The sequence below is a fragment of the Variovorax sp. 01T432 genome, from assembly GCF_056398605.1.
In genome coordinates this window covers 1-112,173 of the sequence record NZ_JBFTPS010000006.1, presented here as the reverse complement: position 1 = coordinate 112,173, position 112,173 = coordinate 1, and the positions used below count along the sequence as shown (strand labels likewise).

The window sequence follows — 112,173 nt, the reverse complement described above, 5'->3', positions numbered from 1 at the left end:
CGCCGGACGAAGCTCTTGAGGCGGCGGTGCAGGGGGTGCGCCTCGCCGGTCGGGGCATCTTCGGGCGTGGCATCGGTGGGCGGATCGCGGGGGAGTTCGGTGGTCATGGGACTGTTCATCAAGGCCGCGGATTGTAGAGAGCGCGCCATTCGGGCACCCATTGCGCCAGTGCCGAGGCGATCGATGAAGCAGTGGTCGCATACAGCCCGAGCGCCTGCGCGGCCGCGCCGAGCGCCGCCAGCGCGGCGGCGGGCGAGTCGGTGGCGAGTGGGGTTGCGCCGTTCTGCTTGGAGAGCTTGTCGCCGTCGGCGCCGAGCACGAGTGGCGTGTGCAGGTAGCTCGGCGTGGGCAGGCCGAGCGCCTGCTGCAGCAGGATCTGGCGCGCCGTGTTGTCCGCCAGGTCCTCGCCGCGCACGACATCGGTCACGCCCTGTTCGGCATCGTCGACCACGACCGCAAGCTGATAGGCCCATGGCCCGTCGGCGCGCTTGAGCACGAAGTCGCCGACTTCGCGCGCCACGTCCTGCTGCTGGTCGCCGAGGCGGCGGTCGCTCCATTGCAGCAGCGTGCGCTGGCGCGCGGCTTCGAAGGCCGTGGTGGCGAATCGCCATGCCCGTGCCGGCTTGCCATGCAGCCCGTCGCGGCAGGTACCGGGGTAGACGCGTTCGCCATGGCGCCGGTGCGCCGCGCCCAGGCGCGCGAGGGCGAGGTCGATGTCCTTGCGCGAGCAGCCGCAGGGATAGGCCAGCCGCGACGCCCTGAGGCGGTCGAGCGCGCGCTGGTAGGCGTCGGCGCGCTGCGTCTGCCAGACCGGCGGCGCGTCGGGCAGGAGGCCGCAGGCGGCGAGCTGCGAGAGGATATGTTCCCCCATGCCGGGCAGGCAGCGCTCGGTATCGGCGTCCTCGATGCGCACCAGCCAGCGCGCCTGCGGACCCCGGGCGCGCACATCGAGCCAGCTGGCCAGGGCGGCCACCAGCGAACCGGCGTGAAGAGGGCCCGTCGGCGAGGGCGCAAAACGACCGATGCGGATCATCGCCCGCGCGGTTTCACGCCACCTTGAGCGCCAGCGTGAGGCCCGACAGGAAGGCGTCTTCCACGCGGTGGCCCATGCACCAGTCGCCCGCGATGCCGATGCGGGCTTTGGCGTCCCACAGATGCTGCTTGCCGACCGGCACCTGGGTCTGGGCCTCCGGCCAGCAGCGGGCCTGCGCGTGCGAGGGCTCGGCGCGGATGCCGGTGATCTCGGAGAAGGCGCGCAGGAGCTTGGCTTCGACGCGTGCCGCATCGTCGCGCAGATGCTCTTGCGACCATGCGGCGCTGGCTTGAAGCGTCCAGCGTTCGATGCGGTCGCGGCCCGGCTTGGAGGATTCGCGCGCGAGCCATGCGACGCGGTGGTGCGTGCTTCGCGCGGCATTCCATTGCGGGCCGAGATGCGACATGTTGGCCTGGTTGGCCTGCGGGAAGGCAATCATGAGCGTCCAGCAGGGCGCGATGCGCACCGCTTCGATCTTCTGGTTGAGTTCCGAGGAAAGCTTGCCGTCGCCGAGCAGGGCGCGGGTGCGCGCCGGCGGCACAGCGAGCAGCACGGCGTCGAAGCCGGAGTAGACGTGCTGCGCATCGCCGGCGCCCGTGGTGCGCAGTTGCCAGCGCTTGCCGTCGAGCGCATCGCGCTCGATCTGCGTCACCTGCGTCTGGGTGACGAGCATGTCTGCGAGCGGCGCGGCCCAGTAGGCGGCCAGCGCGTCCATGCCGGGCTGCGCGACCCAGTGCGGCTCGAGCGCGGGCAGGGCGGCCTCGGCCACCCGGCCGTGCGCATCGAGCACGCGCACGAGGTTGGCGCTCCAGGGCCTGCAGATCTGGGGTGCGGTTTCCAGCGCGCGCGCGAAGCGCGGGTCGCGCACGGTGAAGTATTGCGTGCCGCTGTCGAAGCGGCCGAAGGGCGTGGATTCGCTCGCCATGCGCCCGCCGACCGCGGCCTCGCGCTCGAACACGGTGACGCGGTGACCCGCTTGCAGCAAGGTGCGCGCGCATGCCACGCCGGCCATGCCGGCGCCGACGACGGCGTAGTGACGGGATGCGGGTGTTCGGTGGCGATCGGCGGTGGGGCGAGTGATCATGGAAGTCTCTTTCTGGTGGCGGGCACAAGCTGACTCTAACCGGGTTGAAGGGGTGGCCTGCGCCGGGTCTATCTTCCCCGGTGCCGCTCCAGCAGCGCCTTGCGGGTTCCTTCGTGCTCGAACTGGGCGAGCCACCATTCGAGCGCGCGCCCGGGCTTTCCGGCGGTGCGCACGCGCCAGGCGCAGTGCATGGTGGCGACCGGCAGCACGCGCTCGGTCTTGCGTTCGACGAGATGGCCGGCCTCGATGTACGGGCGCGCCATGGGCTCGGGCAGGAAGCCGCCGCCGAGGCCATGGAGTTGCGCGGCGAGCTTGGCCTGCATCGTCGGCACCGTGAGCACGTCCTGTCCGCCCACGAGGTTGACCGTCATGCTCGGCCCGGAGCGCGCGGAATCCGCCGCGGCCACGGCGCGATGCAGGCGCAGCACGTCGTCGGAGATCGGCTCCTTCTGCCGCGCGAGCGGATGGTGCGGCGCGACGGCGAAGACGAAGGGCAGCTTGCCCAGCGGCCGGCTGCGGATGCCCGTGGCCGTGAAGGCGAGGCTGGCCGCATCCATCACCGCGCCGATGGCGAGATCGGCCTCGCCGGTGGTCAGTGCCTCGATGGTGCCGAGCAGCGTCTCGTCGCGCAGCTTCAACCGCGTCGGCGGGTCGAGCGCGTAGAAGGCGGTGGCGAGGTCGAGCATCGGGTCGCGCGCGATCACGCTGTCGATGGCGATCGTGAGCATCGGCTCCCAGCCGGTGGCGATGCGCTTGACGCGGTTGGCCACCGCGTCGATCTCGCCGAGCATGCGCGATGCCTCGCGCAGCAGTTCCTCGCCGGCCTCGGTCACCCGTGCCTGGCGGCCGCCGCGGTCGAAGAGCAGCACGTCGAGCGCGTCCTCGATCAGGCGCACCCGGTAGCTCAGGGCGCTGGGCACGAGGTTCAGCGACCGGGCTGCCGCGGCGAAACTGCCGGTGCTGGCCACGGTCTGCAGCATCGACAGCGCATCGGGCGTCAGAACGTCTCGGGCAGTAGGCATGGCATTCGATCGTTCAAAAAAATTGAATGATGCCATCAAAGCCCGGCGCTTTCGCAAGGGGTGTACGGGCCTAAAGTTCCATACATCCGCTGCGCACAGGGCGCGGCATCTCGAAGGCCCCACAAAATGACGGGGGCAGGAGTTCAACGATGTTGCAAGTCCGTAAATCCCAGGAACGCGGTTACGCCGATCATGGCTGGCTGCGCTCCTTCCACAGCTTCTCCTTCGCCGGTTACTATGACCCGGCCCACATGGGTTTTGGCAACCTGCGCGTGATCAATGAAGATCGCGTCGCCGCGGGCGCCGGCTTCGGCACCCATGGCCACAAGGACATGGAAATCATCAGCTACGTGCTCTCCGGCGAGCTCGCGCACAAGGACAGCATGGGCAATGTGGAGTCGATCCCGCCGGGCGACGTGCAGCGCATGAGCGCCGGACGGGGCGTGATGCACAGCGAGTTCAACCACAAGGCCGACCAGACCACGCACTTCCTGCAGATCTGGATCGAGCCGAATGTTCGCGGCATCGCACCGGGCTATGAGCAAAAGAGCTTTCCCGATGCCGAGAAGCGCGGCCAGCTGCGCCTGGTGGCCTCGCCCGACGGCGCGGACGGTTCCGTGCTCGTGCATGCCGATGCCCGCTTGTTCGCGGGGCTGCTCGACGGCGATGAGAAGGCCAGCCTGGCGCTCGACCCGAAACGCAAGAGCTACGTGCACTTGGTCAAGGGCGAGCTCGAAGTCAACGGCCAGAAGCTGAGCGGCGGCGATGCCGCGATGCTCGAAGGCGAATCGCAGCTCACGCTCGGCGCCGGCAAGGATGCCGAAGTGCTGGTATTCGATCTCGCGGCTTGATTGTTCCTTGCGTTACTTGCGAAAGCAGCCGCTTTTTCCGCCGCGTCACCGGTGACGCGGCCTTCTTCAATCTCAGGAGTTATTCCATGACAAGCACCACTCTCTCATCCTCGAACGCCGGCTCGCTGGCCACCACCACGGCGCAGGACACGCTGACCCTCATCGGCCGCGTCCTGATCGCGTCGCTGTTCATCCCGGCGGGCTTCAACAAGCTCATGGGCTTTGCCGGCACCGTGGGCTACATCAGCTCGGTGGGCCTGCCGCTGCCGCAGGTCGCCGCGGCGATTGCGATCATTGTCGAACTGGGCTTCGGCATCCTTCTGCTCGTGGGCTACAGGGTGCGTCTCACGGGGCTCGTGATGGCGATTTTCACGATCGCAACCGCCGTGTTCTTCCACAACTACTGGGCCATGGTCGCCGAGAAGGTCGCGATGAACCAGTTGAACTTCTACAAGAACATGGCCATCGCGGGCGGTCTGTTCGCATTCGCGGCCTTCGGCGGCGGACGCTTCGGCATCGACAAGCGCTGAGCGTGCACACTACGGTCGCATGACCGATATCGTTGTCGTCTTTCATTCAGGGTACGGCCACACGCAGCGCGTCGCGCAGGCGGTGGCCGAGGGCGCGGGCGCATACCTGCTGGCGATCGATGCCGACGGCAATCTCCCGGCCAACGGCTGGGACTTGCTGGCCGCGGCGGACGCGATCATCATGGGTTCGCCCACCTACATGGGCGGCGTGAGCTGGCAGTTCAAGAAGTTCGCGGATGCATCCTCCAAGGTCTGGTTCACCCAGGGCTGGAAGAACAAGCTCTTCGCGGGCTTCACCAACAGCGCCGCCATGAACGGCGACAAGACCGCCGCGCTGACCTACCTGTGGCACCTTGCGATGCAGCACAGCGGCCTGTGGGTCAGCCTCGGCATCATGCCGAGCAACGACAAGGCGGCCCGGCGCGACTCGATCAACTACGTCGGCGGTTATGCCGGACTGCTGACCACCTCGCCCACCGACGCGAGCCCGGCCGAGATGTCCCGTGGCGACCTCGACACCGCGCGCGCCTTCGGCGAACGCGTGGCCGAGGTGGCAAGATCGCGCACCTAGGACGCCACGGCCCACACACGGAGACCACCATGAGTTCAGCGCAGCTGCTTCAACCGCACGACAAGGATCTTGGCGGGGGCTTCAAGGTTCGCCGGCTGCTGCCCGCCACGAAGCGGCGTTCGGTCGGCCCCTTCGTGTTCTTCGACCATTTCGGCCCGGCGACCGAGACGCCCGGCAAGGCGCACGACGTGCGGCCCCATCCGCACATCGGCCTCGCGACGGTGACCTACCTCTTCGAAGGCGTGATGGTGCATCGCGACAGCCTGGGCGTGGTGCAGGAGATCCGACCCGGCGCGATCAACTGGATGACGGCGGGGCGCGGCATCGTGCATTCCGAGCGCAAGCCCGAGAACCTTCTGGATGCGACCTACGTGAACCACGGCCTGCAGCTCTGGGCCGCATTGCCCCAGGCGCATGAGGAAGACGAACCCAGCTTCTCGCACACTGCGGCGGCCGACATTCCCGCGGTCGAGGTGCGGGGCGTCGCGGTGCGGGTGCTGGTGGGCGAGGCCTTCGGCGTTTGCTCGCCGGTGCCGACGCTGGCGAAGACGCTCTATCTCGACCTCGCGCTGCCCGCGGGGAGTCGCATCGAGCTGCCGGCGCTGGCCGCGGAGATGGCGGTCTATGCCATCGACGGCCCGGTGTCGCTGGACGGCGAAGCCATCGCCCAGCACACCATGGCCATGCTGCCCGAAGGCGAGGGCGGCACCCTGCAGGCGCGAGATGCGGTGCGCGTAGTGGTGATCGGCGGCGATCCGCTCGATGGTCCGCGCTTCATCACCTGGAACTTCGTGTCCAGCCGGCGCGAGCGCATCCTCGAAGCGGGCGAGGACTGGGCCGCGCAGCGCATGGGCCACGTGCCCGGCGAGACCGAATTCATTCCGCTGCCGGGCCATCCGTTCCAGGTCCAGACGCCGGCCGATACCGGCAGCACGCCTGTCTGAGGCAGGGGCCTGAGGCAGGGGCCGGGCCGGCTCAGCGCTTGATCGCGATGTCCGGGTCCTCGCCGGCACGGGCGCTGGCGCCGCTGGCCCGGGCGCTGAGGTCGGGCGCCAGCGTTTCGCGGCCGTCGAACACGAAGCACTCGCCGTGGTAGTGCGCGCCGCCGACCTGCTCGAAATACTTGAGGATGCCGCCTTCGAGCTGCAGCACATCGGCGACGCCGGCCTCGCGCATCAGGATCGCGGCCTTCTCGCAGCGGATGCCGCCGGTGCAGAAGCTCACGACCGTCTTGCCCGAGAGCTCTTCTCGGTGCCTCTCGAGCGCCTTCGGAAACTCCGTGAACTTGCCGATGCGCCAGTCGATGGCGCCGTCGAAGCTGCCATGGTCGACCTCGAAGGCGTTGCGCGTGTCGAGCAGTGCGACGGGCTTGCCCGCATCGTCGTGGCCCTGGTCGAGCCAGCGCTTGAGCGTCGGCGCGTCGACGCCGGGGGCGCGTCCCGCGGCCGGCTGGATGGCGGGGTGGTCCATGCGGATGATCTCGCGCTTGCGCTTGACCAGCATGCGTCGGAAAGGCTGGGCTTGGGACCAGCTCTCCTTGGCTTCCAGGTCGGCGAAGCGCGCATCGGCGCGCAGGCCTTGCAGGAAGGCGCGCACCTCCGGCGCGGTGCCGGCGACGAACAGGTTGATGCCCTCGGGCGCGAGCAGGACGGTACCCTTCAGTCCGAGCGCATGCGTGCGGATGCGAAGGGCGTCGCGCAGGGCTTCCGCGTCGTCGATCGGGACGAACTTGTAGGCGGCGATATTCAAAATCTCTTGCACGGGGCGCGATTGTAGGGAGTGCCACATCACATGGTGGAGGGGACGCTTTCTACAATGGGCGGATGTTCGTTCACCTGCGCCTGCACACCGAGTTTTCCGTCGTCGACGGCACCAACCGAATCGATGAAGCCGTCAAGGCCGCCGCGGCGGACCGCCAGCCCGCACTGGCGATCACCGATCTCAACAACCTCTTCGGCGCCATCAAGTTCTACAAGGAAGCGCGCGGCAAGGGGGTCAAGCCCGTGTTGGGCGCGGAGGTCTTCCTCGAAGGCCTGGGCGCCGAGATCGGCGCGCTCACCCGCATCGTGCTGCTGGTGCAGAACACGGAAGGCTACCTCCACCTCTGCGAGCTGCTGGCCCGCGCCTGGACCCAGAACGTGGGCCGCGGGCAGGCGCAGGCCGTCTGCAAGCTGGCCTGGCTGGAAGAGCTGCAGGGCGGGCTGATCGCGCTGTCGGGCGCGCAGGCCGGGCCGCTGGGCGCGGCGCTGCTGCAGGGGCAGGAGGAGCGCGCGGCGGAGATCGCGCTGCAACTGGCGGGGCTGTTTCCGCACCGCTTCTACCTCGAGCTGCAGCGCGCCGGCCGGCCCGACGACGAGCCGCACGTGATCGCCGCGGTGCAGCTGGCCGCGCGGCTGCGGCTGCCGGTGGTCGCCACGCATCCGGTGCAGTTTGCCGGTCCGGACGACTACGAGGCGCACGAGGCGCGCGTGTGCATCTCCGAAGGCGAGATCCTCGGCAACCCGCGCCGCGTGCGCAGGTTCACGCGCGACCAGTACTTCAAGTCCGCGGCCGAGATGGAGCAGCTCTTTGCCGACGTGCCGAGCGCGATCGCCAACACGGTCGAGATCGCCAAGCGCTGCAACCTGACGCTGGTGCTCGGCAAGCCGCAGCTGCCGAACTTTCCGACGCCCAACGGCATGCCGATCGAGGCCTACTTCCGCGTCGCTTCCTTCGAGGGGCTCGAGGAACGCCTCGCGCATCTGTACCCCGACGTCGCGAAGCGCGATGCCCAGCGCCCGCGCTATGTGGAGCGGCTGGAGTTCGAGATCAACACGATCCAGAAGATGGGCTTCCCCGGCTACTTCCTGATCGTGGGCGACTTCATCAACTGGGCCAAGAAGAACGGCTGCCCGGTGGGCCCGGGACGGGGCTCGGGCGCGGGTTCGCTGGTGGCTTACGCGCTGAAGATCACCGACCTCGATCCGCTCGAATACAAGCTGCTGTTCGAGCGCTTCCTGAATCCCGAGCGCGTCTCGATGCCCGACTTCGACATCGACTTCTGCCAGGGCAACCGCGATCGCGTGATCGACTACGTGAAGGACAAGTACGGCCGCGACGCGGTGAGCCAGATCGCGACCTTCGGCACCATGGCCGCGCGCGCGGCCATCCGCGACGTGGGCCGCGTGCTGGACATGAGCTACATGTTCTGCGACGGCATCAGCAAGCTCATCCCCAACAAGCCGGGGCAGCCGGTCACCATCCAGTACCCGCCGTCGCCGAAGGTCGAGGGCGACAAGAACAACTACGCCATCGAGATGGAGCCGCAGCTCGCGGCCCGCATCGAGAAGGAAGAAGAAGTGCGCATGCTGGTCGAGCTCGCGCAGAAGCTCGAAGGCATGACGCGCAACATCGGCATGCACGCGGGTGGTGTGCTGATCGCGCCGGGCAAGCTCACCGACTTCTGCCCGCTCTACCAGCAGCCGGGCAGCGACTCGGCCGTGAGCCAGTACGACAAGGACGACGTCGAAGCCGTCGGCCTGGTGAAGTTCGACTTTCTGGGGCTGGCGACGCTCACCATCCTGGAGATCGCCAAGGACTTCATCATCCAGCGCCACAAGGGCCAGGAGAACTTCGACTACGAGAACATCCGGCTGGACGACGCGCCGACCTACAAGCTCTTCGCCGACGGCAAGACCGAGGCCGTGTTCCAGTTCGAATCGCGCGGCATGCAGGGCATGTTGAAGGACGCGCGGCCGACGCGGCTGGAAGACCTGATCGCCCTCAACGCGCTCTACCGTCCGGGTCCGATGGACCTGATCCCCAGCTTCGTCGCGCGCAAGCACGGGCGCGAGCCGGTGGAGTATCCGCATCCGCTGGTGGAGGAGATGCTCTCGGAGACCTACGGGATCATGGTCTACCAGGAGCAGGTGATGCAGACCGCGCAGATCCTGGGCGGCTACTCGCTCGGCGGTGCGGACTTGCTGCGCCGCGCGATGGGCAAGAAGAAGCTCGAGGAGATGGCCGAGCATCGCGAGATCTTCCGCAAGGGGGCGGCGAAGAACAACATCGACCAGAAGAAGGCCGACGAGATCTTCGACCTGATGGAGAAATTCGCGGGCTACGGCTTCAACAAGTCGCATGCGGCGGCCTACTCGCTGCTGGCCTATCACACGGGCTGGCTCAAGGTTCACTACACGGCCGAGTTCTTCTGCGCGAACATGACCGTGGAAATGGACGACACCGACAAGCTCAAGGTGCTGTTCGAGGACGCGCAGAAGAACTTCGGCATCACCTTCGAGCCGCCGGACGTGAATCGCGGCAACTTCCGCTTCGAGCCGGTCAACGACAAGGTGATCCGCTACGGGCTGGGCGCGGTCAAGGGCACGGGCCAGCTGGCGGTCGAGGCGATCGTCAAGGCGCGGCAGGAAGATGGTCCGTTCAAGAGCCTGTTCGACTTCTGCGTGCGGGTGGACCGCCAGCGCATCAACAAGCGCACGGTCGAGGCGCTGATCAAGGCGGGCGCCTTCGATTCGCTGCAGCAGAACCGCGCATCGCTGGTCGCCTCGGTGGACCGCGCCTTCGAATTCGGCAGCGCCACCGCGGCCAATGCCGCGCAGGTCGACATCTTCGGCGACTGCGAACACGGCTCCGCCACGCAGGAGCCGGACCTCGTCGACGCCACGCCGTGGGGCGTGAAGGAACGGCTGACCTACGAGAAGACGGCGGTCGGCTTCTATCTGTCGGGGCACCTCTTCGACGAGGTCGCGCACGAGGTGCGGCGCTTCTGCAAGCGCGAGATCGACGACCTGCTCGACAGCCGCGACCCGCAGGTGATCGCGGGCATCGTGAGCGACTTCCGGGTGATCAACGGGCAGCGTGGCCGGCTGGCGATCTTCAAGCTGGACGACAAGTCGGGCCAGATCGACGCAACGGCGGACGAAGCGCTCTTCAACGCGAACCGCAATGTGCTGAAGGACGACGAACTGGTGATCGTCAGCGGACGGCTGCAGCCGGGCCGTGGCGGGTTCGAGGCACGCTTTCAGGTCCAGCAGGTGTGGGATCTTGCGGCGGCGCGCTGCCGCTTCGGCAAGTTCCTGCGCGTGGCCGTCAACGGCAAGGCGCCGGACATCGCGCGGCTGGTGAAGGAGTTTCCGCCGCGCACCGAGCAGAGCGAGCATGGCGAGCTGCTGCAGGGCCTGGGCGTGCGGCTGTCGATGGCGCGCGGCGGCGCGCAGGTGGAACTGCAACTGGGCGAGCGCGCGAAGTTCTTCCCGACCGATGCGGCGCTCGCGAGCTGGATGGCGCAGGCCGAATCGGGCAAGGCGGCGGTGGTGTACGAATAGCGACAGACCTTCGCCAACGGGATCGGGTTTGGGCCGCCTGGGCCAACCAATGATTCGGCAACAAGTATTGAATTGAAGATGAAATTGCAATTCGTGGATGTTGTTTTTGACCATTGTCAAAAATGATTATTCAGCGAGAGTGGCGGCGGTCTAAAACAAGAAAGATAGACTGGCGTGGCAACTCGCGGCGGCAAGAGCGCCGGGTGTTGTACGTGGTCTTTCTCGGCTCAAAAGGAACGAGCAAGACCGGCTGTCATTTCAAGACTGAACAACCATGGATCGCATTGAAAACAATTCAGAAGGCACTCATTTTTTAAGACGGGTCATGGGCCGGCGCCGCTCTTCTGGCGCGCCAGACCGAACGAAGTCGTGGCGCCTTCGGACGCTTCTGTTGAGCCTCGGCCTGGGTCTTGGCGTTCCAGCGATGGCCCTGGAAAGCGGTCCCTTGATACAGGGCAGCTACGAGATTCAAACCTGGTTCACGGATTCAGTCGGCCTGACTGACGGAACGGGTTGCATGATGATGATGGGCAGCGACGGGTCGTCCCTCGTTCCCGCGCTTTACCAGTGGCCGGCAGGCGGCTACCACTGCGGATTGGATGCCGCCAACGCACAGGCTATTTGGGACATCTACCCGATCGTCTCTGGCCAGACGGTGCGTCACGTCATCAAGAGCCGCACCAACGGCCAGTGCCTGATTCGCTCGAGCAGCGGCCAGGCCGCAAAGCCAAGCCTGTACCTCTGGGCGGACGCGGCCGACAAGCGTTACTGCGGCTTGCTGAGCGCGGCGGCCTTCATCGCCAATGGCCAGGCCGCGTGGGATTTCACCGGGTTCGAAACCAAGGCGGATGAGGCTGGCGATATCGTTTATTCGGGGCGGCTTCGCCTCGGTGAAGCTGAATTGCATTTCCGGTCCCTTCATGTCCCACCGCCTGGAATTGACTATTCGCCGGCAGAATTCATGGCAGACCCCTTCATTACCGGAATGTGGCGCATGAACCTCTGGTCGACTCTCGCGAAGCCCATTCCTCGCAAGCCTCTATAAGGTGGAAATCATGGATCGTCTTGGAAATTCAAATGATATTCGCCCTCTCCGGAAGACGGGGAGCGGGCGCGGGTTGGCTGGGCGCCTTCGGGCGCTCCTGCTGGGTGCCGGACTGGGCCTTGCCCTTCCGGCGATGGCTCTGGAAAGTGGCCCCTTGATTCAGGGAAGCTACGAGATCGAAGCCTGGTTCATTTTTTCGTATGGGCCGCCGGCCAACACAGGCTGCATGATCGTGGGCAACAACACCGCCCTCGCGCCATCCGCCTACCAGTGGCCGGCAGGCGGCGACTATTGCGGATCGGCCACCCTCAATGGACAAGCGACTTGGAACATCTACCCGATCGTTTCCGGGGAAAAGGTTCGGCATGTCATAAAGAGCAGTACCAACGGTCAGTGTCTGATTCGCGGAAGCGGCGGCCAAGCCGCAAGTCCGAGCCTCTACCTCTGGCAGGACAGCGCGGACAAGCAGTACTGCGGACTCCCGAGCGCGGATGCCTTCATCGCCAATGGTCAGGCCGCATGGGATTTCACCGGACTGGAAACCAAGGTGCACGAGGCAGGTGGCATCGTCTATGCCGGTCAGGTCCGCCTGGGCGGCGCCTCCCTGGGCTTTACAGCCGCCTATGACCGTCGCCGATGCCAGATCTTTCGCTGGCGAATTTTCCAACCATGCCCAACATCGCGGCGAGCTGGCGCATGAATCTCTGGTCAACGCTCGCGAAACCCATTCCGGGCAAGCTTCAGTAAACGGCCGCTGAACTCGTCGAACCGCCGCGGCGAAGTCGCTCCCGAAGGCCCGCGCGGCGGCGAGACTCCGATCGTTCTCGCTGTCAGCGCTTCGGCCGCAGCGTGACGATCAGGCGGGACGGCACCGTGCCGTCAATGTCACGCGGAAGCTTCTCTGTCTTTTGCAGCGCGCGCAGCGCCGCTTCGTCCCAGTTGGCGAGGCCGCTCGACTTGGAGAGCTGGGGCGTGCCAACGATGGTGCCGTCAGGCGCCAGGCGGATGTCGAACTCCGCGCCCGGGTTGCCGTTCACGAGATCCGCATCCGGGAACACGACGTTGGGCCGCACAGCCGCGGCGACCTTGCCGCCATAGCTGCCGGACGGGCCGGAGGACTTCAATGCCGTGCCCTTGGAGTTCTCATCGCCGCTGGCGCCCGCTAGGCCCTGCATGCGCTTGAGCGTAGCCGCGCGATCCGCTGCGGCTTGGGCCGCCTGCTTGGCCTCGGCTTCTTTCTTCTTCGCGGCCTCGGCCTGCTTGGCTTCTGCTTCCTGCTTCTTCTTCAGCTCGGCCTGCTTCTGCTGTGCTTCCAGCTTGCGCTCGGCTTCGTCCTCGGCGCGCTGCTTGGCCTCGAGGTCCTTCTTTTCCTGCGCAGCCTTCTTCGCGGCGTCGAGCTTCTTCTGCTGCTGGGCTTGCTGCTCCAATTCGCGCTCGCGTTCCTTCTGTTGTTCCTTCAGCTTCTTCTCGCGCTCCAGCGCGATATCAGGTGCTCGCGGCGCGGGCGTCGGCTCCGGCGGCGGCTTCACCGCTTGCGGCGGCGGGGGAGGCGGGGGCGGTGGTGCGGGCGTGGGGACCGGCACCGGTGGCGGCACTGGCACAGGTGGAGTCACGGCGCGCGGCGCTGCCTGCTGGACGGTCGACGACCAGAGCTCGGCTTCGACCGCGTCGTTCTCCGCTTCTCGCTTCCAGTTCACGCCCCAGGTCAGCGCGGCAATGAGCAAGGCGTGCGCGATCAGCGCCAGGATGACGGCGCGCGGCGTGCCGCGCTGCGGCGGCGGGGCGAATTCGGGGCGGTCGGCGGCGAGCGACATCTTGCTAGCGGGTCCCGGTGGTGGTGACGGAGAGGCCGACGCGCTCGATGCCGCTGCGCTTGAGCTGGTTCATGGCTTTGACCACGGTTTCGTACTTGACCGACTTGTCGGCGCTGATGATCACCGGGCGCTGGTCGTCCCCGCCTTGCGCGTTCCTCGCGGCCGAGCCGATCTGCGTCATCGGGATGGAGCTGCCGCCGCTGCCGGTGGAGGGGTCCTTCTTGATCTGCACCTCGTCATCGCTCTTGATGACGATCTCGATGGGCTTGTCGGGCTGCTTGTTGGCGCGGTCGACGCTCGGCAGGTTGATGACGCTGGGCGTGATCAGCGGCGCCGTGACCATGAAGATGATCAGCAGCACCAGCATCACGTCGATGAACGGCACCATGTTGATCTCGTTGATCGTTCGGCGGCCGCGACCGCGGGAGGACATGGCTGGCATGGCGAGCTTCTCCGCTTCAGCGGCCGGTCGCCGGGGTCACGGACGCCGGGTTGACGTGGGCCGTCAGGTTGCGTTGGAGGATGTTCGAGAACTCTTCGATGAAGGTCTCGAGCGCGATCGCGATCTTGTCGATCTCGCGTGCGAAGCGGTTGTAGGCGACCACGGCCGGGATGGCGGCGAACAGGCCAATGGCGGTGGCGACCAGTGCCTCGGCGATGCCGGGCGCGACGGTGGAGAGCGTCACCTGCGCGAGGGCGGCCAGGCCGGTGAAGGCATGCATGATCCCCCACACGGTGCCGAAGAGGCCGACATAGGGCGAGACCGAGCCGACCGTCGCAAGGAAGGACAGGTTCTGCTCGATCGCATCGAGTTCGCGCTGGAAGCTCGCCCGCATGGCACGGCGCGCGCCGTCGAGCAGTGTGGGGGTGTCCGAGACATGGCGTTCGCGCAGCTTCTGGTATTCGCGCATGCCGGAGGCGAAGATCCGTTCCATGGGGCCTGCGAACTTGGCGTTCTGCGCGGCGGAAGAGAAGAGCTCATTGAGGCTGGTGCCCGACCAGAACTCGCGCTCGAAGTCGTCGTTGAGGGAGCGCGTGCGCTTGAGCGAGAAGTACTTGCGGAAGATGGCGGCCCAGCTCGCGACGGAAACGACGATCAGCAGCAGCACGACGAGCTGTACCGGGATGCTGGCGTGCAGCAGGAGGGAGAGGATCGAGAGTTCTTGATTCATGACTTGAGAGGTTGAGACATGGAGCCCGCCAGGCGCGCGAGGGTTCCCGAGACTTGTCGCGGCAGGCGGGCCGGCCGCAAGGTCGCGGCATCGACCCAGCCGATGCGGATGGTGCCCTCGCAAAGCAGGCTGTCATCCGGCGACAGACCCGAATCTGCGCCTTGCTCTGATTTTGATAGCACGCGCTGGCCGATTATCAATGACGCGGCGCCCAGCTGGCGCAAATCGGCTGTAACGAGCAGTTGATCATCGAGGCGGGCCGGCCGATGGTATTTGAGCTGCGTCTCGCTGACGACAAAGATGCCGCCCGTTTCCTCGCGCAGCTGGCGCTGCGCAATGCCCAGCGAGCGCAGCCATTCAGTGCGGGCACGCTCCATGAACTTGAGGTAGTTGGCATAGAACACGATGCCGCCGGCATCGGTGTCCTCCCAGTACACGCGGACAGGCAGCGCGAAGCTCATGGGTCAGGCGCTCCCAGGCCTGGCGCTTCGTGTGCTGCGCTCATGCGGCGGTCGACGCGCCAGCCCAGGCACGCAAGCGCGCCACGGACTCTTCGAGGTGCGTCAGCGAGCTGGCGGTCGAGAAGCGGACGAAGTGGCCGGTCTCGGCGGAGCCGAAGTCGCGCCCCGGCGTGATCGCGACGTGCGCCTGCTTCATGGCTTCGAAGGCGAAGTCCCAGCTGCCGGAGATGCCGAGTCTCTCGGCGAAGGAGGAGCAGTCGGCCCAGGCGTAGAAAGCGCCGTCCGGCACCACAGGCACCTTCAGGCCCAGGGCGTCGAGCTGCGGAATGAACCAGTCGCGCCGCGACTTGAATTCCGCGCGCCGGCGTTCGTACTCGGCAATGCTGTCGGGCTCGAAGCAGGCGAGTGCCGCGTACTGCGAGACGGTGCTCGCGCAGATGAAGAGGTTCTGTGCCAGCCGTTCGACCGCCGGCACGAGCGCTTCGGGCACCACCAGCCAGCCGAGGCGCCAGCCGGTCATGTTGAAGTACTTGCTGAAGCTGTTGATGCTGATGACCTGGTCGTCGATGGCCAGCGCGGTCTGGCCGAAGGCATCGTCGTAGGACAGGCCAAGGTAGATCTCGTCGATGAGCGTGATGCCGCCGCGCCTGGACACGACCTCATGGATGCGGCGCAGTTCGCCGGGCGCGATCGAGGTGCCCGTCGGGTTGGAGGGCGATGCCAGGAGCACGCCGCGGGTGCGGTCGGTCCATGCGGCTTCAACCTTGGCGGCGCTCAGCTGGAAGCGCTCCGCCGCGGTGGTCGGCACCAGCACCGCGCGGCCATCGGCGGCGGTGACGAAGTGGCGGTTGCACGGGTAGCTCGGGTCGGGCAGGAGGATTTCGTCGCCGACGTCGATCAGGGCCAGGCAGGCCAGTTGAAGTGCGGCCGATGCACCGGCCGTGATGACGATGCGGCGGGCCGGCACGTCGACGCCGAAGCGCTGGGCGTACCAGCCGCTGATGCGCTCGCGCAACAGGTCGAGGCCCGTGGCCGGGGTGTACTGCGTCGCGCCCGCGCGAACGGCGCGCGCGGCCGCTTCCTGAACCAGCGGCGGCGCGGTGAAGTCGGGCTCGCCGATGTTGAGGAAGATCATCGGGCGCTCGGTGTGCGCGACGTCGCGCGCGAGGGCGGCCGCGGCCTTCGCGACTTCCATCACGTAGAAAGGCTCGATGCGCTCGGCGCGCTGCGATATCCTCACGGCTTCGCCTTTCCGCTGGCGCGGTCCGCCTCGACTTCGGTGGGGCGCAGCTGCGGCGCAAGACCGTTGAGCACGGCGTTGACGTACTTGTGGCCGTCCGTGCCGCCGAATTCCTTCGCGAGTTCGATGCATTCGTTGAGCACCACGCGCCAAGGCACGTCCGGGCAGTTCTGGAACTCGTAAACGCCGATCCACATGACGGCATGCTCGACGGGTGAAATTTCTGCCAGCTTGCGGTCGAGCAGCGGCACGATCAGGGCGTCGAGCTGCTCTGCTTCCTGGATCGAGCCATGCAGCAATGCGTCGTAGTGCGCGGCGTCGGCCTTGTGGAATCCGGCCAGGTCGCGCGTGAACTGGTCGATCGCCGCGGCGTCGTTCTTGCCCACCAGGTGCTGGTAGAGCGCCTGCAGCGCGAACTCGCGGGCGCGGCTGCGGTTCGACTTGGCGGAGGCCTTCCGTACACCGGTGCTCGTGAGCCCGGTGCGTGACTGGCGCGGCTTGCCGCCACTGGTCTTGGTGTCTTCGGTCATGAAAGGGTGGCGAGCCGTTGCGCCATCTCGACGGCCACGCGCGCCGCGTCGCGGCCCTTGTCGGTCTGCCGCGCGACAGCCTGAGCGAGGTTCTCGGTCGTGAGGATGGCGTTGGCGACGGGGATGTGGGCATCGAGCGCAACGCGGTTCACACCCGCGCCGGATTCGTTGGCCACCAGCTCGAAGTGGTAGGTTTCGCCGCGAATGATGCAGCCCAGCGCGATCAGCGCGTGATAGCGCTTGCGCCGCGCCAGGGCCTGCAGCGCGACCGGAATCTCGAGCGCGCCCGGGACGCTGACGTGCTCGATGTTGTCGTCGGATACCCCGAGCTTCGTCAACTCGGCGCGGCAGGCCTTGGCCAGCGCTTCGGTGATGTCTTCGTTGAAGCGCGCCTGCACGATGCCGATGCGCAGGCCCTTGCCGTCGAGGGGCTGGTCGGCGCCCTTATTCGCGTGTTGCATCAGGCGTTCCTCCTTGAGTGATGGTTCTTCATTGTTCGTCTTTCGAGAGATAGCCGGCGATCTCCAGGCCGTAGCCCGCCGCCATGCTGGGCATCCGGCGCGGCGTGCCGAGCAGGGTCATCTTGTGCACGCCGCATTCGCGCAGGATCTGTGCGCCGATGCCGTAGCTGCGCAGGTCCATGCGGCCGCGCTCCGGCGCCTGGGCGGGTCGCGCGGTGCCGTCGAATTGCGCCAACAGCTCGGCGCCCGTCTCGCCGCAGTTCAGGAACACGGCCACGCCCTTGCCCTCGGCCGCGATGTGGGACAGGCTGGCATCGAGGCTCCATGAATGCAGCGAGCGGTTGACTTCCAGCGCGTCGAGCACCGAGAGCGGCTCGTGCACGCGTACAGAGACGGTGTCCTCGGGATTCCACTTTCCGCGCACGAGCGCGAGGTGCACGCCGTTGCTCGGCTTGTCCTTGAAGGCATGGGCGGTGAACCAGCCCCAGGCGGTGTGGATTTCGCGGCAGCCGACTTTTTCGATCAGCGATTCGGTGCGGCTGCGGTGTTCGATCAGCGCGGCGATGGTGCCGATCCTGAGGCCGTGCTCGGCCGCGAAGAGCTGCAGGTCCGGCAGCCGCGCCATGGTGCCGTCTTCGTTCATGACCTCGCAGATCACGGCGGCCGGCGAGCAGCCGGCCATCGCGGCGAGGTCGCAGCCGGCTTCGGTGTGGCCGGCGCGCATCAGCACGCCGCCGTCGACCGCCTGCAAGGGAAAGATGTGGCCGGGCTGGACCAGATCGGCCGCGACCGCGTTGGGCGCGACGGCCGCCTGCACGGTGCGGGCGCGGTCGGCGGCCGAGATGCCGGTGGTCACGCCTTCGGCGGCCTCGATCGAGACTGTGAACGCGGTCGAATGCTTGGCACCGTTGCGCGCCACCATCGGCGGCAGCTTCAGCCGCTCGCACATCTCGCGCGAGAGCGTGAGGCAGATGAGCCCGCGTGCATGGCGCGCCATGAAATTGATCGCCTCGGGCGTCACATGGTCGGCGGCCAGGACGATGTCGCCTTCGTTCTCGCGGTCTTCCTCGTCGACCAGGATCACCATGCGGCCGGCGCGCATGTCGGCCACGATCTCCTCCACCGACGAGATCGGCGCCGGTGCGTGGCCGCTGCGCGAAGCGGTGATCGGCGTGATGGAAGCGTTCATGGGGAACTGTCTTTCTGCGGGGTGGGGAGGGCACCGGCTTGAAGCATGCGCTCCACGTAGCGGGCGACGGTGTCGATTTCGAGGTTCACCCGGCTGCCTTCCTTGAGGTTGCCGAGCGAGGTGTTCTCGACGGTGTGGGGAATCAGGTTGATGCTGATCTCGCTGCCGTCCGCGCCGTCGCGCACGCTGTTGACGGTCAGGCTCACGCCGTTGACGGTGATCGAGCCCTTGTAGGCCAGGAAGCGGGCGAGGGCTTGGGGCGCGAGGATGCGCAACTCCCAGCTTTCGCCGACCGGGGCGAACAGGCTCACGGTACCGATGCCGTCGACATGGCCGGACACGATGTGCCCGCCCAGGCGGTCGCTGGCACGCAGCGCCTTCTCGAGGTTGACGCGGTCGGCCTTCTCGGCGAGTCCGGCTGTCTTGTCGAGCGATTCGGCCGAGATGTCGATGGTGAAGATCTGCCGCGCAGGGTCGAGGGTGGTGACGGTCATGCACGCGCCGTTGAGCGCGATGCTGTCACCGAGCCCCACGTCGTCGAGATAGCCGTCAGGCACCGCGATGCTGAGCCGCTTGCCGTGGGATGAAGAACTGCCGAGGTCGTGGACGGCGACGATGCGCCCCACGCCGGTGATGATTCCGGTGAACATCGCCGCATTTTCGCAGAGATGCGGCCCGGGATCGGGGCGAGGCCTAAAACCGATCGCGGCCGGCAACGCGGGCGATGATCCGGAGGTCCGGACCGATGGCCTGGAAGGACTTGAACTCGAGAGCCAGCGCCCCGTCGAGCGAGGTCAGGGCGCCGCCCGCATGAGGCTGGCTGGCGATCCCCAGACCATCGCCGATGAACTTGGGCGCCATATACACGAGCAGTTCGTCGACCAGGCCCTCACGCATCAACGAACCGTTGAGCTTGTGGCCGGCTTCGACGTGGAGTTCGTTGACTTCGCGCTGGGCGAGGTCGCGCAGCATGGCCGCGAGGTCGACCTTGCCCTGGGCGTTCGGGATGCAGCTGACCGTGGCGCCGAGTGCTTCGAGGGCGCGGGCCTTTTCTTCATCGCGGCGGGCGGCATAGAACCAGACCTGGCGCTCGGTTTCGAAGAGACGGGCGCCGGGCGGCGTCTGGAGATGACTGTCGATGATCACCAGGGGCGGTTGGCGAGGCGTCTCGACCAAGCGTACATCGAGTCTTGGGTTGTCCTCGATCACGGTGCCGACCCCGGTCAGCATGGCACCCGCGCGCGCCCGCCAGGCGTGGCCGTCGGTGCGCGCTGCTTCGGAAGTGATCCACTGGCTCACGCCGTTCTCGAGCGCGGTCTTGCCGTCGATCGACGCCGCCACCTTGAGCCGCACCCATGGCGTCTTGCGGATCATCCGGCTGAAGAAGCCGATGTTGAGTTCACGCGATTCGGCGGCGCCGGGGCCGGTCTCGACTTCGACGCCCGCCGCGCGCAGCCGCGCGAAGCCCTGGCCCGCCACGAGGGGGTTGGGGTCGGGGAGAGAGGCGACGACCTTGCCGATGCCGGCGGCGATCAGAGCGTCGCAGCAGGGGCCGGTGCGGCCGTGATGCGAGCAGGGCTCGAGCGTGACGAAGGCCGTTGCGCCGGCCACCGAGCGGCCCCGGGCCGAGGCGTCGCGCAAGGCCATGACCTCGGCGTGCGGGCCGCCGGCGCGCTGGGTCTGACCGGTGCCGAGGATCTCGCCATCCGGCGCGACGAGCACGCAACCCACTGCCGGGTTAGGCGGCACGGTGATGCCAGCTTCGCGCGCCAGCGTGGACGCGAGCGCCATCATTTCGTCGGGGCGGAGCCTTTCAGGGAAGGGCGAGGGCATGGGTGTCGAGGTGCTGTGGTGGCTCTTCGTCGAGCGTGGAAAGTGAGTCGTCTGTGATCACAATTGTTCAGATTCCTGGTGGCGACCATCCAAGAGAATAACCGGCGCATGCGGAGCGCTGCAAAGGGCCCGCGGCTTTCAGTCCACGAATCTTTTGTTTGGGAGTTGAACAGTGAAATCAATTCGATGCCTGGGCCTTGTCGTCGCTACGGGCGCAGTTTTTGCGCTGACTGGATGCGGAAGGACGGTCATGCAGGATCCACCGCAGAACGCACAAACGGTTGTCAATCACAATCCTTCCGCGTACCTGTACACACTAGGTGCGAAGTTGGCCGCCATGCCCTGGATCGGATTGAGTTCCGGTGTCAATGGCTCCGATTCGAGCCCGAAGGCCGCGGTGGTTCGCTATTCCAACCTGCTCGCGGGCTCGGGGAGCGGCGTTCAGGACGTGGTGGGCGACAACTACGATGTCTTCTACGCGTCCACCTGGTTTGGTGAGCTGCAAGGCGCGACCGCCTACATACTTCGCGCGGACCCGGTCGCCAAGGGGTCTGCGGATCTCGCTGGCGCCAGCTCGCAGTTCTCCACCTTGGCGAGCAGTGTCAAGCGCGGTGCGCTGCAATCCAGCACCCTTCTGGAGCAGAAGACCGCGTCCGAAGCGCGCTCGCTACTCCCAACGCAGTGAACAAGCTTGCGGAGGGCTTCGACCTCTCTGCCTGGACGCGACCCCTCTTCCCCGCGTTCTACGAGACAGGCAAGGTCACGCGTGGTGTGAAGATGGAAAGGATCCGCTTCACCTCGGTGTCTCCTTCAGGTGAACCCATCGAGGCCAGCGCCCTGCTGGCCTTTCCCTCCGACCTGGGGAACCTGGAAGCCGCGCCGACGCTTGTCAGCTACCAGCACTACACCGGCGGGGGCGAGTCGACTTCCGATGCGACCGACGTTCGCGCGATCGCGCTGGCCTATGCATCTCGGGGTGCCGTCTTCGTGGCGGCAGATACGGTGGGCATCGGTGCGTCTAAGGGCCATGCGCCTTCCTATCTGTTGTGGGCCAACGCCGCGAATACCTACTACGACGGCATTCTCGCTGCCAACAATCGTTTGCTCGCCGGGCTGCGGATCAGCAAACCGCTGAGCCGCCTGCATCTGGTCGGCTATTCCAAGGGAGGGTATGGCACCGTGGCGCTGGCCGAGGCGCTGGAGACGCTGTATGGCACGCCGGCCGAGAAGGTCTACTTCGGGGCGGCTCCCCTCGATCTGCCCCGCACATTCGAGGCCTATCTCAGGCTTCGCACGGGGCGTAGCGTGAGCGACGACAAGTTCGCTGCCCAGATGAATCACGCGGCCGTCGAAAGCTACATCAAGCAAGGCATTCTTCCATCCTGGGGTGCATTGCTGCCGAAGGAGATCGCCGTCAGTCGTCTCTATGGTGCGGACGGGAATATCGATCCTTCCTTTGCGGACAAGTATCTCGCGGGAACGGACGACAGCAACATCGGCCTGAAGGCCTTCATGGAGGCCAACGCCTTCACGGAGCGAACGACTTTCTTGTCCAGGTTCCCGTTTGCCAATTCCAAGGTGCGCGTATTCCACTACTCAAAGGATCCGGTGATTCCCGCTGAGAACACGGAGGCCTTTCTGAGACTCGCCGCGGCGAAGGGGCGCAACACTGTGGAACGCGGTGATTGCGGGGAGACGACAAAGGAATTCAAGACCTTTGTTTCGCTGGCTGAGTTGGCGAGCGCCGACAAGAAGGCCAACGTCCTGCATGCGCTTTGCGGGTTCTCGGTGTTCAACGCGAGCCTCGCGGACCTGTGAGGACTGCACAGGGCTTCAAGGCCCGGCTGAGTCTGGGTGCCGGGCTGGTACTCGCCGCCGTAGGCGGCGCCCTCATGCTGAGTCATTACACGCGTTCGGAGGTGGAAGCCCCTGCGATGGAGACTCATGCTGGCGCCCGCCCGGCGTCGCCGCTGGCTGCACCGGACGAGCGCGTCGCGCTGGCGCTTGCCGCGCCGCAGGAGCGTTTGCCGGAGCGCGCACCGGATGCCTTGCCCCCACTGTTGCCGCGTGGTCGATCCAATCCGCAGCCAGCGGAAATGGCGATCGGCAAGCCTTCAAACTCCAGGTCAGTCCAGCCCTTTACCAGGATCTGAGCGCAGGTCAGGAGCTGCGATTCCCCACGCCAGGCTCTGAACTGCGCTTCAAGATCCGGCTGCAGGCGGCATCCGATGCCGAGCAGCTAGGGCGCTTCAGAGCTGGCCAAGGCCGAAGCGTCAAGGTCACTGGCCTGAACCAGGGCGATGGCAGGCGACAGACGCTGGACATGGTGCTCGACGCCCAGCACACCATTGGCAGCCTGGAGGATGGAGACAAGCTTTACGTCTTTGTTCTGACAGGGGATGGACGGGGGGAAATGGTCGAGATGCCCGACAAGCCGGCACCTCGTCCATTGGGCGATTGAGTTGCAGAGGCTGGGCCGGCTTCAGCGGCTCGAGCACTCGGCCTTGAGATCGTTTGAAACGTCAGGCGATGCCAGACCTCGATCACCCGCCTGGTTGAGCGTGAGGACACCGCATTTGTCGTCGGCCTGGGCATTGCGCGGAGTCGCCGTCAAGATATAGGTGCTGCCCTCGTCAGCCGTGGCAAAGCCGATGACGTAGGTCCGGGATGGAACGTCCTTCAAGCTGTCGGGGAAGGCCGCGGCGTCCTTGAGATAGAGGCCTGTGGCCGTGGCGACCCGCTCCAGCCACTGGGCTGCCTGCAGCAGGCCCGCGCGGGCCTCGCTGCGGTTGGCGCGACGGATGTGCTCCTGATAGCCAGGAATGGCGACGGCAGCCAGGATCGCAATGATGACGACGACCATCATGACCTCGATCAAGGTCAAGCCGGAGGGACGGGTCGCGCACCGGCGCGCTCGGCGGCCGTCGCTCATTGCAGCTGACGCCAGCTGGGCCGCTTCATGACCTTGCCGAGCAGGGCCGCAGGCGGGGCTGCGCCCATGCCCGGCGGGGCCACGCCCAGTTCCAGGGTGCGGCTTCGGATGCCGACGCTGCTTGCGCTGGTGTACACGCGCGAAGCGCTTTCCGCCTGTGGAGCGGGCACGGCTGCGTAGATCTGGGACTTCGGCGCCGCGCCGTTCACGATGTCGAGGATGGTGCGGTACCCCTTTGCGCCGGCGACGTACGGGTCGCAAGTCTCCGTGCCCGCGTCGGCGCCTTCGGCCGGCACCGTGCTCGATATGTCGATCAGGTCGCCATCGAACCAGCCAGGATTGCGCAGCACGCGCTCCCGCGTGGCGGGCAGATCCAGGAACCACCCCTTCTTCGCGTCGGTGCCCGCATAGCCCACGGGGTTGGACGAGATCGTCCAGAACGCGTCGGCCGAACCGGCGGAGGGCGCGCTCGAGACGCCACCGCCCACCGTCTGCTCCACCAGTTGACTGCGGCCACCTGTCACGGCGCCGGTGCTGCCCAGCGTGACCGTCCCGGTGCCTGTCAGCGGGTTGATGGCCTTGTCGCGGGTGATGGGCGTGTCGTCGCGGATGCCGTAGACCGTCTGCTTCTGGATGTCGGAGCGATCGGCGACTGTCAGATCGCGCCCAGTGCCGAACGCGAGCATCAGGCCGCCGTTGGGATGCGCCTTCCAGACTGGCGCGGAGGTGATCGGCTGACGCGCGGCGGCCGGCGTCGCATCAGTGGCAACGAACAAGGGGGTCCCGGAGAATGCCACTCGCCATTCCTTGGAGGTGGCTGCGCTGAGATCGAACTTCCACAGGTTGCCCAGGAGGTCTCCGGCATAGGCCACATCGGCGATGCGGTCGCCATTGAGATCGATCAGTCGCGGGGCCGACAGCCCGTTGCCGCCGGCGCCGGACTTGTAGGCCGCGATCTTGAGGAGTTCCTTCGCGCCGTCCAGATACTGGATCAGCAGCACAGCCTTCTCGTTCTTGCTGTTGTAGCCGTTGCCCATGACCAATGCCCACCGGCCGTCGTTCATCTGTGTGATCTGCCGGCTGAGCGATGGGTCGCCGGCTTCTGTGACGGGATCGCTCAGGATGTGTCCGACGTCGGCATCCATGCTGATCGCTGCGGTCTTGTCCGCAATGACCAGGCTGGTCGCATCGGCGGTGCTGAATGTGCCGGGGTCGGTGACGTCGAGCACGAAATAGCCTTTGCCGCCTGCCCCCAGGAAGCCGGCGAGGTAGGTTCGCCAGCGGGTCGGATCCTTGCTGCCCGGCGTGCCGAGGTACAGGTCGCCAGTCAGCGGTGAGCCGTCGACGTAGTAGGCATGGCTGTAGCTGGGTCGTGTCAGTTCCACAAGCTTCTCGTGAAGGCCCTCGGGCACATATGCCAACCTTTCTTCGCCGGTGGCCGCGTCGAAACCGTGCAGCATGCCGTCGTTGGCTCCGACATACAACATCGAGCGGCGCGCGCCTCTGGCGTTGCGGAATCCGGGGTAGTCCTCCTGCATGTATGCGCTCGAGGGCTTCCCCGCGAGGTACCAGATCTTCGAGTTCACGATGTCGCCGTGGCGAGAGACGCGGTTTCGAAAGATGCCGGCGGGGGCACGCGACTGCTCCTTGCTGCGGTCGCCCCTCAGATAGGCCATGCGGTCCTTGGCTGTTTGCTCGGCCGTGCTTCGGGGGTCGAACGCGCCGCCGACGGTTTGCAGCGCGAGCTGACTGTCCCTCGACAGATTCGCCCATTCCCAGGAAATGCCGACGGCCGCGCCGGTCTTGCTGGTCGTCCGGCCGGAAAGAACCATGCGGCTCTGCGGCCACGAGGCGTCTCGAGCGTCCATGAGCGTGGCGGTGGTGTTCGCCCGGGAGGCCTTGTCGGTACCCCAAAGGCCGCTGGGGTCCACCTCGGCGGTGCCTGCCTTGATCCTGTAGCCTGTCACTTGTCCGCTCCAAGTCGCAGGGTCATAGCTCGCTGCGAATAGCGCCGAGTCCTGCTGGATGGACCGCGAACTCAGACTGAGTGAAGTGACGGGCAGGAACCGTTCGGAAATGATCTGGTCGAGGAGCCTCTGCAATGCGATTGAGAGGCTCCCGCCGTCTGGCGCCGGCATGAACTGGCCGCGGCTGTTGATCGCCATGTGCCAGAGTTCGGTGTTTCGCTCGCCCTCGGCGCCGCCCGCGATGGGGTCGGGCCAGGACCGAGTCCCCGTGACGAGAGCGTCGTAATCGCCGCCCGTCCAGGTGTCGGTGCCGAAGGCCAGAGCGGCCCGCCACTTGGCTGCCTCATCGAAGCCGACGGTGTATGTGTTCAAGTGCTGCCAGGTGGCTGGGTCGTTGCGCGGGTTCCAATACGGTTCGATGTTTCGCGTCACCCCCTCGCTGGTGAAACGCTCGGGATCGCCCTCCGTTTGCAGAGGCTTCACCTTGTCGGCGAGCGTGGGTTGGAGGTCCGTCATCCAGTAGTGGAACGCCAGATCGGAGAGGGTGCTTGCCTGTGGCGGCGCGCCTCGGTAGATGGCACTGCTCGGACTCGCGGGGTCGTACTGCACGCCATCAGGCAGTTGTGCCCAGGTGCCGTCGACATCGCCTCCGCGCCTCTCATCGGACGAATCCGGCTCCTTCCAGCCACCGCTGCTCAGGACGATGTGGTAGGCCCTGCGGCAGGCGAGGACAGGTTCTCTGGTCCTTCCGGGAACGCTGGCCCAGGCGCTGTCGATGTCGATGGGCCTCTTCAAGTACTCGCCCGCCTGAAGAAGCATGCGACGCGCATGCATGTTCCCCTGCGACTTCAGTCCGTTGATCCAGTGCGCGAGGTCCTTGCGATGCGTATCTGACGAGCACTCGCATTGCGCTCGGGCTGGTGCCATCCATGGCTTGCCAGGCGAGTCGGATGGAACCGTCGGGGAGACGAGTTCCGGCGAAGGTGGCCGCGAATGCGTGCCGGAGGGCCTTCATGCCCGCAGATCCAGCGCTGCCCGAGTTGTCGACCGACACGATGACGTTGGGAGCAGATGGCTTGTGGTCGGTGCCAGCAGGCGCGGTGCTCAGGGCGAGCGGGGCGGCGAAAGCCTGAGGGGGCGTCGCTCCGCTCGTCACGGCCACGCAGAGCGCGGTCTTGACGAAGAGGGATCTTGGTTTCATTGATTTTCGATCGGGCCGGTGCGATGCGGTCTTGACCACCTTACGACCTCGATTTCTTCCACACCAGGATCGTTCGCACGACAGCCTGGGTCGTTGGCCTGAGGCCTTGCGCGACCGCGGTGATCCGGTAGATGTAGGGCGTGGTACGGTCGGGTGCGAATGCTTCCGCCGGGCCTCCGTCGATGGCCGCGGCCGTGTCATAGGGCAACAGCTCGACCCAATACCAGGCCCGTTGTCCGGTACCGGAAGACAGCAACGGGTTCGCGGCTGCGGAGGCTCTTTCGCCCGTGTGCGCGCCATACGCAGACGCTCTTCGCTTCATCGCTTCGAGCGTTTCCTTGTCATTCCAGAACTGGGGCGGCACCTTGTCGGGTGAGCAGATGCCTTCCGCGCACGAAGGCGCGCTGTCGGCGAGCGCCGTCAGCAACTCCTGAAGCTCCGTTTCGCTCGTCGGATAGAAGACCCTTCCCACCGTTGCGCCGGCGGGCCCCCTGGCTCGGCAGCCCTCGATGCACGGCGTGGCGTCGGGTCGCTCGCCCTTGATGTCGAGTTCGGCATCACGCACCATGGCATGGGCCGCTTCGAGCGCGCGCTGGTAGTCGCTGTCGTTGCTGGTCACCATCTCGTTGAGCAGCGAGGTACGGGAGGCCCACATCACCAGCAGCGTGGTCAGCAATACGATGACCATCACGACGAAGAGCGAGATGCCGCGCTGGCGCAGACCGCAAGATGAGCGCGTCATGTCATCGCTCCTTGGTGCGAAGATCGAAGACGTTGCGGAAAACGAGGTGCGTGTGTCCGTTGCGCGGCCGGTCGGCCTCGTCGCAGCCCTTGTAGGGTGTCGCCCCGTCGGGGATGTTCTCGCTGCCTTGCAGGTCGAGACAGATCTCTATCGCCTTGACGGCATCCCAGCGAGCCTCCGCGTCGATCTCGCTTGCGGTCATGATCCGCCATGCGTCATCGGCCTGGACCCGGTAGTTCACCTGGAAATCCGCGACATTGCCGACCAGGCTTGCGTTCATTCCCTGGCTTGCGCAGGTCAGTTGTCCGGCGCCGTCGGTTGCGAACGTCGCGTCCATGATTTCGTTCGCGGCGACCTTGTTTCCAAGGCAGTCGCGCAACTGGTCGACCAGCGATTCGGCTTGAGTAGTGACGATGGATACGCGGTCGGATCGCGTGCCTTCGCCGTCGGCGCCGCGCAGAGCGGCGCGTGCGGCATCGGCGTCAGAGGGGGCGCCCGCGAATGCATAGAGTCCGCTGGGTTCGTCGCGATTCGGCTCTATCGAGCCGGTCTGGCGAAACTGCATGCCGATGACGCGCAATGCGAAAGAGCCTTGCTGCTGCAATTGACTGATTTCGCTCACGACGCCCGAAACCGCGCGCGACAGCACGAGCGTGCCGAGAGCCGCGACGATGACCAGAAGGCCGATCGTGAGACCGATGAGCAATTCGATCAGCGTCATGCCTCGTGCACGCCGCGCCGGCAGGCGGGCGTGCTTCCGGCCGGCACCTCTTCGAGCGGCGCTTTCGCGATGAGCTTCAGGGCTGCACATGGGCAAGATGGCAGATCAGGTCGGCCGGGCAGTCCATGGCGAGACCAAGGGTGTCCGGAAGCAAGGGCACGGCGCGAGCCTTGTCCCAAGCCGCATCCTCGTTGGCGCGCCAGGCCACCATGACGCTCAATTGCCTTTGGAGTCCGGGGGACGCCTCGCCGGAGGGCGACTCGAAGATCGCGGCTCGCCCCAGGGGCAGGGTTTGGGCGACAGCCTGCTTCCAGCGGGCGACGTCCCATCTGGCGAGCGTTTCGGGATCGCAAGCGGTATGCCGGCAGTCCGGAGCAGCAGGTGTCTCGTCCCAGCCGGCCACATAGTGGCGCAGCTGCCTGAAGCCGCCGGGATTGGTCTTGATGCGCTCGGCAAAATCCTCGATTAGCCGGACGCTTTGCGCCCGGCGCACGCTGGTCTGCGTTTCGGCGAGCGTTCGCAACTGCACACTCAGCATGCCGAGCACCGCGATGGCCAGGATCAGGATGGAAACCAGCGATTCAAGGAGCGCGATGCCGTCTTGTCGCCCAAGGCGGCGGGGAGGTCGAGACACAGGCAAGATCAGGCTCTGCAATTGTCAGTACCCTGAACCGACCGGAGCCTTCCGCCCGCGGACATGCACATGACCAGCGCCGCGCTCAGATCTTGATGGCTTGCGGGGCGCAGCGTGAAGCGGAGCGCGCCGAATCCATTGAGGTCGCCCCAGCGGTTCACCTTGAGGTAAGCCTCGGCTCCAGCGACTCCGATCTCCGCCTTGACGCCGTGGAGCGCCGAGGAGGATTGGATCTGAGTTTCGCCGTTGTCGAGGATGCCGTTGCCATTGGCGTCGGCGAACAGCACCCAGCCGCAACTCCAGTCCTTGTCTTCCGTGGTGACGCAATCGGAAGGCGATGCCTTGCGGAGCGTCACATGGCCCCCGCGACGCATGGCTTCCGATCTTGCGAGATAGTGGGTCGCGCGCAGGTCCTCCGCCGCCCGGCGAACCCGCCACCCCTCGATGACCCCGCCGAAGCGGGGGAGCGCGAGCGCGCCGAGGATGGCAATGATGCCGAGCACGACCATCAATTCGATGGCTGTGAAACCGGAGGCTCGGGGGGAGAGCGAGGTCGGGCGGTGGCAGTTGAAATGCTGGATGGGCATGGCGGCCCGGATGCTAGGGCCGGTGCGACGGCCCGCGCCAGCCTACTCGCTCAGCGGTCGAAATTTCCCGACGAATGGAGGAGATGACAGGAGAAAAGACAATTTGACAACATTGTTCGGTAGCTTTGACAAAGTTGCGAGCAAAAGCGGCCCGCTCTTGGTGCGCTCAGATGTCGCGCAGCAATTGCCTGAACTCATCCACATCTTCGAAACTGCGGTATACGGAGGCAAAGCGCACGTAGGCGACCTTGTCCATTTTCTTGAGCTCGCGCATCACCAGTTCGCCGACCTTGTTCGATTCGATCTCGCGCACGCCGCTGGACAGGAGTTTTTGCTCGATGCGCAAGAGGGCGTTATCGATCTGTTCGATGCTCACCGGTCGCTTGCGCAGCGCCAGCATCATCGAGGCGCGCACCTTGCCCGCGTCGAAGTCGGCTCGGCTGCCATCCTTCTTGACGACAACCGGGAAGTTCACGTCCGGCCGCTCGTAGGTGGTGAAGCGCTTGTCGCAGGCGCCGCACTGCCGCCGGCGCCGCACGAAGTCGGCGTCCTCGGATACGCGGGTCTCGACGACCTGCGTTTCAAGGTGACCGCAAAATGGGCATTTCATGCGGTCAATCCTGTGCTGGGACCATCCAAGCGGGTTCAGCGATAGACGGGAAACCGACTCGTCAACGCGTGCACTTTCGCGCGGACGGCGTCGATGTTCGCCGCGTCGCGCGGATTCTCGAGCACGTCGGCGATGAGGTTCGCCGTGGCGCGGGCCTCTTCATCCTTGAAGCCGCGTGTCGTCATGGCGGGCGTCCCGATGCGAACACCGCTCGTCACCATCGGCTTCTCGGGGTCGTTCGGGATCGCATTCTTGTTGATCGTCATGTGGGCGCTGCCCAGGACGCTTTCGGCTTCCTTGCCGGTAATGCCCTTGGCGCGGAGGTCGACCAGCATCACATGGCTTTCCGTGCGGCCGCTCACGATGCGCAGGCCGCGCTGCGTGAGCGTCTCGGCAACGATCTGGGCGTTCTTGACCACCTGCTGCTGGTACGTCTTGAACTCGGGTGCCAACGCCTCCTTGAAGGCGACCGCCTTGGCGGCGATCACGTGCATGAGAGGCCCGCCCTGCAGCCCCGGAAAGATCGCGCTGTTGATGGCTTTCTCATGCTTCGACTTCATCAGGATGATGCCGCCGCGTGGTCCGCGCAGACTCTTGTGGGTGGTGGAGGTCACGACGTCCGCGTGCGGTACCGGGTTGGGGTACACGCCCGCCGCCACGAGGCCCGCATAGTGGGCGATGTCGACCATGAAGATCGCGCCGACGTCCTTGGCCACCTTGGCGAATCGTTCGAAATCGATGCGCAGCGAGTAGGCTGATGCGCCAGCAATGATGAGCTTGGGCATGGCGTCGTGGGCCTTGCGCTCCATCGCGTCGTAGTCGATCTCTTCCTTCTCGTTCAGACCGTAGCTCACCACGTTGAACCACTTGCCGCTCATATTGAGCGGCATGCCGTGGGTCAGGTGGCCGCCTTCGGCCAGGCTCATGCCCATGATCGTGTCGCCGGGCTTCAGGAAGGCCAGCATGACCGCCTCGTTGGCAGAGGCGCCGCAATGGGCTTGCACGTTCGCGGCCTCGGCGCCGAACAGTTGCTTGACGCGGTCGATGGCCAGTTGCTCGGCGACATCGACGTGTTCGCAGCCGCCGTAATAGCGCTTGCCGGGGTAGCCCTCGGCATACTTGTTGGTGAGCTGGGAGCCTTGCGCGGCCATGACGGCCGGCGACGCATAGTTTTCGCTCGCGATGAGCTCGATGTGGTGTTCCTGTCGCGCGTTCTCGGCCTGGATGGCGGCCCAGATTTCGGGGTCGGTCTGTTCGACCAGAATGTTGCGGTTGTACATGGCAGTCCTTCGAGACGATGGTCCTTGTTCTTCAACCAAACAAGGGCTGCCCAGGCGAACGGCTGAACACCTGCCGTGACCGCAGGCGGCACGCTTCCCAGTGGTGTTCCACGTCAGCGCAATGCACCTGAAAAGGGTTGCGCCTATCGCCAGTCGCGTGCCGGCCGAGTGTAGCTGACGGCGGTTATTGGCGCTCTGAAAAGCCTACATCTCGGAGAGCAGGGCGACTTGCGGGTTCGGCTCGACGGGCTTGGCGGGCGCCACCGCGGTCTGCGGTGGGTTGACGCGCACGGCGGGCGGCGGCGTGATCGAGGCTGGGCGGCCGCTGGCCACCTGGAGAAGCCGCATCCGCTCGGCGAGTACCTTGCTCGCATAGCCGCCGTCGTCGGGAAGGTTGGCGGCACCTACGTAGTACTTGAGGCCGCCTTCGAGGGAGCCGGCGCGTGCGATGCATTCCTGCAGCACCTTGACTCCGACCCGCATATTGGTCACCGGGTCGAACGCGGTCAGCGTGCCGCCGGCGCTTTCATATTTTTCGCCGTGGATCTGGGTCATGACTTGCATCAGGCCCTGGGCGCCCACGTGGCTCTGGGCGAAAGGATTGAAGCTGGATTCGACAGCCATGATGGCGAGGATGAGCGTCGGGTCCAGCTTCGTGCGCTTGCCGAGGTCGAAGGCTTCAGACACGAGAACTGTGAGCGGTTCAACCGCCACCTTGTACTTCCTGCTCAACCAGTAGGCGACGGCTGCCTGCTGCTTCGGCAACTCGTCGGGGCTGGCCGCCGTCGTGCGTTCAATGGCGGTTGGCTCGAGATCCGTCACCTCCGGCGGCGGCTTGCGGGACTGGAGCCAACCCATGAGCTGTTCTTCGCCTGTTTGACGCAGGTCAGGGCGCACGGCAAGGGCGAGGGCCGCGAACACGATGGCAAGGCCGACAAGGGCGAAGCCGTTATGGGTGATCTCAAAAAAACCATCGACCACATCGGACACAAAGGTCCGGAGGCCGAGGGCCATGGCTTCAAACGCCTGTTTCATCGCTTCTTCCTTTCTGTACGGCGCCTGGATCACCGCGCCATTGATGAAGGCGAGGGGTCGAGGCAGCGGCGCTTGGATTGGTACGAATCAGGTTCCGCGCATGGTGGGTGGCACGGCAACCTGATCAAGCCGGGGGAGTTCGGCAGCGGGTTCTCTGGAGTCCGGCTGCGCGTGGGCAGCTCGGTTAGGAGGCATTCTAGGAGCGCCTTAATACCCGGTCAAGAATAACAAAGTGACATCTTATGCTAGTGAACGAATGAAAATGAATACATTTGTAGTCGCATCGAGGGGCGGCGGCCCATTGAAAACCTCATTTGCAATCGCAGTGCCGCCCGCCTACCCTGAGAGGGCCTGAGCTTCAGGCGTTTAACCGAGGTCCGGTAGCCGGAGGCGCAATCCGAAGGTTCAGCGGCCGAGGCCCAAACGGTGGCAATCTCTTGCTGCCAGCGTGACCGGAACGATTGAACTTCCGGTCGAGCGAAAGATGGCATGGACCTTGTGCCCGCCATCGAGCCCGGAGGGTCGACTTCGCGTCGGTCCACCGGGCTTTCTCATTTGTGGGAAGGCATCGCGGTTTGGGGCACACTCCCGCTCGATGAATGCAGCTTCTCTAAGACAGAACAAGTGGGTACGGCGAGCGGTCGTCGCGTTGTTGGCATGGCTGGCGCTCTGGCTGCTCGCGTGGTTGGCGGTGCCGCCGATCGCCAAGAGTCAAATCCAGAAGATTGCCAGCGAAAAGCTGGGCCGCCAGGTCACAGTGGGCAAGGTCGACTTCAAGCCCTGGACGCTGGAACTGACCCTCAGTGACCTGCGGATCGCGACCGCCGATGGCAGCAAGGCCCAGGTGGCGGTGGCGCGGATCTACGCCGATGCCGAGTTGCAGTCGATCATTCGCCTGGCTCCGGTGATCGACGCCTTGGCGGTCGAGTCTCCTTCCATCCTCGTGACGCGTCTCGCCGACGGCAAGTACGACTTCGAAGACATCCTGGCCAAATTCGCCAGCGCTCCGGAGGCGCCCAAGAGCGAGCCGCCGCGTTTCGCGATCTACAACATCGCCATCTCCGGCGGGTCGGTCGATTTCGACGATCAGACGGTCAAGCGCAAGCACGAACTGAGGGGCTTCGTTCTGAATGTGCCCTTTCTCAGCAATCTCCCGTCCCAGCGCGAAATCAAGACCGAACCCAAGCTTGCATTCGTCCTCAACGGCGGCAGGTTCGATTCGACCGCCCTCACGGCCCCCTTCGCGGAGAACCACTGGACAGACGCCCAGCTGAACTTCGAGGGGCTGGACCTCGTACCCTACCTCGGGTACATGCCCGGTGGCTTGCCGGTCGCTTTGCAGGGAGGCACGCTCGATGCGAAACTCAAGATCGACTTCGAGCAGACCGCGACGTCGGCCCTGAAGATCACCGGGACCATCGCCGCCCATGGCATCAGACTGGCCGACGCGAAGGGGCGCGACCTGCTCGGTTTCGATTCGCTCAAGGTCGCGCTAATGGACGTCAGGCCGCTGGATCGGGTCGTGCATCTGGGCGAGATTGAACTGGCCGCGCCGCAACTGGTGGTGGCGCGCGATGCGGCCGGGCGGCTCAATCTGCTGGCGACCGATCGGGCCACCGGCGCGACGGAGAAAGTTGCATCTGTCCCTGCCCCGGACACCGCGGGTCTGGTCAAGCCTGTCGGGCAACCCGACTGGCGCGTGCAGGTCGACAAGCTGGCCCTGACCGGCGGCGAGATCGGCTGGCGGGACCAGACAACGACCCCGCCGGCAGCCATCGATGTCAAGCAGTTCAACCTTCAGGCGAGTGCCATCGCCTGGCCGATGGAAAAGCCCGCGCCTTTCAGCGGCTCGACGACCGTGGGTGGGGCGAAGGTCAAGTTCGGAGGCGAGGCGACGGACAAAGTCGCCAAGGTCGAGACCGAGATCGACGGTTTGCCCTTGTCGCTGGCTGCGCCTTATCTTGCCCAGAGCCTGGAGCCCACGCTCGACGGCAAGCTGAGCGGCCAGATCGATGTTGCCTGGACGGCGCCTGACCTGAAGTTCAAGGCGCGGCGTCTCGCCGCCGACGGGCTGGCGCTGACCCAGGCCAAGACGGCCTTGGCGAGCGTGGGGCGTTTTGAACTCGTGGACGCCGAAGTCGACATGACAAAGCACACGCTGTCTATCGCGTCCTTCACCGCAATCAACCCCAAGGTTCGCATCGAGCGCGACAACGAGAAGCGCTGGATGTTCGAGCGTTGGCTGAGGGAGCCGGCGGGCGGGGCCCAGGGCGGCTCCCCGGACGCCAAGGTCGCCGCGCCGAAGGACGCCGGAGTCGCGACCGCGGCGACTCCCGGCGCGGCCAACGCCAATACCAATACCAAACCGTGGGCGCTGGCGATCGGCACGGTGGCGGTCGACAACGGCGCACTGTCCTATTCGGACAAGGCAAGCGCCACGCCGGTCGATTTCGAGATCAGCGCGCTGAAGATCAATGCGCGGAAGATCGCGCCTGACACGGATGCCGTCTCGCCGCTCGAATTGTCGGGGCGCATCGCCGCGGGTCGCTCGGACGCCGGACGGTTCGACTACAAGGGCACGGTGGTGCTCAGGCCGGTTGCGGCGGAGGGCCGGCTGGAAGTGGCCGCGATCCCTGTCCACGCCTTCAAGACCTACTACGCGGACCCCTTCAACGTCGATGTGCGCCGGGCATTCGCGAGCTTCCGCGGCACGGTCAAGTTCGCGGCGGCGCCTGCGGGCATGAGCCTCAAGCTGGCGGGCGATACCGCGCTGGACGACTTCCGCGCGAACAGCGCCACTCTCACCCAGTCGCCCGGCACGACGCGCGGAAACCAGCTGCTGAGCTGGAAGACACTGAGCCTGCGCGGCCTGCAACTCAATATGGTGCCCCACACGCCCCTGGCCTTGGACGTGCGCGAAACCACCTTGACCGATTTCTTCGCTCGCGTGATCGTCGATCCGACGGGGCGCATCAACCTTCAGGATCTTTCGAAGAAGCCGGGCGAGACCCCGGTGGCTGCTGCACCGGCGCCTGAGGCGACGACGCGGCGGAGCCTGGGTGGAACGCGAACGACGACCATCGCGCATCCCGTTGGCGCTCCGGTTCCAGCGGAGCCGGCAGTCGGCGGCGAACCGAGGGGCGCTGGAGCACCGCCCAAGGCCATTGCCACGGCCGCGCGGCCTGCCGCCGGCGATGCCTCGGCCCCGGTGATCAATTTCGGTCCGATGAAATTGGTGAATGGCCGGATCGATTTCACCGATTTGTTCGTCAAGCCCAATTACTCCGCCGATCTGACCGAGCTGACGGGCACGCTCAGCGCGTTCTCGTCCAAACCTCAAGGCGGGAAGCCGACGATGGCTGATCTCGAGTTGCGGGGCAAGGCCCAGCAGACTGCCGCGCTGGAGATCACCGGCAAGCTGAACCCGCTCGCCAAGCCGCTCGAGCTCGATATCGCCGCCAAGATGCGCGACCTCGACCTGCCGCCCTTGTCTCCGTATTCGGTCCGCTATGCCGGCCACGGCATCGAGCGCGGCAAGCTGAGCATGGACGTCAACTACAAGATTGCGCCGGATGGGCAACTGACGGCCACCAACAAGCTGGTTCTCAATCAGTTGCAGTTCGGCGAACAGGTGGAAGGCGCACCGGCCAGCTTGCCGGTGCGCCTGGCCGTGGCCCTGCTGGCGGATCGCAACGGCGTCATCGATGTCGACCTCCCCCTCAGTGGGTCTCTCAACGATCCGCAATTCAGCATCGGGCCGCTGATCCTCAAGGCGTTCGTCAACCTGATCGTGAAGGCGGTCACCGCGCCGTTCCACTTGTTGACAGGCGGGTTCGGAGGTGGCTCAGGCGGCGAGTCGAGCATCATCGCCTTTGCGCCGGGCAGCGCAGTGTTGTCGTCCGAGGCCAAGGAAAGCCTGGACAAGGTGGCCAAGGCGCTCACGGACCGGCCCACCCTGCAGATGACCGTGGTGGGTACCTCGAGCCTCGAAACGGAACGCGAGGCCTACCAGCGCCAGCGCGTGCGCCAGCTTGCGCAGGCGGAGAAGCGTCGGTCCGCCGTTCGCGGCAATCGGGACGCAGCCGACGTGGCGCCGGTGACTGACGCAGAGTACCCGGAACTGCTGGCCGCGGCGTACAAGCGCTCCGAGGTCAAGAAGCCTCGCAACATGATCGGGTTGGCCAAGGATTTGCCGACCAAGGAAATGGAGGATCTGCTCATGGCCAGCATTCCGGTCGACGAGGAATCGATGCGTCAGCTTGCGGTGGAACGCGGCGCGGCGGTGCGTGACTACCTTCTGACACAGAAGGTTCCGAGCGAGCGTTTGTTCCTCGGCGCTGTCCGCACGCACCCCGAAGGCGCAGACTGGAAACCGGGTGCAGAACTGAAACTGGCGACCCGTTGATCCGGTCTGCCACATCTCGGTGAAAATAGCGGGGTGCGCCGGCAAATGCCGGCGCCTCGCTTTTCCTATTCAGATAACGACATTCGCGCAGTGACTTCAACTTCCTCCAAGCCCCACGACCTCCAGTCCCTTGACACGATGACCGGTGGCGCCTTCACCGCGCCGACCTCGGGCGAACGCGCCCAGCGCATCCGGGAGTGGCTAGCGGGCAATCCGGCGCCCGAGCAGATGCAGGACGTGTTCAAGGAGCTGAGCGGCCGCGACAAAGGCGCCGCGCGCCTGCTTCGCGAGAAGCTCGACGAACTCAAGCGTGCGAAGGGCCAGGAGGCGATTGCAGTCGAATGGACGCAAAAGGCCGAGGCGCTGCTGGCGCAACCCAAGCTGAACATCGCCGATGCGCTGGCATGGCAGCGCGATGCCGCCAAGGCCGGCGCGCCGCTGTCGCGCGATCCGCTGGCAGGCTTCAAGGCCCGGCTGGCCGAGCGCGTCAAGGGCATCGAGGACCTGCAGCATCGTGCGCAGGTCCACCGCGAAGCCGCCGTGCTGCTGGCGCAGCGCTTCGAAGTCCTGTCGACGAAGAGCTGGCGCGACGCCCAGTCCGCCGAAGACGCGCTTCGCGCCGACGTTATGCATTGGCAGCAGCAGGCAGCCGACATCGTGGCTGATGCCAACTGGAACAGCCTCGACGCGCGCTTTGCGCCGCAGCTCGAATCCTCCAAGGCGCAATTGCTGGTCGTGTCCGATGCCTTCCATGCCGCGCTGGCGCAAACCATGGCCGCTGCGGCGGACGCCGCCGCACCGCTGCCGCCCGTGCCGGTTTGGGCCGACGAGCTGCGCGTCGCACGCGGCGGGCCTGCCGAGGCCGCGCCGGCCGTCGCGCCAAAGCCGCCCGCTCCCAAGGTCGACATGGAAAAGCGGGCCGCCGCTCAGAGTGCGGTCGAAACGGCGCTGCTCAAGCTCGAGCAGGAAACCGCCGAGGGCCATGGCAAGGCCAGCGCGGGCGCCGCCTCGGCGTTACGCATCGTCCTCAAGGAGCACGGCAAGCTGGTTGAGCCCCCGCTTGAAGCCCGGGTGCATGCGGCGCTGGTCGCCGCCGGCGAACTCGAGGGCTGGCAACGCTGGAGCGCCGACAAGGTGCGCGAGGACCTGGTTGCGAAAGCGGAGGGCCTGTTGAAGCGCCCCGAAGGCCAGGCCCTTGGCGGCCGCAAGATGCAGGAGACGCTGCGCGCCCTGCGCGATCAATGGAAGCAGGCCGACCAGGGCGGTGTGCCGAACCATGGCCTTTGGAAGCGCTTCGACGAGGCCTGCAATGAAGCGCACAAAGTGGTCGAAGCCTGGCTCGAGAAGGTGCGCGCCGAAGCGACCGAGCACCGCGCGCAGCGGCTGGCGCTGATCGAGGAAGTGAAGGCCTGGGCTGCGGCGCATGCCGATGCTTCCGACTTGAAGGCACACCATCGTGCGCTGCATCAGTTTGCCGATCGCTGGCGGGATGCGGGCCATGTGGGCGAGAAGGTCTTCGCCGAACTGCAACCGCATTGGAACGAGGCCTTCGGCGCCGCGCGCGCGCCCTTCGAAGCGGCTCAGAAGGCCAGCATCGAGCGGCGTCAGGCCATGATTGCCGAAGCGACCGAGCTCGGCGCCGCGCCGATGCTGCGCATCGATGCTGTCAAGGCACTGCAGCAGCGTTGGCAGGCCGAAGCGCAGACCGTGCCGCTGGACCGCCGTCAGGAGCAGAAGCTGTGGGACGCGTTCCGGGCCCCGATCGACGAAGCATTCAACCGCAAGAGCGCCGACCGCGAAAAAGCCTCCGCCGCAATGAGCGAGCACGACCGGAATGTGCTCGAGGCGTCGAAGGCCCTCGATGCCGCCAACAGCTCCGGCGATGTGCAGAAGATTCGCGCTGCGGTGGCTCGCCTCGAAGGCGCGCTGCGTGGCGAGGCACCTCCGCCCGCGCCGAAGGCGCCGGTTGCGCAGCCGGCACAGACTGCGACGGCGGATGGCCCCGCGGTGGGGGCCACGGAGGTGGTGGCCCCAGGGCAAGCCGCAGCCGAGTTCAGCGAGAGTGCCCAGCAGGAACCCGCGCCGGAAGACGCGGACGCACTGCCCGCCAGCGTCGCGCCGGAGGCTTCGGCGCCTGCTGTTGATCTGGTCGCGCCCGCCGATGGCGCAGATCCGTCGGCTCGGGCCGACGCCGGCGCCTCTCACGAGACCACCCAGGCACCTGCCGCGCCGCCGAAGCCCGCGCCCAAGCCCGTGATCGCTGTGCGCGGCGATGACCGGCCCGGAAACAAGAAGGCCGACGCGGCACCCGCCGCGCGGGGTGGCAAGTTCGGAGATCGTCGCGACACTCGGGGCGGACCATCCGGCCCAGGCGGCCGGCCCGGTGAGCGGGCGCCGCGTCCGGGCGATCGTGGCGCGCCCGCGGGCGGACCTGGCGGCCGCTTCGGCGACCGGCCCCCGCGCTTCGAAGACCGTGGCCCGCGCCTTGGCGATGCCGCGTTCCGCGCGCAGCGCGAGGCGCTCGAACGTGCCGATCTCGCCTTGCGCAAGCTCGCCGCTCAGGCGCACGGTGAGGCGCTCAGCCAACTGCTGGGCGCGTGGGAAAAGCGCGATGCGTCACAACTGCCGAGCGTTCAGGAATTCGGCCGGGCCGTGACGCCGGCCGTGCGCAGCACTTGGTCGCAATCCCTGGGCGCAGCGCCAGCGGCGATGGGGGGTGAAGCGGCCGAGGCCCTGCTGCGCCTCGAAATGGCGGCTGAAGTGCCGACCCCAGCCGAGCAGCTCGAAGCCCGCCGCGCCTTGCAGTTGAAACTACTGACCCGGCGCGGCGACCCGGCGCCGGCACAAACCTGGGGCCAGGACGCCGGCAAGGTGCTCGCTGCCGCGCATGACGCTGCAGCTGCGCGTCGCCTGCAGAACGCGCTCAAGGCGCTGCTGCGCAAGTAAGAGACAGCGTTCGGAAGAACGCTCAGCGTCTATCGGATGGCTCGAAGAATTCTTCGAACAACGAGGTGAGCCCGGCGAATTCAGACATGAACCTGCCGCGGTTCACGAAATAGGCCTCGCAGGCCACGGCGAAGAACTCGCTCATCGATTCGGCGCCGTAGGGGTCCAGCCAGGGTTCCTCGCCGCCGAATCGCTCGGCGACGATGGTCTTCTCGCGAAACGCTTCGAAGGCCGGTTCGAGTACCGCGAACCAGGCAGTGCGCGCCGCCCGTGCCGTCGAGGTTCCGCGAAAGCCCGCGGGCAGCGGCGGGCAGCCGTCCGCCGCGCCTGTACGCATGTCGATCTTGTGGGCGAACTCGTGGATCACGACGTTATAGCCCTCGCCGCGCGTGATGCTGCTCGCCAGCACATCCTGCCAACTCAGCATGACCGGGCCCTGCTCCATAGCCTCGCCCGCCACCACTTCGTCGTATTCGTGCACAACGCCCATTTCGTCGGTGGTCTTGCGGCGGGCCACGACCCCCGACGGATGGATCACGATGCCCACGAAGTCGTCGTACCAAGCCAGGCCCTTTGGAAGATGCAACACCGGAAGCACGGCTTGCGCCGCGACCGCGAGCGCGACCTCGTCGGTGATGGCGAAGCCGTGCGCGCCATGGAATTCCTTGTCACGAAGGAACTCGGCGGCAAGGCTTCGAAGCCGTTCCACGTCGGCGGGGGCGCGCTCGGTGAGGAACGGGTAGCGCCTCAGTGTGGCCAGCCAAGCCTCATCGGGGATGCGGGGCGTGGCGCGCAGGCGGCGCAGCCAGCCGAACATCAGCGCAGGTCGACGCGTCGCGCGCCCGCGCTCGAGAGGCACAGGACCTGGGCGCGGGGCGGATGCGCCGTGGCATCCCAGTCGCTCAGCACGATCCGTTCAAGCCCCAAGCCGAGCGCGTGGGTTGCAGGCATGTGGGTATGGCCGTGAACCAGGGTCGTCGCGCCGGCTTGCAGGAGCCATGCACGCGCGGCGTCCGCGTCGACGTCGGCCAAGACCATGCCCGGACTGCGCTTGCGATCCTCGCTCTGCGTGCGCATCGAGCGCGCGAACGCGCGGCGTTCCGCGAGCGGGCGGGCAAGGAAGGCGTCCTGCCACGGGGTCGCACGCACCTGGGCGCGGACCTTCAGGTACTCGGTGTCCTCGAGGCACAGCGCATCGCCGTGACTCAGGAGCCAGCGCTTGCCGTGCAATGTCAGCACGGTCGGATCGTCGAGCAGCGTCAGGCCGCAGCGCGTGGCGAGTGCGGCCCCGACCAGGAAGTCGCGATTCCCGTGCATGAAGAACACCGGCCTGCGCTCGGCCGCGCGCCGCAGCAGTTCGGCGCACTGGGCCTCGAAACCGGGCAGGGCGGCTGCATCGTCGCCGACCCAGACCTCGAACAGGTCGCCGAGGATGAATATTGCGTCTGCCGGTGTGGTTTGCAGATAGCCCTGCCACACGTCGAAGGTTGCGGCGTCGGTTGCCTGCAGATGGAGGTCGGAGATCAGGTCGACCGTATGCCACTCCGCAGGCGCCTCAAGCTCGGCAAAAGTCGTCATGCGCGGCCTTCAGGCTCCCTTGATGACGGCCTTCTCGATCACCACGTCTTCGAGGGGAACGTCATCGTGGAAGCCCTTGCGGCCGGTCTTCACAGCCTTGATCTTGTCGACCACTTCCTTGCCGGCCACGACCTTGCCGAACACCGCATAGCCCCAGCCTTGCGCCGAAGGGGCCGTGTGGTTCAGGAAGGCGTTGTCGGCCACGTTGATGAAGAACTGCGCAGTGGCCGAATGCGGGGCGCTGGTGCGGGCCATCGCCACCGTGTAGTTGTCATTCTTGAGGCCATTGTTGGCCTCGTTCTGGATCTCGGCGCCCGAGGGCTTCTGCGACATTCCAGGCTCGAAGCCGCCGCCTTGCACCATGAAGCCGGGAATGACACGGTGGAAGATGGTGTTGTCGTAGTGGCCCTTGGTCACGTACTCGAGGAAGTTGGCGACCGACTTGGGAGCCTTTTCCTGATCGAGTTCGAGCGTGATGACGCCTTGGTCCTTGATGTGCAGTTCGACTTGGGGGTTGCTCATGGGGTGCTCCTTTGCTTATTTCGCCACGGTGGCGGACTGGATGGTGATGGGTTCGAGGGGCACGTTCTGCATGCCGCCCTTGTTGCCCGTGGCTGCCACACGGATCTTGTCGACCACTTCGGTGCCTGCAACCACCTTGCCGAACACGGCATAGCCGTGGCCGTCGGGATTTGGGGCGTTCAGCATGGCGTTGTCCTTCACGTTGATGAAGAACTGGGAGGTCGCGGAATCCGGATCGCCGGTGCGGGCCATGGCGATGGTGTATTTGTCGTTTTTGAGGCCGTTGCTCGCCTCGAGCGGGATCGGCGCCCGCGTCGGCTTCTGTTTCAGGTCAGCCGTGAAGCCGCCCCCCTGGATCATGAAGCCGTCGATCACGCGGTGGAACACCGTGCCGTCATAGTGCTTGTCCTTGACGTACTGCAGGAAATTCGCAACCGTCTTGGGCGCCTTGTCGGGCGCGAGTTCGATGACGATGTCGCCGGCCGATGTGCTGAGCTTCACGCGCGGCGCGGCCTGCGCCCACGTGCTAGCCGCGGTGCCCGAGAGGGCCAGCGTTGCGGCCAGAACCAATGCCTTGCGGCGTGAAAAGGCTTGAATAGTCACGAGGTCTTGCTTTCGATGAATTGAGCCGCGGCGCGGCGACGCGAACAGTCCGGGCGGTCTAGTTGCGAACGGCCTTGCGAGCGGGAGGTGCGGCGGCGGGCAGCGCGGCCACTGCCGGTTTGCCGAACACCTGGCGGACCAGCGCCAGCTTCGGCGCCACGGTCGTGTTGCCGGGCTCGAGTTGCTGAGCGCGGACATAGGATTGCGCCGCGAGGCGGACATAGATGTCGCCGAGGTTCTCGTGGGCGGTGGCATAGCTCGGATTGAGCTTGATCGCCATCTCGAGCGCGGTGCGAGCCTTGTCGAACTGACTCTGGCTCGCGTACAGGGCTGCAAGGTTGTTGTAGGGCTCAGGCAACTCCGGGAAATCCTGGGTGAGCTGCGTGAATGCCGTCGTCGCGTCGGCCTGCTTGCCTTGCTCGGTCAGGATCACACCGCGCAAGAAGCGCATCTGCGGATCCCGCGGCTTGCTGGCAATGTAGGTGTCGGCCTTGGTCAATGCCTCGTCGGCCTTTCCTTGACGCAGCAGATTGTTCACGTCGGAATAGTCGTCGGCCTGCGCAGCACCCGCGGCGAGTGCCAACAAGAGCACCGAGAAAACGCGGATCAAATTCGAAATGGAGAAGGGGGCGTACTGCATGAAGCCTCAAGCGAGTGGAGGGGCGCGGGCCTCGAAAACCCCAGGGGATTACCCGGAAAACAACCGGAAAATACCCGGCGACGGCCGTTTATACTGCGGGTGATTGTAGCCGAGGGGCCATGTCCAGCCCCATGTTGCCGCAGCGCATCCACCCTTGAAAAACCGCCGTCGTTCGCTCGTGCAGCACGAGCGCGAACCGACGCTTTCCGAGTCCCATGAGTCTTCGCATCTACAACACGCTCACGCGTGATCTGGAGGAATTTTCTCCTCTGCAACCTGGTCGGGTGCGCATGTACGTGTGCGGGATGACGGTTTACGACTATTGCCACCTCGGGCACGCGCGCTCGATGATCGCCTTCGATGTCGTGCAGCGCTGGCTCAGGCAATCGGGGCTTGCGGTCGACTATGTGCGCAACATCACCGACATCGACGACAAGATCATCCGCCGCGCGGTCGAGAACGGCGAGAGCATCCGGGCGCTCACCGATCGAATGATCGATGCATTGCATGAGGATGCTGACGCCCTGGGGATCGAACGGCCTACGCACGAACCGCGCGCAACGGAGTTCATTCCGCAGATGCTTTCCATGATCGCCACGCTGGAGAATAAGGGCCTTGCCTACCGTTCGACCAATGGCGACGTCAACTACGCCGTGCGCAAGTTCCCTGGATACGGCAAGCTGAGCGGGAAGACGCTCGATGAACTTCACGCCGGTGAGCGCGTGGCCGTGCTCGACGGCAAGGACGACCCGCTCGACCCGGTGCTGTGGAAGAGCGCAAAGGCCAGCGAGCCCGAGGAAGTGAAGTGGGCGAGCGAATATGGCGCCGGCCGTCCGGGTTGGCACATCGAATGCTCGGCCATGGCCTGCCAGCTTCTGGGGGAAACGCTGGACATCCACGGGGGCGGCGCCGATCTGCAGTTCCCTCACCACGAGAACGAGATTGCCCAGAGCGAAGGCGCGACCGGCAAGCCGCTCGCACGCATCTGGATGCACAACGGATTCATCAACATCGACGACGAGAAGATGTCCAAGAGCCTGGGCAACTTCTTTCTCATCCGCGACGTGCTGCAGAAATTCGATGCCGAGACAATCCGTTTCTTCGTGGTTCGAGCGCACTATCGCAGCCCGCTCAACTACAGCGATGTTCACCTGGATGATGCGCGTGCCTCCCTCAAGCGGCTTTACACGGCCCTGCATCTGGTTCCGCCGGCCGCCGCGGTTGCGATCGACTGGCGCGACCCCTACGCCGCCCGGTTCAAGGCGGCCATGGACGAGGACTTCGGCACGCCGGAAGCGGTTGCGGTGCTGTTCGACTTGGCGGGCGAGGTCAATCGCACGCGGTCGGCGGAGGCCGCCGGATTGCTGAAGGCCCTGGGCGGATGCCTGGGCCTGCTGCAATCAGACCCTCAAGGGTTCCTTCAAGCGGGCACGACGCTCGACGAGGCGACGATCCAGGCCAAGATCCAGCGGCGGGCCGAGGCCAAGGCCGCGAAGGATTTCGCTGAAGCGGATCGCATACGCAACGAACTTCTTGAACAGGGCATCGTGTTGAAAGACTCGCCGACCGGTACGACTTGGACCTCCGCCAAGTGAAGGCCTGACAAACCCATGCCTGCCGCAAAGCCACTCGCCATCGAAGTCTTCACGCCCCCCTATTGGGAAGAGGCCTGCAAGCATCTCGCAAAGAAAGACCGCGTCATGAAGCGGCTGATTCCGCGCTTCGGCGACGCCTGCCTGGAGTCGCGCGGAGACGCCTTCACGACCCTCGCTCGCAGCATCGTCGGCCAGCAAATCTCCGTGAAGGCGGCGCAATCCGTCTGGGACCGCTTCGCGAAGCTGCCCCGCAAGATGGCGCCCGCCAACGTGCTGAAGCTCAAGGTCGACGACATGCGTGCCGCTGGCCTGTCGGCGCGCAAGGTCGAGTATCTCGTCGACCTCGCCATACACTTCGATTCACGCGCGGTGCACGTCGATGCATGGGAGAACATGTCCGACGAGATGATCATCGCGGAACTCATTGCAATCCGCGGCATCGGTCGGTGGACCGCCGAGATGTTCCTCATCTTCCATCTGATGCGTCCCAACGTTCTGCCGCTCGACGACCTCGGCTTGATCAACGGCATCAGTCAGAATTATTTCTCGGGCGATCCTGTGAGCCGGAGCGATGCGCGGGAGGTGGCCGTGGCCTGGGCACCATACTGCAGCGTCGCGACTTGGTATATTTGGCGATCGCTCGACCCGCTACCGGTCGCATATTGAATACAGGAGAAGACGTTGGCGAAACGAACCTTCCTCGACTTCGAGCAGCCGGTGGCTGAACTCGAAAGCAAGATTGAAGAGCTGCGTTATGTACAGACCGAATCGGCGGTCGACATCTCGGAAGAAATCGATCAGCTCGGCAAGAAGAGCCTGCAGCTCACCAAGGACATCTACAGCGACCTGACGCCCTGGCAGATCACGAAGATCGCGCGCCACCCCGAGCGTCCCTACACGCTCGACTATGTGCATGAGATCTTCACGGACTTCGTCGAACTGCATGGCGACCGTCACTTCGCCGACGACCTCTCGATCATCGGTGGCTTGGCGCGCTTCAACGGTACGCCCTGCATGGTGCTCGGCCACCAGAAAGGCCGCGATACCAAGGAGCGCACGGCGCGCAACTTCGGCATGAGCAAGCCCGAGGGCTACCGCAAGGCGCTGCGCTTGATGAAGACGGCCGAGAAATTCAAGCTCCCGGTGTTCACCTTCGTGGATACGCCAGGTGCCTATCCTGGCATCGACGCCGAAGAACGCGGCCAGTCCGAAGCCATCGGCCGTAACATTTTCGAGATGGCGCAGCTCGAGGTGCCGATCATCGTGACCATCATCGGAGAGGGGGGCTCCGGCGGAGCGCTCGCCATCTCTGTGGGTGATCAGCTCCTGATGCTGCAGTATTCGATCTACTCGGTGATCAGCCCGGAGGGCTGCGCCTCGATCCTTTGGAAGACCAGCGACAAGGCGCAGGAAGCGGCCGATGCGCTGGGCATCACTGCGCATCGGCTCAAGGCCCTGGGGCTGGTCGACAAGATCGTCAACGAGCCGGTTGGGGGTGCGCACCGCGATCATCGGCAGATGGCCGCGTTCCTCAAGCGGGCGCTCAACGATGCGTTTCGACAGGTCAGCGATCTGACGCCGAAAGAGCTGCTCAATCGCCGCTACGAACGTCTGCAAAGCTACGGCCGCTTCTCGGACACCAAGGCCGAAAGCAGCAAGTAGGGCAGCGCGCGGGCTATGGCCTGCGGCCCGGCTCCTCATGGAGAATCCCGCCGCCCTCGCGCTAGCGTCCTGGGCGGCACCCTTGCCCCTGGGCATTGCCTATAGCGGCGGGGCCGATTCCACAGCCTTGCTGCACGCTGCCGCAAGCCTTTGGCCCGGTCAGGTGCATGCACTTCACGTCAATCACGGACTGCAGCAGGCGGCCGGCGAGTTCGAGGCCCATTGCGTGGCTGCCTGCGCCGCACTGGGCGTCCCTCTGCACGTGGGGCGGATCGATGCCCGCCATGCGCCGGGCGACAGCCCGGAGGATGCGGCGCGCCGCGCCCGCTATTCGACGCTGGCGGCTCTGGCCCGCGTTCACAACTTTGAGCATGTCGTCCTGGCGCAGCATGCCGACGACCAGGTCGAGACCATGCTCATTGCGCTCAGCCGCGGCGCCGGCCTCGACGGCCTGGCTGGCATGCCTCGGCAGATGCAGCGGCACGGCGTGAGCTTTCATCGTCCCTTGTTGGAGGTGCACGCAGCCGCGCTGCGCGGTTGGATAGCCGTCAGCGGCACTGCCTGCATCGACGACCCGAGCAATTCAGATCTGCGCTACACGCGCAACCGCATCCGACAACAGGTGATGCCTGCCCTCGCCGCGGCGTTGCCGCAATTTCGCGAGACCTTTGCGCGTTCGGCGCGCAATGCGGCGAGGGCATCGAGCCTGCTCGCGGGCCTCGCCGCCGCGGACATCGCGCAGGCAGGAACGCCGCCTGCGCTGGCTGTCTTGCGCACGCTGCCGCGCGAGCGTTTGGCCAACGCCTTGCGCTACTGGCTCAAGCGTGAGCATTTCGCCGTCCCCAGCGAGGCGCAACTCGAGCAATTGCTCGAACAGATCGCGGCCTGCAGCACGCGGGGCCATCGCATCCGGCTCAAGATCGCGAATGGCCGCGTCGAGCGCGAGGGCGACAAGCTCCATTGGTACAATGCTTCGCCCTTGCCGTAGCCCGCAGTCATTGCGCTGAAGTTGGCTGTCGACGGGCGCACGGATGTCGCCGTTGCGGCATCCGAATACTTCTCTTTCACTTCACCCATGGCATTGATCGTTCATAAATACGGCGGCACGTCGATGGGCTCGACCGAGCGCATCAAGAATGTTGCCAAGCGCGTTGCCAAATGGGCGCGCGCCGGCCACCAGATGGTCGTGGTTCCAAGTGCCATGAGCGGCGAGACCAATCGCCTGCTCGGCCTGGCCAAGGAACTGGCGCCCGCCAAACCCGGCGAAGACCACAACCGCGAACTCGACATGCTGGCCTCCACCGGCGAGCAGGCTTCGTCGGCCCTGCTGGCGATCGCGCTGCAGGCCGAGGGCATGCAGGCCGTCAGCTATGCGGGTTGGCAGGTTCAGGTGAAGACCGACAGCGCCTTTACCAAGGCGCGCATCGAGAGCATCGACGACGAGCGCGTGCGCGCGGACCTTGAGGCCGGCAGGGTCGTCGTCATTACCGGTTTCCAGGGCGTCGACGACGCCGGCAACATCACGACGCTCGGGCGCGGCGGCAGCGACACATCGGCGGTGGCGATCGCTGCTGCGATGAAGGCTGACGAATGCCTCATTTACACCGATGTCGATGGCGTCTACACCACCGATCCTCGTGTCGAGCCCGACGCGCGCCGCCTGGCTACCGTGAGCTTCGAAGAGATGCTCGAGATGGCGAGCCTGGGGTCCAAGGTGCTGCAGATCCGCTCGGTCGAGTTCGCAGGCAAGTACAAGGTACCGTTGCGTGTGCTTTCGAGCTTCACGCCATGGGACATCGACATCAACGAAGAAGCCAAGTCCGGCACGTTGATCACTTTCGAAGAGGACGAAAAAATGGAACAAGCCGTCGTATCCGGCATTGCCTTCAATCGCGACGAAGCCAAGATCTCGGTGCTGGGCGTGCCTGACAAGCCGGGCATCGCCTATCACATCCTGGGCGCCATCGCCGACGCGAATATCGAGGTCGACGTCATCATCCAGAACCTGAGCAAGGATGGACGCACGGACTTCAGCTTCACGGTGCACCGCAACGATTATGCGAAGGCGATCGACCTGCTCAAGGCCAAGGTGCTGCCCACGCTGGGCGCGGCCGACATCGTCGGCGACACGAAGATCTGCAAGGTCAGCATCGTGGGTATCGGCATGCGCAGCCACGTCGGCGTGGCGAGCAAGATGTTCCGCGTGCTGAGCGAGGAGGGCATCAATATTCAGATGATTTCCACCAGCGAGATCAAGACTTCGGTGGTGATCGACGAGAAATACATGGAGCTCGCCGTGCGCGCGCTGCATAAAGCCTTCGACCTCGACCAACCTGCCGCCTGAAGCTGGCATAATCGTGAGTTCCGGAACTGTGACCGAGTGGCCGAAGGTGCTCCCCTGCTAAGGGAGTATGGGGTGTAGAGCCTCATCGAGGGTTCGAATCCCTCCGGTTCCGCCAGATAGCAAGCAAAAACGGCCCTCCATGGGCCGTTTTGCTTTTCTGCCACGCCCTGCGCCCTAGCGCCGATTCCTTGGGGTCGCGATCTCACAATTTCCCCGCCGCCGCGCGACAATGATGTCAGCATGACGCAGTCATTACCTCACCCCGACGACCTGACAGATGCCGAGCTGGCGGAGCATGCGAAGGCGTGGCGCCGGCAAGCCCTGCGCGGCGACCGCAGTGCGCGGGCGCCCGCGCACGCCTACGAGACGGCGTTGCGCGAACGCGTGCGTGCCTCGATGGCTGCTGAGCTGATGACCACCAGCACCTCCAGTGAGCCCGAACGCAAGCGTCCCTGGTGGCGCTTCCTGTGGCCTTCCCAGGACGATCGCACCGCTTCATGACCGGGCCGCCGCATCCCGGCGCTCCGCTATTCCTTCGCTGGGCGATGGCCTGCGCCGTACTGGTGCTGGCGGCATTGCACGCCCAAGCGGGGCTGATTACAGGGCGAGTCATCAAGGTGGCCGACGGCGACACCATCGTCGTCGTCGATGGTGCAAAGGTGCAGCATCTCATTCGTCTGGGCTCCATCGATGCGCCCGAGCACAGCCAGCCGTTCGGCAGGCGTGCGGGTGAAAGCCTCGCCGAAATGGTGGCCGGCAGGATGGTGCGCGTGCAGGTGCGCGCCGCGGATCGCTTCGGAAGGAGCGTGGGTGTCGTCTTCCTGGGTGATGTCGATGTGAACCGGGCGCAGATCGAGCGCGGCATGGCGTGGTGGTATCGAAGCTACGCCCTCGAGCAGAGCTCTCGCGACCGCGCCGGCTATCGGCGCGCCGAACAGATTGCACGCGCGCGGCGCCACGGGCTGTGGTCGGATCCGCGTCCCATTCCGCCCTGGACCTGGCGCCACCGCATCGATCCCCGCGCGCGTTCACCAGGTCGGGCCTTGCTCGGTAGAACTGATTGACACATAAACAATTGAAAAGTAATGTACTGGCATCTTTTGAGGTGCCCGCACATGAAAATCGCTATCCTCGGTGGTGGTCACGGCTGCTATGCCGCAGCCGCCGATCTGTCCGAATCCAGCCACGAAGTCCGTCTCTGGCGCCGTGATGCAGCCGCGCTCGGCGCGGTCCTGGAGGCCGGCTCGATCCGGTTGAAAGACGCGCAGGGCGAGCGGGACGTGAAGATCGCCCTGGCCACCGGGAACATCGGGGACGCAATGCGCGGTGCGCAGCTCATCCTGATTCCGTCCCCCGCCATTGCGCAGGCAGACATCGCACGCGCCATGGCGCCGCACCTTGTCGATGGACAAGTCGTGTTCCTGCCGCCAGGCACGTTCGGCAGCTATGTCATGGCGCGCATCGCGCGCAAGGCCGGCAGCACCGCCGACGTCGCTTGGGCCGAGACCGGCACACTGCCTTATCTGGCGCGCAAGCATGGTGAGCGCGAGGTCAACGTCACGATCCGCGCGATCCACCTGCCGACGGGTGTCTACCCGGCGCGCAAGGAAGAGGAAGCGATCGCGCTGATTCGGCAGGCCTACCCCAGCGTGCACGGCTGTGGCGACGCTCTGTCGGGCGCGCTGATGAACGCAGGGCCCGTGATACACCCGCCATTGATGGTGATGAACGCCGCCCCGCTGCAGCATTTCGAGCGCTGGGACATCCACAACGAAGGCACGCAGCGCGCGGTTCGCGCCGTCACCGACCAGTTGGACAACGAACGCATCGCGGTACGCGAAGCCTTCGGGCACACCGGTCCGCATTACCCGCTGGCCGACCACTACAACAACGACAAATGGATGTACGGCGACGCGCACAAGAAGCTCGTGAAGTCGGGCGACTGGCGCGAGAACATCGATCTCTACACCCACCGCTACATCACCGAGGACACAGAACTCGGGTTGGCGTTTCTCGCATCTGCGGCGCGCTACGCCGGTGTCGACGCGCCCATCGCGCACGGCCTGCTGGCCATCGTGGGTGGCTTTCTTGGCCGGGATCTTCGCAAGGGCGTGCGTACCTTCGACACGCTCGGCCTGAACGACCTGAGCCGCGATGCCTTGAAGGAACGACTCCATGAAGGCGCCTGAATCCGCGCCGCGGTTTGCCGCAGTCGGCGCCGGCCGCATGGGGCGAGGCATCGCGATCGCATTCGCCTACGCCGGCCATCGCATCTCCCTGGTCGATCTGCGGGTGCGCAGCGAAGATGCCTGGCGGAAGCTGCGTGATGAGGCCCGTGAAGAAATCGAATCCAGCCTGACCGGTCTGGCGCAGCTTGGCGTGCTGAGGCGCGAGCAGGTGGCGGAGATTGCGTCCCGCGTCGATCTGGTGGGTGTGGCTGATGCGCCGCGCGCACTGGGTGCCGCCGAACTTGTGTTCGAAGGCGTCCCCGAAACCCTCCAGGCGAAGCGCGAGGCTTTCGAGCAGATCAACGCGCTGTGCCGTTCCGACGCGATCCTCACGTCGACGACCAGCAGCATCCTGGTCACGCAGATTGCCGAGTTGGTGCGTGGACCCGAACGCTTCCTCAACATCCATTGGCTCAATCCCGCCTACGTGATTCCGGTGGTGGAGCTCAGTTGCCATGCCGGCACCGACCCGGCCGTGCTCGCACGCGCAAAGCAGCTGATGGAGGCGATCGGCAAGCTGCCGGTCGTGTGCGGCGCGACACCTGGATACATCGTGCCTCGACTGCAGGCGCTCGTCATGAATGAGGCTGCTCGAATGATCGAGGAGGGCGCGGCCACGGCCGAAGAGATCGACAAGGCGACCCGCTTCGGCCTGGGGCTGCGCTTCGCCGCGCTGGGCGTGGTCGAGTTCATTGATTTCGGGGGGTGTGACATCCTGCATCACGCAAGCCGCGAGATGTCAGCCTCCATCGACGCGAACCGCTACCAGGCGCCGGCGATTCTCGATCGCATGATGAGCGAGGGGCGCCTCGGGCTGAAAACCGGCAGTGGTTTCTACGACTACGGAGGGCGCGACGTAGCCGCCTATCGTTCCGATGTGTTGCTGCGCACCCTCGGCATGCTCAAGCATGCCGGCCTGTGGCAGCCTCCCGCCCAAAGCACCCTCGACTGAATCCCGCGCCATGACCGTGCCCCCCATCCGACGCGCGTTCGCCGATCTGTCAGTCGGGCAGATCCACCATGCCTCTTGCGGGGACTCGGACGCACCCGCGGTGCTTTTTCTCCATCAGACGCCTCGAAGCTGGGAGGAGTATCGGGCGGTGCTGCCCTTGGTCGGACGGCACTATCACGCCATCGCGATGGACACCGTCGGCTTCGGCGACTCGGCGCCCGCGCCCTGGCCCCCGACCATCGAGCGCTGGGCGGCGGTCGCCGTTGAATTGCTCGACGTACTGGGCGTGCAAAGGGCCCACGTGGTGGGGCACCACACTGGCGGCGTTATCGCTGTCGAGATTGCAGCCGCATTCCCCGAGCGCGTCGGCGCACTGGTGCTGTCGTCGACGCCGTTCACCAATGATGCCTTCCGCCGCGCGCGCGCCGATCGTCCGCCGATCGACGAAGTCGAACCCAGCAACGACGGGTCGCACCTGGCTGCGATGTGGCGCAATCGGCAGGCCTTCTATCCGTCGGCCCGGCCCGATCTGCTCCAGGCTTTCGTGCGCGATGCCTTGAAGGTCTCGGGTTCGCTCGAGGGCGGACATCGGGCGGTGGCATCGTACCGCATGGAAGAGCGCGTGGGCCTCGTCACGCATCCCACCCTGGTGATCCGCGCGCCGGACGATCCATTCGCATCACCGCACGCGCAGGAGCTGGCGGAGCATCTGCATGACGCGCGCATCGTCGATATTGTCGGCGGCATGGTGCCGCTGCCGGATCAACTGCCGCAGGCCTTCGCGCAGGCGTTGCTGGACTTCCTCGATTGCCTGCCCTGAAGGGCTCATAAGGCAAGCTCTCCGATAAAGGCCGCTGAAGTGCCACGGCGCAGGGTTGTCCACCGGGCTTGGTTGTGGACAACGCGCTGGCCCTTTGTCAGGCCACGAAGCGTGTTGTCCACAACTGCGAAGCACCCGGTGGTCAACCCGTGTTCAGCGCGAGGTCTTTGCGTGTCTGCGGCATTGACGCCACCAAGGAGAACGATCGAAGGTATCGACCGACTTCCGTGCCCCTGCGGTGACTGCCTGGTGTGCTCGCCTTTCGAAGGCCCAAGTGAGACCCGCAGCCCGCAGGGTGCCGGAAGGCCACGACGGGCCACAGGATGTAGCGCCAGGCCTACCCAGCTGGAGCGCCAATTTATGAGCTTCCCGCCGCGCCTTCCGACACGGACAGTCATACCGCAACTTCCAGGAGTCTGTCCATGAGTACCAATGCTTCCAGCGACGTGTTTGCCGGCCTGGACTGGGCCGTGCACACCCATGCGGTGTGTGTCATCGACGCTGCGGGCGCCATATGTGAGCGCTTCGAGATCGCCCACAACCGCGAGGGTCTGGCCGAGCTGATGCGACGCCTGGCGCGTTTCGGCGCGCGCGTGCGCATCGCCATCGAGCGGCCTTCGGGCCTGATCGTGGACGCCCTGGTCGAGGCCGGCCATCACGTCTTCCCGATCCATCCCAACGCGGTCAAGGCCTCTCGACCGCGCTACCGCAGCCACGGCGCCAAGAGCGATGCTTCCGACGCCTACCTGCTGGCCGACCTGCTGCGTACCGACGGCCACCGCTGGAGGGAGCTGTCGCCGCAGTCCGATTCGATCCGCGCTTTGCGTGCTCTGGTGCGCTCGCGCGACGACCTCGTGGCCACCCGCGTGGCGCTGGGCAACCAACTGCGCAGCACCTTGGAGGCCTTCTGGCCCGGCGCGGCCAGCATCTTCGCCGACATCACCTCGCCCATCGGATTGGCGTTCCTCAAGCGCTATCCCTCGCCTGCTCGACTCAGCGAGGCAGCCCTGCGACGCTTCTGTCGCAGCCAGCACTACAGCGGCCGTCGAAGCCCGGCCGAGCTGCTGGCACGCCTGAACAGTGCCGCAACGGGCCTGGCCGGCCCGCTCACCAACGAGGCTGCCGCGCAGCTCGTGCGCTCGATGGTGGCGGTGCTGCAGCCGCTGGTCGAGCAGATCGCCGTGCTCACACGGCGCATCGAGCGCTTCGTCGAGTCGCTGCCCGACGGACAGATCATCATGTCCTTCCCGCGTGCCGGCCACGTCTGCGCCGCCCAGATCCTGGCTGAGCTCGGCGACGTGCGCGAGCGCTTTCCCACCCTCGACCAGTTGACCGCCGACGCCGGTGCGGTCCCAGTGACCTACCAGTCCGGCAAGACCCGCAGCGTGGCCTTCCGATGGGCCTGCAACCACCGCCTGCGCCAGGCCGTCACTTGCCTGGCCGACAACTCGCGCCACGCCAACGAATGGGCCCGCGGCATCTACACCGCCGCCCGAGCACGCGGCTGCGACCATCCACACGCAATTCGCATCCTCGCCCGAGCGTGGTTGCGCGTGATCTGGCGCGCCTGGACTGACCGCAAGCCCTATGACCCCGAGCTCCACCTCGGCGCTCACAAGCTTGCTTCCCATCAGGGAGGTTGACACCGGATGTCTCACTCCTCCTCCTCTTCGGCTTCTTCCGCCGGCGCCCCTTCGTGCAGTTCGATGATGCGGCGCAAGGTCGTCTTCAGCGCTTCGGCGCTTTCCAGTCCGAAGGGTTCCATCACACGCAACTCGTGTTCGCGCGCGAGTTCCATCAAGTGCTTGACGGTTCGTTCCCCCGCATCGGTGATGCGCACCAGCGTGATGCGGCGATCACTGTCGTGGGGCAGGCGCTCCACATGGCCCTTGACCGTCATGCGGTCGAGCATGCGGGTGACGGTGGGCTGCTTCATGACCGCGACCTGCGCGAGCCGACCGATGCTCACAGGCTCGCCGCCCGCGAGTGTTGCCATCACGCGCCATTCCGACACCGAAAAGCCGTGTTGTCGCGCGACCTTGTGGAACTCGGACGAGATCAGGTGGCTCGCCTGCGCAAGCAGCGCCGGCAGGTAGTCATCCACGAATCGGCGCGGCACCGATGCGGCCGCGCGTGCGGGCACATTGCTTGCGTGTCTAGGGTTATTCATGATTGTGGATAGATTGAGTTCTAAAGAATATACGTACTTCGCGCCACAGGGTTCGAGGGTTTACAAGGAGCATCATGGCTGAGAGGTCATTTGTCGAGGAAGTCAAGAAGCTGCGCCTGGGTGCTGGAGAAGTCTTCAGCGGCGAAGGCATTCTTGCGGTGACCAAGGCGCTGCTTGAATCGGGCGTTGCCTACGTCGCCGGCTATCAGGGCGCGCCGATCTCCCACCTGATGGATGTGCTGGCCGACGCGCAGGACATCCTGGCGGAGCAGGGCATCCGCTTCGAGAACAGCGCGAGCGAGGCCACCGCGGCGGCAACATTGGCTGCATCGGTCAACTACCCTTTGCGCGGTGCCGTCACCTTCAAGGCCACCGTGGGCACCAATGTGGCCTCCGATGCACTGGCCAATCTCGCCTCGGGCGGCGTCACCGGCGGCGCGCTGATCATCGTCGGCGAGGACTACGGCGAAGGCTCGTCGATCATGCAGGAGCGCAGCCACGCCTTCGCAATGAAGTCGCAGATGTGGCTGCTCGATCCGCGGCCGAACCTGAGCTCCATCGTGCAGGCGGTGAAACAGGGCTTCGAGCTCTCGGAGGCCAGCAACACACCGGTCATGCTGCAGCTGCGCATCCGCGCCTGCCACGTGCACGGCCAGTTCGTCGCCTCCGACAACGTGCCGCCCACCTTCACGCTCAAGAGCGCGCTCGAGAGCCCGCAGCGCGACGTCAGCCGGATCGTTCTGCCCCCCGCGAGCTTCGTGCACGAGCAGGAGAAGGTCAGGGACCGCTGGCCCGCGGCCGTGCGCTTCATCGAGGAGCGCAAGCTCAACGAGTTTTTCGCGGAGGACGCCGACGACATCGGCATCATCGTCCAGGGCGGCAGCTACAACACCATGGTGCGCGCCCTGGAGCGCCTGGGCCTGGCCGACGTGTACGGCAACTCGAAGGTGCCGCTCTACGTGATGAACGTCGCCTACCCGGTGATCGACAGCGAGATCCTGCGCTTTTGCGAGAACAAGCGCGCCGTCCTGCTGGTCGAGGAAGGCCAGCCCAACTTCGTCGAGCAGAACCTCGCGTCCATCCTGCGTCAAGCCGGTTGCACCGCGGCGCTGCATGGCAAGGACATGTTGCCCGTGGCCGGCGAATACACGGCTTCCGAGCTGCTGAAGGGCGCGCGCACATTCTTCGAGCGCTACGAGCGTCTGGCGCCGCTGCCCGTGCCCGCGCCGGCGCGCAAGATCATTCCGTTGACCGAGGTCGCCGCCATCGGTATCGACGCCGCGCCGGAGCCCTCCCGGTCGATCGACGAGAACGTGCATGCGCGGCCACCGGGCTTCTGCACCGGCTGCCCCGAGCGTCCGATCTTCAGTGCCATGAAGCTGGTCGAGCGAGAACTGGGGCCGCACCACATCAGCGCCGACATCGGCTGCCACCTGTTCTCGATCCTGCCGCCCTTCAACCTCGGCAACACGACGATGGGCTATGGCCTTGGCGCCGCGGGCGCCGCGGCGCTCAATGTGCCGGCGGGCAAGCGGGCCATCTCGATGATGGGCGACGGCGGCTTCTGGCACAACGGCCTGACGAGCGGCATCGCCAACGCGGTGTTCAATCGCAGCGACAACCTGACGATCGTCGTCGACAACAACTACACCTCCGCCACCGGCGGCCAGGACATCCTCTCGTCGACCGCGCTCAATCCGACGCGCAGCACCGGCCACGCGATCGAGAAGGCGGTGCGCGGCGTCGGCGTGAACTGGGTCAGGACACTGCGCCGCACCTATGACATCGCCGGCATGCGCGATGCCCTGCGCGATGCGCTGACCACCCAGGAAAAGGGCCCCAAGGTCCTGATCGCGCAATCGGAATGCATGCTCAACAAGCAGCGCCGCGAAAAGCCGCTGGTGCGCAAGGCCGTGGCCGAAGGCAAGCGGGTCGTGCGCGAGAAGTTCGGCGTCGACTCCGATACCTGCACGGGCGACCACTCCTGCATCCGGCTCTCGGGCTGCCCGTCGCTGTCGATCAAGCCCAACCCCGATCCGCTGCGCACCGACCCGGTGGCGACGGTGCTCGACAGCTGCGTCGGCTGCGGCGTGTGCGGCGAAGTCTCGCACGCGGCCGTGTTGTGCCCCTCGTTCTACAAGGCACAGATCGTCAGCAATCCGGGCTGGTGGGACCGCGCGCGCGAGAAGCTGCGCGCCTCGGTCATCGGCTGGATCCAACGCGGAGAAGCCCAGCGCCGAGAGCGCTACGCCTTCTGAACTCGTGCACACACAACAAACCCACAGATGAATTCGGTTCAACCCATCAAGATCGCGATTCTCGCCATGGGCGGTGAAGGCGGCGGCGTGCTGGCCGACTGGATCGTCGATCTCGGCGAGCACAACGGCTACATCGCCCAGACCACTTCCGTCCCCGGCGTCGCGCAGCGGACCGGCGCGACCATCTACTACGTCGAACTCTTCCCCGAGGCGCAGGCCGCGGCCGACGGCGGCCGGCCCGTGCTGGCACTCATGCCCTTGCCGGGCGACGTGGACATCGTGCTGGCCTCCGAACTGATGGAGGCTGGCCGCGCGGTGCAGCGCGGCCTCGTCACGCGAGAGCGCACGACGCTGATTGCATCGACCCACCGCGTCTACTCGATCGCCGAGAAATCCGCGATGGGGGACGGCCGCGTCGACAGCACGCAACTCGTCGCGCATGCGGACGGCGCCGCCAAGCGCTTCATCCGCTTCGACATGGCCGAGGCGGCCGAGAAGGCGGGCAGCGTGATTAGCGCCGTGCTCTTCGGCGCGCTCGCCGGCGCCGGTGTGCTGCCGTTCAGCCGCGCCCAGTTCGAGGCGACCGTGGAGCGGGGCGGCGTCGGTGTCAAGCCGAGCCTGAAGGCCTTCGGCGGGGCCTTCGATCGCGCGCAGCGCGGACCGGAACAGCCCGCTGCGGAGTCGAAGCCGACACCCGTCGTGACAGCGCCGCCAAGTCCCACGCATCCCGCCGTGCGCGCGCTGGTGCAGCGGGTGCAGCAGCAGTTTCCACCCGCCGCGCACTACCTCCTGCTGGAAGGCGTCCGCCGGCTGATCGACTATCAGGACCCGGCCTACGCAGACACCTTTCTGGACCGCATGCAGAAGGTGCACGCGCTGCCCGCTCGCGACGATGGCCGGCTGGCGGAGGCCACCGCGCGGCATCTTGCGCTCTGGATGTCCTACGAAGACACCGCGCGCGTCGCCGCCCTGAAGACGCGCGCTTCCCGTTTCGAGCGCGTGCGCGGCGAAGCGCGCGTGCAGTCGGACCAGGTGCTTGCGATCAACGAATACATGCACCCGCGCCTGCAGGAGATCTGCGAGACGCTGCCCGGCGGCATCGGCCGCTGGCTGATGAACTCGACCGGTCCGCGGCGGCTGGTGGAGCGCTTCACCAGGAAGGGGCGCGTCATCCAGACCAGCTCGCTGCGCGGCTTCCTGATGCTGCGCTGCGTCGCGGGCATGAAGCGCTGGCGCCGCTCGACAATGCGCTTCGCGCAGGAGAACCAGCTGATCGAGCAATGGCTGGAGCGCATCGCGCAGACGGCCGCCTTCAACCCGGCGCTGGCGGTGGAGATCGCCGAATGCCAGCGCCTGGTGAAGGGCTACAGCGATACCCACGAGCGCGGCCTGCGCAACTATGAAGTCGTGATGGAAGCCGCACGCCGCGCGGGCGCGACACTGGCCCCCGCCACGCTGCGCGAATTGCGCGAAGCTGCCCTTGCGGACGAACACGGCCACAAGCTGCGGGCCGCACTGGCGCAGCACGCGCTGGCTTGAACGAGAGAACGCAACGCCATGTCCCACGAAGCCCCTGCCACCCTCGCACTGCGTGTCGTCGAGGCGCGCGCCTTGAATCCCTTGATCCGCATGTTCCGGCTGCGCGCCGAGGACGGCGCGGCCTTGCCGGGCTTCACCGCGGGCGCGCACATCCGCGTCAATGTCGAACTCCCCGACGGCAGCCATGATTGGCGCCACTACTCGCTGATCAACCGGGCCCCGCGGCCGGACGCCACCGATGCGCCCGGCGAGTACGTGATCGCCGTTCGCCGCGAAGCCGACGGCCGTGGTGGATCGCGCTTCATGCACGAGCACCTGCAGGAGGGCGATTCGCTCACCGTCGAGGTGCCCAAGAACGACTTCCCGCTGCACGAGGGCGCGGGCGGCACGGTGCTCATCGCAGGCGGCATCGGCATCACGCCGCTTATCAGCATGGCGGCGCGCCGCAAGGCGGAGGGCAGACCGGTGCGCATGCACTATGCCGGCCGCAGCCGCGACCTGATGGCCTTCCTGCCCGAACTGGAGGACTTGCTGGCCGACGACCTGTTGGTGCACGCCGATGCCGAGGCCGGCGGTCCGCTCGACATCCAGGCGCTGCTCGACGGCTGCACGGCGGACCAGCAGCTCTACGTCTGCGGCCCCAAGGTCATGCTCGACGCCGTGCTGGCGGCGACGCAGGCGCGCGGCTGGACGCATGATCGCGTGCACTTCGAGCTCTTCACCACGCCGGTCGTGGAAGAGGGCGATCACCCCTTCGAGGTCGAGTTGGCCCTGTCCGGCAAGCGCTTCATGGTGCCCGCCGACCAGACCATCCTCGACTGCCTGATCGAGCACGGTTGCGATCCGATGTTCGACTGCAAGCGCGGCGAGTGCGGCGTATGCGCGACGCCTGTGATGTCCGGCGAGATCGACCATCGCGACTACGTGCTGACCGCCCGCGAGAAGGCCGAGGGCAACGTGATCCAGATTTGCATTTCGCGCGCCAAGGGCAATCGCCTGGTGCTGGACATCTGATCGAAGAGACCGCAGGAGATCCAAACATGACTTCCTATCGCGCCAACCCCGAGGCCATTCGTGCGCTGGTCCAGCCCGACCGCGTGCATCGCGACCTCTACATCAGCCAGGAGCTGTTCGAACTCGAGCAGGAGAACTTCTTCGCCAACACCTGGAACTACGTCGGCCACGACAGCCAGCTTCCGAAGGCCGGCGACTACATCAGCAACGAGATCGCCGGCCGCCCGCTGATCGTCGTGCGCCACACGGACGGCACGGTGCGCGTCATGATGAACCGGTGTGCGCACAAGGGTTCGAGGCTCGTGAACGCGCCCTGCGGCAACACGGGGAAGTTCTTTCGCTGTCCCTACCACGCCTGGACCTTCAAGACCGACGGCTCGCTGCTGTCGATCCCGCTGAAGAGCGGCTACGAGGGCACTGCGCTGCACGAGTGCGAATCGGCCAAGGGCCTGACCCAGGTGAAGAATGTCCGCCTCTACCGCGGATTCATCTTCGTCAAGATCAACGACGTGGGCCCCGGCTTCGAGGAGTACTTCGGCGACTCGCTCTCCTCCATCGACAACATGGCGGACCGCTCGCCCGAGGGCGAACTGGAGATCGCCGGCGGCTGCCTGCGCTTCGTTCACCAGTGCAACTGGAAGATGTTCGTCGAGAACCTCAACGACACCATGCATCCGATGGTGGCGCATGAGTCCTCGGCGGGCACGGCCAAGGCCATGTGGGCCGACAAGCCCGCCGAGGCACCCAAGCCGATGGCGATCGAGCAGTTCGTGCCCTTCATGTCCGACTACAAGTTCTTCGAGGACATGGGCGTTCGCACCTACGACAACGGCCACAGCTTCACCGGCGTGAACTTCAGCATCCACAGCAAGTACAAGGCGATTCCCGCATACGACGACGCAATGAAGGCCAGGTATGGCGAAGAGCGCACCGCACAGATCCTGGGCATGGCGCGGCACAACACGGTGTACTACCCGAACCTCACCATCAAGGGCGCGATCCAGGCGATCCGAGTCGTGAAGCCGATCTCGGTCGACAAGACCTTGGTCGAGAGCTGGACCTTCCGTCTCAAGGGCGCGCCGCCGGAACTCCTGCAGCGCACCACGATGTACAACCGCCTGATCAACTCGCCTTTCTCGGTGGTCGGCCACGACGACCTGCAGGCCTACCGCGGCATCCAGGCCGGGCTGCACGCGAGCGGCAACGAGTGGGTCAGCCTGCATCGCAACTTCGACCCCGCCGAAACGAAGGGCGGCGAGATCACGACCATCGGCACCAGCGAACTGCCCATGCGCAACCAATACAGAAGCTGGGCCCGATACATGACGGAGACGATGTGATGGCGTCCGGAAGCTCAGTCACCCGCCAGGACCTGATCGACTTCGTGGTCCACGAGGCGCGCCTGCTGGACGCGCGTCGCTACGAGGAGTGGAACGCGCTCTTCACCGACGATGCCTATTACTGGGTGCCCCTGGTGCCCGACCAGGAAGACGGCATCAACCACACCTCGCACATGTACGAAGACAAGCTGCTGCGCGACCTGCGCATCGAGCGCCTGAAGAGCCCGCGTGCCTTTTCGCAGCAACCGCCGAGCCGTTGCCACCATCTTCTGCAGACGCCGACGGTCGAGGCCTTCGACGAGACCGCGAACGCGTTCGTGCTGCGCACCGAGTTCCATTACACCGAGTCCAAGGGCGACGAGCTGCAATTCCATGTCGGCACCTGCTTCCACCACCTGACGCTGCGGGACGGCGCGCTGCGCATGACGCTGAAGCGGGTCAACCTGCTCAACTGCGACGCCGCGCTGCTGGCGGTCCAGTTGTTCATCTGAGCGCATGATGCAGATACAGACAGTCTTCGACGCCTTCTCGAGCACCGCGCGGCGCACGCCGGATGCGGAGTTCCTGTGCACGGAAGCCGTCACGGCCGAGGCGTACGGCATTCCTGCCGGTTCGATCACCTGGGGTGAGGCTGCCGCCGAGGTCGAGCGCCTGCGCGCGGCCTACGCGCACGCCGGCTATGGGCACGGCCACCGTGTCGGCTTGCTGCTGGAGAACCGCCCGGCATTTCTCTTCCACTGGTTCGCGCTCAACGCGATCGGCGCCAGCGTGGTGCCCATCAATGCCGAGATGCGGTCCGCTGAACTGGCCTATCTTGTCGGCCACAGTGAGATCGGTCTGGCGATCACCCTGCCAGGGCGCGCGGCCGACTTGCGGGCGGCCGCAGAGCAGGCCGGCCGCTTGATCGCAGCGGTGGACGCGGAGTTGTCCGGCGGCTTGCCGCCGGCGGCCGGCGCGGCGCCCCATGGCGGCACGCCCGTGGGGCTGGCCAGCGAATGCGCCTTGCTCTACACCTCGGGCACCACGGGCCGCCCGAAGGGTTGCATGCTCGGCAACGAATACTTCCTTCGCGCCGGCCAGTGGTACGCCGAACTCGGCGATCTCTGCGAGGTGAGGCAGGATGCCGAGCGCATCATCACGCCGCTGCCGCTCAACCACGTCAACGCCATGGCGTTCTCGACCATGGTCGTGCTCGTGGCTGGCGGGTGTCTGGTGCAGCTGGATCGCTTCCATCCCAAGACCTGGTGGCAGAGCGTGCGCGATTCGCGCGCCACGATTATTCACTACCTGGGCGTGATGCCGGCGATGCTGCTGTCCGCGCCGCCTTCGGTCGCGGACCGCGAGCACCATGTTCGCTGGGCCTTCGGAGCAGGCGTGGACCGCAAGAACCACGCCCTGTTCGAGGCGCGCTTCGGCTTTCCCCTGGTCGAGGCGTGGGCCATGACCGAGACGGGCGCCGCCGCCTGCGTGATGGCGAACCACGAGCCGCGCCATATCGGCACGAGCTGCTTCGGCCGCGCCGAGGCTTTCGTCGAGATCCGCCTCGTCGACGACGAAGGCCGCGACGTGCCCGACGGCACGCCCGGCGAACTGCTGGTGCGATCGTCCGGCGCCGATCCCAGGCGCTATTTCTTCTCCGGCTACCTGAAGGACGAAGCCGCAACCCAGGAGGCCTGGGCCGGTGGCTGGTTCCACACCGGAGACATGGTTCGCCGCGATGCCGAAGGCAATCTCTATTTCGTCGACCGCAAGAAGAACGTCATCCGCCGCAGCGGCGAGAACATTTCCGCCGTCGAGGTCGAGAGCGTGCTGAACCAGCATCCGGCGGTGAAGACCTCCGCGGTCGCCGCGACGCCTGACACTGTGCGTGGCGACGAGGTGCTGGCCTGCATCGTCACGCGCGAGACGATCGCCGAGAGCGAGCGGGCCCGGATCGCGCAGAGCATCGTCCAGCATGCGCTCGACCAGCTCGCCTACTACAAGGCGCCGGGCTACGTCGCCTTCGTGCCCGAGCTTCCGCTGACGGCCTCCCAGAAGATCCAGCGCGGCCAGCTGCGCGAGATGGCGCATGCCTTGCCCRGACAGGCGCATTGCATCGACACCCGCGCAATGAAGAAAAGGCAAGGATGAAGCGCCAACGAATTTCCTACGAAGGCGTCGCCGTGGCCGTACCGGTCACCGTGCCTTATGTGCGCTATTCGACGCACAGCGCGCACTGGTTCATCGGCCATGCGGTCGAGGCGCTGGTCAAGGCCAGCGGTGTGCCCAAGGCGCAGATCGACGGGCTGTGCCTCAGCAGCTTCTCGCTCGCGCCCGACACCGCCGTGGGTGTGACGCAGCATCTGGGTCTTTCGCCGCGCTGGCTGGATCATGTACCGACCGGCGGCGCATCCGGCGTGATGTGCCTGCGCCGCGCCGCGCGCGCGGTGCAGGCCGGCGACGCCGACGTGGTGGCTTGCGTCGCCGCCGACACCAACCATGTCGACTCCTTTCGCCAGACGCTGGGCAGCTTCAGCGACTTCGCGCGCGACGCGAGCTACCCCTACGGTTCGGGCGGACCCAACTCGATCTTCGCGTTCATCACCGCCAACTACATGCGCGCCTACGGCGCGACACGCGAGGATTTCGGCCGCATCGCGGTGGACCAGCGCACCAACGCGCTCGGCAACCCGCACGCGATGTTCAAGAAACCGCTCGCCCTCGACGAGTACATGGCGGCGCGGCCGATCTCCGACCCCATCCACCTGTTCGACTGCGTGATGCCCTGCGCCGGCGCCGAGGCTTTCCTCGTGATGAGCGAGGAGCGCGCCCGGGACCTCGGCCTGCCGCACGCCGTGATTCGCGGCGCCATCGAGCGCCACAACGCCTTCGCCGACGACCCGGTGATGGTGCGCGGCGGCTGGCTGGTGGACCGCGACGACCTGTATGCGCAAGCCGGCGTGCAGCCCGCCGCGCTCGACTTCGTGCAGACCTACGACGACTACCCGGTGATCGTGATGATGCAGTTCGAGGACCTGGGCTTCTGCGAGAAGGGCGAGGGTTCGGCCTTCGTGCGCTCGCACTCGATGACCTTCGACGGCAGCTTCCCGAACAACACGAGCGGCGGGCAGCTGTCGGCCGGGCAGGCGGGCGCGGCCGGCGGCTTTCTCGGCATGGTCGAGGCCATCCGGCAACTCACCGACCAGGCGGGGCCGCGCGCCGTGCCCGGTGCCGAACTCGGCCTCGTCGCCGGCTTCGGCATGGTCACTTACGACCGCTGCCTGTGCACCGGCGCCGTCATTCTCGGGAGGTCGTCATGACGATGCCGCTGATGCGCCCCAAGCGCAAGAACCCGGTCCTGCGCACGCCGCAGATGAACCTGCCGCCGGGCGCGCGCGGCCGCGTCGCGCTCGGCATCACTGCCGCCGCCGCCGAAGGCCGCTTCGTCCTGCAGACCTGCGAGGACTGCGGCGCGGTGCAGTACCCGCCGCGCGAGGTCTGCCTCAAGTGCCTGTCGGCGCGCCTGCGCTGGCGCGAGCAATCGGGCGAAGGCGAACTGCTCAGCAGCACCACCTTGCACCACAGCAACGACCTGTTCTTCCGCGAACGGCTGCCGTGGCGCCTGGGCCTGGTGCACCTGGATGCCGGCCCGACGCTGATGGTCCACCTGCACGGCGAGGTCGGCGATGCACCGGAGCGCGTGCGCGTCGGTGCGCGCCTGGACCGCGCGGGGCAGGCGGTATTGATTGGATTTCCGAACGAAGGGAGCGCCCATATGGCCGACGACAAGATGCTGAGGGAAATGACCAGCGACCCGAAATTCCGCAAGGTGCTGGTGACGGACGGCAAGACCGAAGTCGGCCAGGCCATCGTGCGCGCGCTGGTCAAGGCCGGCGCCGACATCGTGTGGGTGGGGCACGCCGAGCCCTGGAAGAAGATGGGTGGCCTGGACGACATCAGCGCATTGCCCCAGGTCACCCTGGTGCCGCTCGACCTCACCAACGGGCGATCGGTGACCGAACTGGCGGGCGAGATCGGCGGCAAGGTCGACATCGTGATCAACAACGCGGAAGTGCACCGCGGCTTCGGCATCGGCGCGCGGCGCGGCACCGATGTGGCCCGCGCCGAGATGGACATCAACTACTTCGGCCTGCTGCGGCTCGCGCAGGAATTCGGCCCGGCGCTCAAGGGCCGCTCGGCCGACGGCACGACGGGCGCGACGGCCTGGGTCAACCTGCTGTCGATCTATGCGCTTTCCAACTTTCCGCCGCATGGCACCTTCAGCGCATCGAAGGCGGCGGCGCACTCGCTGGCACAGTGCCTGCGCGCGGAGATGCGCCCGGCCGGCATTCGCGTGATCAACGTCTTTCCGGGGCCGATCGACGACGAGTGGAACCAGCACACGCCGCCGCCCAAGGTGGCATCGGGCACGCTGGCCAATGCCATCGTCAAGGCGCTGCGAGACGGTGTCGAAGACGTGTATCCGGGCGACGTGGCCCAGGAATGGCTGGAGCGCTGGCGCGAGAACCCCAAGGTGCTCGAGCGCGAACTGGCGGCCGGCGGAAGCTGACACCCGAGAGAACCCGACATGACGACCTCCAACCTCACACCCGTCGCCGAAATCCTCGGCAGCCTCGTGACCGCACTGGCGAGCAGCCGCATCCGCGTCATCGACCTGACGCAGACGCTGACGCCGGAATTCCCGCAGATCGCGCTGCCGCCCGAGATGGGCCAGTGCTGGCCCTTCCGCATCGAGGAGGTCTCCAGGTACGACGAGCGCGGCCCGGGCTGGTACTGGAACAACTTCTCCTGCGGCGAGCACACCGGCACGCACTTCGATGCGCCCATCCACTGGATCTCGGGCCGCGACCTGCCCAACAATTCGGTCGACACCATCCCCGTCCAGCACTTCGTGGCGCCGGCCTGCGTGATCGACTGCTCCCCGCAGGTGAAGGCCAACCCCGACTACCTGATGACGGTCGCCGACATCGAGGCCTTCGAGGCGGCGCATGGCCGCATTCCGAAGGGCGCATGGGTGCTGATGCGCACCGACTGGTCGCAGCGCCTCGACCCGGAGGCCTACCAGAACTTCGACGAGACGGGCCAGCACACACCGGGGCCGAGTTCGGAAGCCGTGCAGTTCCTGGTCGAGCAGCGCGACGTGCTGGGCTTCGGCTCGGAAGCCATCGGCACCGATGCGGGCCAGGGCTATCACCTGCGCCCGCCTTATCCGTGCCACTACTACATGCACGGTGCCGGGCGTTACGGCCTGCAATGCCTGAGCAATCTCGACCTGTTGCCGCCGACGGGTTCGGTCCTGATCTGCCCGCCGCTCAAGATCCAGAAGGGCAGCGGCAGCCCGCTGCGCGTTCTCGCGCTCGTGGAGAGCCGGGCATGAGCGCGGGGATGGTTGCCGCGGTGACCGGCGGCAGCGCCGGCATCGGCAAGGCCATCTGCCAGGACCTGCTCGGCAAGGGCTATGAAGTGGTCTCGCTGGCGCGCCGCAAGAGCGACATCGGGCATCCGAAGATGCACAGCATCGAAGTCGACCTGATGGACCGCGCCGCCACGGCCGAAGCGACGCAGGATCTGGCGCGCCGCTTCGAGCTGACGACGATCGTGCACAACGCCGGCGTCATCCGTCCGGCGCTGCTGGCGGACGTGAAGCTCGACGATCTCGATGGGCTGGTCGACCTGCACCTGGGCTGCGCCATTCAACTCGTGCAAGCCGCGCTGCCCGCGATGCGCGCGCGGCAATTCGGCCGCGTGGTGCTGCTCTCATCGCGCGCCGCGCTCGGGCTCGCGACGCGCACCAGCTACTCCGCCACCAAGGCCGGCATGCTGGGCATGGCGCGCACCTGGGCGCTCGAACTGGCGCCCGAGGGCATCACTGTCAACGTGGTCGCGCCCGGGCCGATCCGCACGGACATGTTCTACGACGTGGTCGAGCAGGGCAGCGAACGGGAGCGCGCGCTCGCCGCCTCGGTCCCCGTCAGGCGGCTGGGCGAATCGGCCGATGTCGCCCGCGCCGTGAGCTTCTTCGCGGACGCCGCCAACGGCTTCGTCACCGGACAGGTCCTCTATGTCTGCGGTGGCACCAGCGTGGGCAGCCTGGCCCTTTGACCTTTTCATTCAACCCCACAGGAAGATCGCCATGAAAGTCTTGACCCGAATCCGCGCGCGCACCGGCGTCGCACTGGCCTTCGGCGCGCTCGCCGCCGCAAGCGCGTTGGCCGCCGATCTCAAGGTCGGCTTCATCACCTCGCTTTCGGGCCCGGTGTCGTCGCTGGGCATCCCCTACGACAAGGGCATGAAGGCGGCGGTCGCCTACAAGTCCGAGCTCGGCGGTCGAAAGATCCAGGTGGTGCAGCTCGACGATGCGTCGGACCCGTCGACGGCCGCGCGCAACGCGCGCAAGCTCATCGACGAGGACAAGGTCGACGTCATCATCGGCACGGCCGGCTCGCCGGGCGCGCTCGCCATCGCCGCTGTGGCGCGCGAAACCAAGACGCCGCTGATCTCCATCGCCAACGCCAATCTGCCGGGCGAGGAGGGCGCATGGATGGTCACGCTGCCCCAACCCGCGCCGCTGATGGTGAGCGCGGTGGTCGAGCGCATGAAGAAATCGGGCGTGAAGACGGTCGGCTACATCGGCTTCTCCGACGCCTGGGGCGACCTGGTCTACGACGCGCTGATGAAGAGCGCCGAGCCGGCCGGCATCAAGGTCGTCAGCAACGAGCGCTATGCCCGCGCCGACTCGTCGGTCACCGGCCAGGTGCTGAAGATCGTCGCCCTCAAGCCGGATGCCGTGATCACCGGCACCTCGGGCACGCCGGGCGCGCTGCCCTACCTCGCGCTGGCCGAGCGCGGCTACAAGGGGCAGATCTACGGCACGCATGCCCTGATCAACCCGGACTTCGTGCGCGTGGGCGGTGTCTCGGTCGAGGGCCTTCTGGCGCCCACCGGCCCCGTCATCGTGGCCGAGCAGCTGCCTGACTCGAACCCGATCCGCAAGGTGTCCATGGACTTCCGCGCGGCGTACCAGAAGGCCAACGGCGCGGTGCCGACCGATGCGTTCTCGGCCTACTCCTTCGACGCGTGGCTGCTCTTCCTCGACGCGGCTTCGCGCACGAAGGGCGAGCCCGGCACGCCGCAATACCGCGTGGCGCTGCGCGACGCCATCGTGAGCACCAAGGAGCTGGTCGGCACGCACGGCGTCTACAACTTCAAGCCCGATGACCGCTACGGCTCCGACGAACGCTCGCGCGTCATCGTCAAGCTCGAAAAGGGCCAATGGAAACTTGTCCCCTGAAACCCCGAACCCTCGAATGCCCTGAAATGAAAAAACTCGCACGCATCGTCAGCACCACGGCTCTCGCACTGGGCGTCGCCCAGGCCTGGGCGGCCGACCTCAAGATCGGCTTCATCAGTTCGCTCTCGGGCCCGGTCGCGGCGCTCGGCATTCCCTATGAGAAGGGCATCCGCGCGGCGATCGCCGAACATCCGACGATCGGGGGCCGCAAGGTCGAGCTGATCGTGCTGGACGACGCCTCCGACCCGACGACCGCCGGTCGCAATGCGCGCAAGCTGGTGGTCGACGACAAGGTCGATGTGCTCATCGGCACCTCCGGCGTGCCGGGGGCGATGGCCATCGCGGCCGTGGCGCGCGAGCTCAACACGCCCCTCATTTCGCCGACGCCGGTCACCATCCCCGGTGCCGAAGGTGCCTGGACCGTGACCGTGTCGCAGCCCTTCCCGCTGATGGTCGCGGCCGTGGTCGACCGCATGAAGAAGTCCGGCGTGAAGACAGTGGCCTTCATCGGCTTCTCGGATGCGTTGGGCGACCTCGCCTACGACTCGTTGATGCAGAGCGTCGAAGCCGCCGGCATCAAGGTGGTGGCGAACGAGCGTTATGCGCGCAGCGATTCGTCGGTGGCCGGGCAGATCCTGAAGATCGTCGCGCTGCGTCCGGACGCGGTGTTCGCCGGCAACTCCGGCACGCCCGGCGCGCTGCCCTACCTGGCGCTCGCCGAACGCGGCTACAAGGACCAGATCTACGGAACGCACGGGCTCATCAACGCCGACTTCGTGCGCGTGGGCGGCGCATCGATCGAAGGCCTGCAGGTGCCGAGCGGCCCGGTGCTGGTGGCCGACCAGCTGCCCGACAGCAACCCGATCAAGAAGGTCTCGATGGCCTTCCGTGCCGCGTACCAGAAGGCGCACGGCGTCGTGCCGACGGACGCCTTCTCGTCCTACACCTACGACTCCTACCTCCTGCTCGCCGACGCCGCTTCCCGCACCAAGGGCGAGCCCGGCACGCCGCAGTACCGCGCCGCGCTGCGCGACGCGATCGTCAGCACCAAGGAGCTGGTGGGCACGCACGGCGTCTACAACTTCAAGCCCGACAACCGCTATGGCTCGGACCAGCGCGCCGTGGTCATCGTGAAGATGGAAAAGGGCCAGTGGAAGCTGGTGCCCTGAGCGTATTCAAGACGAGCTTCAGCACATGAACACCTACCGCGACCGGCCCGAAGCCATCCGCGCGCTGGTCCAGGAGGACCGCGTGCACCGCGACCTGTACCTGAGCGAGGAGCTCTTCGCGCTGGAACAGGCGCATTTCTTCGCCAACACATGGAACTACCTGGGCCACACCAGCCAGGTGCCGCATGCGGGCGACTACCTGACGCAGGACATCGCCGGCCGGCCGCTCATGATGGTGCGGCAACCCGATGCGGGCGTGAAGGTGTTCTACAACCGCTGCGCCCACAAGGGCACGCAGCTGGTGAGCGATGCATGCGGCAACGCGGGCAAGTTCTTCCGCTGCCCGTACCACGCGTGGACCTACAAGCTCGACGGCTCGCCGCTCGCGATTCCGCTCAAGAGCGGCTACGAGGGAACACGCCTGAAGGAGTGCGAGTCGGGCCAGGGGCTGGTCGCGCTGAAGCACGTCGTGGTCTACCGCGAATTCGTGTTCGTGCGCCTGGGCGACGCGGGCCCGGACTTCGATGCCTATTTCGGCGACGTGCTGCGCGCCATCGACAACATGGTCGATCGTTCGCCCGAAGGCCGGCTGACGCTGGCCGGTGGCGCGATGCGCAACATCATCCACTGCAACTGGAAGATGTATCTAGAGAACATCAACGACACGGTGCATCCCATGTCGACGCATGAGTCGGCCACGCAGGCCGCCAACGCGCTGTGGCAGGGCCATGGGCCCGCAGAGCCCAAGCCGATGGCGATGGAGCAGATCCTGCCCTTCGGCTCCGGCTACGACTTCTTCGACAAGATGGGCGGACGCGTGTTCGCCAACGGCCACAGCATCCTGGGCGTCAACTTCAGCATTCATTCGAACTATGCGCAACTGCCGGACTACGAGCAGGCAATGCGCGAGGCGCATGGTGCGCAGCGCGCGGCCGACATCCTGCAGCGCTCGCCGCAGAACTCGGTGCTCTTCCCCAGCCTCTCGGTCAAGGGCTCGCCGCAGGCCATCCGCGTGATCCGGCCGCTGGCCGCGAACCGCACGCTGGTCGAGGCCTGGGCCTTCCGCGCGGCGGGCGCGCCCGAGCTCCTGTTCGAGCGCGCGATGAGCTACAACCGGCTCGTGTTCTCGCCGATGTCGGTGGTCGCGCACGACGACGTTCATCTCTTCGAGAGCATGCAGCATGGCCTGCGCGCCGAGGGCAACGAGTGGGTGAGCCTGCACCGCGACTTCAAGCCGGGCGAGTTCGACGAATCCACCCGGACGACGAACGGCACCAACGAACTGCTCATGCGCAACCAGTTCCGCGCCTGGGCCGAGTTCATGACGCTGGGCATGGAGGGCCGCGCATGAACGCCGACTCGCTGTGCGATTTCGTGGCGGCCGAAGCCGCGCTCCTCGACGACGGCCGCTTCGACGAATGGCTCGCGCTGTTTGCCGAGGAGGGCCGCTACTGGGTGCCGCTGCTGGGGGCGCGCCAGGCCGATCCGTTGTCGCACAACTCCCTGGCCTATGAGGATCGCCTGCTGCTGCAGCTGCGCATCGAGCGGCTGAAGAACCCTCGCGCGCATTCGCAGCATCCGCCGAGCCACTGCCAGCATGTGCTTCAGCTTTCCGTCGTCGAGCGCATCGACGAGGCGGCGGGCACGGCCGTCCTGCGCACACCCTTCATCTATGTCGAGGCGCGCGGCGACGAGCAACTGACGCTGGCCGGGCGCTACCGGCACGAACTCATGCTGACCGCCGACGGCCTTCGAATCCGCCAGAAGCGCATCGACCTGCTCAACGCCGAACGCGCGTTGCCGGCCGTGCAGCTTTTCATCTAGACCCCTTTCCCCGTCCACGTACTCACCCCTCCCTGGAGCAAAGACATGAAGAGCTTGATGCAGACCTTGACCCGCTGTGCGGTCACAGCAGCCGCCATGGTCGCGATGACCGGCTTCGTTTCCGGCGCGCTTGCGGCCGACCTCAAGGTCGGCCTGAGCGTCTCGCTCTCCGGCCCGAACTCGTCCCTCGGCGTGCCCTATGCCAAGGGCATGCAGGCCGCGCTGGCCTACAAGCCGGAGGTCAACGGCCGAAAGATCCAGCTCATCGTCCTGGACGACGGATCGGACCCGACGACGGCGGGCCGCAACGCGCGCAAGCTGGTCGAGGAGGACAAGGTCGACGTCCTGATGGGCACCTCCGGCGTGCCTTCCGCGATCGCGATGGCGCAGGTCGGCCGCGAGACCAAGACGCCGCTGATCGGGTTGACGCCCATCGCGCTCGATCCGGCCGAGAACCCCTGGGTCATGACGGTGGCCCAGCCCACGCAGCTCATGGTCGACGCAGTTGTGGAGCGCATGAAGCGCAACGGCGTGAAGACCGTGGGCTACATCGGCTTCTCCGACGCCTGGGGCGACCTCGTCTACAACGCCATGATGAAGGCCACGCCCGCCGCCGGCATCAAGGTGATCAGCAACGAACGCTATGCGCGCGCCGACGCTTCGGTGACCGGCCAGATCCTGAAGATCGTGGCGATGAAGCCCGACGCGGTGATGACGGGCGGTGCCGGCACGCCCGGCGCGCTGCCCTTCCTTGCGCTAACCGAGCGCGGCTTCAAGGGCGGAATCTACGGCCAGCACGGGCTCATCAACCCCGACTTCGTGCGTGTCGTCGGCGCATCGGGGCAGGGCGCGCTGATGCCCACCGGCCCGGTGATCGTGGCCGAACAGCTGCCGAACGACAACCCGACCAAGAAGATCGGGCTGGACTTCCGCGCGGTCTACCAGCGCGTCAACAACGCACCGAGCACCGACGCGTTCTCCGCCTATTCCTTCGACGGCTGGCTGGTCTTCGCGGATGCGGCGGGACGTGCCATGAGCAAGGCCGAGCCGGGGACGCCGGAGTTCCGCGTCGCGCTGCGCGACGCCATCTTCAGCACCAAGGAAGTGGTGGGCACGCATGGCGTCTACACCTTCAAGCCCGGCGACCTCTACGGCGTCGACGAGCGCGCGCGCGTCATCGTGAAGCTGGACAACGGCCAATGGAAGCTCGCACCCTGAATGTTCATTGAAGACGATCTGGGGAGGAATACTCAATGACATGGGACGTGGCTCTCATCCTGGGCATCGATGGCCTGGCCAATGGAGCTGTTTACTTGCTCGCCGGGCTGGGACTGGTGCTCATCTTTTCGGTCACGCGGGTGGTCTTCGTGCCCTTCGGCGACGTGGCCGCGTTCTCGGCGCTGACGCTGGCGGCCTTCGAAACCGGTCGCGTGCCGCCGACGATCGGGCTGGTCCTGACATTGGCCGCGCTCGCCGTGCTGACCGAGATCGGCGGCCTGGTGCGGAGGCGCGAGTTCGCGCGAATTCCGAAGGCCTTCGCGGTGTGGGGCCTGGCGCCCGCGGTGCCGTGTCTGCTGGCATGGCTGGCGGCGCGGGCCGGCGCGCCTGCCGTGGTGCAGATCGCGGTCACGGTGCTGCTGGTCGTGCCGATCTCGCCGCTGCTCGCGCGCGTCGTGTTCCAGCCGATCGCCGACGCCTCCGTGCTGGTGCTGCTGATCGTCTCGCTGGCACTGCACTTCCTGCTGTCGGGGCTCGGTCTGCTGTTCTTCGGGCCGGAAGGCTCGCGCACGAAACCGCTGGCGAGCGGGTTCGTCACGCTGGGTGAAGGTTTCACCGTCAGCGGGCAGGTGATCCTGATGGTGGCCTCGGCCATCGTGCTGAGCGGATTGTTCTTTCTCGTCTTCGAACGAACGGTGGCGGGCAAGGCCTTGCGGGCCACGGCCGTGAACCGCGTCGGCGCGCGGCTGGTGGGCATCCGCCCGGCACGCACCGCCATGCTGGCTTACGGCTGCGCGTCGCTGCTGGCGGGCCTGATCGGCGTGTTGATCGCGCCTGTGACGACGATGTACTACGACTCGGGATTCATCATCGGCCTGAAGGCCTTCGTGGCCGCCATCATCGGCGGGCTCGTGAGCTATCCGATGACCGCCATCGGCGCGCTCGCGGTCGGCCTGGTGGAAAGCTTCGCCTCCTTCTGGAGCGGCGCGCTGAAGGACGTGATCGTCTTCAGCCTGCTGATCCCGGTGCTGATGCTGAGGTCCTACCTCAGCACCAGCACCGAAGAGGACGAAGAGGAGGTGGACCAATGAGCCGCCGCACCAACTTCCGGCTGCTTGCAGCCGTCGTCGTCGTCGCGTTCGCGCTTGCGCCGCTGCTCGTCGGCAACTTCACGGTCTCGCTGATGAACGACATCGGCATCGGCGCCCTGGTTGCGCTGGGCCTTGTGCTGCTGACGGGTGTCGGCGGCGCGACCTCCTTCGGACAGGCGGCCTTTGTCGGCATCGCGGCCTATTCGACGGCATGGCTGACCACGGCGCATGGCCTGTCGCCGTGGCTCGGATTGCTGTTCGCGCTGCTGCTGACGGGCCTGTCGGCGCTCGCCATCGGCATGCTCACGCTGCGCCTGGGCGGGCACTTTCTGCCGCTGTCCACCATCGCGTGGGGGCTGTCGATCGCGATGCTGTTCGGCAACGTCGATGCGCTCGGCCGCCACACGGGGCTGTCGAACATCCCGGCGTTGCAGATCGCGGGCTGGTCGCTGGCGGAGCCGCGCGCGATCTACTACCTGATCTGGGTGATCGTGGCGTTCGCGCTGCTGTTCAGCTACAACCTGCTCGAATCCCGGCCGGGCCGCGCCATCCGCAGCCTGCGCGGCGGTGCCACGCTGCTGGCCAGCGTGGGCGCGGATGCGTACCGGGTGCGGCTGTCGCTGTTCGTCACGGCCGCGCTGCTGGCGGGGCTGGCGGGCTGGCTCTATGCCCACATGAACCGCTTCGTGAGCCCGGCGCCCTTCGATGTGCGCGCGAGCATCGAGTACCTGCTCATGGCGGTGGCCGGCGGCCTCGGCCAGTTGGCGGGGGCGCTCGTCGGGTCGGCGCTGGTCCTGATCCTGAAGAATGGCCTGCAGGACGTGCTGCCCATGCTGACGCAGCGGGCGGGGCAGCTCGAGGCGATTGCCTTCGCGACGCTGTTCATCCTGCTGGTGCACTTCGCGCGTGGCGGGCTGATGGGCTTCGTGCGGCGGCTTACGCGAGGGCGCTTCCAGCGGCAAGGCCCTGCCGATGCCGAACTCGCGGTGCCCGTGGCGCCCTTGCCGCATCGCAAGCTGCCGGAGCGCGGCACGCGCATCCTGTCGGTGAACGGCGCCGTCAAGCGCTTCGGCGGCCTGGTGGCGGTGAACGAGGTGAGTTTCGACGTCGACGCGGGCGAGATCATCGGTCTCATCGGCCCCAACGGCGCGGGCAAGTCGACCATGTTCAACCTGCTGACCTGCACCCTCCCGATGACCGCGGGTCAGGTGCGCTTCCTGGATCGCGACATCGCCGGCATGCCGCAGCGCGAGGTCGCGCGGCTGGGCCTGGCGCGGACCTTCCAGCACGTCAAGTTGCGACCGCACATGAGCCTGCTGGACAACGTGGCCCTGGGCGCGCACTCGCGCACCGGCGCCGGCGTCTTGAAAGCCGGGCTGCGCCTGGACCGGGGTGAGGAGCGCCAGATCCTGCAGGAGGCGAAGCGCCAACTCGACCGCATCGGCCTGGGCGATCGCGCGCACGAGCTGGCGGGCAGCCTGCCGTTGGGCACGCAGCGCATTCTGGAAATCGCGCGCGCCCTGGCCGCCGACCCGGTGCTGCTCGTGCTCGACGAGCCGGCCGCCGGCCTGCGGCGCAAGGAAAAGATGGCGCTCGGCGACCTGCTGCGCAAGCTGCGGGAAGAGGGCGTGACGATCCTGATCGTCGAACACGACATGGACTTCGTGATGAAACTCGTCGATCGGCTGGTGGTGATGAACTTTGGCTCCAAGCTTGTAGAGGGCGTGCCCGCCGCGGTGCGCGCGGATGCGCGCGTGCAGGCCGCCTACCTGGGGAGCGTGGTATGAGCGCGATGCTGGAAATCGGTGACTTGCATGTGTCCTACGGGCAGGTGGATGCGGTCCGCGGCGTTTCGCTGTCGCTCGAGAAGGGCCAGATCATCTCGGTCATCGGACCGAACGGCGCCGGCAAGACCACGCTGCTCGCCGCGGCCATGGGCCTGCTTCCCTCGAAGGGCTTGCTGCGCTTCGAGGGCGAGGACCTGCATGGGCTCGATGTCGAATCGCGCGTCGAACGCGGGCTGTGCCTGGTGCCGGAGAAGCGGGAGCTTTTCGGGGACTTGACGGTGCTGGACAACCTCCAGCTCGGTGCGTACACCAAGCGCCTGCGCAGCGATGCGCTGAAGAAACGCCTGCAGTCGGTGTACGACCGCTTCCCTCGCCTGGCCGAGCGCAAGGCGCAGCGGGCCAATACGCTGTCCGGCGGCGAACGGCAGATGCTGGCGGTCGGCCGCGCGCTGATGTCCGCGCCGCGGCTCCTGATGCTCGACGAGCCGAGCCTGGGCCTGGCGCCCTTGATCGTGCGCGACATCCTGACCATCGTGCGCGGCCTGCGGGACGACGGCGTCTCGATCCTGCTGGTGGAGCAGAACGCGCGCGCCGCGCTCGAAAGCTCGGACGAGGGCTATGTGCTGGAGACGGGCGAAATCGCGCTCTCCGGCGCCTCGGGGGACCTTGCCAGCGATCCGCGTGTGCAGGCGACCTACCTCGGGGGCGGAACGCATGACGACTGAGAACGCATTCGACGTGCTGCCCCCCGCAAGCCGCACGGTGCCCGCCATGCTGCAACGGCAGGCGGCGGCCTTCGGCGACCGGGCGCTGCTGTCGATCGCCGGTGTCGAATGGACGCACGCGCAAGCCGCCGGCTTCGTCGCGCGCCGCGCGGCCGCGCTTCAACGCGCGGGCGTGAAGCGCGGCGACCGGGTCGCGGTGATGTGCGGCAACCGGGTGGAAGTGCTCGAAGCCTTCCTGGCCTGCGGCTGGATCGGGGCGGCGTCGGTGCCGATCAACACCGCATCGATGGGGCCGCAGATCCAGTACTTCCTGGCCAACAGCGGCGCGCGCTTGCTGGTGATCGAGGACAAGCTCGTCGACCGCCTGCAGACGGCCGACCTGTCGCAGACCGCGCTGGAGAACATCTGGGTGGTGGGCGACGGCGAGGCGCCGGCCGCCTGCGGCGAAGTGCCCGTCGAGCGCACGCCCGAGTCCGCGGAAGCCGCGCCACCGGCGGACGTGCAACCGGGCGAGACGCTGGCCATCCTCTACACATCGGGCACGACGGGCCCGGCCAAGGGCGTGCTCTGCCCCCATGCGCAGTACTACTGGTGGGGCGCCAACACCGGCCGCGTCCTGGGCGTGGGCGCGGACGACGTGCTGTGCACCACGCTGCCGCTCTTTCACATCAACGCGCTGAACACCTTCGCGCAGGCCGCGCTGGCGGGCTGCAAGGTGGTCTATGCGCCGCGCTTCTCGGCCTCGGGCTTCTGGGGCGCGATGCAGGCCTGCGAAGCCACCGTCGTGTATCTGCTGGGCGCCATGGTGCCCATTCTCCTGGCTCAGCCCGAGGGTCCGGGCGAGCGCGCGCATCGCGTGCGCATCGGCCTTGGCCCGGGCGTGCCGGCCTCCGCCGGGGAGGCCTTCAGGCAACGTACCGGTGTGATGCTCCTCGAAGGCTACGGCTCGACGGAGACGAACTTCGCCATCGCCACGCGCCCCGATTCGCCGCGCTCGGGCGTGATGGGCTGGCTGCAGCCGGGCTTCGAAGCGCGTGTGGCGGACGCGGCGGACACCGCCTTGCCCGACGGCCAGGCGGGCGAGCTGCTGCTGCGGGCCGACGAGCCTTTCGCCTTCGCCGCCGGCTACTTCAACATGCCCGACAAGACGGTCGAGGCCTGGCGCAATCTCTGGTTCCACACGGGCGACCGCGTGCTGCGCGAAGCCGACGGCGCATTTCGCTTCATCGACCGCATGAAGGATGCGATCCGCCGGCGCGGCGAGAACATCTCCTCTTACGAGGTCGAGCAGGTGCTGCTCAGCCACCCGCTGGTCGCGACGGTGGCGGTGTATCCGGTGCGCTCGGAGCTCGCCGAGGACGAGGTGATGGCCTCGATCATCGCCCAGCCCGGCAGCCGGATCGACCTGGTGGCGCTCGCGCGGTATTGCGAGGCCCGCCTGCCGTACTTCGCGATTCCGCGCTACGTCGACATCGTCGACGACCTTCCCCGTACCGAGAACGGCAAGGTGCAGAAGTTCAAGCTGCGCGAGCGCGGCATCACGCCGACGACCTGGGATCGCGCGCCGGCGAAGCGCTGAAAAGCGGCTCGCGCCCGGGCGCCGCAATCTCCCTTTCGACTGCGCGAGCTTGCTCGCCCGTTGGAGTTGGGACTAGAATGCTTTAGGACTGAATCATTTATGGATGATCTTGTTTCGTCTTCGAGTCATATGGAGCACTCATGAAAATCGTCTGCATCGGTGGTGGCCCGTCCGGCCTGTATTTCGCGCTGTTGATGAAGCTGCAGGATCCTTCTCACCAGATCCGCGTCGTCGAGCGAAACCGGCCCTACGACACCTTCGGCTGGGGCGTGGTGTTCTCCGACCAGACCCTGGGCAATCTCCAGTTGGCCGACCCGACCTCGGCCGCGCAGATCCTGGATGCCTTCAATCACTGGGATGACATCGAGGTGAACATCCGCGGCCACAAGATGCGCTCCGGGGGCCACGGCTTCTGCGGCATCGGGCGCAAGCGGCTGCTCAACATCCTACAGCGGCGCTGCGAGGAAGTCGGCGTCGAACTCGTGTTCGAGACCGACGTGCAGGACGACACCGAATACGCCGACGCCGACCTCATCATCGCCAGCGATGGCCTGAACAGCCGCATCCGCACCAAGTACGCCGACACCTACAAGCCCGACATCGACATGCGGCTGTGCCGCTTCGTCTGGCTCGGCACGCACAAGCTGTTCGAGGCCTTCACCTTCGCCTTCGAGCAGACCGAGGCCGGCTGGTTCCAGGCCCACGCCTACCGCTTCGACGACGAGACCTCCACCTTCATCGTCGAGACGCCGGAGCACGTCTGGAAGAAGGCCGGCCTGGACACCATGGAGAAGGAAGACGCGATCGCCTTCTGCGAGAAGCTGTTCGCCAAGTACCTCGACGGCAATGCGCTGATCTCCAATGCAAGCCATCTGCGCGGCTCGGCCCAGTGGATCCGCTTCCCGCGCGTGGTGTGCCAGAGCTGGGTGCATCACAACGGCCGTGCGCCGGTCGTGCTGATGGGCGACGCGGCGCACACCGCGCACTTCTCGATCGGCTCGGGCACCAAGCTCGCGCTCGAGGATTCGATCGAACTCGCGCGCTGCATCCAGAACAAGCCCGGCGACCTCGCCGGCGCGCTGCAGGACTACGAGGCGGTGCGCAGCATCGAGGTGCTGCGCATCCAGAACGCCGCGCGCAACTCCACCGAATGGTTCGAGAACGTCGAGCGCTACGTCAACCTGCCGCCCGAGCAGTTCGCCTATTCGCTGCTCACCCGCAGCCAGCGCATCAGCCATGAGAACCTGCGCCTGCGCGACAAGGCCTATGTCGAGTCCTACGAGGACTGGATGGCCGAGCGCTCGGGCGTGCGCCGCATTGCCGCGCAGTTGCCGATTCCGCCCATGTTCACGCCCTTCACCGTGCGTGGCGTGACGCTGAAGAACCGGGTCGTGGTCTCGCCGATGGCGCAGTACTCCTGCGTCGACGGCCTGCCGGCCGACTATCACCTGGTGCACCTGGGAGCGCGCGCCATGGGCGGCGCGGCCATGGTCGTCGCCGAGATGACCTGCACCTCGCCCGATGCCCGCATCACCCCCGGCTGCCCCGGCCTGTGGAACACCGAGCAACGCGACGGCTGGAAGCGCATCGTCGATTTCGTGCATGCCAATTCCGACGCCAAGATCGCATTGCAGCTCGGCCATGCCGGCGCCAAGGGATCGACGCGCCGGGCCTGGGACGGCATCGACCTGCCGCTGACCGAAGACGGCACCGAGAAGAACTGGCCGCTGATCTCCGCTTCGCCGCAGCAATACCTCGACGGCGTCAGCGACTGGTCGCATGCGATGACGCGCGCCGACATGGACCGCGTGCGCGACGATTTCGTGCGCTCCACGCGCTGGGCCGTGGAGGCGGGCTTCGACTGGCTGGAACTGCACTGCGCGCACGGCTACCTGCTGTCGTCCTTCATTTCGCCGCTCACCAACCTGCGCACCGACGAATACGGCGGTTCGCTCGAAAACCGCCTGCGCTATCCGCTGGAGGTGTTCCATGCCTTGCGCGCGGTGTGGCCTGAGCGTCTGCCGATGTCGGTGCGCATCTCCGCGCACGACTGGGTCGAAGGCGGCATCACGCCCGACGACGCGGTGCAGATCGCGCGCGCCTTCAAGGCCGCCGGCGCCGACATGATCGACTGCTCGTCCGGCCAGGTCAGCAAGAAGGAACAGCCGGTGTTCGGCCGCATGTTCCAGACACCCTTTGCCGACCGCGTGCGCAACGAGGCCGGCATCGCGACGATCGCGGTGGGTGCCATCTCCGAGGCCGACCACGTGAACAGCATCATCGCGGCCGGCCGCGCCGACCTCTGCGCCGTCGCGCGTCCGCATCTGGCCAACCCGGCCTGGACCCTGGCCGAGGCGGCCCGCATCGGCTATCCCGACGTGGCATGGCCCAGGCAGTACCGTGCGGCCAAGGTGCAGCTCGAACGCAACCTCGAGCGCGAGCGCGCCGCCGCGGCGCAGAGCGCGGGCCTTTCCGCGCTTGCGCAGGCCAACCGCGCGCTGGGTGTCTGAATGACGGCGCCGACAGCTTTCCAGGGCAGGCACGCCCTGATCACCGGTGCCGCGCGCGGCATCGGCGCCGAGATCGCGCGCACGCTGGCCGCGGGAGGCGCTCGCTTGACCTTGCTGGGCCGCCAGCGCGAGACGCTGCAAGGGCTGGCCGACGAGCTGCCCGGCAGCGGGCATGCGATCGTGGTGGCCGATGTGGCCGACCCGCAGGCCGTGACAGCCGCCTTCGGCCAGGCCCGGGCGGCGCATGGGCCCCTCGCGATCCTGGTCAACAACGCGGGGCAGGCCGAGAGCGCGCCCTTCCTCAAGACCTCGATCGAGCTGTGGCGGCGCATGCTGGACGTCAACCTGACGGGCAGCTTCCTCTGTGCCCAGGCCGCGCTGCCGGACATGCTGGAGGCCGGTTGGGGCCGCATCGTCAACATCGCCAGCACGGCAGGCCAGAAGGGCTATGCCTACGTCGGCGCCTATACGGCGGCCAAGCACGGCGTCATCGGGCTGACACGTTCGCTGGCGCTCGAAGTGGCACGCAAGGGCGTGACGGTCAACGCCGTGTGTCCCGGCTACACGGATACCGACATTCTTCGCGCCAGCGTCGCCAACGTGGTCGAGAAAACCGGGCGCAGCGCGCAGGACGCCATGGCCGAGTTCTCGGCCGGCAATCCGCAGCGGCGCATCATCCAGCCGGCCGAAGTGGCCGATGCCGTGCGCTGGCTCTGCGGCGAAGCCGCCGCGTCGATCAATGGACAATCCATTTCTGTTTCGGGCGGAGAAGTGACATGAGACACAACGACGCGTCGCATGCCGTTCTGAGCGATGCGAGCGAACTGGGCCACGAGGCCCGTGCCGGCAACGAGGACCATGCGGTCCTCAAGCTGTGGCTGCGGATGCTCGCCAGCACGACCCAGATCGAGAAGGAAATCCGCACCCGCCTGCGGGAGCGCTTCGACATCTCGCTCGCGCGCTTCGACTACATGGCGCAGCTCTATCGCTACCGCGACGGTCTGAGCATGCGCGCACTCTCGCGCTACCTGATGGTGACCGGCGGCAATGTGACCGGCCTGACCGACGAACTCGAACGCGATGGCGCCGTCGTGCGCAAGAGCAGCCCCGACGACCGCCGCTCGTGGATCGTGAGCCTCACGCCGAAGGGACGGCGCAGCTTCGAGATCATGGCCAAGGAGCATGAGCAGTGGATCCTGGAGATGTTCTCCGGGCTGGACCCGAAGACCGTCCAGCAGCTGCATTCCCATCTCGGCGAACTGCGCGTGCACCTGGTGCGCGGCGACCAATGAGCGTGGCGCCTGTCATGCCCTTCACGCGCGAGCGGCTGATCCGCTTTTCGGATTGCGACCCGGCCGGGATCGTCTTCTATCCCCAGTACTTCGTGATGTTCAATGGCCTGGTCGAGGACTGGGTCGAGGAAGGGCTGGGCGTGGGCTACCGGGCGCTGGTGATCGACCGCCGCATCGGCCTGCCCACCGTCCGCCTCGAAGCCGACTTCCGCGCGGTGAGCAAGATGGGCGACCGCGTCTTGCTGACGCTGGAGGTGGAGCGGCTCGGCGGACGCTCCCTCACGCTGGCCTTGCGCTGCACCGGGCCGGGGCCCGAGCGGGAGCCGCGCATGAACATGCGGCAGGTCCTGGTGACCACTTCGCTCGACAGCCACCGCGCCATCGACATTCCGGCCGATCTCCGCGCGGCCATCGAAGGCCGCTGAAACCATCCCGCGGTCAGCGGCCGGGCGTGTCCTTGCAGCCGTCGATGAGTTCGACGGATTGCCGGATGCGCTGGGCGATCTCGTCGTGAAGCAGCCTGGGCGTTCTGCTCACCGCCGCCATGATCAGGGTCGCGGCTCCGAAAGCTGCAAAAAGCCCCACGAACAGCTCTGCATAGGTGAGTGCGCTCATTTTGATCCCCTGGAGTTGGAGGGCCCGAAGCCGGGACGAGCCGCGAGTCTGCCTGCGGCCTCCACCCCCTTCAATACGCCATTTGGAGCAGGCCGCTCGGCGAGGTCCGGCGATCGGCTATTGGACGACCAGCCCGTCGAGCGCCGGATTCGAGGGTGGCAGCTTGAGCTTCATGTCCCGCAGCGTCTTGACCAGAAGGCGCGCGATCATGAGGTTGCGATGGTGCTTGTTGTCGGCCGGCACCACGTACCAGGGCGCGTAAGAGGTCGACGTGGCCGACAGCGCCTTCTCGTAGGCCTGAACGTAGGCCTCCCACTTCTTGCGCGCGTCCAGGTCGCCCATGGCGAATTTCCAGCGCTTGTCCGGCTCGTCGATGCGCGCCTGCAGGCGCCCGCGCTGTTCGTCCTTGCTGATGTGGAGCATGCACTTGATGACGACCGTGCCCGTCTCGCCGAGCAGGCGCTCGAAGTCGTTGATCTGCGCATAGCGCCGGCGCGCCTCGGCCTTGTCGATCCAGCCCTCGACCACCGGCACCAGCACGTCTTCGTAGTGGCTGCGGTTCCACACCGAGATCTCGCCGTTGCGCGGCACCACCGCATGGCAGCGCCACAGGAAGTCGTGCGCCCGCTCATCCTCGCTCGGTACCTTGAAGGCGGCCACCCGGACGCCCAATGGCGAGGTGCGCGAGAACACCCAGCGGATGGTGCCGTCCTTGCCGCTCGTGTCCATGCCCTGGAGCACCAGCAACAGCTTTCGTCGGCCTTCGGCGTGCAGCAGGTTCTGCAGCTTGTCGAGCTCGATCGCCAGTTCATCGAGCTGCGCGCTCTGGGAGCCTTCGGCGCCGTCAAGGAAGGGCGTATCGCCAGGATCGATGCGCGCGAGCTTGAAGCCCTCGCCGACGCGGTATTTCTTGAAGCTGACCATGGGTTGGAATTTCTTTTCGGATTCTGGACAGCGCAGCCTACGCGAAGTCCAGCGGGCGCTCATTCGTCGTCCGGATCCAGCGATGCGCTCCAGCGGCTGTCCCAGTCGGCATGCCGCGCGCCGTCCAGCTCGCGCCGGTCGCGCTTGGTCGGGCGGCCCTGTTCGATGCTGAGTGCGGGCTCGCTGCCCATGCGGCGCTGCTCGCGCGCGGCGGCCTGCGCGGCCAGGCTCTCCGGCGTCTCCTCGTAGAGCTGTTGAGCGATCGGCGCCGGTCCGCGCTGCCCGCTGATGCCGCGCACGAGGACGATGCGATTGAGCGCGCCCAGCCGTATGGTGACCGCGTCGCCCACCTTCACTTCGCGCGAGGCCTTGGCGACGTCTCCGTTGACCTGGATGCGGTTCTTGCCGATTTCCTCGGCGGCGAGAGAGCGCGTCTTGAAGAAGCGCGCGGCCCAGAGCCATTTGTCGATGCGAAGACGGTCCATGTTCAGTTGGGTTGACGCGTGCCATTGTCGCGCGCCAGCGGGAGATGCACCACGGCATCCATCCCGACCACGCGTCCGCCGGATTCCCTGGTGTCCAACGCGATGCGGCCGCCCAGGGCGAACACGATCTCCTGGCAGATCGCGAGTCCGAGGCCGGAGCCGCTCGTCACGTCCCCGGCCGCGAAGGGCGCGAAGAGGCGCTGGCGCAAGAGCTCGGAGATGCCCGGGCCCTCGTCGCGCACCGCCAGCACCGCCATGTCGCCTTCGGCGCGCACCTGAACCGCGAGCGTCGCGCCGCGCGGACTGTGCTTGATGGCGTTGTGCAGCAGGTTGCGCGCGAGTTCCTGCAGCATCCAGAGATGCGCGAGCACCGTCACCGGCGCCGTCCCGATCGACAATTCGAAATCGAGCGCCTTGTCCGCCACCAGCGGCGAAAGGTCGATCGCGACCTGGCGCACCGCCTCGCCGAAGTCCAGCGCGACCGATTCCGGCCGCTGCCTCAATTGCTCCACCTTGGCCAGCGAAAGCATCTGGTTGGCGAGCGCGGTCGCGCGCTCCACCGTCTGGCTGATCTCGTCCAGCGCCTGCCCGGCCGGCACGTCGCCCCGGCGCGCGGACTGGACCTGCGCCTTGAGCACGGCGAGCGGCGTGCGCAGCTGATGGGCGCTGTCGCGCACGAAGCGCTTCTGGTGGTCCAGCAGACGCTGCAGGCGGCCCATGACCTGGGTGGTGGCGTCGACCAGTGGCCGGAGTTCGCGCGGTGCTTCGGGCGCATCGATGGGCGAGAGGTCATCGGCGGCGCGGCCCCGGATCGCCTCGCCGAGTTCGCGCACCGATCGCGTCGCGCGATGCACCACGAAGACGGTCACACCGGCGATCACGGCCAACAGCACCAGCTGGCGCCAGAGCGTGGCCACCAGCAGCCTGCGCGCCAGCGTTTCGCGCAGTTCCAGCGTCTCGGCCACCTGGACCACGGCCATGGCGCGGCCTCTCGAGCTGGCCACGGGCTGCAGCATCACGGCCACGCGCACGGGCATGCCTCGAAACCGGGCGTCGTAGAAGTCGACCAGCGCCGCGTAGGGCGGCAGGTCCGGCAGCCTGCCGCGCCAGAAGGGGAGTTCGTCGAAGCCGGAGACCATCTCGCCGTCGAGCGCCGACACGCGGTAGTACATGCGGCTCTTGTTGTCGGCCTCGAAGGCTTCGAGCGCCGAGTAGGGGACGACGGAGCGCAGGCTCGCGGCCTCGTCGTAGCCCTCGACGTCGAGCTGCTCGCCGATGGTCTTCGCGGAGGCGAGCAAGGTGCGGTCGTAGGCGGTCGTCGCGGCGGCGAGGCTCTGGCGGTAGAGGCTCACGCTGTTGATCACGACGAACAGCGCGACCGGCGCCAGGATGCCCAGCAGCAATCTCGCGCGCAGCGAAGAGACGGGTCTCATGCGTCTTCGCGCAACAGGTAGCCCAGCCCGCGCAGTGTCATCAGCACCGCACCCGTGCCGACCAGCTTCTTGCGCAGCCGGTACACGACCACCTCGACGGCCTCGTACTGGACGTTCATCTCGCCGGGAAACACCAGTTCGAAGAGGCGCTCCTTGGTCACCACGTGGCCGGGCTTGACCATCAGCGCCTTCAGCAGCGCAAGTTCGCGCGGCGTGAGTTCGAGCACCTCGGCGCGGTAATAGATGGCACCACTGTCGGATTCGTAGCGCAGGCCGCCCACCTGCTGCGGGTTGGCCGGCGAATCCATGCCCGCGCCCTGGTGGCGCCGGTGCAATGCGCGGATGCGTGCCTCCAGCTCGTCGAGGTCGAAGGGCTTGGGCAGGTAGTCGTCCGCGCCCGCGTTGAGGCCGACGACGCGATCGCCGACCGTGCCGCGCGCGGTCAGCAGCAGCACGGGCGTGCGCAGTCCGGCAGCGCGCCCCCGCGCCAGCACGTGCAGGCCATCGAGGCCGGGCAGGCTGAGATCGAGGGCCACCACGTCGGGTTCGAGCGCGCGCCACAGGTCGACGGCCTGCGCGCCGTCGCCGCACAGGCGCACGTCGATCTGCCGGCGCCCGAGCGTGCGCTGCAGCGTTGTTTGCATCGAGGGATCGTCTTCGATCAGCAGCAGCTTCATGGCCCGGATTTTGGTGTTTACCCCAGTCTGGTGGACAGCCAACTGACAGCGGGGCTGCGCATCATAGAGGCGTTCAGATTCTGCAATCCAAGGAGACATGCATGCGTCGAGATACTTTTCTGAAGTCGATGGCCGCGCTCGCGGCGACGGGATCGCTGCCGCTGTCGGCCTGGGCCGCCACCAACGTCAAGATGATGATTCCGGCCAACCCCGGCGGCGGCTGGGACACCACGGGCCGTGCGCTGGGCAAGGCCCTGACCGATGGCAAGCTGGCCGACACGGTGACCTACGACAACAAGGGCGGCGCGGCCGGCGCGCTCGGCCTGGCGCAATTCGTCAACGGCTCCAAGGGCGATCCGAATGCCATGATGATCATGGGCGCCGTGATGCTCGGCGGCATCATCACCGGCAAGCCGCCGGTCAGCCTCTCGCAGGCCACGCCCCTGGCGCGCATCACGAGCGAATACAACGTCTTCGTGCTGCCGGCGAATTCGCCGCTCAAGACCATGAAGGATGTGGTCGAGCAACTCAAGAAAGACCCGGGCAGCGTCAAGTGGGGCGGCGGTTCGCGCGGCTCCACCGAGCACATCGCCGCGGCCATGATCGCGCAGCGGGTCGGCGTGGATCCGGCCAAGATCAACTATGTCGCCTTCCGTGGCGGCGGCGAGGCCACGGCGGCCATCCTGGGCGGCAACGTCACCATCGGCGGCAGCGGCTACAGCGAATTCGCCGAGTACATCCACGCCGGCAAGATGAAGGCCATCGCCGTCACCTCCGCCACGCGCCTGCCCGGCATCAGCGTGCCGACGCTCAAGGAGCAGGGCATCGACGTCGAGATCGGCAACTGGCGCGGCGTCTACGGCGCGCCCGGCATCAGCGCCGCGCAGCGCAAGGCACTGACCGACATGATCCTGGCGGCCCTCAAGACCCCTGCGTGGAACGAAGCCCTGAAGAAGAACGACTGGACGCCGGCCGTCCTGGCGGGCGACGACTTCGCCAGGTTCGTCGACGACGAGTTCGCGAGCCTGCGCGCGACGATGGTCAAGTCCGGCATGGTCTGAGCGCACGGCGCGCTCCCTTTCTTGATGACATGCGAGGCCCGGAAGAATGTCCGATACAGACCCCCTATCCCTCCCCGCTGCCTGGCCGCAGACACTGGTCGGCGCGGGCGTGCTCCTCACCGGCCTGGCGCTGGCGTTCGGCGCGATCGGCATCTCGTCCGAAGCCGGCTACGGCGGCGTCGGCCCCAACTTCCTGCCCTGGCTGGTGGCGATCGTCCTGACCCTCTGCGGCGCCTGGATCCTGTGGGAATCGCGCACGGGCGGCTTCCGCGAACTGGAGCCGCCCACGGGCGCGGCGCACGGCAACTGGGCAGGCTTCGTTTGGGTGTCGGCCGGGCTGCTGTTGAATGCGGCGCTCATCACCAGCATCGGCTTCATCTTCAGTTGCACGCTGTGCTACTTGCTTGCCGTGCAGGGACTGCGCCGCGCGAGCGGGCAGGGCGGCGTCAATGCACCGCGCACCTGGCTCGTCGACACCGTGACCGGCATCCTGATCGCCGCTCCCGTGTTCTGGATGTTCACGCAGTTCCTGGCGATCAACCTGCCGGGCCTGACGACGACCGGGTGGCTCTGACATGGACATCTTCAATGCGCTGATGGCCGGCTTCTCGGCCGCGATCACCCCGGCCAATCTGCTGTGGTGCCTCGTCGGTTGCGCGCTCGGCACCGCCGTCGGCGTTCTGCCCGGCATCGGCCCGGCCGTGGCGGTGGCCATGCTGCTGCCGATCACCGGCAAGGTCGACGTCACGGCCTCGATGATCTTCTTCTCGGGTATCTACTACGGCGCCATGTACGGCGGCTCGACCACCTCCATCCTGCTGAACACGCCGGGTGAGACGGCCAGCATGGTGACGGCGATGGAGGGCAACAAGATGGCCAAGAGCGGGCGCGCGGGCGCGGCGCTCGCCACGGCCGCCATCGGCTCCTTCGTCGCCGGCACCATCGCCACCGTGATCGTCACGCTGTTCGCGCCCTTCGTGGCCGAATTTGCCGTGAAGCTCGGACCGCCCGAGTATTTCCTGCTGATGCTGCTGGCCTTCACGACGGTCAGCGCGGTGCTCGGCAAGAGCACCTTGCGCGGCATGACGGCACTGTTCATCGGGCTGGGGGCGGGCTGCATCGGGCTGGACCAGATCTCCGGGCAGGGCCGCTACACGGGCGGCATTCCGGAGCTGCTCGACGGCATCGAGATCGTGCTGGTCGCGGTCGGCCTGTTCGCCGTCGCGGAGGTGTTGTACGCCGTGATGTACGAAGGCCGCGTGGTGGAGGCGCAGAACAGGCTCAGCCGCGTGCACATGAGCGCGAGCGACTGGAAACGATCGATCCCGGCCTGGCTGCGCGGCACGGCGATCGGCACGCCCTTCGGCTGCATTCCGGCCGGCGGCACCGAGATCCCGACCTTCCTGAGCTACGCGACCGAGAAGAAGCTTGCAAAGGCCGATGTCAAGGCGGAGTTCGGCAGCGTCGGGGCGATCGAAGGCGTCGCGGGGCCCGAGGCCGCCAACAATGCGACCGTGACCGCTGCGCTGATCCCGCTGCTGACCCTGGGCATCCCGACCTCGAACACCACGGCCATCCTGCTCGGCGCCTTCCAGAACTACGGCATCCAGCCCGGGCCGCAGCTCTTCACCACCTCGGCCGCATTGGTGTGGGCGTTGATCGCCTCGCTCTACATCGGCAATGTGATGCTGCTGGTGCTGAACCTGCCCATGGTCGGGCTGTGGGTCAAGCTGCTCAAGATCCCGAAGCCGCAGCTCTATGCGGGCATTCTGATCTTCGCGACCGTGGGGGCCTATGGCATGCGCCAGAGCGCCTTCGACCTGGTGCTGCTCTACGCCATCGGCGTGCTGGGCGTGGTGATGCGGCGCTTCGACTTTCCGACCGCGCCGGTGGTCGTGGGCATGATCCTCGGACCTCTCGCGGAGGCGCAGTTGCGCAACGCGATGTCGATCGGCGAGGGCAGTGCCGCCGTGTTCTTCCAGCGCCCGATGTCGATCGCGCTCATCGTCATCGTGCTGGGCGTGCTGCTTCTGCCGCGGCTGGCCAAGCGCATGAGCGACAGGAGGCTGCGCGCCACGGCCCGCTGAGCCGGGCGCCCCCTGCGCACCGGACGACCGGCGAGATGCCGACAGCTGTCGTGCGAGGAGACGGTTTCTTCATCGAAAGGGAATATCAACGAGAGAAACCACGGTTAATTGACAATCTTTCTTCACAGAAATAGACAATTGATAAATATCGTACCGCCATTTGAATTACGGGAATTGGCCCAATAACGCCATCTAGAATGCGGTGCAATGCTGCCAATGGGTGGCAATGAAGAAGTCCGACGAACAATGAGGCCGGCGCACCCGATGCGCCCAGGAACCTCAGGCAGGGAGCGCCGTGAAGCGCATTGTTGAAAGCAAAGCATCTCGCGGCGGCGAGAGGGCCATGAGGGCGTACTGGCCGAGGGGATTCTTCGGCTGGTTGGGCTATCTGCTGGATCATCGATTGCATGGCTACCAGCGACCTGTCGATTGGACTTCGGTGTGGGCCCTGGAGCACAGCGGCTACGGCCTGATGGTGTGCGCCGGCGATGCTGTCCTGCCGCTGCTCGGTGACGAAGTGGATGTCTTTCGCCTCGTGGCGGCCGGCCTCGGTGATCCGGAGATCGCCACCCTCATGCATCTCGCCGAGCCAAGGATTCGTGCGCTGCGACGAAAGATCGTCGATCAGCTCGGAGTTTCGCAACAAGCCGAGTTGGCCGCAATCGCCGCAACACACGGACTCAATGTTCAATCTCTGCGCGCCGCAGCCGGCTGAGCCGGCCGCTTCTGCTTCTGTCTCTCCCTCGTCCTTCAGTTCGCGTCCGAGCCGATGCCGAGCCCGGCGCTGGTGGTCGCCGCGATGCCGGCACCCTTGATGCGCTGGACTTCGGCCACGAACTCCGGGCCGTTGCGCATGCGCTGGTACATCGCGACCTGCGAGCGGTAGGCCGGGTTGCCAGGGTCGAAGTTGTCCCGCTGCGCGACCTCGGCCAGCCCCGACCTGATCCAGAGGTTGAGGTCCGCCGCGATCTCCGCGCGGCTCAACGCGCCCCCGCTCGCGTCGGGCGGCCCGACGCGAAGCTCCTGCGGCGCCTGCGCCACCGCGCGGCTGGCCGCGAAATCCGCGGCGACGGCCGCACGGCTGAAGCTGCTCGCCATCGGGATCGGAGCCCCGACCCATTGTTCGGCAGGGACGGTCTGGGCGGACACGGCGCCGGCGAACGCAAGCGCGGACAGACCGAAGAGTTGCCTGGCATTCATCATCAAATCTCCTTAGGCTCTGGTGTGTGAGCGCGGGAATCGCGGCCATCACGGGGAGTGACTGTGTCGCGCCGGCGCCTTCCAGGCTGTGCGTTTGCGCACAGCTTTCCTCAATCGGCCACCCTGCCGCCGGAGTCGACCATGGTGCTCGAACGTTCCAGCCTCGCCCTGCGGCACATCGCGCTGCTGGAGGGGCTGTCCCGGCAGAGACTGGATCGGCTCGCCCAGCAGTGCCGGTGGCAGAGCATCTCGGCGGGGCAGCCCTTGCTCTTGCGCTCCGAACAGAAGAGCGACGTCTACTTCCTGGTCTCGGGCCAGTTGCGCGTGACGACCTACTCGGCCAATGGGCGGCAGGTCACCTTTCGCGATCTGCAGGGCGGCGAGCATTTCGGCGACATCGCGGCCATCGACGGCAAGGCGCGTTCGGCCGACGTGGTCACGCTCAAGCCCAGCGTGGCGGCGAGCCTGGATCGCGATGCCTTCCTGGACCTGCTGCAAGACGAGCCGGTGGTTGCCGGCCGCGTGATGCGAGGCCTGGCGGCGCTGGTGCGCCAGTTGTCCGAGCGCGTCATCGACCTCAGCACGCTGGGCGTGCAGAACCGCGTGCAGGCCGAACTGCTGCGCATGGCGCGCGCCGCGGGCGTCTCCGGCAACCAGGCGCGCCTGGACCCGGCGCCGACCCATGCCGAGTTCGCCAGCCAGATCGGCACGAATCGCGAACAGGTGACTCGCGAGTTCAACGCGCTGCGGCGCGACGGCGTGCTGGCGAAGGAAGACAAGGCCCTGCGGGTGACCGATGTCGAGAGGTTGGCGCGCATGGTGGCTGAAGTGCGGGGAGCGGTCTAGCTCGTCGCCGGCTCGCCCCCGATCGACTCGACCGAAGCTCCCCCCATTTTGGGATCGCAAATGTCGTATCCCGTCCGGCGGATGGCGCGAACCCGGCATAAGCCCTAATGTCCCCGGAACCGCACCCCCCACGCGCCGTTGCAGCAGGGGGCGTTGCTGGAGGAGAAGCTCGATGGCATTCACGTGGGACGGCCGCTTGCTGATGTGCGTCGCGAGCCTGCTCGCGTCTTCGCTGGTCAGCGCTCAATCTCCCAGCGTGGTCGGCATCGTCGAAGGCAGCGCCACGCTGATCCGCCAGACCACGCGCTACGCGCTCGCCGAGGGCGTGGCCTTGAGCGACCAGGACATCATCGAGACGGCACCCGGCGCCTTCGCCCAGATCGAACTTCCCGGGGGGGTCCTGGTCGGCATCGGTGAGTCGACGCGGCTGATGCTGCGCCCTCACGTCGCCAAGGGGCTGACGGCGCCGCCGCTGTATCTGCTCCAGGGCTGGCTCAAGACCAGCGCCGGCGGCGACTTCGGCTATGCGAGCCCCACTTTCGAGATCGCGACCCAGGCCGCCACTAGCGTCGTCTACACCACGGGTGCGCAGTACGAGGTGTTTCTCGAAAGCGGCGCTGCCAAGCTGACGCCGCGCCAAGGCACGCCGGCGGTCGCGCAACTGGCCGGCGGCGACTTCGCGCAGCGGCGTGAGGGCGCCGCACCAACCGTCGCACGGCGCGCGACGCCCGAGTTCCTGGCCAAGGTGCCGCGCCAGTTCCGCGACCGTCTGCCCGCGCGCGGCGAGCAGTTCGCCAAGCGCAATGTGGCACCCAAGGCGCTCGGCGAGATCGGCTACAGCGATGTGGCCGCCTGGCTGCGCACCGAACCGGCGCTGCGACTGCCGCTGTTGCCGCTGTGGCGACAGCGCGCAACCGACCTGACCTTTCGCGCGGCGGCCAAGGCCGATCTGGCGCAGCACCCCGAATGGGAACCTTATGCGGACCCCGAAGGCTATGCACGCCGCATGGCGGAAGAGGCCGAGCGTCGGCGCGYGCGCGAGGCCGCGCGCCAGGCAGCCAGGGCCGCCCGGGCCGCCGCAGCCGCGGCCGCGGCTGCGGATGGCACCGGCGTCGGGGGCAAATCGCAGTGAACCGTGGCGCCTCTGGGCGCAACTCAGCGACTGTCACGGACAGCCGGGACTGGAGAATCTTTCATGGGCCTTCTGCTTAAGTTCAATCTGATCTTCCTGGTGGTCTTCGTCGCGGGGGTGGCCGGCGCCGGCAAGGTTTCCCACGACATGCTGCAAGGCAACGCCAAGCAGGAGGTGCTCGACCACGCGCGCCTGACGATGGAGAAGGCGGTGGCGATTCGCTCCTACACCAACGATCAGATCCGCCCGCTGCTCGAAACGCAGATGAAATACACCTTCCTGCCGCAGTCGGTGCCGGCCTATTCCGCGACCGAGGTGCTGGCGACGCTGGCCAAGAGCTTCCCCGACTACACCTACAAGGAAGCGACCCTGAATCCGACCAACCTGCGCGACCGGGCGGTGGACTGGGAAGCCGACATCGTGAATCGTTTCCGCACCCAGGCCGACCAGAAGGAGTTCGTCGGCGAGCGCGAGTCGGGGACCGGGCGGTCGCTCTACATCGCGCGCCCGCTGCGCATCACGAATGCCGCCTGCCTGGCCTGCCACAGCACGGCCGAGGCGGCGCCGCGCACGCTGATCGACAAATACGGCCCATCCAACGGCTTCGGCTGGCAGATGAATGAAGTGATCGGCGCGCAGGTGGTGTCGGTGCCGATGTCGGTGCCGCTGGCGCGCGCCGACCAGGCTTTCAAGGTCTTCATGGCATCGCTCATCGGCATCTTCGTGGCGATCGGCATCGTGCTGAACCTGATGCTCTACCTGCTCGTGATCCGGCCGGTGACGCTGCTGTCGAAGCTGGCCAACCGCGTCAGCATGGGCGAACTCGAAGCCCCGGAATTCGCGGCGAAGGGCCATGACGAAATCGGGACGCTGGCGGATTCGTTCAGGCGCATGCGCAACAGCCTCGACCAGGCGATCAAGATGCTCGACGCATGAGCTTGAGCATGCATATGTCCGCGCCCGTTCCATCTTTCGTCGGTCCGTACCAGATCCGCGGCGTGGTCGGCTCGGGCGCGATGGGCATGGTGTACCTGGCACACGACCCGGCCATCGACCGTCCGGTGGCGATCAAGACGATCCACCGGCGCCTGCTCGAATCGAGCGGCGACGAACCCAGCGTGACGGCGCGATTCCGTGTGGAAGCCAAGGCCGCGGGGCGGCTGACCCACCGCAACATTGTCCCGATCTATCAGTTCGGCGAAGACGAGGACTGCGCCTACATCGTCATGGAATACGTCGCGGGCCGAAACCTGCGGGACTATATCCAGCCGCCGCGCAAGCTGGCGGTGCCGCAGGTCCTCTGCCTCATGCTGCAGCTGCTCGACGCCTTGCACTACGCCCACGAGCGCGGCATCGTGCACCGCGACATCAAGCCGGCCAACCTGCTGATCGCCGATGACGGACGCCTCAAGATCACCGATTTCGGGATCGCGCGAACCGAATCCTCCAACCTGACGCGTGCCAGCACGGTGGTCGGGTCGCCGGGCTATATCGCACCCGAGCAGTACACCGACCGCAGCGTCGACCGGCGCGTCGACGTGTTCTCGGCCGGCGTGCTGCTGTATCAGATGCTGAGCGGGACGACGCCGTTCTCCGGCACGGACGAGGCGATCATGTACAAGATCGTCTACGAACCGCACAAGCCCTTGATCGAGCTGACCAACGACGCCGCGCTCGAGCCCTTCGATGCGGTGCTCGACCTGGCGTTGGCAAAGGATCCGGCGCAGCGCTTTTCGAGCGCCCTGGGAATGGCCACCGCGCTGCGGGCACTCGCCACCGAGGCGCTGCCGGATGTGCTACCCGCCGACATCCTTCTCGCGCCGCGGATCGAAGGCCTGGAGGCGAACCCGGTCGTCGCGAAGGAGCCCGCCGCGTCCGGCTCTTCCAGACCCGACCCGCGCTCGGCACCGCCGGTACCCGGTTCGACGACGACGATTCGCCTGACGCGCTCGAAGTCGATGCCCGGCACCGGGCCGCCCTCGGTCCCCGTGCCCACCGGATGGGACTCCGCGGCGCTGGCCGCGATCGAGCGCGAACTGGCCCCGCACGTCGGGGCCGTGGCGCGCGTGCTGGTACGCCGCGCCGCGCGCGGCCTGAGCTCGCTGGCGGACGTGCGCCGGGCCGTCGCCGGTGCGATCCCCGATTTCGATGCGCGCGAGCGCTTCCTGGCCAAGGCCGGTGGGCCGCGCACCGGGACGCCGGTCCCCGCGGCGGCGACCGATGTCAGGGCCACGCAGCTCGATGCCACCACCCCGATCGGCGCGCCGATGCGCGACGGTGATGTCGACAAGGCCGCCTCCGCACTGCTCGCCTCGCTGGGGCCGATCGCGCGGGTCGTCGCCAAGCGCTGCGCCGCCCAATCCCAGACCCGCGAGCAATTCGTCGCCCACGTGCTGGAACAGCTCACGCCCAGCGTCGACGCCCGCCGCGTGCAGGCCGACCTGTGGCGTGCCCTCGGTTGATGGGGGTCCGCCGTGATCGCGCTGCGTGTCACGCGCCGGCCCGGCGCCACCGAACCCGATGCGACTGCGCTTGCGCTGCCGCCCGAGGGCCTCACGATCGGCCGCGCCGACGATTGCGGCCTCGTGCTGGCCGACCCGCTGCGCCTGGTGTCGCGCCAGCATGCGCAAGTGACGGCCGTCGGCCACGCCGCGCGCGTACGCTGCATCAGCAGCAGCGCACCCTTGTGGGTGAACGACATGCAGCTCGACCCGGGCGCCGAACGGGCCCTGCTGGCGGGCGATCGCTTGCGCGTCGGCGGCTTCGAGCTCGCCGTCGAGCCCGTCGCGGAGGCGGCGGCGCGGCGCTCGCGTCTGGATCGCTGGTTCGATCTGGATGGGGCGCCCGACCCCCTCGCGGCCGAATCGCCGCTGCCGGCCCTTGCACCTTCGCCCGAGGCGGCGGCAACCAGCGCGGTCGTGTCCTGGCAGGCGAGCCGGCATGTCGTGCGCACCGGCGCACCCATGGCGCCGGGTGCGCCCTCGATACCGCCGGCGCCGCCTCTCTCGCCGGCACCGGCCGCGGCCCCCGACGAAGCGCCCTTGGCGCGGAAGGCCCCTCACCGGTCGGCGGATGGACCCGACGGTCCCCCGGAGTTGCGCGAGCTTGCGGCGGCTTTCGCTCGCGGCGCCGGCCTGGTCACCGATCCGGCGCCGCCCACGCCGGAGTGGATGGAGCACCTCGGCGCGTTGCTGCGGGCGACGGCCGAAGGCACACTCGCGCTGCTGCAGAGCCGCGCGGTCGCAAAGCGCCACATGCGCGCCGAGGGTACGCACATCGCACCGCGCCAGAACAACCCGCTGAAGTTCTCGCCGGACGCGACCGAAGCCTTGACCCGCATGCTGCAGCGTGACGCGAGCCCCGGCTTCCTCGACCCCGTGGCGGCGCTGCACGATGCACATCGCGACCTGCTGGTGCACCAGGTGGCCATGGTGGCGGGCATGCGCGCGGCGGTGTTCGAGCTCTTCTCCCGGCTGGGTCCCGAAGCCGTCGAGCAGGCGGAGGGTTCGGCGCACGGCATCTCGCGCCTGCCCTTGCTCCGCGCCGCGGCCCTCTGGCAGCGCCATCGCATGCAGCACGCCCAACTGCTCGAGCATCTGGACGACGATTTCGAGACCATCTTCGGACGCGAATTCCTGCGTGCCTATGAAGCCCAGTCGCGCGTCGATGCCGATGCCAAACCCGCACCGCCGGAGGCTCCATGGCCGGGCGCGCGTTGAGCGTCTCGCTGGCTGCGCTGTCGCGCACCGGACGGCGCGAGTGCAACGAGGATGCTTTCGGCTATTGGGAAGGCGCCGCTTCCCTTGTCGCCGTTCTGTGCGACGGCGCGGGTGGGCATGGAGGCGGCCAGGCGGCATCGCGCGCCGCCGTGACGCATGTGCTCGAGGCCTTCGCGCTCCATCCGGAGGTCAGCTTGAACGCGCTGCAGTCGCTGGTCCAGGGGGCCAACGACGCGGTCGTCGTGCAACAGGTCGCCGGTACCCCGACGGCCGACATGCGCACCACCATCGTGGTGCTGCTGCTCGACCTCCAGGATGGCGCGGCGCTCTGGGCCCATGCCGGCGACTCGCGCCTGTACCGCTGGCACGGTGCCCGATTGGTCGGGCGCACGCGGGATCAAAGCCTCGAACAGCGCCTGCGCGACGCCGGCCTGCGTGCGAGCGCCGCCGCCTCGGGCCAGCTGACATCGGCGCTCGGCTCCCCCGAAGGCTTCGATTTCGAGGCCTTGGAAAGGCCGCAGGTGCTCGCTCCGGGAGACGCGCTGCTGTTGTGCAGCGACGGCCTGTGGTCGGCCTTCGACGATGGTGCGATGGCGAGCAGCAGGGCCGGGTGCAGCGGCGTCCAGGCCTGGCTCGATCGCCTCGAAGCGGCGGTGCGGCAAGTCGAACGCAGCGACCAGGACAACTATTCCGCGCTCGCGATCTGGTGCTCGGCGGCCTGAATATCGAGCAGTTCGAGCAGCAGCGCCGGCTCCGGCGGCCAAGCCGAGGTCCGGGGAACGGCGTCGTGCGCGGTATCAAGCGGCCACCAGAGGCTGGCCGGCGCCGGCGGCCAGGCCTGGGCGGGATCGGCGGATGCCTGCCCGGAGCGCGGCGGCAGGGCGGCGATCGCCGCCTCGAGCGCGTCGGGTCCTTCGGCTGCCGCGTCAAGCAGCGACGCGAGTCGGACTGCGCTTTCATCCGGTGACGCGGGGGCGGCAAGGCGTTCGGCCAGCGTCAGTGGAAAAGCGCGTCCGACGCGGTCATGCGAAGCCACCATGATGCCGCTCCAGAACTCGCCGGGCGCCGGCAGGGCCGCATAGCGCCACGGCGCGAAGCCGCCCAGGCGTTCGCGCAGCGCGCCGCCATCCACCATCGTGGCGGCGAGGGCGAGGCCGCGCTGCAGCCAGCCATCCCAGTCGCCGCGCCAGCGTGGCGGCAAGCCGCGGCCGACGAAGTCTCCGCGCGTGGGCAGCTTGCCGTACCAGCAGACGCGACGCGACGGCAGCTTCACCATGGTGCTTGCGGGCAGCGAAAGCGTGCCAGCTCCCGAAGGGTCCAGATATCCGCGTCGGGCGCACCGGCCGCGCTCGCCTCGACCTCGAGGGTGCGTGAGTCGACGACGAAGGCCAGGCGCGGGGGCGCGCCCCGCTCGCCCTTCCAGTCGCCGCGCAACAGCACCCGCAGCCAGGCGAACGGACCTTCATGGATTTCGGCGCCGACCCCGGCGGGACCGGGCGGCACGATACGCATCAGCACTTTCTGCGTCGAGGCCGGCCCCGGCCAGACCAGTTCCTTGGCGCGTGGAGGACCGTTCTCGAAGCGCAGCAGCTGGCCGTCGACGTCGATGCTGAACTGCAGCAGCTCGGCATCCATGCGCAGCGGCGTCAGGCGCAGCCTGAGCTCGGGAAGCGGTGCACCCCCGGGGAAGAACAGGGCGCCGATGCCCGCCGCCTGCTCGAATGCACCCGGCATACCCGCATCGGCGGCCGCGCTGCGCGCCTTCCAAGGCCGGGTCGAAGTGTCTACACGTTCGCTCAACTGGCTGCGCCGGAACTCGTCGAACAGGCCACCGGGTCCGAACAGGCGCGCGAAGTCTGACGGCGCCATGTCCCGCGACGTGACTGCGCCGAAGGGGAAGCGCTCGCGCGTCAATGCGTTGCAGGTCTGCGCGAGCTCGGCCAGCGCGGCGTCGAAACTCGGCTTGGCGCCGCCGCGCGCGCGCATCAACGTGCCGAGGCCGAGGTAGACCTTGCGCAGCGCCACCGGCGCGCTGGCGGCCTCGGTGCGCAAGGTGGCGTCGAGTTCGGCGGAGGAGGTCGCGTCTCGCTTGCCGGCGGCCAGGGCATGGAGGCGGTCGAGCGCTTGCGGTCCGGCGCCTGCCGCGTAGTCGCCAAGGGCGCCGAAGCGTGCCCGCAGCGCGCTGTCGAAGGCGGCTTCGGCCGTGCTCCCACCCTGGGGGGTTGCGCTGAATTCGTCGGCCAGGCGCGTGAAGAGGCGGCGCAGCGGCGAATCGGGCGCCGTGAGCTCGGCGGCCTGACGCGAGGCGCCATCCGCATCGGTGCCGGGCGCCAGCGCCAGGGCATCGAGCTGGCGCGACCAGGCGTCGATCACGCGCTGAGCCTGGCGCTGGCCGACCTGCGTGGCGATTTCGTCGCGCCAGGCGCGGTCCGTCTGCAGGCGTCTGACGTCGCCGCCGGTGTCACCGAGCACCCAGTCCGCCTCGTTCGCGAGTTCATCGAAGGTGGCTTCGAGCACCGGCAGGAGCTTGCGCCGCCACTCGCCGGCGCTGGAATGCGCCGGCATCGGCCCGGCGCTCGATGCCGCGAACAGGAGGGCGCCGGCCGTGCCGAGGCGTGTCGGCAGATCCTGCGGCGGCTCGGGGTCGGGCACGCGTCGCAGCAGGCGCTCGTGCACGCGCTGCGCGAGCGGCAGCGCCGCCAGCGCGCTGCGCGCCGCACGCACTCCCGCATCGTCGGCGCGCATTGCCTCGGGAAGCCCGCTGCGCTCGAGCAGGGCGTCGACATGGCGCGCCCATTCGGCGCGCTCGCCGGCGCCGCCCGCCTGTGCCAGCGCCTGTTCGACCCAGGGCCGCAGCTCGCCGCGGACCAGCCGCGTCGGGCTGGCGAGCATCAATGAAGCGCGCAGCGCCTCGTAGCGCGTCGCGCTGTACTGGGCCTCGCGCAGGTCGCGGCGCAAGCGCTCGATGAGCAGCGGTGCCAGACCGCGATCGAGCATCTCGCGGTAGGCCTGCTCCGCCAGGCGCGCCAGCCGCGGCCCCTGGAACAGACCGAAGCCGAAGCCGGCGGGCGGCTCGTTCGGATCGATGCCATCGTTCGCGGCCAGTCGCTCGAGCAGCGAACACAGCGGCAACACCTGCTCGAGGCTTGCCGATTCCAGCGGGCCGATGCGCTGGGTCAGCTGCTCGACGCGCGTGCGCACGGCGTCGACGTAGTCGAGGTTGCGCCGGTAGCTCTGCCACCACAGGGCGGAGGCGGCGAGCAGCGCGGCGCCGGCAAAGCCGGCGCCGAACAGGGCGGTTCGCCGACGCCAACGCAGCCGCTGCAGCCGCCGGCCCGCCAGCGGCGCTTCGGCGATCACCAGGCCCTTCAGCAGCGCGCTCAGGAAAAAGGACTTGCCGCCCGCGTCGGGTCGCGCCAGGGGCTTGAGCGCCAGGCCGTGGCTGCGCGCGAGTTCGCCGATGACCCGGTCGATCGGATTGCCTTCCTGGGTGCCGCTCGTCAGCGCGATCGAGCGCAGGCGCTGCGAGGGCTCTGCGGCCGTGCCGGCGAAGGCCAGGCGCACGAAGCCTTCGAGGGGCGCGAGCAGCGCTTCGAACTGCGCCGCGAAGGTGTAGATCGGCAGGCGGCGCTGCGGCGTGCGTTCATGCTGCAGCGCCTCGGGTCCGCGCCGCGCCAGGCGATGGGCGAGCTCGGCCAGGCGCGGCCCGAGATCGGCCGGGACGCCGGCGACATCGGGGTCGAAGACCAGGCCCCAGAGCTGCTCGCGCTGCGTGGCGTCGAGATCGCCGAAGGTCTCGACAAAGCCGGCGAGCAGGTCGGCCTTGGTCACCAGCAGATAGATCGGAAAGGAAAGATCGAGCTCGCGGCGCAGTTCGTCCAGGCGTGCCGCGACCGCGGCCGCCTGGCGCTCGAGCTCCGCGCCGCCATGCAGCAGGTCGGGCACGCTGACGCTGACGATCACGCCGTTGATCGGCTGAATCGGCCGGTGCCGGCGCAGCAGCGCGAGGAACTGCTGCCATTCGCGGGCGTCGGCCGCCGCGTCGCTGTCCTGCGTCGTGTAGCGTCCGGCCGTGTCGATGAACACGGCGTCCTGGCTGAACCACCAGTCGCATTGGCGCGTGCCGCCGATGCCCGCGAGCGGGTCGCGGCCGAGGCGTTCGGCGAGCGGAAAGCGCAGGCCCGAATGCAACAGCGCGGTGGTCTTGCCGCCCCCGGGCGCGCCGATGATCAGGTACCAGGGCAACTGCTGCACCTGTCGGCGGCTCTGCCACCAGCGGGTCGTGCCCTGGGCTTCGACGCCCTGCCGCAGCATGGCAAGGGCCTTGCGAAAGCGCTGGCTCAGTTCGGGGCCGGCATCGCCGGATTCGAGGCCCTTCAGCAGCTGCGCGTTGCGTCGTCGGGCCAGCAGCACCCGCAGCGAGCGCAGACCGAACAGCAGGAGCGCCGCCAGCGCGAGCAAGGCGAGGCGTGCGCGCGTGTCGTCGAAGGGGTGCCGGGTGCCGAAGGCGAGCAGGGGTGCCGCGAACCACAGCAAGGCGGCTGCCGCGCCGAGGTTCACGGCGGCCTGCGCGAAGCGTGTCGACGCCTTCATTCCGGGAACAGGACGATCTCGACGCGGCGCAGCGGCGCGCCGGCCGTGGTGGTCTCCACACGCGCCTCGACCGCGAGCCGCGCATCGCCGAGCTGTGGCCGCAAGGCGTCGGCGGCGCCGCGCGCCCATTCCATCGCCTGATGCCAGGCCGAGGGCGTGCGAGCCGTCGGAGGATCGCTGCCATCGGTGTAGCCGACCACCAGCACCTTGCCCGGCAGCTTCGCCAGCGCCGCACCCAGGCGCGTCAGTGGTCCATTGGCGTTGTCCAGCGCGTCGGCGCCGATCACGGCCACGCTGCGCAGCGCCTCGTCGCGGACCGACAACCGACCGGCGGCGATGTCGTCGCGCAACTGGGAGGCCAGCCGCGGGGGCGCCGTTGCCGTGCCGGCGAGGGTCGACACAGCGGCGGTGCGTGCCGGCACGAGCCGCTGCAACGAGGCCAGCACACCGTCGACGCGCGCGGCGAGCTGCAGCTGGCTGGCGCTGTACACCGCCAAGGCGAGCACGCCCAGCAGCAGGACCGCCGGCAAGGCGACGCGCGGCGCCCGCGGCGGGCTGGCGGCGGCAGCCGCGCAATGCCAGGGGGCCATCAGGGCCGGAACCGGCGTCACCTGCTGCAGCGCGAGGTGCACGCGCGAGCGCAGGGCTTCGTGCTCGCGGTTGTCCAGGCCCATGCGCGCGCGCAGCCCGAGGCTCAGGCAGGTGTGGATGAGTTCGAGCAGCGCGCGGTGCTCGCGGGGCTTCTGGGCGAGCCGCGCGAGCAGGCGCAGCAGCTTGTCGCCGCCGTCGGACTCGCCGTGAAAGCGCTGCAGCAGTCCGGCGCCTCCCGCACCCCAGGGCGCCGCGCCGAACTGCTCGTCGCCCCAGGCGCAGAGCACGTAGCTCGCGGCGGCGACGCTGGCCTCGTCGACGCCGCTGACGCGCGCTTCGGCCTCGAAACGGTTCACCGCCGCGGCCAGGGTGCGCCGCAGCGCCGCCGGATCGGCGGGTGTCGCGTCTCGCAGGCGGGCCATCAAGGCGACCAGCGGGAGCGCCTGGGCGCGCAGCGCGCGCGCGGCGGGCGGTTCGTCGACGCCGGGTGCGTCGACAGCCGGCGATGCGGGCGCTTCGCCGGGGCGCATCACTTCGCCCACCCCATCTGCAGCTGGCGCGCCTGGGCTTCGACACGCAGCCTCGGCGCCAAGGTCCCGACAGGCACGGGAAGGACGGCACGCCATTGCGAGTGCTCGATCTCCCGAAACGCGCCGAAAACCGCGATCGCACGGGCGTCGCCGCTGAGTTCGAGGGCCAGTTCGCGCGCTTCGCCGGGGCGCAGGAACAGCTTCTCGCGCACCAGCACGTTCGATCCGAGGGTGGCTTCGTCGTCGTCGTAGAGGCTGTCGAAGCTCGCCTTCTCGAAACCGCTCGCATCACGCAACACATAGACCCGCAGCGCCAGCGAGGCCGAGGCATCGCGCGCATCGGTGTTCAAGCTGCGCGTTGCCTGCACGAGCAGCTGCAGGCTGCGCTTGGGCCCGGCCAGTACCGGCGCCGCGCCGGGGTTGAACATGAAGTTCACGACCATCGAGGTGTTCACCCAGGGAACCTGGCGCTGGGCGGTGTCGCGCAGCACCTTGATGCGTACCGCCTTCATCATGTCCTCGACTTCGACGCCGGGAGCGCGAAGCTCGGTGGCGAGGTGACGCGTGTAGATGCTGTTGCCGCCGATCGGGCCGTCCTCGGCGACCCCGCCGGGGGCCGCGGAGAAAGCGATGAGGGCGCCCGGGGCCGCCATCTCGGCCAGGCCGTTGGCGTTGCGCGAAGCGCGCCCGCGAGCCGCGAAGGGGTCGTTGCGGCAGGCGTCGATGATGAAGATGCGCGCGCGTGGGCGCACCCGGTCCACATGCGCGAGCAGGGCTTCCTGCAGGTCGATGGCCTCGTCGCGCACTTCGGCCTCATCGCGCAGCGCGATGTCGACCGGCAGCAGGTAGTTGCGCCCGCCGATCTGCACGCCGTGGCCGGCATAGTAGAAGACCGACGCGACCTGATCGTCGTCCATGCGGCGCGCGAACTCCCGCAGGACGCGCTTGAAGTCGCGGGCATTGAGATTGAGGTACTCGCCGACTTCAAAGTCGAGGCCGCGCAGGACCTGGGCGATCAGGCGGCCGTCGTGCTCGGGATTGTTCAGCGGAATGTCGGGGTAGCGCCCGTTGCCGATCACCAGAGCCACGCGGCGTTGCCGCGGGGCTTCGACCTTGGCCTGTGGCTGGGCGTTGCAGAACCCGCTCCATAGTACGGGCATGAGCCCGAGGCAGGCGAGCAGGCGACGGCGGCTCATGCGGGCAACGAAGGTACGACCCGAGCCATGGACAGCCCGGACCGGTGTGACGAGAGTTGCGGAGTAGCGAGTGCATTCCATTCTCTGCGCTGCGCCGCGACGGCACAAGGGGAGCGCGCCGCCGTTCAGGCACCGCGAAACTGCACGCGGCGGTTCTCGGCGGCGTATGGATCGACGCCTTCGAGCGGCCGGCTTTCGCCGTAGCCGACGGTCTTCAGGCGCGCGGCCTCGATGCCGTGGTGCCGCACGAGATAGTCGCGCACGGCGCCGGCGCGTTCGCGCGACAGCGCGAGGTTGTAGGCATCGCCGCCGACGGCGTCGGTGTGGCCTTCGACCGTGACGACGACCTTCGGCGAGAGCAGCTTGATGCCTTCGGCCACCGCGTCGAGCTGGGCCCGCGCGGCCGGAAGGATGTCGGCGGACCCGAAGGCGAAGCGCACCGGCAGGGACAGCGCCGCGGCCTCGGCGTTCGAGTCATGACGGGCGCGGGATGCGGCGGCCGAAGGGCTTGCCGAGGCCTTCGTCACCGAAGACGCCGCCACCTTCGTGAACTTCGCCGGCTCCGCGGGCGGCGCATCATCGAGCAGGCGGATCGAGCGGGTCTTCCCGAGCACGGCCGCCACATCCAGCGGGTCCACGAGTTGGCCCTCGCGATAGATGACGACCTTCTCGGCATGCACATGGGGGGTGATCAGGGCGGCTGCCAGGGCGAGGGCGAGGATGCTGAGGTGGCGCTTCATTTCGGGCTCCTTGGGCGTTGGATTCGTCGATGCCCATGGGTTGCGCGCGCCGCCGGGGCGGTTCAATCTTTCTCGATCGAGCCGATGCCGCGGATGGAACGCGTCACTGCCGGGTCGCCGTGATAGCGCACGTGACCGACACCGCCGATGCGCACGGCCAGCGTATGGCTCGCGGCGAGTTGCGCCTCGCCATTGCCGTCGATCGCGACCTCGGCGCGTTCGCTGGCGAGTTGGGGTGCGGAATAGGTGCCCATGCCGGTGATGGCGAGCTGCTGCGCCGTCACCTTGCCGCCTCCGACCGCGACATCGCCGGCGCCGGTGATGCGCACCTCCAGGCTGCGCGCGTCGTCCAGGCGATCGAGGCGGATCGAGCCGCCACCGGCCAGCACCAGCGTGAGCGCGTCGCCGCGCAGCGGTCCGATGTGGATCGCACCGGCGGTACGGGATTCGAAGCTTCGCAGCATGCGCACGCCGAGCTTCATCCGGATCGGCTGCTGCGTCTCGATCCGGCCGGGCGCAAGGCCGATGAGCAGGCGTCGATCGTGAACCTCGGTCGTGATCTTGCGCAGCACCGCGGGTTCGGCGTCCAGGGTCAGCGTTTCGCGCGGGCCCTGTTCGACGCTGACTTCGCCCGCGACGGCGAACACGACCTGGTCGAAGTCGGCGACGCTGCGCGCTTCGGTGGCCGCCGGTGCCGCCTCGGGCAGGGCCGCGGCAAGCACCGCGGCACAGCCGGCGGCCATGGCCTTGGCCCGGAGCGAGAGTCGTGCCGGGAACGCGTCGGTGAACCAGCGCATGGTGCGGCTCCTGATGCGGTGGGCGATGGCTTCAGCGCGGCAGCGCGAGGCTGGGCGGCGCGGCGGAGGGGCGCGCCAGGCAGGTGGTCCCGCTGGCATCGGTGATGATCAGCGGCGCGCCGTAGCGGTCGATGGCCACGAGCTTCGCACTCTGCCGTGCTTCGGCTCCCAGGGTGACCGGCCCCTCGTCGAACAGCAGGCGGCCGTACTGCCAGCAGCGCAGCTGATAGGTGCCTGACGCCTTCTGGTTCGGTGCCGCCGGCGCGGGGGTGGGCGTGGGCGGGACGCGGGACGCGATGCGATCGTCGCCGCCGGCGGAGATGCCCGCCGCCGCGCCTGGAGGAACCTGCAGCAGCAAGGCGATCGAGGCGCCCAGGGCTGCCAGGGTCATCGCGGCCAGGCGAACGCCGCGCCGCTTCCCTTGATCGGGATGGGTGTTATCTGGCTTGTACACGGAAGTCCTCCTGGGCGAGCGAGCCGCCGCTGGCTTTGACAAAGGCGTCGCGGATCAGATCGAGCGTGGCGCCGGGCAAGGGTTCGAAGTCGGTGCCGACCAAGGCCTGCGGCAGCGAAGCCAGCACGTCATGCGGCGTTGCGAAGCAGGAGATGGTCTCGGTCACGCCCTTCGGATTCATCGTGAGCTGGAAGCGCATCGCGCCGGGCAGCTTGAGCGGCTGGGCCGCGGCGATGCGCGAATCGCGGGCGAATCGGTTGGGGAAGAAGCGGATGACCTTGGCGTCCTCATCCTGCAGGTAGCAGTAGACATGCGCATCCGTCGACGGCGCGAGCGCGAGGTTGATCGACTCTCCGCGGGCAAAGCGCGTCTGCTGCTTCGGCGTCGTCGTCAGCGACAGTCTCAGCGGCTGCGCCGGTGCCGCGGCTGCGGGCGTCGGCGGCGATCCGGGGGCCGCGGCCACGGTGGCCGGCGGCACGTAGCGCGCCGGTTGCGCCGGTGGCTTGATCTTGGTGTGGTCGGCCGCGAGGAAGGCATAGAAGAATTCCTCGTCCAGCAGGGCCTCGCGGCTGAGGCCGAGTGCGGCGCGATAGTTCGAGATCGCCTCGTCGATGGCGGGATTGAATTCGCCGTCGATCGGCCCGTCGTAGAACCAGCGTCGGCGCAACTGGTTCTGGAAGTACGCGATCAGCTCGACGCGCGTCGCGGCCATCGCGTGGTACCAGTCGAACATTTCGAGACGGGTTTCTTCGTTCGCCTTCGGGTCGGTCACGCCCAGGCAGGTCCAGTAGGGGGTCTTTGTCAGCTTGCCGACGAGCTCGACCACCGCCAGCTCGACCAGCCCGCGCAGCGCTTGCGATTGGCCTTCGGCACGCGCCAGGTTCATGCTGTAGTTGATGCCGAACTTGTGATACGCGGCATCGCCGTCGAAGCCGCTGCCCTGCTTCAGGATCACCACCGAATTGCGCGAGGTGACGCCCGGCAGCACCGCCATGTCCCTCGTCGTCAGCACGCTCAGGTCGAGCGCCAGCATGCTGGAGGCAGCGTCTCGTGCGATGCCGAGGTTGATGAACGGCGAGATGCCGAAGCCGAGGTCTTTCTGGTTCTTGATCAGGTTCTCGTCGAACTGCGACACGGAGCCCTTGATGTCGTACAGCGGCACCGCCTGGTAGGCCGCCGCGCTCTGGGCCGTGGCCAGGAAGCTGATGACGTTCATCGTGTCCTTGCCGAACGCGACCAGGCGCACCGCACGGCTGCGCCGCGACAGGTCCGACACCGCCGAGATCAGCATGTCGCGCGATCCGGCGTTCAACTTCTTCGTCTCGTCCGTGATCTCTTCGGTCAGCATGGTCACGTCGCGCACGCCGTAGTCGAGCATCAGCGTGTCCATGCAGCGAAGGGCCTGCGAAAAGCCCGTGATCGAGCGTCGCGCGCGATCCTCGGGGCCCTGGCGGATCACGGCCGTCTGCTCGACCGTGGGTTGTTTGACCTCAAGCGTCTGGCAGCCGGCGAGTGCGGCGAGGCCTGCGAGCACGAGAGGGCGCAAGATGCGGGGCGGGTTCATGGGATCTCCGATCTGCGGGGTTGCCGCTCAGCGGCAGCCGCCGCGCCCGACGATGTTGATGGCATTGGGTGCGAACACGAACACCTCGCGCGGCGCGGCGCCGATGCGCCCGCCGGTGTCGATGTTGCCGATGCTCTGGCTCCCGCAGCTGCTTTGGTCCGAGGTCTTTCCCTGTGCATCGGCCTGGCGCTGCTGTGCGCTGATGCGGATCTTCTCCTTGGCGATCCGAGCGCGGAACTGCGCGTCGACGCCCAACAGTTCCTGGCCCGCGAATGCGTTGACGCCGGAGGCCAGCGCGACGGCCAGGAGAGCGAGGGCTGGAGCTTTGCGAACGACTTGCATGACGGGTCTCCTTTGGGTGGTTGCCGGGGTTGGGGTGGTGCCTGGTGGCGAATGCCTTCTGGTCCATGGGTTGCGCTGGGCTCGGAAACGGTTCAAGGTCATTGGGCGCGAAGTGCCTGCCCGGGCCTCGCACGCTCACACCAAGCGCGAGGCCCGGTGCCCCATCCCGACCTTCCGCCCGGAGGCGAAGGGGCAAGACAGAGGACCGGGCCTCGCTACCGGCGGGAAGCCGGCAGGGACTGGCTTACTTGGCGACGCCGATGCTCTGGTCGGCGGTGGACAGGAAACCGCCGGCGGTGTTGACCGAGCCGTTGGCGATGACCGTCGAATTCGTCAGCTTGCCGTTGCCTTGCGCTCCGCCGATCTGCTGGCGGGCGGTCGACAGGAAGCCGGCCGCGACGTTGCTTGCGCCGTTGGCTTGCACCAGGGAGTTCTCCACGGTGCCGTTGTCCTTGGCGAAGCCCACTTCCTGCGTGGCGGTGCTGAGGAAGCCGGCGGCCGTGTTGTTCAGGCCCTGGCCGAGGATGACGCTGTTGGTGATCTTGCCGTTTTGCGTGGCGTGGCCGACGTTCTGCGTCGCGGTCGAGAGGAAGCCGGCGGCGGTGTTGGCCGCGCCGTTGACGATCACCGTGCTGTTGGTGATCTTGCCGTTGTCCTCGGCCACGCCGATGTTCTGGCGCGCCGTGGCCAGGAAGCCGGCCGAGGTGTTGACGGCGCCCGTGGACAACACGGTGGAGCCCGCGATTTCGCCGGCCATCGCGCCACTGAAGGCGAAACCGAGGGCGACGATGAGGGAAGCTTGGCGAACGACTTGCATGATGATCTCCTGAGAGTGGCGAAGGGTTGAATGGAGCTTGCAGATTTGCTTGCCTCCGCCCCATGGGTTGCGCAGAGTTCAGGATCGGTTCAAGCTTATTTCGGCCGGGCTGCGCGCCAGCTTAGGATTCACCCGCCATGCCGAACCCACCCCGCCTGACCGGCTTGCTCGGCGCCTTGCAGGCGCTGCGCAATTTCGGGCTGGTGGGCCTCGGCCCTCCTGCTGCCGGCGAGTACGACAGCTTCACGGCCAGCGACGGCCAGGTGGTTCCCGTCTACGTGCTCGGCGACGGCCCGCCGCTGGTGCTGGTGCATGGGGTCGGGTGCTCGCATCGCGACTGGATTCCTGTGGCGCGACGGCTGGCGCGGCGCCATTGCGTGCTCGCCTGGGACGCACGCGGCCATGGCAATTGCCGGCCGGTGCTCGGCAGCATCACGCTGGCTCGACTGGCGAGCGACCTGGCCGAGATGCTTGACCACTTCGGGCTGCAGCGCTCGGTGCTGGTCGGGCATTCCATGGGCGCGCTGACGCTGATGCAATACCTGCATTCCTACGGCACGCAGCGCGTCGCGGCGGTGGCGCTGGTCGACCAGTCGCCGCGCATCGTGACAGATGACAGCTGGAGTCTCGGGCTGTTCGGCGGCTGCAGCGCGGCGATGCTGTCGGGATTGATCGCGGGCGCGCGCCGGGATTTGGCCGAGACGCTCTTGAACGAGGTCGGCGCGCTGGGAGGCCCTTGGCTCAGGCGCCAGCTGAGCGTCGATGCCGCGCTCGGGCGGATGCTGCGCCGGCGCCTGGGGCGCATCGATGTCCGGCCCTTGCTCGACCTTGCCGAATCGATGGCGCTGGCCGACTTCCGCGCGTCGCTGTCGCGCCTCGACGCCCCGCTGTTCGTGGTGCTCGGGGCGCACAGCCCGCACTATGCCGGTCTCCCGCTCGATGCCTGGTATCGCGACACGGTCAAGCACGCGCGGATCTCGGTCTACCCGCGTGCCGGCCACTCGCCGCATGTCAGTGAACCGCTGCGCTTCGCGCACGATCTCGAACGCTTCCTGGACGACCACGCCTGAGGCTCAGCCGCAGCGCCCCTTGTCGTCCGTCTTGAAGCAGAAGTCGGCCGTCAGGCTCGACGACTCCCAGGGCACCTGCACACGCCCGGTGTCTTCGGCCACGCCGATGCGCACCCGCTTGAAAAGCTGCTCGATCTGCAGCCCCGGCGTCGGCAGGTTGGCCAGCAGGTGACGCGCATAGACGCTGTGCTCGCCGCTGGCACCGTCGAGCGCCACGCCGTTCGGCGCGGTCGAGAAAGCCACCAGGGTGCCCACTGGCGCATCGAGCGCCGCCAGGCCACCCGGCGTCGCGCCGCGGAATTTCAGGCGCCGTCCATCGGGCCCGACGACGACGCCACCGGCGAACGGGTTCACGCGGCAGGCGTCGAGTACCACGATGTTGGTGCCGGACTTGATGGCGCTGAGCCGGTCGACGAACTCGCCGACGTCCGCGCTTTGCCGCTGGATGTCCTCTTCCGACGCCGGGTCGGCGTCGATCGGCACCAGGTAGTTGCGACCCTTGACCTGAACGCCGTGGCCGGCATAGAACAGCACGCGAACCGACGCCTTGGGCGCGCGCACGGAGAACTCGCGCAGCGACTCGATCAGCTCCGCGAGCCGGGTGTTCTGATGCAGGGTTACCTCGTAGCCGAGGCCGCGCAGCGCCGCCGCGACGGCGCTGGCGTCGCCGGGCGGGTTCTTCAGAGGTGCGGCGCGATAGGCGCCATTGCCGATCACCAGGGCGATGCGCGACTCGGCGGCGTTACCGCCGACAGGCGCGCTCATGGCCGGCCCGAAAGGCAGCACCGCGGCGCCCAGGGCGCTGCGCAGCAGCTCGCGGCGAGTCAGCGGCGTGCTCATGACGGCTACTCCCGGGGCGGCACGCCGGGTGCCAGCGAAGCGGCCTGGACGATCGGGGCGGCCTGCACACGGGCGAGGGCCGCGGCCTCGCTGCCGGCCGGCACCCGCAGGTAGTAGTCGCCGAGCTGGCCCGGGCCGCCAGCCAACTCGCCTTGGACCTGGACCACCAGCATGCGGATGTCGGTCTCCTTGGCGTCGGGTGCGAAGCTGATCTTCAGCATCGGGCCCTCTTCGACGTGGACTGCGTGCAGCGCGCGTATTTCGTCGGCGTTCTCGCGGGCGTCGCCGAGCAGGTTCAGGATCACGCCGGCCTGCACCGCCATGATCGCCAGGGCGGCCAACGCATAGCTCGGGCGCATGCCGAAGTTGCCGAAGAGGGCGCCGATGCGTTCGGCCAGGGTCGGACGGTCGCCCTGGATCAGGCGCATGGCGCGTGCCAGGCCGATCGTCTCCGGCACGGCCGGGGCGTTTTCCTGCACGCGTTGCTGCAGCGAGCGGAACCAGGCCAGCTCGTCGCGGGCGTCGGGATTCTGTTCCAGATAGGCGTCGACCCAGGCGCGGTCTTCGGCGCCCAGCGAGCCGTTGACGTACCAGGGGAGCAATTCTTCGAAGCGTTCGTTCATGATGCCTGTGCTCCGGTGGCAATCGTGCTCACCACCCAGAATTCTTCGGCTCGTCCGAGCCCGTGACTGACCCGATCGTTGTCCATCCTAGCGTGCGCATCCGACCGCATCGGGAACCCGATCAACCTGCACGGGAGGTGCCCCGTGTCGCGTCTGGGTTGCGCGGGATCGGTAGACGGTTCAATCTATTATTTTTCAGGATGCGAGCGCCCCCTTGACGCCGGGAGCACCGCCCTCGCTGCGCAGAAGGGACTGGAGGCAATTCTTGATCTTCTGGCGGGCATGGAACAAGCGCGTCTTGACGGTGCCCTCGGGACAGTTCTGCACCTGCGCCACTTCAGCCAGGCCCATGCCCTCGAAGAACACCAGGTGCAGGCATTCGCGATGCTCGTCCGACAGCTTGCCCATGCAGTGCTGCACGCCTTCGCGCCGCTGCTTTCCCGCCAACTCCGCGTAGCCGTCGGGCGTGTCCGAAGCGGTGACCTCGGCGATGTCTTCGAGATCGCCATGCACCTCGTCGGGCCGGCGCGCGCGATAGACCATCAGCGCCTTTCTGCGCGCGATCCCGATGAGCCAGGTGGAGAACTGCGAATCGCCTCGAAAACGGTCGGGGTGGCGCCAGACCTCGTAAAGGGTGTCGACCACGACTTCCTCCGCGCGCGCATGGTCGTGCAGCATGTTGAGCACGTATGCGTAGACCCTGCGACTGAATGCCTTGTACAGCTGACGAAACGCCGCCTGGTCTTCGCGGCCGATGCGTATGAGCAGCTGGTTGACCTCGTCGTTGTCCATGCGAGCGGTGGCAATGAGGTGGCGGTAACGCAATATAACGTTTCTGTCTGGTTCATACAGGGGCTTCAGGCGGGGCCGCGCCTCGGGCTTGCCGAGGCTAGAAACCGCGTTCGTCCGATCGCCATTCCGGCAGGCGCCAGCCCAGCCACAGGGCCATCGCACGCAGCAGCGTGGCCGTGGCGGCGGCGGCCACAAGGCCCGCCCAATCGGGTGCGTCGATCGACTGTGCGAGCACCACCACCCACGCGCCGGCAAAGGAGCAGATCGCGTAGGGCCGGTGGTCGCTGAAGGCGCTCGGAATCTCGTTGCAGACGATGTCGCGCAGCACGCCACCGAACACGGCCGTCACCACACCCATGAGCACCGCGACGATCGCGGGCATCGACGCGGCGAGGGCGATCTGCGTACCCGTGGCGGTGAACAGGCCCAGGCCCAGCGCGTCGGGCCATTGCATGGCGCGCTCCGTCAGCGCGAAGTGGCGGGCGCGCAGGAAGAACATCGCCGCGATGCACACCGCCAGCAGCGACCACAACCACACGGCGTGCTCGACCCAGAAAAAGGGCCGGCGGTCCAGCAGGATGTCGCGCAGCGTCCCGCCGCCGAATGCCGCCAGACCGGCCACGACGCATACGCCGACGGCATCCAGGCGTTTGCGGGCTGCCTCGATCAGTCCCGACAGCGCGAACGCGAGGGTCGCGGCGGCCTCGATGGCGATCTGCGCATTGGAGAGTGACAGCATGTGGGCAAGTGGCAGGCTCGGCATGGGAGGGCTCCTCGGTCTTGTTGTTCGGCCGCAAGGGGATGGCGCATCGTAGGCCTGCTGGCCTTTCGGTCGCGAGGCCTGGCAGGTCGCCTCGGCCTGATTGTGTGAAGGCGCTCGCGAGTTTTTCGCCGGAATTGTCAAATTGAACATTCAAATGTATGGCGACAGATATCGGCAATGTCTTGTTGCTTTTGGCCAATGTCAATTCAATTGGGAAGCGCCCCATTGACGCGCAGATGCGGGAGTTTGGATAAACTGCGCCTGGCAACTGCCGCTTGACCAGGATTGCGAGTCGCAGGTCTTCCTGCGCCGGTCTCGGCGTGAGCGTTCAGGATTGCTGTTTATCAAAGTGGAGGAAATAATGCGTTATCCCAATGAAAATTCAGAAGCCATTCGTCGTCTCGCGGCGAGAATTTGCCGTTCCGTCCTTTTGGATAAACGACGGAGAGGGCGAACCAGGGCCCTTTGTGCGTTCATGCTGGGCAGCTGCCTGGGACTGGCTGCCGCCCCGGCGCTGGCGCAGACCTATCCGTTCGTGTCGGACGTCTTCGAGATCTCCGGCATCCACAGGGAGTCCGACGGCGTCCTGCGCAACATGGGCTGCATGATCCTGGGCAACAATGGCAACAATGGCAACAGCACAACGCCCTCGCTGTTTACGTGGGGCCAGACCCAATACCCCGAAACCCATTGTGGCCTGTCGCAGTCAAGCCCGCAGGCCCAGTGGGAGATCTATCCGATTGTGGCAAATGGCCTGATCCGCCATGTCATCAAGAGCGCCTTCAATGGGAAATGCCTGATTCGCGGCCTGAACGGTACGGCCCGGAATGCGAGCGTGTACCTTTGGCCGGATAATGCCGACAAACAATTCTGCGGGCTGAATAGCGCGGCGGAATTCGTCAGCAATGGTCAGGCGGCTTGGGATTTGACTGGTCTGGATGCGATCGCCACCGGGGCCTATTTTGGGACAATCGGTCTTTCGCCCGCGGTGAAATTGCAATTTTCACCCACCCTGAAATGGCCTGCGATTCCGCCGTCTGATTATTCGCTGGCCGAATTTCCCGACTCGCCATCGAGCGAAACGTGGATGTTCGTGCTGAATCCTGTGAACTAGGGCAGTGCCCTCGCGGTCCGGCCCGCCAGGCCGGATCCATTGTTTCCAGCACGTGAACACCGAGCTTCGATTTCTGCGGGTTTTCACCTAGATTTTGGGCGCAAACTTCATCCCACAGAACAGCACACGAGCTGCTCTGGGTGAACAGGGCACCGAGCGAGGTGGCCGCCCCCGAAGGGACGGCACCCGACCCAAGA

109 protein-coding genes, 1 tRNA gene and 1 riboswitch (1 of these 111 only partly in view) are annotated in these 112,173 nt (G+C 67.1%); of the genes, 60 read left to right on the top strand and 50 right to left on the bottom strand.

Annotated elements, in window-relative coordinates; genetic code table 11:
- From trmB to AC1DNF_RS07270, 4 genes are all read right to left on the bottom strand, one after another.
- Positions 1-107: the start of a tRNA (guanosine(46)-N7)-methyltransferase TrmB gene (gene trmB, locus AC1DNF_RS07285; protein ID WP_478147900.1), read on the bottom strand. It extends 634 nt beyond the left edge of the window; only the first 107 of its 741 coding nucleotides appear in the window; the start codon lies at positions 105-107; its stop codon lies off the left edge, out of view.
- An 11-nt stretch (positions 108-118) separates the two neighbouring features.
- Entirely contained in the window at positions 119-1,033 is a 915-nt protein-coding gene (gluQRS, locus tag AC1DNF_RS07280; RefSeq protein WP_478147899.1) for a tRNA glutamyl-Q(34) synthetase GluQRS, read from the bottom strand.
- Between the two features lie 13 nt (positions 1,034-1,046).
- Positions 1,047-2,117: an NAD(P)/FAD-dependent oxidoreductase gene (locus AC1DNF_RS07275; RefSeq protein ID WP_478147898.1), complete on the bottom strand. Its 1,071-nt coding sequence runs from the start codon at positions 2,115-2,117 to the stop codon at positions 1,047-1,049.
- Positions 2,118-2,185: 68 nt separating this feature from the next.
- Positions 2,186-3,139 carry a LysR family transcriptional regulator gene (locus tag AC1DNF_RS07270; protein ID WP_478147897.1) on the bottom strand — a complete coding sequence of 318 codons (954 nt, stop codon included), beginning with the start codon at positions 3,137-3,139 and terminating at the stop codon, positions 2,186-2,188.
- A gap of 149 nt (positions 3,140-3,288) precedes the next feature.
- Here AC1DNF_RS07270 and AC1DNF_RS07265 point away from each other — a divergent pair, with 149 nt between their 5' ends.
- The 4 genes from AC1DNF_RS07265 (at position 3,289) to AC1DNF_RS07250 (ending at position 6,035) form a co-directional block, all read left to right on the top strand.
- On the top strand, positions 3,289-3,990 hold the full coding sequence (locus AC1DNF_RS07265) for a pirin family protein (RefSeq protein WP_478147896.1): 702 nt from the start codon (positions 3,289-3,291) through the stop codon (positions 3,988-3,990).
- Between the two features lie 86 nt (positions 3,991-4,076).
- Positions 4,077-4,520, top strand: a complete 444-nt coding sequence (locus AC1DNF_RS07260; RefSeq protein WP_478147895.1) for a DoxX family protein — start codon at positions 4,077-4,079, stop codon at positions 4,518-4,520.
- A gap of 19 nt (positions 4,521-4,539) precedes the next feature.
- The gene (locus AC1DNF_RS07255) at positions 4,540-5,091 is read left to right on the top strand and encodes a flavodoxin family protein (RefSeq protein WP_478147894.1); all 552 of its coding nucleotides are present in this window, start codon (positions 4,540-4,542) and stop codon (positions 5,089-5,091) included.
- 29 nt (positions 5,092-5,120) lie between these two features.
- Positions 5,121-6,035, top strand: coding sequence for a pirin family protein (locus AC1DNF_RS07250; RefSeq protein WP_478147893.1), 915 nt, complete (start codon positions 5,121-5,123; stop codon positions 6,033-6,035).
- 31 nt (positions 6,036-6,066) lie between these two features.
- Here AC1DNF_RS07250 and AC1DNF_RS07245 read toward each other — a convergent pair whose 3' ends face one another.
- Positions 6,067-6,852, bottom strand: a complete 786-nt coding sequence (locus AC1DNF_RS07245) for a sulfurtransferase (protein ID WP_478147892.1) — start codon at positions 6,850-6,852, stop codon at positions 6,067-6,069.
- A 62-nt stretch (positions 6,853-6,914) separates the two neighbouring features.
- On the opposite strand from AC1DNF_RS07245, the gene dnaE reads away from it, so the two are divergent.
- From dnaE to AC1DNF_RS07230, 3 genes are all read left to right on the top strand, one after another.
- On the top strand, positions 6,915-10,415 hold the full coding sequence (gene dnaE / locus AC1DNF_RS07240; protein ID WP_478147891.1) for a DNA polymerase III subunit alpha: 3,501 nt from the start codon (positions 6,915-6,917) through the stop codon (positions 10,413-10,415).
- A gap of 274 nt (positions 10,416-10,689) precedes the next feature.
- Entirely contained in the window at positions 10,690-11,460 is a 771-nt protein-coding gene (locus tag AC1DNF_RS07235; protein ID WP_478147890.1) for a hypothetical protein, read from the top strand.
- Positions 11,461-11,614: 154 nt separating this feature from the next.
- Positions 11,615-12,160: a hypothetical protein gene (locus AC1DNF_RS07230; protein WP_478147889.1), complete on the top strand. Its 546-nt coding sequence runs from the start codon at positions 11,615-11,617 to the stop codon at positions 12,158-12,160.
- 130 nt (positions 12,161-12,290) lie between these two features.
- Here the strand turns inward: AC1DNF_RS07230 and tolA are convergent, their stop codons facing one another.
- The 10 genes from tolA to ribD are packed head-to-tail and all read right to left on the bottom strand — an operon-like array spanning position 12,291 to position 20,160.
- A complete protein-coding gene (gene tolA, locus AC1DNF_RS07225; RefSeq protein WP_478147888.1) occupies positions 12,291-13,274 on the bottom strand; it encodes a cell envelope integrity protein TolA in 984 nt (327 codons plus the stop codon).
- Between the two features lie 4 nt (positions 13,275-13,278).
- On the bottom strand, positions 13,279-13,716 hold the full coding sequence (locus AC1DNF_RS07220) for an ExbD/TolR family protein (RefSeq protein WP_478147887.1): 438 nt from the start codon (positions 13,714-13,716) through the stop codon (positions 13,279-13,281).
- Positions 13,717-13,732: 16 nt separating this feature from the next.
- On the bottom strand, positions 13,733-14,446 hold the full coding sequence (gene tolQ, locus AC1DNF_RS07215) for a protein TolQ (RefSeq protein WP_478147886.1): 714 nt from the start codon (positions 14,444-14,446) through the stop codon (positions 13,733-13,735).
- On the bottom strand, positions 14,443-14,907 hold the full coding sequence (ybgC, locus tag AC1DNF_RS07210; RefSeq protein WP_478147885.1) for a tol-pal system-associated acyl-CoA thioesterase: 465 nt from the start codon (positions 14,905-14,907) through the stop codon (positions 14,443-14,445). Before ybgC ends, tolQ begins: the two co-directional genes overlap by 4 nt.
- Before the next feature lie 40 nt (positions 14,908-14,947).
- Positions 14,948-16,147, bottom strand: a complete 1,200-nt coding sequence (locus AC1DNF_RS07205; RefSeq protein ID WP_478147884.1) for a pyridoxal phosphate-dependent aminotransferase — start codon at positions 16,145-16,147, stop codon at positions 14,948-14,950.
- Positions 16,144-16,677, bottom strand: a complete 534-nt coding sequence (gene nusB / locus AC1DNF_RS07200; RefSeq protein ID WP_478147883.1) for a transcription antitermination factor NusB — start codon at positions 16,675-16,677, stop codon at positions 16,144-16,146. The genes AC1DNF_RS07205 and nusB overlap by 4 nt, the downstream gene beginning before the upstream one ends.
- Positions 16,674-17,138, bottom strand: coding sequence for a 6,7-dimethyl-8-ribityllumazine synthase (gene ribH, locus AC1DNF_RS07195; RefSeq protein ID WP_478147882.1), 465 nt, complete (start codon positions 17,136-17,138; stop codon positions 16,674-16,676). The genes nusB and ribH overlap by 4 nt, the downstream gene beginning before the upstream one ends.
- Positions 17,139-17,166: 28 nt before the next feature.
- The gene (gene ribBA / locus AC1DNF_RS07190; RefSeq protein ID WP_478147881.1) at positions 17,167-18,327 is read right to left on the bottom strand and encodes a bifunctional 3,4-dihydroxy-2-butanone-4-phosphate synthase/GTP cyclohydrolase II; all 1,161 of its coding nucleotides are present in this window, start codon (positions 18,325-18,327) and stop codon (positions 17,167-17,169) included.
- On the bottom strand, positions 18,324-18,977 hold the full coding sequence (locus AC1DNF_RS07185) for a riboflavin synthase (RefSeq protein ID WP_478147880.1): 654 nt from the start codon (positions 18,975-18,977) through the stop codon (positions 18,324-18,326). The genes ribBA and AC1DNF_RS07185 overlap by 4 nt, the downstream gene beginning before the upstream one ends.
- Before the next feature lie 43 nt (positions 18,978-19,020).
- Positions 19,021-20,160: a bifunctional diaminohydroxyphosphoribosylaminopyrimidine deaminase/5-amino-6-(5-phosphoribosylamino)uracil reductase RibD gene (gene ribD, locus AC1DNF_RS07180; RefSeq protein ID WP_478147879.1), complete on the bottom strand. Its 1,140-nt coding sequence runs from the start codon at positions 20,158-20,160 to the stop codon at positions 19,021-19,023.
- 250 nt (positions 20,161-20,410) lie between these two features.
- Here ribD and AC1DNF_RS07175 point away from each other — a divergent pair, with 250 nt between their 5' ends.
- From AC1DNF_RS07175 to AC1DNF_RS07160, 4 genes are all read left to right on the top strand, one after another.
- Positions 20,411-20,845, top strand: a complete 435-nt coding sequence (locus tag AC1DNF_RS07175; protein WP_478147878.1) for a hypothetical protein — start codon at positions 20,411-20,413, stop codon at positions 20,843-20,845.
- Positions 20,842-21,978: a hypothetical protein gene (locus AC1DNF_RS07170; RefSeq protein WP_478147877.1), complete on the top strand. Its 1,137-nt coding sequence runs from the start codon at positions 20,842-20,844 to the stop codon at positions 21,976-21,978. Before AC1DNF_RS07175 ends, AC1DNF_RS07170 begins: the two co-directional genes overlap by 4 nt.
- A 74-nt stretch (positions 21,979-22,052) precedes the next feature.
- Positions 22,053-22,313 (top strand): hypothetical protein, encoded by a 261-nt coding sequence (locus tag AC1DNF_RS07165; protein WP_478147876.1) that lies wholly within the window; start codon positions 22,053-22,055, stop codon positions 22,311-22,313.
- A 170-nt stretch (positions 22,314-22,483) separates the two neighbouring features.
- A complete protein-coding gene (locus AC1DNF_RS07160; RefSeq protein ID WP_478147875.1) occupies positions 22,484-22,621 on the top strand; it encodes a hypothetical protein in 138 nt (45 codons plus the stop codon).
- A 21-nt stretch (positions 22,622-22,642) separates the two neighbouring features.
- Here AC1DNF_RS07160 and AC1DNF_RS07155 read toward each other — a convergent pair whose 3' ends face one another.
- The 9 genes from AC1DNF_RS07155 to AC1DNF_RS07115 all read right to left on the bottom strand — a co-directional run bounded on the left by AC1DNF_RS07155 (position 22,643) and on the right by AC1DNF_RS07115 (position 31,869).
- A complete protein-coding gene (locus AC1DNF_RS07155; RefSeq protein WP_478147874.1) occupies positions 22,643-23,044 on the bottom strand; it encodes a type IV pilin protein in 402 nt (133 codons plus the stop codon).
- 44 nt (positions 23,045-23,088) lie between these two features.
- Positions 23,089-25,986, bottom strand: coding sequence for a pilus assembly protein (locus tag AC1DNF_RS07150; protein WP_478147873.1), 2,898 nt, complete (start codon positions 25,984-25,986; stop codon positions 23,089-23,091).
- 314 nt (positions 25,987-26,300) lie between these two features.
- Positions 26,301-27,002: a pilus assembly PilX family protein gene (locus AC1DNF_RS07145; RefSeq protein WP_478147872.1), complete on the bottom strand. Its 702-nt coding sequence runs from the start codon at positions 27,000-27,002 to the stop codon at positions 26,301-26,303.
- Between the two features lies 1 nt (position 27,003).
- Positions 27,004-27,747, bottom strand: a complete 744-nt coding sequence (locus AC1DNF_RS07140; RefSeq protein ID WP_478147983.1) for a prepilin-type N-terminal cleavage/methylation domain-containing protein — start codon at positions 27,745-27,747, stop codon at positions 27,004-27,006.
- A gap of 52 nt (positions 27,748-27,799) precedes the next feature.
- Complete coding sequence (pilV, locus tag AC1DNF_RS07135) at positions 27,800-28,357, bottom strand: type IV pilus modification protein PilV (RefSeq protein ID WP_478147871.1); 558 nt, start codon at positions 28,355-28,357, stop codon at positions 27,800-27,802.
- Positions 28,358-28,365: 8 nt separating this feature from the next.
- Positions 28,366-28,944 carry a GspH/FimT family pseudopilin gene (locus tag AC1DNF_RS07130; RefSeq protein ID WP_478147870.1) on the bottom strand — a complete coding sequence of 193 codons (579 nt, stop codon included), beginning with the start codon at positions 28,942-28,944 and terminating at the stop codon, positions 28,366-28,368.
- A 166-nt stretch (positions 28,945-29,110) separates the two neighbouring features.
- A complete protein-coding gene (nrdR, locus tag AC1DNF_RS07125) occupies positions 29,111-29,554 on the bottom strand; it encodes a transcriptional regulator NrdR (protein WP_478147869.1) in 444 nt (147 codons plus the stop codon).
- Between the two features lie 35 nt (positions 29,555-29,589).
- Positions 29,590-30,834: a serine hydroxymethyltransferase gene (gene glyA / locus AC1DNF_RS07120; RefSeq protein WP_478147868.1), complete on the bottom strand. Its 1,245-nt coding sequence runs from the start codon at positions 30,832-30,834 to the stop codon at positions 29,590-29,592.
- A 41-nt stretch (positions 30,835-30,875) separates the two neighbouring features.
- A riboswitch (ZMP/ZTP riboswitch) is annotated at positions 30,876-31,001 on the bottom strand.
- Between the two features lie 37 nt (positions 31,002-31,038).
- Positions 31,039-31,869, bottom strand: coding sequence for a transglycosylase SLT domain-containing protein (locus AC1DNF_RS07115; RefSeq protein WP_478147867.1), 831 nt, complete (start codon positions 31,867-31,869; stop codon positions 31,039-31,041).
- A 595-nt stretch (positions 31,870-32,464) separates the two neighbouring features.
- On the opposite strand from AC1DNF_RS07115, the gene AC1DNF_RS07110 reads away from it, so the two are divergent.
- Together AC1DNF_RS07110 and AC1DNF_RS07105 are read left to right on the top strand one after the other, a co-directional pair.
- Positions 32,465-36,274, top strand: coding sequence for a DUF748 domain-containing protein (locus tag AC1DNF_RS07110; RefSeq protein ID WP_478147866.1), 3,810 nt, complete (start codon positions 32,465-32,467; stop codon positions 36,272-36,274).
- Positions 36,275-36,364: 90 nt separating this feature from the next.
- Positions 36,365-39,220, top strand: a complete 2,856-nt coding sequence (locus AC1DNF_RS07105) for a DUF349 domain-containing protein (protein ID WP_478147865.1) — start codon at positions 36,365-36,367, stop codon at positions 39,218-39,220.
- A gap of 22 nt (positions 39,221-39,242) precedes the next feature.
- On the opposite strand, the gene AC1DNF_RS07100 is transcribed toward AC1DNF_RS07105, so the two are convergent.
- The 5 genes from AC1DNF_RS07100 to AC1DNF_RS07080 are packed head-to-tail and all read right to left on the bottom strand — an operon-like array spanning position 39,243 to position 42,563.
- Positions 39,243-40,037, bottom strand: coding sequence for a M90 family metallopeptidase (locus tag AC1DNF_RS07100; RefSeq protein WP_478147864.1), 795 nt, complete (start codon positions 40,035-40,037; stop codon positions 39,243-39,245).
- A complete protein-coding gene (locus AC1DNF_RS07095) occupies positions 40,037-40,798 on the bottom strand; it encodes a UDP-2,3-diacylglucosamine diphosphatase (protein ID WP_478147863.1) in 762 nt (253 codons plus the stop codon). The genes AC1DNF_RS07100 and AC1DNF_RS07095 overlap by 1 nt, the downstream gene beginning before the upstream one ends.
- A gap of 9 nt (positions 40,799-40,807) precedes the next feature.
- Positions 40,808-41,320, bottom strand: a complete 513-nt coding sequence (locus AC1DNF_RS07090) for a peptidylprolyl isomerase (protein ID WP_478147862.1) — start codon at positions 41,318-41,320, stop codon at positions 40,808-40,810.
- 15 nt (positions 41,321-41,335) lie between these two features.
- Positions 41,336-41,923, bottom strand: a complete 588-nt coding sequence (locus AC1DNF_RS07085) for a peptidylprolyl isomerase (RefSeq protein WP_478147861.1) — start codon at positions 41,921-41,923, stop codon at positions 41,336-41,338.
- A gap of 58 nt (positions 41,924-41,981) precedes the next feature.
- Complete coding sequence (locus AC1DNF_RS07080; RefSeq protein ID WP_478147860.1) at positions 41,982-42,563, bottom strand: tetratricopeptide repeat protein; 582 nt, start codon at positions 42,561-42,563, stop codon at positions 41,982-41,984.
- A 215-nt stretch (positions 42,564-42,778) separates the two neighbouring features.
- Between AC1DNF_RS07080 and cysS the strand changes: the two genes are divergently transcribed.
- From cysS to AC1DNF_RS07020, 12 genes are all read left to right on the top strand, one after another.
- Complete coding sequence (gene cysS, locus AC1DNF_RS07075; protein ID WP_478147859.1) at positions 42,779-44,158, top strand: cysteine--tRNA ligase; 1,380 nt, start codon at positions 42,779-42,781, stop codon at positions 44,156-44,158.
- A gap of 15 nt (positions 44,159-44,173) precedes the next feature.
- Entirely contained in the window at positions 44,174-44,824 is a 651-nt protein-coding gene (locus AC1DNF_RS07070) for a DNA-3-methyladenine glycosylase family protein (RefSeq protein ID WP_478147858.1), read from the top strand.
- Positions 44,825-44,839: 15 nt separating this feature from the next.
- A complete protein-coding gene (locus AC1DNF_RS07065; protein ID WP_478147857.1) occupies positions 44,840-45,820 on the top strand; it encodes an acetyl-CoA carboxylase carboxyltransferase subunit alpha in 981 nt (326 codons plus the stop codon).
- A 37-nt stretch (positions 45,821-45,857) separates the two neighbouring features.
- A complete protein-coding gene (gene tilS, locus AC1DNF_RS07060; protein ID WP_478147856.1) occupies positions 45,858-46,808 on the top strand; it encodes a tRNA lysidine(34) synthetase TilS in 951 nt (316 codons plus the stop codon).
- An 87-nt stretch (positions 46,809-46,895) separates the two neighbouring features.
- Positions 46,896-48,164 carry an aspartate kinase gene (locus tag AC1DNF_RS07055; RefSeq protein ID WP_478147855.1) on the top strand — a complete coding sequence of 423 codons (1,269 nt, stop codon included), beginning with the start codon at positions 46,896-46,898 and terminating at the stop codon, positions 48,162-48,164.
- A 22-nt stretch (positions 48,165-48,186) separates the two neighbouring features.
- Positions 48,187-48,279, top strand: a tRNA-Ser gene (locus AC1DNF_RS07050).
- A 125-nt stretch (positions 48,280-48,404) separates the two neighbouring features.
- Positions 48,405-48,665, top strand: a complete 261-nt coding sequence (locus tag AC1DNF_RS07045) for a hypothetical protein (protein WP_478147854.1) — start codon at positions 48,405-48,407, stop codon at positions 48,663-48,665.
- The gene (locus tag AC1DNF_RS07040; RefSeq protein WP_478147853.1) at positions 48,662-49,228 is read left to right on the top strand and encodes a thermonuclease family protein; all 567 of its coding nucleotides are present in this window, start codon (positions 48,662-48,664) and stop codon (positions 49,226-49,228) included. Before AC1DNF_RS07045 ends, AC1DNF_RS07040 begins: the two co-directional genes overlap by 4 nt.
- 51 nt (positions 49,229-49,279) lie before the next feature.
- Positions 49,280-50,353 carry an NAD/NADP octopine/nopaline dehydrogenase family protein gene (locus AC1DNF_RS07035; protein ID WP_478147852.1) on the top strand — a complete coding sequence of 358 codons (1,074 nt, stop codon included), beginning with the start codon at positions 49,280-49,282 and terminating at the stop codon, positions 50,351-50,353.
- Positions 50,340-51,344, top strand: a complete 1,005-nt coding sequence (locus tag AC1DNF_RS07030; RefSeq protein WP_478147851.1) for a 3-hydroxybutyryl-CoA dehydrogenase — start codon at positions 50,340-50,342, stop codon at positions 51,342-51,344. Before AC1DNF_RS07035 ends, AC1DNF_RS07030 begins: the two co-directional genes overlap by 14 nt.
- Before the next feature lie 10 nt (positions 51,345-51,354).
- Positions 51,355-52,164, top strand: a complete 810-nt coding sequence (locus AC1DNF_RS07025; RefSeq protein WP_478147850.1) for an alpha/beta fold hydrolase — start codon at positions 51,355-51,357, stop codon at positions 52,162-52,164.
- A gap of 422 nt (positions 52,165-52,586) precedes the next feature.
- Positions 52,587-53,807 carry an IS110 family RNA-guided transposase gene (locus AC1DNF_RS07020; protein WP_478147849.1) on the top strand — a complete coding sequence of 407 codons (1,221 nt, stop codon included), beginning with the start codon at positions 52,587-52,589 and terminating at the stop codon, positions 53,805-53,807.
- Positions 53,808-53,818: 11 nt separating this feature from the next.
- Here the strand turns inward: AC1DNF_RS07020 and AC1DNF_RS07015 are convergent, their stop codons facing one another.
- On the bottom strand, positions 53,819-54,334 hold the full coding sequence (locus tag AC1DNF_RS07015) for a MarR family winged helix-turn-helix transcriptional regulator (protein WP_478147848.1): 516 nt from the start codon (positions 54,332-54,334) through the stop codon (positions 53,819-53,821).
- Between the two features lie 74 nt (positions 54,335-54,408).
- On the opposite strand from AC1DNF_RS07015, the gene AC1DNF_RS07010 reads away from it, so the two are divergent.
- From AC1DNF_RS07010 to AC1DNF_RS06900, 23 genes are all read left to right on the top strand, one after another.
- Positions 54,409-56,592 (top strand): thiamine pyrophosphate-dependent enzyme, encoded by a 2,184-nt coding sequence (locus tag AC1DNF_RS07010; protein WP_478147847.1) that lies wholly within the window; start codon positions 54,409-54,411, stop codon positions 56,590-56,592.
- Between the two features lie 27 nt (positions 56,593-56,619).
- Positions 56,620-58,131: an indolepyruvate oxidoreductase subunit beta family protein gene (locus AC1DNF_RS07005; RefSeq protein WP_478147846.1), complete on the top strand. Its 1,512-nt coding sequence runs from the start codon at positions 56,620-56,622 to the stop codon at positions 58,129-58,131.
- Between the two features lie 18 nt (positions 58,132-58,149).
- Positions 58,150-59,145, top strand: coding sequence for a PDR/VanB family oxidoreductase (locus AC1DNF_RS07000; RefSeq protein WP_478147845.1), 996 nt, complete (start codon positions 58,150-58,152; stop codon positions 59,143-59,145).
- A gap of 26 nt (positions 59,146-59,171) precedes the next feature.
- A complete protein-coding gene (locus AC1DNF_RS06995; RefSeq protein ID WP_478147844.1) occupies positions 59,172-60,485 on the top strand; it encodes an aromatic ring-hydroxylating dioxygenase subunit alpha in 1,314 nt (437 codons plus the stop codon).
- Positions 60,485-60,976, top strand: coding sequence for an aromatic-ring-hydroxylating dioxygenase subunit beta (locus AC1DNF_RS06990; protein ID WP_478147843.1), 492 nt, complete (start codon positions 60,485-60,487; stop codon positions 60,974-60,976). Before AC1DNF_RS06995 ends, AC1DNF_RS06990 begins: the two co-directional genes overlap by 1 nt.
- A 7-nt stretch (positions 60,977-60,983) precedes the next feature.
- Positions 60,984-62,615, top strand: a complete 1,632-nt coding sequence (locus AC1DNF_RS06985) for an AMP-binding protein (protein WP_478147842.1) — start codon at positions 60,984-60,986, stop codon at positions 62,613-62,615.
- The gene (locus AC1DNF_RS06980; protein ID WP_478147841.1) at positions 62,612-63,784 is read left to right on the top strand and encodes a thiolase family protein; all 1,173 of its coding nucleotides are present in this window, start codon (positions 62,612-62,614) and stop codon (positions 63,782-63,784) included. The genes AC1DNF_RS06985 and AC1DNF_RS06980 overlap by 4 nt, the downstream gene beginning before the upstream one ends.
- Positions 63,781-65,034 (top strand): SDR family NAD(P)-dependent oxidoreductase, encoded by a 1,254-nt coding sequence (locus tag AC1DNF_RS06975; protein WP_478147840.1) that lies wholly within the window; start codon positions 63,781-63,783, stop codon positions 65,032-65,034. The genes AC1DNF_RS06980 and AC1DNF_RS06975 overlap by 4 nt, the downstream gene beginning before the upstream one ends.
- 18 nt (positions 65,035-65,052) lie before the next feature.
- Positions 65,053-65,862, top strand: a complete 810-nt coding sequence (locus tag AC1DNF_RS06970) for a cyclase family protein (protein ID WP_478147839.1) — start codon at positions 65,053-65,055, stop codon at positions 65,860-65,862.
- Positions 65,859-66,587: an SDR family oxidoreductase gene (locus AC1DNF_RS06965; protein ID WP_478147838.1), complete on the top strand. Its 729-nt coding sequence runs from the start codon at positions 65,859-65,861 to the stop codon at positions 66,585-66,587. The genes AC1DNF_RS06970 and AC1DNF_RS06965 overlap by 4 nt, the downstream gene beginning before the upstream one ends.
- Positions 66,588-66,618: 31 nt before the next feature.
- Positions 66,619-67,776 carry an ABC transporter substrate-binding protein gene (locus tag AC1DNF_RS06960; RefSeq protein WP_478147837.1) on the top strand — a complete coding sequence of 386 codons (1,158 nt, stop codon included), beginning with the start codon at positions 66,619-66,621 and terminating at the stop codon, positions 67,774-67,776.
- A gap of 26 nt (positions 67,777-67,802) precedes the next feature.
- Positions 67,803-68,945 (top strand): ABC transporter substrate-binding protein, encoded by a 1,143-nt coding sequence (locus AC1DNF_RS06955; RefSeq protein WP_478147836.1) that lies wholly within the window; start codon positions 67,803-67,805, stop codon positions 68,943-68,945.
- A 25-nt stretch (positions 68,946-68,970) separates the two neighbouring features.
- Positions 68,971-70,296, top strand: coding sequence for an aromatic ring-hydroxylating dioxygenase subunit alpha (locus AC1DNF_RS06950; protein ID WP_478147835.1), 1,326 nt, complete (start codon positions 68,971-68,973; stop codon positions 70,294-70,296).
- Positions 70,293-70,769 carry an aromatic-ring-hydroxylating dioxygenase subunit beta gene (locus tag AC1DNF_RS06945; RefSeq protein WP_478147834.1) on the top strand — a complete coding sequence of 159 codons (477 nt, stop codon included), beginning with the start codon at positions 70,293-70,295 and terminating at the stop codon, positions 70,767-70,769. The genes AC1DNF_RS06950 and AC1DNF_RS06945 overlap by 4 nt, the downstream gene beginning before the upstream one ends.
- 45 nt (positions 70,770-70,814) lie before the next feature.
- Entirely contained in the window at positions 70,815-71,987 is a 1,173-nt protein-coding gene (locus AC1DNF_RS06940; protein ID WP_478147833.1) for an ABC transporter substrate-binding protein, read from the top strand.
- Positions 71,988-72,022: 35 nt separating this feature from the next.
- On the top strand, positions 72,023-73,078 hold the full coding sequence (locus AC1DNF_RS06935) for a branched-chain amino acid ABC transporter permease (protein ID WP_478147832.1): 1,056 nt from the start codon (positions 72,023-72,025) through the stop codon (positions 73,076-73,078).
- Entirely contained in the window at positions 73,075-74,865 is a 1,791-nt protein-coding gene (locus tag AC1DNF_RS06930; RefSeq protein ID WP_478147831.1) for a branched-chain amino acid ABC transporter ATP-binding protein/permease, read from the top strand. The genes AC1DNF_RS06935 and AC1DNF_RS06930 overlap by 4 nt, the downstream gene beginning before the upstream one ends.
- Positions 74,862-75,590, top strand: coding sequence for an ABC transporter ATP-binding protein (locus AC1DNF_RS06925; protein WP_478147830.1), 729 nt, complete (start codon positions 74,862-74,864; stop codon positions 75,588-75,590). Before AC1DNF_RS06930 ends, AC1DNF_RS06925 begins: the two co-directional genes overlap by 4 nt.
- Positions 75,580-77,169 (top strand): ATP-dependent acyl-CoA ligase, encoded by a 1,590-nt coding sequence (locus AC1DNF_RS06920; protein ID WP_478147829.1) that lies wholly within the window; start codon positions 75,580-75,582, stop codon positions 77,167-77,169. Before AC1DNF_RS06925 ends, AC1DNF_RS06920 begins: the two co-directional genes overlap by 11 nt.
- Before the next feature lie 140 nt (positions 77,170-77,309).
- Positions 77,310-79,679 (top strand): bifunctional salicylyl-CoA 5-hydroxylase/oxidoreductase, encoded by a 2,370-nt coding sequence (locus tag AC1DNF_RS06915; RefSeq protein ID WP_478147828.1) that lies wholly within the window; start codon positions 77,310-77,312, stop codon positions 79,677-79,679.
- A complete protein-coding gene (locus tag AC1DNF_RS06910) occupies positions 79,680-80,459 on the top strand; it encodes an SDR family NAD(P)-dependent oxidoreductase (RefSeq protein ID WP_478147827.1) in 780 nt (259 codons plus the stop codon).
- Positions 80,456-80,971, top strand: coding sequence for a MarR family winged helix-turn-helix transcriptional regulator (locus tag AC1DNF_RS06905; RefSeq protein WP_478147826.1), 516 nt, complete (start codon positions 80,456-80,458; stop codon positions 80,969-80,971). Before AC1DNF_RS06910 ends, AC1DNF_RS06905 begins: the two co-directional genes overlap by 4 nt.
- A 14-nt stretch (positions 80,972-80,985) precedes the next feature.
- Entirely contained in the window at positions 80,986-81,396 is a 411-nt protein-coding gene (locus AC1DNF_RS06900) for an acyl-CoA thioesterase (RefSeq protein WP_478147825.1), read from the top strand.
- A 13-nt stretch (positions 81,397-81,409) separates the two neighbouring features.
- Here the strand turns inward: AC1DNF_RS06900 and AC1DNF_RS06895 are convergent, their stop codons facing one another.
- From AC1DNF_RS06895 to AC1DNF_RS06875, 5 genes are all read right to left on the bottom strand, one after another.
- The gene (locus tag AC1DNF_RS06895; RefSeq protein ID WP_478147824.1) at positions 81,410-81,586 is read right to left on the bottom strand and encodes a hypothetical protein; all 177 of its coding nucleotides are present in this window, start codon (positions 81,584-81,586) and stop codon (positions 81,410-81,412) included.
- A gap of 117 nt (positions 81,587-81,703) precedes the next feature.
- Complete coding sequence (locus tag AC1DNF_RS06890; protein ID WP_478147823.1) at positions 81,704-82,510, bottom strand: PPK2 family polyphosphate kinase; 807 nt, start codon at positions 82,508-82,510, stop codon at positions 81,704-81,706.
- 59 nt (positions 82,511-82,569) lie between these two features.
- The gene (locus AC1DNF_RS06885) at positions 82,570-82,995 is read right to left on the bottom strand and encodes an RNA-binding S4 domain-containing protein (protein ID WP_478147822.1); all 426 of its coding nucleotides are present in this window, start codon (positions 82,993-82,995) and stop codon (positions 82,570-82,572) included.
- Positions 82,996-82,997: 2 nt separating this feature from the next.
- Positions 82,998-84,428: a sensor histidine kinase gene (locus tag AC1DNF_RS06880; RefSeq protein ID WP_478147821.1), complete on the bottom strand. Its 1,431-nt coding sequence runs from the start codon at positions 84,426-84,428 to the stop codon at positions 82,998-83,000.
- Positions 84,425-85,105: a response regulator gene (locus AC1DNF_RS06875; RefSeq protein WP_478147820.1), complete on the bottom strand. Its 681-nt coding sequence runs from the start codon at positions 85,103-85,105 to the stop codon at positions 84,425-84,427. Before AC1DNF_RS06875 ends, AC1DNF_RS06880 begins: the two co-directional genes overlap by 4 nt.
- Before the next feature lie 101 nt (positions 85,106-85,206).
- Here AC1DNF_RS06875 and AC1DNF_RS06870 point away from each other — a divergent pair, with 101 nt between their 5' ends.
- The 4 genes from AC1DNF_RS06870 to AC1DNF_RS06855 all read left to right on the top strand — a co-directional run bounded on the left by AC1DNF_RS06870 (position 85,207) and on the right by AC1DNF_RS06855 (position 88,968).
- Positions 85,207-86,166 (top strand): Bug family tripartite tricarboxylate transporter substrate binding protein, encoded by a 960-nt coding sequence (locus AC1DNF_RS06870; protein WP_478147819.1) that lies wholly within the window; start codon positions 85,207-85,209, stop codon positions 86,164-86,166.
- Positions 86,167-86,212: 46 nt separating this feature from the next.
- Positions 86,213-86,740: a tripartite tricarboxylate transporter TctB family protein gene (locus AC1DNF_RS06865; protein WP_478147818.1), complete on the top strand. Its 528-nt coding sequence runs from the start codon at positions 86,213-86,215 to the stop codon at positions 86,738-86,740.
- Position 86,741: 1 nt separating this feature from the next.
- Positions 86,742-88,253 carry a tripartite tricarboxylate transporter permease gene (locus AC1DNF_RS06860; RefSeq protein WP_478147817.1) on the top strand — a complete coding sequence of 504 codons (1,512 nt, stop codon included), beginning with the start codon at positions 86,742-86,744 and terminating at the stop codon, positions 88,251-88,253.
- Positions 88,254-88,548: 295 nt separating this feature from the next.
- Positions 88,549-88,968: a helix-turn-helix domain-containing protein gene (locus AC1DNF_RS06855; RefSeq protein WP_477925131.1), complete on the top strand. Its 420-nt coding sequence runs from the start codon at positions 88,549-88,551 to the stop codon at positions 88,966-88,968.
- A gap of 35 nt (positions 88,969-89,003) precedes the next feature.
- Here AC1DNF_RS06855 and AC1DNF_RS06850 read toward each other — a convergent pair whose 3' ends face one another.
- Entirely contained in the window at positions 89,004-89,453 is a 450-nt protein-coding gene (locus tag AC1DNF_RS06850) for a hypothetical protein (RefSeq protein WP_478147816.1), read from the bottom strand.
- A gap of 141 nt (positions 89,454-89,594) precedes the next feature.
- Between AC1DNF_RS06850 and AC1DNF_RS06845 the strand changes: the two genes are divergently transcribed.
- The 6 genes from AC1DNF_RS06845 (at position 89,595) to AC1DNF_RS06820 (ending at position 95,872) form a co-directional block, all read left to right on the top strand.
- Positions 89,595-90,299 (top strand): Crp/Fnr family transcriptional regulator, encoded by a 705-nt coding sequence (locus AC1DNF_RS06845; RefSeq protein WP_478147815.1) that lies wholly within the window; start codon positions 89,595-89,597, stop codon positions 90,297-90,299.
- A 172-nt stretch (positions 90,300-90,471) separates the two neighbouring features.
- Positions 90,472-91,431 (top strand): FecR family protein, encoded by a 960-nt coding sequence (locus AC1DNF_RS06840; RefSeq protein ID WP_478147814.1) that lies wholly within the window; start codon positions 90,472-90,474, stop codon positions 91,429-91,431.
- Positions 91,432-91,494: 63 nt separating this feature from the next.
- On the top strand, positions 91,495-92,367 hold the full coding sequence (locus tag AC1DNF_RS06835) for a Tll0287-like domain-containing protein (RefSeq protein ID WP_478147813.1): 873 nt from the start codon (positions 91,495-91,497) through the stop codon (positions 92,365-92,367).
- A gap of 8 nt (positions 92,368-92,375) precedes the next feature.
- Positions 92,376-93,893 (top strand): serine/threonine-protein kinase, encoded by a 1,518-nt coding sequence (locus tag AC1DNF_RS06830; RefSeq protein ID WP_478147812.1) that lies wholly within the window; start codon positions 92,376-92,378, stop codon positions 93,891-93,893.
- Positions 93,894-93,905: 12 nt separating this feature from the next.
- Entirely contained in the window at positions 93,906-95,150 is a 1,245-nt protein-coding gene (gene tagH, locus AC1DNF_RS06825; RefSeq protein WP_478147811.1) for a type VI secretion system-associated FHA domain protein TagH, read from the top strand.
- Positions 95,132-95,872 carry a PP2C family protein-serine/threonine phosphatase gene (locus tag AC1DNF_RS06820; protein WP_478147810.1) on the top strand — a complete coding sequence of 247 codons (741 nt, stop codon included), beginning with the start codon at positions 95,132-95,134 and terminating at the stop codon, positions 95,870-95,872. Before tagH ends, AC1DNF_RS06820 begins: the two co-directional genes overlap by 19 nt.
- Here AC1DNF_RS06820 and tagF read toward each other — a convergent pair.
- The 10 genes from tagF to AC1DNF_RS06770 form a co-directional block, all read right to left on the bottom strand.
- Positions 95,836-96,426, bottom strand: a complete 591-nt coding sequence (gene tagF / locus AC1DNF_RS06815; protein WP_478147809.1) for a type VI secretion system-associated protein TagF — start codon at positions 96,424-96,426, stop codon at positions 95,836-95,838. The genes AC1DNF_RS06820 and tagF overlap by 37 nt on opposite strands.
- Positions 96,420-99,743 (bottom strand): type VI secretion system membrane subunit TssM, encoded by a 3,324-nt coding sequence (gene tssM, locus AC1DNF_RS06810; protein WP_478147808.1) that lies wholly within the window; start codon positions 99,741-99,743, stop codon positions 96,420-96,422. Before tssM ends, tagF begins: the two co-directional genes overlap by 7 nt.
- Positions 99,740-100,864, bottom strand: coding sequence for a DotU/TssL family secretion system protein (locus AC1DNF_RS06805; protein WP_478147807.1), 1,125 nt, complete (start codon positions 100,862-100,864; stop codon positions 99,740-99,742). The genes tssM and AC1DNF_RS06805 overlap by 4 nt, the downstream gene beginning before the upstream one ends.
- Positions 100,864-102,060 (bottom strand): type VI secretion system lipoprotein TssJ, encoded by a 1,197-nt coding sequence (gene tssJ, locus AC1DNF_RS06800; protein ID WP_478147806.1) that lies wholly within the window; start codon positions 102,058-102,060, stop codon positions 100,864-100,866. Before tssJ ends, AC1DNF_RS06805 begins: the two co-directional genes overlap by 1 nt.
- Before the next feature lie 125 nt (positions 102,061-102,185).
- Positions 102,186-102,800, bottom strand: a complete 615-nt coding sequence (locus AC1DNF_RS06795) for an OmpA family protein (RefSeq protein WP_478147805.1) — start codon at positions 102,798-102,800, stop codon at positions 102,186-102,188.
- A gap of 62 nt (positions 102,801-102,862) precedes the next feature.
- Entirely contained in the window at positions 102,863-103,597 is a 735-nt protein-coding gene (locus tag AC1DNF_RS06790) for a GIN domain-containing protein (RefSeq protein WP_478147804.1), read from the bottom strand.
- A 31-nt stretch (positions 103,598-103,628) separates the two neighbouring features.
- Positions 103,629-104,051, bottom strand: coding sequence for a hypothetical protein (locus AC1DNF_RS06785; protein ID WP_478147803.1), 423 nt, complete (start codon positions 104,049-104,051; stop codon positions 103,629-103,631).
- Complete coding sequence (locus AC1DNF_RS06780) at positions 104,035-105,615, bottom strand: DUF4384 domain-containing protein (protein WP_478147802.1); 1,581 nt, start codon at positions 105,613-105,615, stop codon at positions 104,035-104,037. The genes AC1DNF_RS06785 and AC1DNF_RS06780 overlap by 17 nt, the downstream gene beginning before the upstream one ends.
- A gap of 27 nt (positions 105,616-105,642) precedes the next feature.
- Entirely contained in the window at positions 105,643-105,957 is a 315-nt protein-coding gene (locus AC1DNF_RS06775; protein WP_478147801.1) for a hypothetical protein, read from the bottom strand.
- 244 nt (positions 105,958-106,201) lie between these two features.
- Positions 106,202-106,774 (bottom strand): hypothetical protein, encoded by a 573-nt coding sequence (locus tag AC1DNF_RS06770; RefSeq protein WP_478147800.1) that lies wholly within the window; start codon positions 106,772-106,774, stop codon positions 106,202-106,204.
- 137 nt (positions 106,775-106,911) lie between these two features.
- Between AC1DNF_RS06770 and AC1DNF_RS06765 the strand changes: the two genes are divergently transcribed.
- Positions 106,912-107,844: an alpha/beta fold hydrolase gene (locus AC1DNF_RS06765; protein ID WP_478147799.1), complete on the top strand. Its 933-nt coding sequence runs from the start codon at positions 106,912-106,914 to the stop codon at positions 107,842-107,844.
- Between the two features lie 3 nt (positions 107,845-107,847).
- On the opposite strand, the gene AC1DNF_RS06760 is transcribed toward AC1DNF_RS06765, so the two are convergent.
- The 4 genes from AC1DNF_RS06760 to AC1DNF_RS06745 form a co-directional block, all read right to left on the bottom strand.
- On the bottom strand, positions 107,848-108,684 hold the full coding sequence (locus AC1DNF_RS06760) for a caspase family protein (protein WP_478147798.1): 837 nt from the start codon (positions 108,682-108,684) through the stop codon (positions 107,848-107,850).
- Positions 108,685-108,689: 5 nt separating this feature from the next.
- The gene (locus tag AC1DNF_RS06755) at positions 108,690-109,307 is read right to left on the bottom strand and encodes an anti-sigma factor family protein (RefSeq protein ID WP_478147796.1); all 618 of its coding nucleotides are present in this window, start codon (positions 109,305-109,307) and stop codon (positions 108,690-108,692) included.
- Between the two features lie 195 nt (positions 109,308-109,502).
- Positions 109,503-110,099: an RNA polymerase sigma factor gene (locus tag AC1DNF_RS06750; RefSeq protein ID WP_478147795.1), complete on the bottom strand. Its 597-nt coding sequence runs from the start codon at positions 110,097-110,099 to the stop codon at positions 109,503-109,505.
- A 97-nt stretch (positions 110,100-110,196) separates the two neighbouring features.
- The gene (locus AC1DNF_RS06745) at positions 110,197-110,862 is read right to left on the bottom strand and encodes a trimeric intracellular cation channel family protein (RefSeq protein WP_478147794.1); all 666 of its coding nucleotides are present in this window, start codon (positions 110,860-110,862) and stop codon (positions 110,197-110,199) included.
- Between the two features lie 334 nt (positions 110,863-111,196).
- On the opposite strand from AC1DNF_RS06745, the gene AC1DNF_RS06740 reads away from it, so the two are divergent.
- A complete protein-coding gene (locus AC1DNF_RS06740; RefSeq protein ID WP_478147793.1) occupies positions 111,197-111,976 on the top strand; it encodes a hypothetical protein in 780 nt (259 codons plus the stop codon).
- Positions 111,977-112,173: the final 197 nt, after the last annotated feature.

Coding starts and splice junctions, on each gene's coding strand:
- gluQRS (WP_478147899.1), bottom strand. CDS start 1,033: ATGATCCGCATCGGTCGTTTTGCGCCCTCGCCGACGGGCCCTCTTCAC.
- AC1DNF_RS07275 (WP_478147898.1), bottom strand. CDS start 2,117: ATGATCACTCGCCCCACCGCCGATCGCCACCGAACACCCGCATCCCGT.
- AC1DNF_RS07270 (WP_478147897.1), bottom strand. CDS start 3,139: ATGCCTACTGCCCGAGACGTTCTGACGCCCGATGCGCTGTCGATGCTG.
- AC1DNF_RS07265 (WP_478147896.1), top strand. CDS start 3,289: ATGTTGCAAGTCCGTAAATCCCAGGAACGCGGTTACGCCGATCATGGC.
- AC1DNF_RS07260 (WP_478147895.1), top strand. CDS start 4,077: ATGACAAGCACCACTCTCTCATCCTCGAACGCCGGCTCGCTGGCCACC.
- AC1DNF_RS07255 (WP_478147894.1), top strand. CDS start 4,540: ATGACCGATATCGTTGTCGTCTTTCATTCAGGGTACGGCCACACGCAG.
- AC1DNF_RS07250 (WP_478147893.1), top strand. CDS start 5,121: ATGAGTTCAGCGCAGCTGCTTCAACCGCACGACAAGGATCTTGGCGGG.
- dnaE (WP_478147891.1), top strand. CDS start 6,915: ATGTTCGTTCACCTGCGCCTGCACACCGAGTTTTCCGTCGTCGACGGC.
- AC1DNF_RS07235 (WP_478147890.1), top strand. CDS start 10,690: ATGGATCGCATTGAAAACAATTCAGAAGGCACTCATTTTTTAAGACGG.
- tolA (WP_478147888.1), bottom strand. CDS start 13,274: ATGTCGCTCGCCGCCGACCGCCCCGAATTCGCCCCGCCGCCGCAGCGC.
- AC1DNF_RS07220 (WP_478147887.1), bottom strand. CDS start 13,716: ATGCCAGCCATGTCCTCCCGCGGTCGCGGCCGCCGAACGATCAACGAG.
- tolQ (WP_478147886.1), bottom strand. CDS start 14,446: ATGAATCAAGAACTCTCGATCCTCTCCCTCCTGCTGCACGCCAGCATC.
- ybgC (WP_478147885.1), bottom strand. CDS start 14,907: ATGAGCTTCGCGCTGCCTGTCCGCGTGTACTGGGAGGACACCGATGCC.
- nusB (WP_478147883.1), bottom strand. CDS start 16,677: ATGACCGAAGACACCAAGACCAGTGGCGGCAAGCCGCGCCAGTCACGC.
- ribH (WP_478147882.1), bottom strand. CDS start 17,138: ATGCAACACGCGAATAAGGGCGCCGACCAGCCCCTCGACGGCAAGGGC.
- ribBA (WP_478147881.1), bottom strand. CDS start 18,327: ATGAACGCTTCCATCACGCCGATCACCGCTTCGCGCAGCGGCCACGCA.
- AC1DNF_RS07185 (WP_478147880.1), bottom strand. CDS start 18,977: ATGTTCACCGGAATCATCACCGGCGTGGGGCGCATCGTCGCCGTCCAC.
- ribD (WP_478147879.1), bottom strand. CDS start 20,160: ATGCCCTCGCCCTTCCCTGAAAGGCTCCGCCCCGACGAAATGATGGCG.
- AC1DNF_RS07175 (WP_478147878.1), top strand. CDS start 20,411: ATGCAGGATCCACCGCAGAACGCACAAACGGTTGTCAATCACAATCCT.
- AC1DNF_RS07165 (WP_478147876.1), top strand. CDS start 22,053: ATGCTGAGTCATTACACGCGTTCGGAGGTGGAAGCCCCTGCGATGGAG.
- AC1DNF_RS07160 (WP_478147875.1), top strand. CDS start 22,484: ATGGTGCTCGACGCCCAGCACACCATTGGCAGCCTGGAGGATGGAGAC.
- AC1DNF_RS07150 (WP_478147873.1), bottom strand. CDS start 25,986: ATGGCACCAGCCCGAGCGCAATGCGAGTGCTCGTCAGATACGCATCGC.
- AC1DNF_RS07145 (WP_478147872.1), bottom strand. CDS start 27,002: ATGACGCGCTCATCTTGCGGTCTGCGCCAGCGCGGCATCTCGCTCTTC.
- AC1DNF_RS07130 (WP_478147870.1), bottom strand. CDS start 28,944: ATGCCCATCCAGCATTTCAACTGCCACCGCCCGACCTCGCTCTCCCCC.
- nrdR (WP_478147869.1), bottom strand. CDS start 29,554: ATGAAATGCCCATTTTGCGGTCACCTTGAAACGCAGGTCGTCGAGACC.
- glyA (WP_478147868.1), bottom strand. CDS start 30,834: ATGTACAACCGCAACATTCTGGTCGAACAGACCGACCCCGAAATCTGG.
- AC1DNF_RS07115 (WP_478147867.1), bottom strand. CDS start 31,869: ATGAAACAGGCGTTTGAAGCCATGGCCCTCGGCCTCCGGACCTTTGTG.
- AC1DNF_RS07110 (WP_478147866.1), top strand. CDS start 32,465: ATGAATGCAGCTTCTCTAAGACAGAACAAGTGGGTACGGCGAGCGGTC.
- AC1DNF_RS07100 (WP_478147864.1), bottom strand. CDS start 40,037: ATGTTCGGCTGGCTGCGCCGCCTGCGCGCCACGCCCCGCATCCCCGAT.
- AC1DNF_RS07095 (WP_478147863.1), bottom strand. CDS start 40,798: ATGACGACTTTTGCCGAGCTTGAGGCGCCTGCGGAGTGGCATACGGTC.
- AC1DNF_RS07090 (WP_478147862.1), bottom strand. CDS start 41,320: ATGAGCAACCCCCAAGTCGAACTGCACATCAAGGACCAAGGCGTCATC.
- AC1DNF_RS07080 (WP_478147860.1), bottom strand. CDS start 42,563: ATGCAGTACGCCCCCTTCTCCATTTCGAATTTGATCCGCGTTTTCTCG.
- cysS (WP_478147859.1), top strand. CDS start 42,779: ATGAGTCTTCGCATCTACAACACGCTCACGCGTGATCTGGAGGAATTT.
- AC1DNF_RS07070 (WP_478147858.1), top strand. CDS start 44,174: ATGCCTGCCGCAAAGCCACTCGCCATCGAAGTCTTCACGCCCCCCTAT.
- tilS (WP_478147856.1), top strand. CDS start 45,858: ATGGAGAATCCCGCCGCCCTCGCGCTAGCGTCCTGGGCGGCACCCTTG.
- AC1DNF_RS07055 (WP_478147855.1), top strand. CDS start 46,896: ATGGCATTGATCGTTCATAAATACGGCGGCACGTCGATGGGCTCGACC.
- AC1DNF_RS07045 (WP_478147854.1), top strand. CDS start 48,405: ATGACGCAGTCATTACCTCACCCCGACGACCTGACAGATGCCGAGCTG.
- AC1DNF_RS07040 (WP_478147853.1), top strand. CDS start 48,662: ATGACCGGGCCGCCGCATCCCGGCGCTCCGCTATTCCTTCGCTGGGCG.
- AC1DNF_RS07035 (WP_478147852.1), top strand. CDS start 49,280: ATGAAAATCGCTATCCTCGGTGGTGGTCACGGCTGCTATGCCGCAGCC.
- AC1DNF_RS07030 (WP_478147851.1), top strand. CDS start 50,340: ATGAAGGCGCCTGAATCCGCGCCGCGGTTTGCCGCAGTCGGCGCCGGC.
- AC1DNF_RS07025 (WP_478147850.1), top strand. CDS start 51,355: ATGACCGTGCCCCCCATCCGACGCGCGTTCGCCGATCTGTCAGTCGGG.
- AC1DNF_RS07020 (WP_478147849.1), top strand. CDS start 52,587: ATGAGTACCAATGCTTCCAGCGACGTGTTTGCCGGCCTGGACTGGGCC.
- AC1DNF_RS07015 (WP_478147848.1), bottom strand. CDS start 54,334: ATGAATAACCCTAGACACGCAAGCAATGTGCCCGCACGCGCGGCCGCA.
- AC1DNF_RS07010 (WP_478147847.1), top strand. CDS start 54,409: ATGGCTGAGAGGTCATTTGTCGAGGAAGTCAAGAAGCTGCGCCTGGGT.
- AC1DNF_RS07005 (WP_478147846.1), top strand. CDS start 56,620: ATGAATTCGGTTCAACCCATCAAGATCGCGATTCTCGCCATGGGCGGT.
- AC1DNF_RS07000 (WP_478147845.1), top strand. CDS start 58,150: ATGTCCCACGAAGCCCCTGCCACCCTCGCACTGCGTGTCGTCGAGGCG.
- AC1DNF_RS06995 (WP_478147844.1), top strand. CDS start 59,172: ATGACTTCCTATCGCGCCAACCCCGAGGCCATTCGTGCGCTGGTCCAG.
- AC1DNF_RS06990 (WP_478147843.1), top strand. CDS start 60,485: ATGGCGTCCGGAAGCTCAGTCACCCGCCAGGACCTGATCGACTTCGTG.
- AC1DNF_RS06980 (WP_478147841.1), top strand. CDS start 62,612: ATGAAGCGCCAACGAATTTCCTACGAAGGCGTCGCCGTGGCCGTACCG.
- AC1DNF_RS06975 (WP_478147840.1), top strand. CDS start 63,781: ATGACGATGCCGCTGATGCGCCCCAAGCGCAAGAACCCGGTCCTGCGC.
- AC1DNF_RS06970 (WP_478147839.1), top strand. CDS start 65,053: ATGACGACCTCCAACCTCACACCCGTCGCCGAAATCCTCGGCAGCCTC.
- AC1DNF_RS06965 (WP_478147838.1), top strand. CDS start 65,859: ATGAGCGCGGGGATGGTTGCCGCGGTGACCGGCGGCAGCGCCGGCATC.
- AC1DNF_RS06960 (WP_478147837.1), top strand. CDS start 66,619: ATGAAAGTCTTGACCCGAATCCGCGCGCGCACCGGCGTCGCACTGGCC.
- AC1DNF_RS06955 (WP_478147836.1), top strand. CDS start 67,803: ATGAAAAAACTCGCACGCATCGTCAGCACCACGGCTCTCGCACTGGGC.
- AC1DNF_RS06950 (WP_478147835.1), top strand. CDS start 68,971: ATGAACACCTACCGCGACCGGCCCGAAGCCATCCGCGCGCTGGTCCAG.
- AC1DNF_RS06945 (WP_478147834.1), top strand. CDS start 70,293: ATGAACGCCGACTCGCTGTGCGATTTCGTGGCGGCCGAAGCCGCGCTC.
- AC1DNF_RS06940 (WP_478147833.1), top strand. CDS start 70,815: ATGAAGAGCTTGATGCAGACCTTGACCCGCTGTGCGGTCACAGCAGCC.
- AC1DNF_RS06935 (WP_478147832.1), top strand. CDS start 72,023: ATGACATGGGACGTGGCTCTCATCCTGGGCATCGATGGCCTGGCCAAT.
- AC1DNF_RS06930 (WP_478147831.1), top strand. CDS start 73,075: ATGAGCCGCCGCACCAACTTCCGGCTGCTTGCAGCCGTCGTCGTCGTC.
- AC1DNF_RS06925 (WP_478147830.1), top strand. CDS start 74,862: ATGAGCGCGATGCTGGAAATCGGTGACTTGCATGTGTCCTACGGGCAG.
- AC1DNF_RS06920 (WP_478147829.1), top strand. CDS start 75,580: ATGACGACTGAGAACGCATTCGACGTGCTGCCCCCCGCAAGCCGCACG.
- AC1DNF_RS06915 (WP_478147828.1), top strand. CDS start 77,310: ATGAAAATCGTCTGCATCGGTGGTGGCCCGTCCGGCCTGTATTTCGCG.
- AC1DNF_RS06910 (WP_478147827.1), top strand. CDS start 79,680: ATGACGGCGCCGACAGCTTTCCAGGGCAGGCACGCCCTGATCACCGGT.
- AC1DNF_RS06905 (WP_478147826.1), top strand. CDS start 80,456: ATGAGACACAACGACGCGTCGCATGCCGTTCTGAGCGATGCGAGCGAA.
- AC1DNF_RS06900 (WP_478147825.1), top strand. CDS start 80,986: ATGCCCTTCACGCGCGAGCGGCTGATCCGCTTTTCGGATTGCGACCCG.
- AC1DNF_RS06895 (WP_478147824.1), bottom strand. CDS start 81,586: ATGAGCGCACTCACCTATGCAGAGCTGTTCGTGGGGCTTTTTGCAGCT.
- AC1DNF_RS06890 (WP_478147823.1), bottom strand. CDS start 82,510: ATGGTCAGCTTCAAGAAATACCGCGTCGGCGAGGGCTTCAAGCTCGCG.
- AC1DNF_RS06885 (WP_478147822.1), bottom strand. CDS start 82,995: ATGGACCGTCTTCGCATCGACAAATGGCTCTGGGCCGCGCGCTTCTTC.
- AC1DNF_RS06880 (WP_478147821.1), bottom strand. CDS start 84,428: ATGAGACCCGTCTCTTCGCTGCGCGCGAGATTGCTGCTGGGCATCCTG.
- AC1DNF_RS06875 (WP_478147820.1), bottom strand. CDS start 85,105: ATGAAGCTGCTGCTGATCGAAGACGATCCCTCGATGCAAACAACGCTG.
- AC1DNF_RS06870 (WP_478147819.1), top strand. CDS start 85,207: ATGCGTCGAGATACTTTTCTGAAGTCGATGGCCGCGCTCGCGGCGACG.
- AC1DNF_RS06865 (WP_478147818.1), top strand. CDS start 86,213: ATGTCCGATACAGACCCCCTATCCCTCCCCGCTGCCTGGCCGCAGACA.
- AC1DNF_RS06860 (WP_478147817.1), top strand. CDS start 86,742: ATGGACATCTTCAATGCGCTGATGGCCGGCTTCTCGGCCGCGATCACC.
- AC1DNF_RS06850 (WP_478147816.1), bottom strand. CDS start 89,453: ATGAATGCCAGGCAACTCTTCGGTCTGTCCGCGCTTGCGTTCGCCGGC.
- AC1DNF_RS06845 (WP_478147815.1), top strand. CDS start 89,595: ATGGTGCTCGAACGTTCCAGCCTCGCCCTGCGGCACATCGCGCTGCTG.
- AC1DNF_RS06835 (WP_478147813.1), top strand. CDS start 91,495: ATGGGCCTTCTGCTTAAGTTCAATCTGATCTTCCTGGTGGTCTTCGTC.
- AC1DNF_RS06830 (WP_478147812.1), top strand. CDS start 92,376: ATGCATATGTCCGCGCCCGTTCCATCTTTCGTCGGTCCGTACCAGATC.
- AC1DNF_RS06820 (WP_478147810.1), top strand. CDS start 95,132: ATGGCCGGGCGCGCGTTGAGCGTCTCGCTGGCTGCGCTGTCGCGCACC.
- tagF (WP_478147809.1), bottom strand. CDS start 96,426: ATGGTGAAGCTGCCGTCGCGTCGCGTCTGCTGGTACGGCAAGCTGCCC.
- tssM (WP_478147808.1), bottom strand. CDS start 99,743: ATGAAGGCGTCGACACGCTTCGCGCAGGCCGCCGTGAACCTCGGCGCG.
- AC1DNF_RS06805 (WP_478147807.1), bottom strand. CDS start 100,864: ATGCGCCCCGGCGAAGCGCCCGCATCGCCGGCTGTCGACGCACCCGGC.
- tssJ (WP_478147806.1), bottom strand. CDS start 102,060: ATGAGCCGCCGTCGCCTGCTCGCCTGCCTCGGGCTCATGCCCGTACTA.
- AC1DNF_RS06795 (WP_478147805.1), bottom strand. CDS start 102,800: ATGAAGCGCCACCTCAGCATCCTCGCCCTCGCCCTGGCAGCCGCCCTG.
- AC1DNF_RS06790 (WP_478147804.1), bottom strand. CDS start 103,597: ATGCGCTGGTTCACCGACGCGTTCCCGGCACGACTCTCGCTCCGGGCC.
- AC1DNF_RS06780 (WP_478147802.1), bottom strand. CDS start 105,615: ATGAACCCGCCCCGCATCTTGCGCCCTCTCGTGCTCGCAGGCCTCGCC.
- AC1DNF_RS06775 (WP_478147801.1), bottom strand. CDS start 105,957: ATGCAAGTCGTTCGCAAAGCTCCAGCCCTCGCTCTCCTGGCCGTCGCG.
- AC1DNF_RS06770 (WP_478147800.1), bottom strand. CDS start 106,774: ATGCAAGTCGTTCGCCAAGCTTCCCTCATCGTCGCCCTCGGTTTCGCC.
- AC1DNF_RS06765 (WP_478147799.1), top strand. CDS start 106,912: ATGCCGAACCCACCCCGCCTGACCGGCTTGCTCGGCGCCTTGCAGGCG.
- AC1DNF_RS06760 (WP_478147798.1), bottom strand. CDS start 108,684: ATGAGCACGCCGCTGACTCGCCGCGAGCTGCTGCGCAGCGCCCTGGGC.
- AC1DNF_RS06755 (WP_478147796.1), bottom strand. CDS start 109,307: ATGAACGAACGCTTCGAAGAATTGCTCCCCTGGTACGTCAACGGCTCG.
- AC1DNF_RS06750 (WP_478147795.1), bottom strand. CDS start 110,099: ATGGACAACGACGAGGTCAACCAGCTGCTCATACGCATCGGCCGCGAA.
- AC1DNF_RS06745 (WP_478147794.1), bottom strand. CDS start 110,862: ATGCCGAGCCTGCCACTTGCCCACATGCTGTCACTCTCCAATGCGCAG.